Consider the following 111,459-nt stretch of genomic DNA (forward strand, 5'->3'; position numbering starts at 1 on the left):
CGGTGTGACGACTGACGCGACAGTGGAGATCAAGCGCCTCAAGCGGGAGAACGCCGAGTTGCGGCGGGCGAACGAGATCTTGAAGGCGGCTTCGGCTTTCTTCGCGGCCGAACTCGACCGGCCACACAAGCGATAGTCGACTTCATCGACGAACACAAGGACCGCTGTCCAAGCAGCGGATGCAGGAATTGGCGCGATCATTCGCGATCGAATCAAGACGATTGGCCCGGCAGCGACTGCCCTCGCGAACCTTGCAGCTCTTCTCTGGCTTCTGCTGCTGTAGCGACCGCGCCGACCCCAAGATCCGTGCACCGAAGTCAGCTCGACGTAGGGAATCCCCTACATATCTGGGGTGACGAGTGAGGTCAGCAACCCGCTCACAAGTCCGGGCAGATATCGCCCTCCTGCCGTGAAGCGGGGTTAACGTGGGCGTATGCCGGTCTCATCCGCAGTCACACGCAGCGGGTCACTTGAGCCGACGGGAAGAGATGCGTTATGTCGAAGGAACTGAGCAAGAAACGCTCACGGTCAGCAGCTGGCCGCCTGAGCCGTGAACTCATCGTCGAGACGGCGTTGGAACAGATTGACCGTTCGGGCGCCCAGGGGTTGTCGATGCGCTCCCTCGCCCAAGAGTTGGGTGTCGAGGCAATGTCCCTATACCGATACGTGCATGGGCGAGAGGATCTCCTGGAGGGTGTGATCGCTCTGCTCCTCGGCAGGCTGACCTCAAACCTGGATGACGAGCTAGCCGAGCATTGGCAAGGGTTCCTGCAGGACGTTGCCCACAAGGTGCGGCAGATCGCGATCGATCATCCTCACGCGTTCCCTCTGGTCGCTACACGGCATCCTGCCGCCCCGTGGCTGCGTCCCCCGTTGCGCAGCGTCGAAGTCGTGGACATGTTCCTCTGCACCCTTCTCGGTCATGGCTTCACCGACGCTCAAGCGGTCGACGCGTACCGCGCGTTCAGCAGCTTTCTGCTCGGCCAGCTCCTCCTGGAGTCCGCGGTGCGCGGGGCCGAAACCGGTCCTGTGGAAGAGCCCCTGGATGAAGGGGACGCGGACATCCCCGAGCGCGACGGCCAGGTCGGTTTGCACGATGCACCGGAGGTGCGGAGGTTGCGGTCCTTGCTCAGCGAGGACCGCTCCGATGAGGAATTCGAGGTGTCGCTCGAGGTTCTTCTCGACCGCCTCAACCGAGACATGACCCAATAGCCCTGCGGCTCCACGAGTGCGGTCGCATCTTCCGCCTCCGCGCCGCGGGTCCGGTGATGGGTTACTGTTTTCCGGGCTCACCCTGATCCGTGTCGTGGGCGTCCGCGTCGTTCGCGTCCGCTTGTTCGCGGAGCTGGCGGCCCTGCTCAATGTCCTTCTGTTCCTTCTCGGCGGCCTTATCGCTCTTGCGGGTGTCGCGGGGAGGGAGCTGGATGTCCTCCTCCGCAGCGATTCCGGCCTGCAGCTGGCGTCCGCGCTCGAGCTCGGCGTCGAATTCCGCACCAAAGAGCAGGGCAAGATTCGCGATCCACAGCCAGAGCAGGAAGATGATGATGCCGGCGAGAGAGCCGTAGGTGCGGTCGTAGTTGGAAAAGTTCCCGACGTAGAATCCGAATGCGAGCGTGGCCAGAGCGAGGACGATGATCGCGAGGAGGGCGCCGATGCTGATCCACCGGAACTTGGGCTGCTTCGCGTTCGGGGTGGCGTAGTAGAGGATCGCGACGACCAACACCACGATGAAGGCGAGCAGAGGCCACTTGGCGATGGACCAGATCGTTTGGGGAACGTCGCCGATGCCGAGGGCATCGCCGATCGCTTTGGTGACGTCGCCGGAGACGACGAGGATGATCGCGGCGAGAACGAGCAGCACGATGATGATGACTGTGACCAGCAGCTGGGCGGGCTTCAGCTTCCAAAACGGCCGGCCCTCCTCGATCTCATAGATCCGGTTCATCGCACGGCTGAACGCGCCCACGTAGCCGGATGCCGACCAGATGGCCAGCAGGATACCGGTGATGAGAGCGAAACCGGCACCCGGAGACTCGGCGATCTGCTCGATCGGCCCACGGATCGTGTCGACCGTGTCACCGGGAGCGACCTGCTCGATGATTCCCAGCACTGCGTCGCTGGCGGCTTTTCCCTGCCCGACAACACCCAGTAGAGAGAAGATCGCAATCAGGCCCGGGAAGAGCGACAGCACCGCGTAGTACGTCAGCGACGCGGCGATGTCGGTGCATTGATCGGAAGAGAACTCGCGGATCGTTTTCCGCAACACGTACTTCCAGGACCTCTTGTGCAGATCGTCCGGGGAGTCGGGCTTGCTGGTGGATTCGGGGTCCGGGGCGTTGCGTTCGGTGGAGGGGGCTTTGCTGCTCATCGCGAGTCCTTCATCGTGGGGGGCGGGCCCGTCTCATGACGGGCCCGCCCGATCCGTGTAGGTTAGTTGTCGGAGATGTTCTCGCGAGCGTGCTGAGCCTGGTCTTTCACTTCACCGGCGGCGTTCTGTGCTTCATCCTTGACCGTGGAGACGGAGTCCTGCGCCGATTCCTTCACGGATTCGACGGAGGCCTGCACGGGCTCTTTCAGATGCTCGCCGACTTCCTTCGCGACGTCTGTGACCTCGTCCACCAGCGGCTGCGCCTGCTCCTTCACCGTGGCAGCGAGATCCTTCTCTTTCGACGATGCAGGGATCAGCGAGGCGACGACCAGACCGGCACCGAAAGCGATCAATCCGACCGCGAGCGGATTGCCTTCCGCTTTGGCCACGGCGCGGTCCTTCACGTCGCCGACGTGAGATCCAGCGCCCGACAGTGAGGAGCCGGCGTCGTCTGCGGCGCCCATCACACGCTCCCGCACGGAGCCGAAAACTCCGCGGACCTTGTCGATCTGCCGGTCCACGATCTTCGACGGCGAGACCTTGTCGGCCAGCGCGTCCACATCCATGCCGAGGTCTTGGCGGGTCCGCTCGATGTCGGCGCGGATCTCATCGGGTGAATCGCTCATCGGTTCTCCTCATTTCTCTTCAGCGTTTCGGGGATCTCTTTGAGGGTGTCCACGGTTTGCGGGGCGCCCTTGACTTGCTTGAACTGAGTCCGTCCCACCAGGAACAGGATCGCGGCGATAATCGCCCAGAGAACGGCGACGACGACGCCAGACCAGCCTCCGCCAATCAGGGTTCCCAGTGCCCACCACAGTGCGACAGACAAGAAGAACACCGCCATCAGCCCTCCGTAGCCGGCGGCACCCATGAGGCCTGCGCCCTTGGCGGACTTGGTTGCCGAGTCCTTCAACTCCGCTTTGGCGAGCGTGACCTCTTGGCGCATGAGCGTCGAAATGTCACGGGAGACCTCGCCCAGCAGATCTCCGATAGACGTCGACGCGGCCTTCGCCTCAGACGGCGTTGGGTCGGTCATAGCCGCCCTCCCCGAGAAGATCCGGACGGCTAGAAGCCGTCTGTGTGTAGACGGGGGTGCCGCCCGCGCCGAGGTCGTTCACGACAGGGACAGGTACCGAGGGGTCCGGGTGCACCTGCTGCGGCGGCGACACTGGTGCCGATGAGGCGTTTTTCTCGTCCGACGCGTTCGCGGCGAGAGCGCGCGTGAGGCGGCCGACGACGATTCCGCCGATCGCTGCGGCGAGGATGAACGTGCCCGGCTTGCGGCGGGCATAACGCTTGACTTCCGTGAGCACGGAACCGGGATCGCGGTCACCGAGCCACGTCGCGGCTGCGGACAGGCGACCCGAGACTTGCTGGACCAGATCGCTGGCGACGCCGCTGCCGTCGGAGTTAGTGGCCATGGAACCGAGTTCGTCGCTGACCGAGCGAAGACCTCCCGCGAGGCGCTGCTGCTGCGTGTTGGCCTGCTCCGACAGCTCCCGCTGGGTCTGCGCGTACAGATCCTTCGCCTGAGTCTTCGCCTCCCCGACGACAGAAGCCGCTTCATCCTTGGCCGTACCCAGAACATCCTTCGCCTGCGACGTGGCCGTGTCTTTCAGGTCAGAGGCTTCCTGCTTGGCAGCGTCCACCTTGCCTGAGGAATCCGGGGATCGTACGTCCGAGCCGCTCGGGCTGGTCGTCTCATAGTTGTCCGACATTAGTGCTCCTCTCGCGGACCGATCAAACCGATCGGTGAATCCTGTTGTAGACCCCCGCACCCGACTTCATCAGGACCCTTGCACCGAGCAGCCTTACGGTGTACACGGCCCGCCGGATCTCGAACAACGCCAGAGCCGGAGCCTTACTATGTAAGGTCGCATACAGTACGCCTCTATCTCCGGGAGGACAACCACCTCCCTGCTCACACGTCGTCGCCCTACTTTCTCCGTATGACCAGCAACGACTCGAACGAGTATCGGGAGCCCGGCGCGCCGGTGTACGACGAGGACTCCCCCCATGCAGCTGTCCCTGTTGACGCCGATCACACTCTCCGCACCGACGTCCACGAACGCGAGAAGGCCGAATTCGGCGGGTTCAAATTTGGTTCCGCCTTCTTCGGCTGGCTCACGGCAATGGGCACCACAGTGCTCTTGACCGCCCTGGTCGCAGCGGTCGGGGCTGCCATCGGTTTCGGCAACGGCACCACGCCGGACGAAGCCGCAGACGCTGCCGCCGAGAACGCGGGCACCGTCGGTATCGTCAGCGCGATCGCCATAGGGCTCGTGCTGCTGATCTCCTATTTCGCGGGCGGCTACGTCGCCGGGCGAATGGCACGGTTCAGCGGAGTCAAGCAGGGAATCGCTGTCTGGCTGTGGGCCATCGTCATCGCGATCATCCTCGCGATCGTCACCGCGATCGCCGGCTCCCAGTGGGACATCCTCGCCAACCTGCAGAGCTTCCCCCGTATCCCGGTCACCCCCGAAACCGCCACCCTCACCGGAATCCTCACCGCCCTCGGCGCTGCCGTGGTCACTCTCCTCGGCGCAATCCTCGGCGGCCTCGCAGGAATGCGCTACCACCGCAAGGTCGACCGCGTCGGACTCGGCCGCTGACCCTGCGGCAGACATCCGCGTCTTTAAGCGTTTCTCTCCCTCCGCCCCATCAACGAACGAACGAAAGGCAGCATCGCATGATCAGCGAACAGAACATCGCCAGTCTCATCGGAGCCAACGTCACCGACACTGAGGGCAACAAGATCGGAAAGGTCGGCCAGATCTATGTCGACCCCACCACCGGCCGCCCGAACTGGGCAACAGTGGTGACCGGCCTGTTCGGTACCTCCGAATCGTTCGTTCCCCTCGACCAGGCCGACGCCGTCGACGGGGAACTCCGCGTCCCGCACACCAAGGACGTCGTCAAAGACGCTCCGCGCATCGACTCGGGCACCGACCTCACCGACGCAGAACAAAACGAGCTGTACACCTATTACGGACACGGCGGTGCTCCTGCCACCGCTCCCGCAGACGGTAACACCGCTCAGGCCGAGGGGTACGACACCTCCGGCCCGACCACCGACGACGCGATGACCCGGTCCGAGGAGCAGCTGCACGTCGGCACCGAACGGGTCGAGACCGGTCGAGCCCGCCTCCGCAAGTACGTCGTCACCGAACAGGAGACCGTCTCCGTCCCCGTCAGCCACGAAGAGGTTCGCCTCGAGCGGGAGCCGATCACTGACGGAAACGTCGGCGACGCTCTCGACGGCCCCGACATCAGCGAAGAAGAGCACGAAGTCGTCCTCACCGAAGAACGCCCCGTGATCGCGAAGGAAACAGTACCGGTCGAGCGTGTCCGCATCGGCACCGAAACGAAGACCGACACCGAGCAGGTCAGCGCCGAAGTTCGCAAGGAAGAGATCGAGCTCGAGGACGACACCACCCACCACACCGACCGCTGACCCAACCGTCAGTCCACTGAAAGGAGAATCCGATGGGTATCGGAGACGACATCAAGAACACCGCCGAAGATCTGAAAGGCAAAGCCAAGGAAGCCGCCGGCAAAGCAACCAACGACAAGTCCACCACCGCCGACGGTCACGCCGACCAGGCCAAGGCTGGCGCGAAGAAGGCCGGTCAGAACGTCAAGGACTCTCTGACCGACAAGTAACACCCTCAAGTTTCACGACGTATCCGGTGCCCCTACTTTCCCTTCGGGCACCGGATACTTTTTGCCCCCCATCAGCCCGGAACGCGCGCCGCAGCGCACGGATGAAATCCACGCCGTCCATGCCGGGGAGTCGTCGATCGACCACCATAACGTCATACCGCCGGCTCAGCGCGAACCGGAGCGCGGTCTCGCCGTCTGAGGCATGCTCGACGTCGTACATGTCTTCCAGCACTTCGACGGTCAGCGCAGCGATGTCGGCGTCATCCTCCACGTAGAGCAGCGAACTGCGCGGCCTCTGTGCCGAGTCACCCATGGTCGCCGTCCTGTCGTCTGCGATCGAGATCATCAGCGTACGCCCGACCCAAACCCGGTCGGGTATCGCAGACTGATCTTCCGCATGCCGTCGCCGTCCGGCCAGAAACGATCGTTTCCGGCGAGTTCGCGTCGCCCGTCATCGTGCGCCCGCCGTTAACGTTCGCCGGTATCTGCTTTCGGCAGACGTTTCCGGCGTTCAGGTAGCGGGTCTCGCTCGTCGTCCGCCGATGCGAGTTGGCGAGGATGGTTTCGTTCCGCGCGGAGTTGTTGCTCGATCTTGGCGTGTGCTTTTCGTTCGTTGCGGTCGGCTCTGATGATGGACCGCAGGACGAACCAGAATGCTGCGACGACGGCGATCGTGGGGATGACGGACCAAAAGGCGTTGGTCCAGTAGTCATTGAGATTCATCCGCGCCTCCCGGGGGTTCACGCAGCACGAGCGCCAGTCCGACGATCGCGAGGATGAACGCTGTTTCGTAGCTTCCGAGCGTGTATGCCCAGAGTGACCGTTGGTCTGGAACGGTTGTGTCGATGAGGAGATGAGTTGCGATCAGTGCGACGGCGGCCAGGAGAAGGAAGGCCCCGATACGTACGAGGCGATCGTGACGCCGCTGTGGGGACATGTGGCTGGTGCGCGTGGGAACGTGTGCTCGTGGACGGTGCCGAGCTGGGTGCAGGTGGCGGGTCATCTGAATATGGCTCCGATGAGGTAGAAGCTCGCAAGGGCGAGAAGCAGGGCGAGGACTGTGGCGCACGCGATGAAGACGGATATGCGTCGGAAGGGATTGCGGCGGGGGACCATGGGTGGCCGTTCTGGTGGTGGCGTTCTCTACCGGGCGGGGGCGAGGATGGTTGTGTCGTCGGCTGTGATCTGGACGATGCCGCGGTCGTCGACAACGATGAAGCGTTCGTCATCGATCGCGGTGAAGGCCTGAGCGGCCCCTTGAAGCGCGTCGAGGCGTTGCCATGTTCCTTCGGTGTTCTGTGACCAGAGGGCACCGTCGGTTCCGACTCCTGCGAGCGAGCCATTGGGTTTGGCGTCGAGTGTGTAGAGCAGCGGGGCTTCGGCGACGGGGGTGAAGGTGGCGCCGTTGTCGGTGCTGAGGAGCAGTCCTTCTTCCGCGGCGGCGTAGAGACCGTCGCCGGTGGCGGCGAGGTCTGCCGCGGCAAGTGTTGCGCCGCGGGTCCATTCGAGACCGTCGTCAGTGCTGATGAGCAGATCGACGCCATCGGAGGCGATCCCGTAGAGAGTGCCGTCTGGTCCGGCGGTGAGGACATGGAAGTCCGTACTGCCAGTGAGGGCGATCGGTGACCACGATTCGCCGAAGTCGTCACTACGAATGACACCTAGGTTCGGGGAGCCGAGCTCTGCGGGTGTCTGTGTGCCCGGGTGACCGGATGCGAAGAGGGCGTCGTCGAGGACGGTAAAGCCCATCGCATCGAAATCGTGGCCTCCGATGGGACCGGCGATCGCACCTTCAGGAGTGAGGGTGAAGAGTCCTCCGTGGGTGGCTATGAAGAGGTCCTCACCGCGGGGGTCAGCGGCAACACCGTGAATGTGTTGGATAACGGGGGGGACCGCGTTGGTGCCGGAGGCCTGCGGCACGGCGCAGCCGGTGAGGGCGACGGCTGCGAGAGCGATCGCGAAAGCGGGTAGGGGCGAGTGGCGGTTCATGAGACTCCGACGTGAAGAAATGCATGCAGGTGCGCGAGCGGTACGCGAATGAGAGTCGCGACATGGCACCAGCGCGGTGGCGTGGGTTACTGCGAGAAGGCCAGTTCGGGGGTGCGGGCGAGCGCCGCACCCCCGAAGGTAGATCAGAGTGTGTCGAGGAGGTCTTTCATCGTGGCGATCTCCGTGGTCTGTGCCTCGATGATCGTCTCGGCCAGGGCGACCGCGTCACTGTTCTGGCCGTTGTCGACTTCGTCTTGGGCCATTTCGACGGCACCCTGGTGGTGCTCGATCATCTGCTCGAGGAACAGACGGCTGGCGTCCGCCCCGGTGGCATCTTCGAGGGCCTGCATGTCGTCGTCGGACATCATGCCGCCGCCGTGGTCCATGCCTTCCATGTTGGAGGTATCAGCGCCCCACTCTTCGAGCCACTGCTCCATCTTCTGGATTTCGGGGCCCTGCGCTGCCTTGATCTCTTCCGCGAGGGCGGCGACGCGCTCGTTGACGCCGTCCTTGCTGAGGAGCATGTCAGACATCTCGATGGCCTGAGCGTGGTGCTCCTTCATCATGCTGGCGAACATGATGTCGGCGTCATTGGCGTCCGCCGACGCCGGGGCGGAGCTGCTGCTCTCGTGATTCATGCCGGGCATATCGCCTCCGCCGGAGGTGTTTCCAGCGCAGCCGGCAAGGGCGAGCACAGCAGTGAGAGTGAGTGCGGCGGTCGCCGCAAAACGGGTCTTCATGATGGTTCTCTCCAAGAGTCGATGATGGTGCCCAGCGAGACAGGCTGGGCGAGGGGGCGTTGCCCATAGAACGGGCATGCCAACCATCAGGTGCGACTGATGCAGAGAACGGTGAGAGACGGCGGCCGCAGCGGGTACAGCGCGCCGCGAAGCGCAAAACGTGAAAGGAGCGGACCAGGGGTTTCGGTGAGTGAGCGCCACCAGGCGGGCGGCCGGGTGACCAGCACTACGGCGATGAGGAGCGCGAGAACGCAGGCCATCCACGACATGCCGTGATCGTCAGAGCACGTCGCACAGCCCGTCTCATCCATCGCTGCAGCTTCGCCTGAGGCGTGTGCGGGGTGAGCGTCGGCATGCGCGGGTGCGACCGCGATGGTTTCGCTGTGCCCGGAGGGCATGGTGTGGGTGTTCATCGAGTGCATCGCCAGAAGCCCGAAGATCACGGAAAAGGCGACGGCGACGACGGTCAGGAGGGTGCGGGTGAGGGTGCGCTGGTCATGCACGCGCCGTGCGATCGTCGTCAACACTGTCCCACCTCCCTTTCTTCCAGGGTACGTCGCCGCCGCCCATGCGCCTACTTGTCGACGACGGCGTCCGGGCTGAGGTTCAGCCGTCGCAGCAACTGCGCATTCAGCGCGACAACGATCGTGGATAGTGACATCAACACTGCACCGACCGACATCGGCAACACGAACCCGACGGGGGCGAGCGCACCGGCAGCCAACGGCACCGAGAGAAGGTTGTACCCGGCGGCCCACCAGAGGTTCTGTTTCATCTTCCGGTAACTGGCCCGCGACAGCTCAATCACGGAGATCACCGATCGGGGGTCGTCGCTGGCGAGGATGACACCTGCGGAGGCGATCGCAACGTCCGTTCCTGCACCGATCGCAATCCCTACGTCTGCCTGGGCGAGGGCGGGGGCGTCGTTCACGCCGTCACCGACCATCCCGACCTTGCGGCCTTCGTTTTGCAGTTCTTTCACCTTGGAGGCTTTGTCCTCCGGACGGACCCCGGCGAAGTACCGGTCGATACCCAGCTCGCCGGCGACGGACGCGGCGACCGCGTCAGCGTCACCGGTGATCATGACCACCTGCACGCCGCGCTCGTGAAGCGCAACGACCGCGTGACGCGACTCGGAGCGGATTTCATCCGCGAGGCGCAGCGCGCCCGTCACCTGACCGTCGACGAGCACGTGGAGGATGATCGCACCCTCACCGCGCCACTCGTCGGCAACCGGCAGCTCGGCGGCGTGTTCTTGCTCGAGCATGTACGGGCCGCCGACCTGCACGACGTGTCCGTCGACACGGGCACGCACCCCCACGGCGGGGGAGGATTCAAAATCGGTCGATCGCGGAACGGTGAGGTTCTTCTCTTTCGCTGCGTTGACGATCGCACGGGCGAGGGGGTGCTCGGAGTCCGCTTCCGCGGCCGCCGCCCACGCGAGCAGCTGATCGGCGTCGGCCCCTGTGACGGGATCGATCGCGGTCACGGCGGGGGTGCCCTTGGTGAGCGTGCCGGTCTTGTCGAACAGGATCGTGTCGACGGTGCGCATGCTCTCCAGGGCGAGACGATCCTTGATCAGCACACCTCCACGGGCGGCGCGTTCGGTCGCTATCGACACGACCAGTGGGATCGCGAGACCCAGCGCGTGCGGGCAGGCGATGACCAGCACGGTGATGGTGCGGATCACGGCTGCCTCGGGCTGGCCGACGAGAGTCCACACAATCGCGGTGATCGCGGCAGCGCCGAGCGCGAACCAGAACAGCCACCCCGCTGCCTTATCCGCGAGTCGTTGCGCCCGCGACGATGAACTCTGCGCCTCCGTGACCAGTTTCTGGATGCCCGCGAGTGCGGTGTCTTCACCAATGGCGGTGATCTCTACCCGCACCCCGGAATCGGTGGCTACGGTTCCAGCGATTACCGGGTCACCATCGCTGCGGCGCACCGGCCGAGACTCTCCGGTGATCATCGACTCGTCCATGCTGGCCGAACCCTGCACGATCCGCCCATCCGCGGGGACCCGCCCGCCCGGACGCACCACCACCACGTCTCCGACCTGCAGATCAGCCGGTGCGACGGTGACAGTGGTGTCTCCGTCGACCTTCTCCGCCTCGTCGGGCAGCAATGCGGCGAGGGAATCCAACGCCGACGTCGTCTGGGCGAGGGAACGCATCTCGATCCAGTGGCCGAGCAGCATGATCACGATCAGCAGCGCCAGCTCCCACCAGAAATCCAGCTCGTGGTGCAGCAGCCCGATGCTCGCCCCCCAGGAGGCGAGGAACGCCACGGTGATCGCGAGGGCGATCAGCAGCATCATCCCCGGTTTGCGGGCACGAAGTTCACCGACCGCACCGGTCAGGAACGGGGCACCGCCCCACACGTACATCACCGTTCCGAGAGCCGGTGACACCCACGCGACCCACGCCGCGTCCGGCAGCGGGTACCCCAGGATCATCGAGAACATCGTCGAGAATCCGACCACCGGCACGGCGAGGAGCAGCATGATCCAGAACAGGCGCCGGAACTGCCCCACATGATCCCCGTGGCCGCCATGCCCGCCGTGACCGGCGTGATCTTCGTGGCCGCCGTGCCCGGTGTCTTCGTGCGGTGCAGCGTGATCGTGGCTCATCGCCCCATGGTCGTGCTCCGTCGTTGCCGCCGCCGTGTGGTTGCGGTGCGCGGTGTGATCGGTGTGTTCGTCGTGCTGGCTCATCGGAGACTCCTTGCTCAGGTGCGCCCGGGGTAAGCCGGACGCCGACAGATGCAACTCAGGGCTGGCTGGTCGCGAGAGCGTAGCCGGCCTCCTCCACCGCAGCCTTCACAGCGGCGGGGTCAACCGGGGCGGTGCTGCGGATGGTCACCCGGGAGGTGCCACCCGCGTTGAGATCCACGGTGACGGACTCGACACCGTCGACAGCGCCCAGCTCCTCACTGACGCTCGATGCGCAATGCGAGCATGTCATCCCGTCGACGAGCACCTCCGATGTGACCGCAGAATCGTCGTGGACGGCTGTCTCTGTGTTCGATGGGGCAGCGCAGCATGCGCAACCAGCGTTCGCATCCGTCAGTCCCAGCTCGATGCGATCAGTCATGGTGTTCTCCTTTACTAAACAGACGTGTGGTCATGAACGAACCAGGCGGGCGATGGCTTCGTTGGCCTCACGAACCTTCTCCGCTGCGAAGTCGCCACCCTCAGCACTTGCCTGAGCGACGCAGTGACTCAGATGATCGCTCAGCAACGACAACGCCACCGTCTCCAGGGCCTTCGTCGCCGCAGAGACCTGCGTAAGGATGTCGATGCAGTACTTGTCCTCATCAACCATCCGGGAGATCCCCCGCACCTGGCCTTCGACGCGATTCAACCGCTTGCGCAGGTCGTCCTTGCTTCCGTCGTACCCGTTCATGCCTCGAGCATACCCCCTGGGGGTATCTAACTCAATGTTTTCGCTTCTATTCCCGCTAGGCGAACGTGGTCGCCGACTCTGTTCAGCTCACAGGCTGATCTGCGCAGCGCGGCGGCTTATCAATACCGGGTTACCAGACCCCAGCGGGGTATTCAAGGGCCTCAGTGCGCGGGCGATGCGAGCGTACTTCCGTGGCTCACGAAAGGAGTTCTCTCATGACCGTCACCGAAGAAATGCTCAGCACGTATCCGAAAGATCTGGGCGGAACTGATCAGAAGAAGCTCGTCGACTGCATCGACGCGTGTCTCGCGTGCGCGCAAGCCTGCACCGCATGTGCCGACGCTTGCCTCAGCGAGGACATGGTTGCTGACCTAATCAAGTGCATTCGCGCGAACCAGGACTGTGCAGACCTTTGCGTAACCACCACCCGGATCCTCTCCCGTCGCACCGGGCACGACGCCAGCGTCACCCGTGCCGCGCTCGAAGCTTGCCGAGCGGCGTGCCTGAGCTGTGCTAACGAGTGTGAACAGCACACCATGCACGAACACTGCACGATCTGCGCTGAGGCATGCCGACGCTGCGAACAGGCGTGCGTTGCACTGCTGGAGTCGCTATGACAAGCCAGCACGCCGACAACGGTTCACGCCCGCCGGCCGGCCACTCCCAGGGGAAGAATCAGGGCGGGATGTCGAGCTACCTTAAGCTCGCCGTCTCGCTATCGCTCAGCTTCGTTGTGATGTACTTCCTCACGTTTGCGATGATCAACGTCCTGGACGATCTCTTCCTCAACATCAGCAACCTCTACATGGCACTGATGATGGTCTTCCCCATGGGCATCATCATGGTCATCGTCATGTGGAAGATGTTCCCGAACAAGGCCGCGAACATCAGCTTGCTCGTAGGTTTCGCCGCGCTTTTCCTTGTCGCCTTCTTCATGGGACGCTCGGAAGCGTTCGTCGGTAACGACCAGTTCCTCCGTTCCATGATCCCGCATCACTCTCGAGCGATTCTGGTGTGTGAGCAATCAGACATCAGCGACCCGGAGATCCAAGATCTCTGTGAGCAGATCATCTCGTCACAGCAGGAAGAGATCGACCAGATGAATGAGATTCTCGACCGTCTCGACGATTAGTGGGGCGTCGGCACCACCCTTGCGACGAGTGGACCGGCTACCGCGCTCATGACGAGCGGACCGGATCACCGCCGTCGACAGGGTCCGGGTCGACCAGGCAACCTTACGCCTCAGCCTTACGCGAGAGCTGCCGAAAACGATCGTTTTCGGCGTGAGACCGTTCTGTGGCCGTGAGCAGCTGCCGATAACGCTCTCCAGAAGTCCCTTACGGCAGGGGTTTTCGGCGGTGCCTCAATCGGTTGCGAGACGACGGTCACCCACGAGCCGGGGGATCAGGCGGACAAAGATCACCATGGCGACGAGCTCGACGAGTGTTTGCGTCACGACGGCGAGAGGGGCAAGGGCGAACGATGTGGGGAGCGCGAGGGCGAGCGGGAGAACCACTAGGGAGTTGCGGGTCCCGCCGGAGAATACGACGGCGCGAGTGCTGGAGACATCGAGTCGTGCCGCACGCCCCGCGAATATCCCTACCGGGATCATGACCGCCGCGAAGGCGGCATAGATCGGAACTGTGGCGAACAGTGCAGGAAGTTGCCGGCTGACGCCGTAGACCTGGGAAGCGACGACGACGGCGAGCGTGAGCATCATCAGCGGCACCATGGCGGCTAGAGCGGTGTCTCGGAGAGTGCGGCCCCAGCGCGTGCGGGAGGCGACGTACTGGGTGAGGCCGGCCGCCATGAGCGGGAGCACGATGAGCAGGAGGAAAGCGTCGACGAAGGGCGCGAGGTCGACCGCGGCGACGAGTTCAGGGCCGACGAACAGCCAGAGGTATGCCGGCAGGAGCAGCATCTGTCCCAGCATGAGGATCGGCGCGGCCGCAAGTAGCCGTTCCTTCGCCCCTCCGGCGAGCCCCGTGAAGACGATCACATAGTCGATGCAGGGCGTCAGCAAGACGAACAGCACACCCACCAGCAGCGCCTGGTCGTGAGCGACGAACCGAGACAGGCAGAACACGATGACGGGGGCGATCACGAAGTTCACGACCAGCACCACGGACAGGAACCGCATATCGCGGAAGGCGCGTCCGATCATCGAGAAAGGGACACCGAGGAATGTCGCGTACAGCAACAGCCCGAGAACGGGGTTGATCGCGAGCTCGAGAGGGTGCGCGGCTCCTGGTGTCAACAAGCCCAGCACGACGCCCGCAGCGATCGCTGCGAGATAGAGGGCGATCTGATGACGTTCCCACCAGGCGACGAGGTTGCTCACGTTCCCAGCATGTCGACTCACCCGGTCCCGCACGAATCACCCACGCCAGGGCCGGGTTCGTGACAAGGGAAACTCAGGTGAGAATCGTCGTACGAATCTTCTCGGCCACCGCTTCCCGTAGCGGGCGCACTGCTTCGGCGTCCCAGGACTCGGGGTTGGGGAACGACCACTCCAGAACCTTTCCGCGAGGGGTGGAAGGCAGGGTGAGTCCGGGCTTCATAAGGACGATGAGGTCGGCGGCGTCCAGGTCTTCGACTGTGACGGCGCGCGGTACGCGATCGGTGATTTTCATTCCGAGTTCTGCGACAGTGTCGGCCACGGCCGGGTTCACTTCGTCGGCGGGGGAGAGGCCCGCAGACGTGGCCCGAAACCGGTCCCCGGCCAGGTGCTCTAGGAGAGCCGCGCCGAGCTGCGACCGGCCGGCGTTGTGCTGGCAGATGAAAAGGACGGTCGGAGTGGTGTCAGTCACGGGGGCTCTTTCAGGTTGGGTTTCAGCTGGCGGCGAGCCGGGGTGCGAGTTCCGCGATGCGGCGCTCCAGCTCGTCGTAGGCGGTGTCGAAGGCGTCATCGGTGCCGATCCGAACGGGGTCGGGGATCGACCAGTGCAGGTGTCCGATGGCGCCGAGTTCTTCGTGGGCGCTGTCGCACACCGTCACCACGAAATCTGAATCGGTCAGGACCGAAGTCAGAGCGCGGGGTGCCTCATCGTGCAGCGCGAGAGTGTGGCGATCGGCAGCGGCGACTGCGCCCGGATCTATCCGCCCCGTCGGGTGCGTTCCTCCCGACGTCGCGGGGATACTGCTGCGGGTCGACCACAACGCCGCGGCGAGCTGCGACCGGGCGGAGTTCGCCGTACAAACGAACACGACGCGATCTGCGCGCTCGACCCGGCCGGGTGTGAGCCCGCGGAGTGCGTTATCTGAGAGGTGAACGTAGCTGCGCCGTCTATCGGCCTCCGAGCGGGACCGCGAGACCATCCCCACCGACTCCAGCACGTTCAGATGATGGGTGACGAGGTTGGAGGGAAGGCCCAACGCCATTCCGATTTCGGTGGGCGAGAGGTCGCCCAGCGTGAGACGATCGACGATCCGCAGGCGAGATGGGTCGCTCAGTGCAGCGTGCTTCGCGGCGCGCACCTCCACCTGGTCAGTTCGTTCAGTGTTCATTGTCTCAATCTTGACTGAAGTACCCCGTTCGGGTCAAGATGAGCCGACATGAAAACACCTCACCCCGCCCTCGCGCGGCCACACCTTCTGCGCCGAGCTACCGCCGAGTTCCTTGGAACTGGTCTGCTCGTCACTATCGTGGTGGGTTCCGGTATCGCCGCGCAGCGGTTGTCCCCGGATGATGTCGGCCTCCAGCTGCTGGAGAACAGCCTGACCACTGCCCTCGGTCTGACGGTGCTGATCCTGATGCTCGGGCCAGTGTCTGGCGCGCACTTCAACCCCGTGGTGACGGTCGCGGACTGGCTGCTTGGCCGCAGCGCCAGCACCGGGCTTCCGTTGCGCGACGTCGCTGCGTACGTGCTCGCGCAGATCTTCGGCGGCATCGCCGGCACCCTGCTAGCGGGGGTCATGTTCGACACCGGCCCCGGGTTCTCGTCCAACGACCGGGCCACAGGCGGGCACCTGGTCGGGGAAGTGGTCGCCACTGCAGGGCTCGTGCTGCTGATCTTCGCTCTCGCCCGCACCGGAAAGGGGTCGGTCACGGCCGCCGCGGTCGGTGCGTACATCGGCGCGGCCTACTGGTTCACCAGCTCCACATCGTTCGCGAATCCCGCCGTCACGATCGCTCGCATGTTCACCGATACGTTCGCCGGTATCGCACCGTCGTCTGTGGCGCCGTTCATCGCTGCACAGCTCGTCGGGGCTGCCATCGGCCTCGCACTGCTCCTCGCCCTCTATCCAATCGCCGCCCGCACGGCCGGCGACGTCGTGGTTCCTCAGAAACTCGAAACCCAGCCCTGAAAGGCGCCTTCATGCATCTTGTAGCGATCGGCGGAAGCGACGCCGGAATCTCCACCGCCCTCCGGGCCCGTGAACTCGACCCGTCCGTCGATGTCACAGTCGTCGTGGCCGACGCCTACCCGAACTTCTCGATCTGCGGCATCCCGTACTACTTCTCCCGGGAGGTGCAGCCCTGGCAGTCGCTCGCCCACCGCACCCACGCGGATCTCGAAGCCACCGGCATGAACCTCCGGCTTGACACCCTCGCCACCAGCATCGACGTCGACAGCCGCCGGCTCACCGTCCGCGACGCCGACGGCACGGAATCGACCATCCCGTACGACGAGCTCATGGTCGGCACGGGGGCAGCGCCGTCGACAGCCGGAATATCAGGGCTTGACCAGCTCGGCCCCGACGACGGCGTGCACCTGCTGCACTCGATGGGCGACACGTTCGCGCTCGAGAAGTACCTCGACGAGCATCAGCCCGCGACGGCGATCATCGTCGGAGCTGGCTACGTCGGCCTCGAGATGGCCGAAGCCCTCACTGTGCGCGGCCTCCAGGTCACCCAACTCCAGCGCGGCCCCGAAGTCCTCTCCACCCTCGATCCCGAACTCGGTTCCCTCGTACACGACGGACTCACCCGCCACGGCGTCGACGTCCTCACCGATACGCGCGTCGAAGCTGTCACACGCGACGCAGGACGAATCACTGTTGCAGGAACCCGAGACGGTGACCCGTTCTCCCGCACCGCTGACGTGGTGCTCGTCGTCGTCGGCGTACGGCCCAACACCAGCCTTCTCACCGCAGCCGGTGCAACCACGGGCGCGGGCGGCGCTGTGGTCGTCGACGATCGGATGCGCACCGGCCTGCCGCACGTTTGGGCGGCCGGCGACGGAGTGGTCACTCATCACCGCCTCCTCGGTGTCACGTATCTCCCGCTCGGCACGACCGCCCACAAGCAAGGCCGCGTCGCGGGCGAGAACGCGATCGGCGGCGACGCGCAGTTCGCCGGGAGCCTCGGCACGCAGGTCGTGAAGGTCTTCGACCTCGTTGCAGCTCGCACGGGCCTCCGCGACCACGAAGCAGCTGCCGCAGGCTTCGCACCACACAGTCACACCGCGATCGCGGATGACCACAAGCGGTACTACCCGGGAGCGACGCCCATCAGCATCCGCATCACCGGAGACACCCGAGATGGCCGTCTGCTCGGCGCGCAGCTCGTCGGTACCCGCGGTGCGGAGATCTCGAAGCGCGTCGACACCTATGCCACAGCGCTGCATCACGGGATGACGGTCGCGGCGATGAGTGATCTCGACCTCTCCTACACCCCTCCGCTCGGCTCCCCGTGGGACGCCGTCCAGGTCGCAACCCAGGCGTGGGAGCGCGAAACTCGGACGAGCACTTTGGTCTAAGTCGCCCTGAGGCCGGCTCCCGCGCCGAGAGCCTAGCTAGGCAGGTGGTCCCGGCGGAGGCGCAGTGCTACCCACCAACCGCATCGTCGACAGATGAAAGCACCCCCGTCGCCTAGGGCGTGCAGTTTCTTTCGTGGCAGATGCCGGCCGCAGCACGTGCAGGCGGTATTGAGTTCAGTCGACATGAGCGTCGATCGCCTCTCGGATCTGTTCAACCGTCGGCATTCCCGCTAGCCCAGTGGGTGTGCTGTAGATACGGCAGGCCAAATCGCTGCTGCGATCCGAACCCGGGAAAAGATCGTTCCCATTCAGGGTGATCGTCGGGGAGCCTGCAAACGGGACTGCTGTGGCGTCTTCTTCGGTTCGTATGAGCCGGTAATGCAGAGTTGATTCGTCGCGCCCTGTCGCTCGGAGCGCCTCCGAAACGCGACGGCCAGCCTCAACCCAACTGGGGCAATCAGCGATGTGTAGCAGCTCGATCTTCATGGTTCCAGGATCCTCTTTTTCGATGCTCAATCTCGGTAGGTAGGTGCCCCTGCTGGAAACGATGAGCATGTGTCTCCGTTCACAGGTGCCCGGCGGCTGACGAGTATGCTTTGAGCATAGGTCACTGATGACTGTATAGTCATCGTATGCTGACTATTGCCTCTCGGCTCGACGTGATGAACCGTCTCGGTCGGGCCATGGCTGATCCCACCCGTTCCCGCATCTTGATGTCGCTGCTCGATGCACCGAGCTACCCGGTGGTCTTGTCCCGGTCCCTTGAGCTGTCCCGGTCGAATGTCTCGAATCACCTGACATGCCTCCGTGATTGCGGCATCGTAGTCGCGGAGCCCGAGGGGCGGCAGACGCGCTACGAGATCGCAGACCCGCACCTTGCAGCGGCTCTGAAGGCACTGGTCGACGTAACGCTGGCCGTGGATGAGAACGCACCATGCGTTGATGCCTCTTGCGCCGTTCCCGGATGCTGCGCTGTCGGAGCAGACGCATGAGCGCGCCGATGACGGCAGCACGGCGATCGACACTGCACCGTCGGGTGCGCTTCATCGTCGGGTTCACGATCTCGTACAACGTCATTGAGGCGATCGTCGCGATCTGGGCGGGAACCCTGGCATCGTCAGCCGCGCTGATCGGCTTCGGACTCGACTCGGTTGTCGAGGTGCTATCCGCCGCGGCGATCGCTTGGCAGTTCACCCGGAAGGACCCCGAGCGCTGGGAGAAAGTCACCGTTCGAGCGATCGGACTGGCGTTCTTTGCTCTCGCTGCTTACGTCACCGTCGACGCGGTGATGAGTCTGATTAGCCAGGAAGGCCCGGAACACAGCCCCCTCGGACTGGGCATCACCGCCCTGAGCCTGATCGTCATGCCGCTGCTGGCATGGTTCGAAGTACGCACCGGACGTGAACTCGAATCCAAGAGCGTGATGGCCGACGCGAAGCAACTGATCCTGTGCATCTATCTCTCAGGCGCAGTGTTCATCGGCCTCATCCTGAACACGCTGTTCGGCTGGTGGTGGGCCGACTCCGTCGCTGCACTCGTCGTCGCCGTTCTCGCGATCCGTGAAGGCACCGAAGCATGGCGCGGGGACGTCGAGTCTCCGTTCGAGGTACTCGAAGAACTCGACAACGACGACTGACACCAGGCTGAACCTCTGCCCGCCGCAAACGATCGTTTGCGGCGGAGTGTCCCCGCAGCGGTGAAGCTGGGGTCCGAAAACCCCAGCCGCATCTACGTTTCGGCAGACGTATCCGGCGAGGTTGAGTCGGCTTTTCGTCAGCTGACGAGGGAGACGAGGATGCCGCCGCCGGYTCCGACGAGGACCACGGCCCAGGCCGGCATTCTCCAGGCGGTGAGGAGCACGAAGCAGGTCAGTGCGAGTACGAATGGGCCGGTTCCGGTGATCGCGGTCGTGAAGACGGGGTCGTAGAGTGCAGCTGCCAGGATGCCTACGACGGCGGCGTTCGCGCCGCGCATGAGGGCCTGCGCCCAGGGTCGGGACCGGAAGTCGTTCCAGAAGGGCAGTACGCCGGCGATGAGAAGGAACCCGGGAAGGAATACGGCGGCAAGGGCGATCGCTGCTCCCGCGACGCCGCCCGGTCCGACGGTTGCGAGGGCGCCGAGGTACGCGGCGAAGGTGAACAGTGGTCCGGGTACGGCTTGGGCGGCGCCGTATCCGGCGAGGAACTGGTCGGATGTGATCCAGCCGGTGTCGACGAGGCCGCTTTGCAGCAGGGGGAGAACGACGTGCCCGCCGCCGAAGACGAATGCGCCGGCCCGGTAGAAGGTGTCGAGGAGGGCGAGAGATCCCGACTGTGTGGTCGCTGCGAGCACCGGTAGGCCGACGAGCAGCACGACGAAAAGGATCAGCGAGATGATCCCTGCGAGACGAGTGACCGGGAACCGAACCATGGCCGAGGCTGCGGTGGCGGAGCCGCGGCAGAGGAACAACCCTGCGAGGGCTCCGACCACGATCGCGCCGATCTGACCCGCCGACCCGGTGAGGAGGAGGGCGCTGGCTGCGGCCACCACGGCGATCGATGCCCGGGTGGCGTCAGGGGTGAGGGAGCTTGCCATTCCCCACACGGCCTGCGCGACGATGGCGACCGCGACGACCTTGAGTCCGGTGAGGATGCCAGCCCCCACGGCTCCTTCGAACAACGGGGCACCGTAGGCGAAAGCGACCATGAGCGCGGCGGATGGGAGCGTAAAGGCGAGGAACGCGGCGATCGCACCCATGGGGCCTGCTCGGAACAAGCCGAGCCCGAAGCCGACCTGGCTGGAGGCGGGGCCGGGGAGAAACTGGCTGAGGGCGACCAGATCCCCGTATTCGGTGTCGTTGAGCCATCGGCGTCGTTGGACGAGCTCGTCTCGGAAATATCCCAGGTGCGCGATCGGGCCGCCGAACGAGGTGACTCCGAGCTTGGAGAACACTCGCAGCACTTCCGCGCTCGAGCCCTGGCGTGATGGCTGCGAAACGTCAGCATTCACGGTCACGCTTCCGGGCCCTTCCCTGTGAAGATCCGCATCTGTTCTCGCGCTACGGCGAGCCCGCGACGACCTTTGTCAGTGGCGGCGTACAACTTCCTGGCGGTGCGACCATCGCGTTCGGTTCGCACGGTGAGGTATCCGTTGCGGACCATCTTGTGGAGCATGGGATAAAGGGTGCCCGCGGACAGGCGGTACCCGTGTCCGGCCAGCTCTTCGATCATCCACGCCCCGTAGATCTCCTCTTCCGATGCATGGTGCAGCACGTGCATGCTCACCAGCCCCCCGAGAAGATCGCGGTGCTCATTGAGGTCGTCCGCTGACACTTCAACTGCCATGAATCCGTTATAGCGGATTACGATAGCGAGAATCGATAACGAAGATGAATGTCGGGTGAACCACAACGGGATCTCCGCGCTGAATCGATCGACGTCGCGAGAGGACATGATGAAGCCACCGCCCGAAGACGCAGACTCCTTGGACAAGAACGGCGATGACACGCGCCGGGACCGATTCATCGGAGATCGAGATCTCACGACATGGCGCTCCCGGCTCGGGCGTCAGCTTGCTCGCGTGACCCAGTGGTTGGGGCCCTACGCCACTTTGACCACCACACTGGTCATCGGCATGGTCGCCGTGGTCGCGCTCACCGCCATCGCCGCCGAGATCTACGAAGCGGTCACAGAGTCCGACGGTGTCGCCGGGCTTGACAAGCCACTCCTCGCCGCAGCCATCAGCATTCGCACGCCATGGCTCGACACCGCCGCGACCGCCCTCACCGACGTCGCGGGAGTGATCGGAATGCCGATCATCGCCGTTCTCTCAATCATCATTCTCACGATCCGTCGACACTCATGGACCCCCGCCCTACTCATCACAGCAGCCGGAATCGGCTCTCTGCTGATGACGATCGCCGGAAAGAACTTCATCGGCCGAGCACGCCCCGATCTCACCGACGCCGTCCCGCCCTACGAGCATTCCCCCTCGTTTCCCAGCGGTCACGCTCTCAACGCCGTGGTCATCGCGGGCATCATCGCCTACCTGCTCATCCTTCGCCAACAACGGCTGACCACCAGGATCATCACGATCACCATCGCGGCGACCTTTGCCGTCGCAATCGGGGCGACCCGTGTGTACCTGGGGCACCACTGGTTCACAGACGTCCTCGCGGCCTACTTCCTCGGGGCCGGGTGGCTTGCCCTCGTCATCACCGCGCACCGCCTGTACTTGACCGCCCGCGTCGGGAAGTCGCTCCAAGCTGAACCATCAAAGAGCAGCCTGCAGGAAACGGGTAGTGAGCCAAAACCTGACGCGTGAGCGCATACACCCCGCCGTAAACGATCGTTTCCGGCGCTGTCACTCCTCGGGCCAGGGAATCACTGCCCCTAACGTTTGCCACAACCCCGGTTCGGCAAGGGTTTTCGGCAAGACTGGCAAACATGAAACCCACGCTCCGCATCGATGGTCTCGCCAATGTGCGAGACCTCGGCGGTCTAGAGCGCACAGATGGAACCGTGACACCCTCGGGCGTGTTTATTCGCTCGGAGAGGCTGGAACGAGTCGACTCGGAGGGGTGGCAAGCAGTTTACGCCCACGGAGTACGCACCGTGATCGACCTTCGTCGACCAGATGAGTCGACGGGACAAGTCCCCCCGGCGGTCAAGCGCATCCACGTAGATCTTGACGGCAGCGATGAGACGGACTTCTGGAAGCAGTATGAAGAGGATGGCCGGTGGGCCACGCCCCTCTACTATCTCGCGCACCTCCAGGCGCTTCCAGACAGACTCGCGCTTGTACTGAACGCGATCGCTGACGCCGATGATGGAGCGATCCTCTTTCACTGCTCGGCAGGGTGGGATCGAACCGGCCTCGTCGCCGCCGTACTCCTGAGGGCGGTCGATGTCACCGACGATGCCGCCGTCGCCGACTACCTCAAGTCATTCACGAACGCGGACGCGATGGCTGCGCTGCACGAACGATCTATTGAGGTCGAAGAACGACAGCAAATCCTTGGCCGATTCGGCCACACCGCAGAATCCGCGTTCCGCGACATGTACGGGAACTTGGATCTCGAAGCCTGGTTTAGCGAATCGTGCATCGCGCCTGAAACACGAGTTGCCATCGAGACGTGGCGGGGAGCGGCTGCCTCACTACGCCCGGTTTGACCTTCGCGTCTGCCGTAAATGATCGTTGCCAGAGCGGGCGGGGCTATCGTCGGAGTGATGATCAGAGTTGTTTTGATGTGCGGGCCGGCGGGATCCGGAAAGTCGACCGTTGCGAGGCGACTGGAAGCGGAAGGCATGGTTCGTCTTTCATTCGACCAGGAAGCCTGGCGCAGGGGCATCCGGACGATGCCCCTGCCGAGCGATGTGCATGAAGAGATCGAGCAGGAGCTCCGCGCCCGCCTCATCGCGCTCGTCGCGGCTGACCAAGACGTGGTACTCGACTTCTCGTTCTGGTCCAAGCGTGCCCGTCTCATCTATCGGAACTTGCTGCGCCCGCTTGGAGTAGTGCCTGAGACGATCTATCTCGCGACGCCAAGGGCAGTCGCACTGGGACGACTCGCGGCACGGAGCCACGAGCACGCGGACGACTATGCGCTTTCCAACGACGTYGCGGCAGACTACTTCGACCACTTCGAACCCCCGACCGCCGAGGAAGGTCCCCTGACGGTGCTCGGCGCGGAACCGTCGCACTGAGCGACCGATCGATGAGACGCAGACCTGAAGATCGATCACTGTCCGGCCACGATCGGCGTTGAGGCTCACGAGGGGTGTTCATGTCCAGTCTCACCAGGGTCAGCGTTGATGAGAAGCTCGCGGTCGGAGGCCCACCGAAAACGATCGTTTTCGGTGCGGTCCCTAGGTGCGGTGCGAAACGGCTGCCGCAAACGGTCGTCACAACCAGCAAGCGGCAGGGGATTCCGGCGGACTCGCGCGCCAGGTGACGCGACGCCTGTCGCGATTCGGGTGGCACTCCGTAGGGGATCCGACCTTGGATTCGGAGGTGATACTTGACTCTGACACTGTGGAAGGCGAAAGAACTGAGACATGTTATCCATCGGAGCCTTCGCGCAGATCGGCCAGGTGACCCATCGGATGCTGAGGCATTGGGATACCGCTGGTCTGCTCGTACCAGCTCACGTGGACGAGTACAGCGGCTACCGCTCCTACGATCCCTCGCAACTTGAACGCTTGCATCGGATCGTCGCACTGCGCCAACTCGGCTTCGGTCTCGACGATATCTCGTCGATTCTCGACCGCGGAGTCGATGCAAATCGCATCTCCGCACTATTGCGCATCCGGCGCGCTGAGGTCGAGCAGGAACACCGCATCGCCGCTGACCGACTCGTTGACGTGGAACGACGGCTCCAACTTATCGAGAAGGAGAACCACATGTCCCAGATAGAGATCGTTGAGAAGTCGCTACCCGCTGTCCGCCTGGCTGCCCACCGCGTCGTCGTCGCAGATCAACCTTCGGTCGCAAGTGTGGTGGGCCCCGCCTTCGATGCCGTTGCCGAGATCATCGGTGATGAGTGTGGAGCTCTGACGACGCCGATCGCACAGTACGACACGATTGAAGACGGTCTGCAAGTCATCGCCGGCTACGCCTACAACGGGCCAGTCCGCGATGGGATCGAACTTGTTGACCTGCCCGCTGCCGAAGCAGCCGTCTGCGGCATCCATCTCGGTTCCATGGCACACATCGCCGAGGGCTGGCAGGCGATCCACGCTGAGATTTTTGCTCGCGGGCTTGTCCACGCGGGACCATGTCGGGAACTGTATGTCCGGGCAGTCTCGGAAAACCAATCCGATTGGGTGACCGAGTTGCAGCAGCCCGTTCGTCGCAGTTGAAGACCGTCTACGGTGGGCACGCCGTCATAGTTTTCGGCGCGTGCCCACCTGCCGGAAACGATCGTTTTCGGCGCGGTCTGATGTTGGCCGCGAAACTGCTGCCGCAAACCCTCGTCACAATCAGCAAGCGGCAAAGGATTTCGGCGGCCCGCGAACGAGGTTACGAGACACTTACGTCGGTTGAGGGATCAACTGAGGTGAGGGATTGCGCGAGCTGTTGGCGGGCAGTTTGATATCGGGTTCGCGCGGTCGATGCGGGGATGCCGACGATGTCGGCCGCGTCGGCGATGCTGAACCCGTCCCAGTGAATCAGGCCGATGAGTTCGCGTAGCTCCGGCGTGAGACGGGTCACGGCGTCGCGTACCTCGATTGTGCGCTGGTCATCCTCGGGTGGCGCGGCCGTGGTGAGGTGGGTGCGGAGTTTGTCGGCGAGTTTCCATCGCCGTTGTGCGGACCGTTCTGCGTTCGCGAGGACGTTTCGGGCGATCCCGAATAGCCACATCCTCGCTTGCGTGGAATCGTCGGGCATGGCATCGATACGGCGCCACGCGGCTGTCATCGTCTCGGAAAGCAGGTCGGCCGCTTCGGCGCCGCGGGCCCGGTACTCGAAGTATGCAAGGAGATCCGAAGCGTTCGTCGAGATGTTGTCGACGCCGCGCGACTGATGTTCGTTCATGCGTCGACGGCTCACGGGATGTCCTCTCCGCACAAAGACTGACCGCGGAGTGAGAGCGAGTCGCGCTCATCGGACACCTGAAATCCTCGTTCGACGAGTTTTTGATCCACGGTCTCGAGCACGGCTGTCCGCACTGCMATTCCGTAGATCACGTCCTCGATAGTCCCGTAGCCGGGCGAGCCGCTACTTTCGACCGTGGCCTGCGCGTATTCGAGGGCCGAGTCCTCAGCGAGAAGCCATTCGTTCCGTGCGGCGATGTCCGACTCGGCGACAACGTCGGTCGTGGCGAAAATCTCTTGGACAGCGCGCTGAATGTCGGGGTTCTCTGAGTGGAGGTCGCCGACGCGTTGCTCACAACTCACCCCGCTGGGCAGCGTATATGTGAAAGTTCCGTCGGGTGTTTGCGCCCACGGCGCCCACAGACCCGTGGCCATCGCCGCCGCACCGATGCCGAACACCGCGACGGCGGGAATTCCCGCCGTTAGCGAGAGTCGCCAGGCGCGCTTACGTGCGACTGGGCGCGCTACTCGCCGCGTGGCGATCGTCAACGACGCAAGCTCGTCTTCCACCGCCGGAGTGATCTGCGTCGCCGGAGACGCGAGCCGCCGCAATACTTGATCAAGCTCATCGTGATCTGTGGTGTCCACGTCAGTCCTTCCTCAAAGAAGCTCTCAACATGTACATGTCCAGCAAATCCCGGAATGTCTGCCACGGCGGCATTGAGGGAAACAGTATGGGGCTTAGAGACTCGGACGTTGATATCTCAGAGGCGGCGCACCGCCTGAAGGACATCCTCGCCGGAAACGATCGTTTGCGGCGCGATCTAGTGCCTGCCTAGGAGTTCCCGCCACAAACGTTCGCCGCAACCGCCAAACGGCAAGGGCTTTCGGCTGATCTCGGACTGCCCCGCTATTCTCTGCCCCGTCCGGGGTATGAGGCGACGTTGGTAGGCAGTTCGGACGGTTACCAGGCGTAGACATTCTCGGAGATCTTGACCGATCCTTCCGGTGCTTGAACACCGTCGACTACAACTTGGTACTTGCCTGCCAGACCGTCGACCCCGACCGTGCCGCCACCGCAGCCCACCACCCACTCATCCTCGCCTGCGTCCGCGACAAGACAAACGGTTGAGTTTTCGAGTCCCCGAGCGAGCCAGAGCGAAGTGCCCGCATGCTCCCCGACGTAGCGACTCGTCGATACGTCGACGTCGTCATACGCGTAGTCCGTGAGTTCCGGCAACTCATCGCGGCTTTCTCTTTCCCCTTGAAGGTCCGAGAATCCGACCAGGTCAGTACTGCAGCCAGGGAGAAGCGTGATCGACGCGAGAACCAGAGCTGTCGCAGAAGCGTAACGGAGGCGAGGCATGGCCCCCATCTTGGCCCACCGCAACCAAGAGCACCACAGGTCGACCGCCAGGCAGCCGATAACGATCGTTTCCGGCGGGCTGACCGACTGTCTTGATCGACGGCACGACACGCCGAGGATCGACCCGCCGTAACCCCCTGCCGAAACCCAATAGCACCGAAACCGGTGGTGTAGCGTTTCCGGCTGGCCGATTCGAGCCGATCCGGCTGGCTCTGAGAGCACGCTTCAGGTGCGGGCGTCGAACACCTGGAAGGCCACGCCGTCCTCGTGCTGCGAATGAGATGCGATGCCGAGGGAGCGCTTCTCCAGCTCGTCGCGGAACGTCTCGATGTCGTCTTCGCGGAAGATCCACGCGTGCTGCGTCGAGCGGGCGCGGTACGGGGCGAGCGCACGGATGTTGATCCTGCAGGCGAACGATGAGAAATCGACGCTGCGGGGGAGAGCCCGTCCGGCTTCACGATCGACCTGCCTGGGTGAACCGTGGTGGTCGCCGTACTCGGTGCCGGCTCGCATCATCTCGGCGACCATGTCCAGACCCTGCAGGTGCTCCGGCGTCGGGTAGGTGGGCCGCTGCGCGGCCATGAGGGTGTCGTACTCATCAGAGAGACGCCGCTGGTCGTCGCTGTAGATGGTCCTGATCTCCGAGAACGCGCGTTCGTTGTCGTTGATCTTCTGGCGTAGAGCAACCAGCTCGTCGGTGTCGTGTGGGGTCGTGCTGTAGATGAGAACCATCGGTGTCTCCTCGAGGTCGTGTGCGGGGTGATCGTCGTGTGGGAAGAGGCACCCCGGCGGATCTGAGGTTTGTGAGGTTGGAGGCGCGAGATCCCCGGAATTACGCGGATCGGCGGTCCGCCCGCTTTCTGAGGTTTGTGGGGTTGAGGCGAAAGGTCGGCAGCAAAAAGCCGTCCGGCGCGTGTGCTCCGGCGCGCGAAAGAGCCGCCTGGTGCGTGTTGCTCCAGGCGGCTCTTGTGGATCCGCTACTGCGGAGAGGGTGAGTTACTCYGCGTCGTCGTGTGCTTCGACGTCGGGGCCGGCGGCGACTTCAGTGCCGAGCGGCAGCGTGCCGTTGTGACGGGCGATGTCGGCGGCCAGGACCGCGGCGAGGTTCGAGATTCGGTCGTTGCTCGCTTCCCACTGCGATGCGAACTCAGAGTTCCCGATGAGGCGGCCGGTGTTGACGTGCACGCGGATGAGGAACGCTTCGACCTCGTCACGCGACAGGGCGGGCGTCTCGGGGGTGTGTGCGTCGAGGCGCAGCTTCAGTGCGTCGATCGAACGGCCAGCCCATTCGCGGCTCTCGATCTGCCCGAGGATCGCGGTCGGATCGAACGCTGAGGGGTCGAAGCGGAACGAGTGCCGCGTGGCGTTGTTCTCCACGACGAGGGCGGAGAAGCCGAGACCGATGGTGTCGATGTAGGCCCTGGCCTGAACCCTGCTCTCCGTCAGGCTACGGCTGCGATCCGTGCTCTTGCCGACGTAGACGGTGTGCTGGTCCTCGGGGTTCTCCTCGTCGACGGCGTACACGTAGAGGTTCTCCGTGTCGGGGGTCGCGGGCTCGAGCTTGATGCCAGCGTCTGCGGCGATCTTGACGAGCTGGTTGACGTTCATGAGCTTCACCATGCGATGTGTTCTCCTGTTGCGGGGATGGGTGTGGGGAAGGGGAAGAGAGGTCAGAGAGGAGTCAGCGGGCGAACGAGGCCATCCACGTCTCCCAGGAGACTGCTTCCTCGAGTTCGACGAGTGCGACAGCGTCGCTCTGCGGAACCTGCAGCATGGCGTCGTCAATCACACCGGTGAGGGCGGGCACGAGAGACGCGAAAGGGTAGAGCCCGAAGGTCAGGTCGTCGTCCTCATCGAAGAGGCGCATCGGGTTCAGGTTGCCCTGATCGCGGGAGTGATGACGGTCGTCGGCTTGCTGCTGCACGGTGACGGACCGGAACAGCTGCTCGACTCTGCGATCACTTTTGCCGTAGCTGCCGTCCCGGAAGGGCTGCCAGCGATCGTCACGATCACACTCGCTCTCGGCGTGCGGCAGATGGTCCAGCGCAACGCGATCACGCGGGAACTTACGGCTGTCGAGACGCTCGGCGAAGTGACGACGATCTGTTCGGATAAGACCGGAACTCTGACGTACAACGAGATGACAGTGCGCTCGCTCGTCACATCGGTGGATCGATACTCGATCACAGGGGTCGGGTACAGCCCCGAAGGCCACGCGGTCTCAGAGCAATCGGGGGAGACCGCTTCCTTCTGTGAGCGTCGCGACCTGCACGAACTCGTGATCGCTCTTTCCCGCTGCACGGACGCAGTCGTCCAGAAGACTGACGATGGCTGGTCAGTCGTGGGTGCGCCCACAGAAGGAAGCTTGGTGGTGCTCGCGCGCAAAGCGGAGTTCACGGGGGAGGGGTACCAACGGACGGCCGAGCTACCGTTCAACTCCAAGAACAAGCTCATGGCTGTGCTCGACCGATCTCCGGACGGCAGCGTGCGCCTGATAGCGAAGGGGGCGCCCGATCGACTCCTCGATCGATGCGCGTACCAGCTCGACGCGAATGGTGAGAGGACGCCGCTACGACGAGAAGAGTGCGGAACAACAGGTCAGCCGGATCGGCGGCGCAGATGCCGAGGAACAATGACAGTGACTCGCCTTGATGGAACCAGCCATAGCCGACCTCGTATTCGTCGCGGACAAAGCCGAAGGCGGTCATCTGGGACGTGATCCCCTCCCAGTGCCGCTTCGCTGCGGTAAGGAGATCATCTGCTCCGCCAAGTCGGTACAGCGCCGGCCAGTTGAAGAACGGCTCGTAGAAGTCATCTACGCCATCGCGGCCGTACATGCTCCCGTTGTAGCGGAGGCTCCCGTCAGGTTCGCAGAATCGCTCCTCGAACCGACGCCAACCGAGATCGAGGAGGCGTAGGAGCTCGCGCTCAACGATGGGCCCATCGCGGTATGCCGCGAAGCGGGACGGGTGCCGTGATGCGCGTCATCCCTTCACCGCCCCTGAAGTGAGGCCGCCGATGATGCGCTTTTGCAGGAGTACGTAGAACACAGTGACCGGCACCACGGCGAGGAGCATGTTGGAGTACACGAGCGTGTAATCGGTGGAGTACTTGTCGATCGCGGCGAAGACGCCGGTCGTCACCGTATACAGTCCGGATCCCGGGCCAAGGATGATCCGCGGATTGACGAAGTCTGCCCAGACATCCACCGCATTCAGCACCACTGCGGTGGCGATCGCGGGTGCCATCAACGGGAAGATCACCCGCCAGAATGTCCCAATTCTCGATGCCCCGTCGATGCGCGCGGCCTCGTCGAGCTCGCGCGGGATGCTCTGCACGTATGCCGTGAACAAGAACAGTGTCGTCGGAATCGTGAGTGCGGTCTGGAAAAGGATGAGCCCGGGCATGGTGCCCATGAGTCCCACGGTCTTGAGGACATAGATAACCGGGATCACGATGGTCTGGCTCGGAATGAAGAGACCGGCGAGCATCACGAGCATGACGGTGCGGTGAATGCGCCGGGTGCCCCGTGCAATCGCGTAGGCAGCCGGCCCGGTGACGAGAATGGAGAGGACATTCACGATCACAACGAGGAACGCGGTCGTGCCGTACGCGGCGATCACGTTGAAGTCGGTCGACGTTGCTGCGGCAAGCAGGTTCTCTATCGTGAAGCCCTGGGCTGGCGGTGCGAAGGGCGCACCGAGGATGTCGTCCTCCGTCTTGAATGCGTTCGTGATGAGCAGATAGAGCGGGGCGCCCATGAGCGCGACGAGGGCGAGGATGGCGGCGAGCCAGGCAACGCGACGGGCCATCATGCGGACACCGCTTCCTCGCTCCGACGGCGTAGCTGCGTGAGCGCCACCGTGACAACGATGATCACGATCATGACGACGACAGACTGGGCTGCGCCGTATCCGAGCTGGGAGCGACTGAACGACGTGGTGAGAATCGTGAAGACCACGGTCTGGGTCGTGCCCGCGGGCCCGCCGGCCGTGAGCGCAAGCACGATTTCGTAAACGCGGAGCAGACCGATGGCTGCGAGCACGATGTTTAGGGTCACGGTGGGGGCGAGCACCGGGAGCTTGACGCGCCAGAACGTTGCCCAGGGGCCGGCGCCGTCGATCATCGCGGGCTTCGAGTAGCGACGCATCGAGGGTCTGAAGGCCCGCAAGGTAGAGGATGACGTTGAGACCGAAGCTCGCCCAGATGATCACGAGGACTGTCGTGACCATTGCCCACGTCGGATCCGCGAGAAATGGCACCCGGTCGACGCCGAGGGACGTCAACAGGGAATTGACGGCACCGTTGGTGCCAAGGATCGAGGCCCAGAGAAAGCCAAGAATGATGGGGCCGATCACATACGGCGAGAAGACGAGAACCCGCATCACTGTGTTCACCCGCGAGTTGCGGTTGAGGAGCAACGCGATGCCGAGGCCAAGTGCATTGCACGCGAGAGTGCCAACGACGGCGATCACGCCGGTGTACGTCGCCGCGCGGAAGACCTCCGAGTCCTGCAGGAGCCGTTCATAGTTGCGAGTGCCGATCCAGGACGGCGGGATCGTGAATCCGTCCCAGTCGGTGAAACTCAGGTAGGCGGCGATTGCGATAGGAATGAGCACGAAGAGCGCGACCAGCGCAAGCGCCGGTCCGATCATCACCGCGTCCGTCAACAACTCCATCCGTCCACGGCGCCGCCTCCGCGCGGCCGAGGCCGACGAGGAAATCCCCTCGTCGACCTCGGTCAATACGTCATTGCGTGGCATTGAGGCCCCACCACGCGTCAAGGGCGGCAGCAGCATCGGCAGGGGTCGTGCCCACATAAAGCGCCTGAACCTGCTTGTTCAGCTCATCCCCGAAACCTCCGGGAATGCCGGGACCAGAGGTGCCGATCACAAGGCCAGGTGCAGCGTCGAGGATCGCTCCGACCTCCTGGTTCAGCGGACTGCCTTCATAGGTGTAGCCCTGACGGAAGTTGCCCTCCGACTCGAGGGAGGTTGTCACGGCCTTTTCGTCGGTGACGAGATACTCAACGAGCGAAAGTGCGAGCTCCTTGTTCTCGGACCCCTCAAGGATCGAGTACGGCTGCGCGGGCCCGCTCATCTGGGGGGCTGTGTCTCCCGTGAGCGACGGGGCGGCAAATACGCCGACCTCGAAGCCGACGCCAGCCTCGTCGATCGAAGGGACAAGCCAGTTGCCCATAACGATTGAGGCCGAGGTTCCGCTCGTGAAAGCATCGATCGAGTCCTGGTACTTCAGGCCGAGGGCTGCGGGATCGACCAAACCGTCAGCGATCCAACCGGAGTACGCCTCCAAGAAGTCCGCGTAGGGGCTGTCCGCGAAGGACGCGTCACCGTCGGTCACTTCAGTGTAGAAGTCACCGGATTCGAGCAATGCCGGGTTCGACATCATCGCAAACTGTGCGCCGGTGACCCACTCGCCAGCGGTGCCCAGCGGTGTTACACCGCCCGCGGCCTTGACAGCCTTCAGCGCCGCCGTGAAGTCATCGACGCTGGTCGGGGCTTCGGTGACCCCTACGGCGGCGAACAAGTCCTTGTTGTAGAAGACGAGTGACTGGATCTGCGCGCCTGTAGCGACCTGCCAAATCTTGCCGTCGATCGCGTTCTCCTGTGCGAGCGGAGTGTCGAACACCCATGACTCCTCGGGGAAGGCGAGCAGTTGCGGTGCGACAACCGGGTCGAGGTTGCTCGCGACGATGTCGGGGATGTCGCCGGACGCCAACTCCTGCTGCAGCGTGGACTGAACCGCCGAGTCGCTGGCGATGTTCAGTACCCGACCCCAGCCGCGCTCCTTCATCCCCGGAAGTGACGAGCGGATCAGCCGAACGGCTGCGAGCACGTTCACGTCGAAGTAGCGCCGCCACTCTTCGTCGGTGATGTCGAGGGCGGGCGCCGAGCCGAAGATGCCGAGGTTGTTGACGAGGATGTCGACGCTGCCGACGGCAGCGAGCACCGCATCTGCACCATTCGGGTTCGTGACGTCACCGGAGGCCTGGATCAGGTCACGACTCGGATTCTCGCTTTCGAGATCAGTGACGATGGACGCAACGGTTTCAGGCGAGCGTCCGTTGATGGCGACACGAGCTCCGGCGTCCGCCAATATCGCTGCTATGGCTCGCCCAATGCCCTGGGTAGAGCCGGTGACTAGGGCTACCTTCTCCTTTAATCGATACGCATACATCTCCTCCTTCGTAGGTCGAACCCTGCCGTCTTATGTGCATCCTTCACCCAACGGCACGACTTGGGGGCTCCCGATCCATCCATCCACTCTGGTGCGCTCAGCACGCCGCTGCCACCCTGGTGCCGGATGCCCCCGGAGACGTCCCCGCACCTTCCCCGACCCGCCCCTCGGCGGGAACGAGCTGAGGCGTCGTAATCTTCACCTGGGGGCATACTGGCCAGCGCTGAGATGAAGCTTCTATCGTTGCCCAAATTGCCGTCAGCGCCACCTCTAACTTGCGCTGAGGGGCTCTCATCTACCACTACGCTGAGCGACATGCGACTTGCTCAGATCGGCGCCGTGAGCGTCTTCGCCCTCGTGATACTCACCGGATGCTCTTCTGCCGCGTCGATTGACACCGCTGATACCGAATCCTCGCAAGCTCCCTCCCCGTCGCCCACCCCAACCATCGATCCCGGCCCCGTCGCGCTATCAACGGAAGAAGCTGGTGAACGCTACCTCGGTATCGTCTGCCAACGGAATGGCGCCACCGAGCGAATGAATCAGGAATTCATAGCGGGGGAGGACGAGTATCTCAACGGAGGAAATCCGGATGCCGCAGCCGTGAAGGCGGCTGCCGCTGAAGTCTTGCGGTTGAACACGATGCAGATCGCCTTGTTCGACGACGCCTACTTTACCTGGCCCGACGGGCTCGACGCCCACCTGAGCAACGTTCGCGACTCGAGCATGGCTCAGGCCAGCACTTTCAACGCCGTGGCCAATGCTGCGACCTACGAAGACGCTTACAACCAGTCTGTGTTCGACGATCCTGAAGGTGCGAAGTCGTCGCAGGAGATCCGGTACCAGCTCCAGCTATCTCCTGACACCACCGCGAGTTGCCAGGGATACGAAACGACAACCGAAGCTCTGCACGCCGAGAAGGTGGAACGAAACGACTACCTCGCCTCGTTCGCCTCGGAAGAGTGATCTGAGTACTCCAGATCAACGGCCTCACCGACGTCCGCTGCGGTGTGGCGGGCCCTCGGATCGAGCTCCGCTGCATTCGCGGTGAAGCGAGGGTCGGATCGACTACCTCGACATGTCGTGATGGCGACGCACCGAGATAGGGCGCCCGAAGTCATCCCGCGCCCCTTGGCTGCGGTAGCGCGCGCTTGCATCGGCGCGCTTGTCGACGTCCATTGCGACGATTCCTGGAACTCTCACTAGCTTTGCTCGCGGTCGCGGATGAGATCAACGATTCGAGCTGGATCGCAACCCTCGACTAGCCACATGTGCGGCGTGATGCGTTCTCCACGCAGATCGAGCTCTAACCCGACACTCGTCATGAACGCATGACTCTGCTCAGGTCGCCATCCGTCGGGGAAGGCAAGCACAACATCTCGCACCCCGTGCACGATGCCCACTCGTTCGTCAAACTGCCATGCGGGGTAACGGCGCCTGTTTCCGACAGTGAAGAAGAACAAGCTGCGATTGTGTGCCCGTCTTCTCACCTGCCGTGTTCCGATGCCTAGGAAGGCGGCGGCCTCGTCGTCGCTGAAGGAATCTACGATGGCCTTGATGCGCGCCTTGAACTCTGGCCGCAGGCGCTGTTCTGGGCGAGATGAGTCGATAGGCGCGAGCACATCTCTCCCCTTCTCGGAAATGAACTCGGTGATGGTGATCAGCAAGGCGTCGATGAGCTTCCAGTCGCGTCCTTGCTCGGCAGCCACCTCGAAGAGGTGCCTGAGGGAAGCCGCAATCGCTTCCGGAGACACTGCCTCGTGTGCGTCCGACTGATCCTCTGTAGCAGTCTCCGCGCGGACTTCTTCCGACTGTTCACCCGATGTCATACGAGTACCCCTCGAGGATGATCGCAATGGCGGCCGGATTTCTTCCCAGATTCAGCCAGCGCACCGGTGATTGCGCCTGCCGCTTACTTTTGAGACCGGCGCGCGGGGTGGTGAAGAATCGGTGGATCGTGGCGAGAGTCCATTCAGCGGGTATGGAGGACGCGATGAGGCGAACGCCATCGACGACGGGCTTGTTTCGATCGGGAGAGAACCGCCAGGCAGGGTAGCGAACCTCGTTATCGGCGACCTCGACCGCGTGGAGAAAACCGGCCTTCGTCGCGCGGTCGATGAAGCGTCGCGTCGTATGAAGCCTCGTCACCGCTTGCTCGGGATTCAGAGACGCATTCATCGCGACGCGTTGCAGCGCCTTCGATTCGGGCGGCGTCGGTTCTCCTGCGAGAGACCGGATGCGCTCGTTCCGTTCAATCAGCCCAGTCAGCCGGCGGCCGGGCCTAAGGCTCCTCGCAACCCCCGGGTCGTAGTCGACGTAGCCCATTCGGCTCCATGCAAAGACCACCGCCATCCGGAATCGATGCCGAGCCAGATACCAGTCCTGCCCGGTCCAGTCTTCGACGGCGTGGGACGGTACGCCGCGGGTCTCCGGAAGGAGGTGCTCGAACACCTCGCTGAATGTAGGCCCATGGGCATGCCGGCGGCGATGATGAACTATGAACAGGCCGGCCGCCAACCCCCACTGCTTGGCAGACTCACCATCGGTGAGCTCCGCGAACAACACGCTCCATGCCAAAGGGGTAGGGGGCTTCGTCGAGATCCACCGTCRGACAGGTGCTCGAGACCCTGTGTTCGTCATGGCGGTCGCCATCCTCTCATTCGTGTTCAGCCAGCCCGAAAGTGCTCATGTTGATCGGGAGTTGCTGCGCGACTCACACTATGGCTTACACGTAAGCCCATACAAGGCTGCCATCCTCGCAACGCTTGGAACCGTGAACAGTCGTGAGGGTGAGGCAGACGCCGAGTGGCAGGACTTCGTCCTGAAGCTCTCGGTGCAACTCCGCCGTCTCCGCCTCGAGGTCGGGCTGAGTCAAGAGGAAGTAGCTCACCGTGCTGGGCTCAGTCGCTTTATCTATCGCCAGTACGAGAGTGGAGAATCGCGTCGCGGCACCGCCGCCAACCCCGCGCTTCGGTCCATCCTTGCGATCGCTCAAGTGCTACAGGTCTCTGTTGACGATCTCCTGCCGAAGCCCATACCTGATCTTCGGAGCCGGTAGATGAGAACTCGGTCTCCGTCTCGTGATCGCTCCCCGGGACGCGGAGTCGCACGAGTCGAAATCGAAGAGGCGCACGTGTTGGCGCTCGACCGCGGGACGAAGCTCTAGGCCGTCGTAGCTTGGCATTGGATTGGTCGCTGAGGGCGATGGACGCTAGCAATCACCGTTCGGGACGCGTTCAGGGTGCCCGGATCGCCTCCGCTCGGGCAACCAGTAACCCGAGGTYTGGTGCCACGAGCGAGCCTCCCAACCTGACGTGTCGACCATAGACATGACACGGAGAACTGATTGCGCTTCTTCATCAGATTCGATCGATGGCGGCCGGCGGACGCCCGGGGCTTCGTGCGACACAGCCTTGAGGCTCCTCGGCACTGACCCGCTTCAGAGCAGTGCTGAACTTTCACGTCCTCTTGGCGTGAAGTCTGATGAGTTTTCTTGATCGCACGAAGGGGGCCGACCTGTGTCGAGATGTTCCGCCGCTCGGTCCGGAAGACGGACAGACACGGCCGGTACTGACCTCGCGCTAGTTGGGATCATCCGTATATCTGTAGCCCCATACATATTCGCATGCCGAGATTGCTGCTCGTAGTTTCGCGCGATGCCCGCTGGTGGCGACTGCTAGGTCAGGATGACCGACGCAGGACTCGACCCAGATGGCGGCGAGACGAATCAAGCAACCGACGGCGGACAGTCGCCGAACCACTACAACGGTTGGCCACAGAGCATTGCGCTTCCAGCTCTCGGGAGTCGACGTCACGCACGGCGGAACACTCCGAAGGCAGACGGCGAGGGGAGTCGCCGTCGCTGTGGGGCAGTCCCACTCAGAAGAGTCCTCCCTGGGGGCCGGTGGGGTTGGCAGGGAGCGCAACTCGGGTGACTGCGATGGACTTCCAAACTGGAGCCATCCTTGACCATGGTCTCGCGCCCTATGGTGCGCGGCTGCCTCTGGCGCACCGACGTACGGACAGCTGTTGCCGTGAAGCGCCCGTTTTGCGGTCATCGGACGGGAACCCGCGATCGACATCTTCGAGATTCCAGCCCGGGGTGTGATCGTTGCTGCAGAGTGACCGCAATGCGGACAGCTGTTGCCGTAAAGCGCCCGTWTTACGGTCAWCGGACGGGAACCCGCGATCGACATCTTCGAGATTCCAGCCCGGGGTGTGATCGTTGCTGCAGACTGACCGCAATGCGGACAGCTGTTGCCGTAAARCGCCCGTTTTACGGTCATCGCACGAGGCTGCCGCGATCGAAAGCCTCAGACTTCAAGGCGAAGCCTTGAAAGGAGCCGAAGGTATGACTGCGAACGGGCAACTAAAACCCTGATTGCAGATAGGGGAGATCAGGATGGCATGGTGGACGTTTGGCAAGTGTCAGGCCCGCAGACTGCCGGTCTACGTGCGTGCGTCCCGTGTGTGGTCCGGAGCAGATGAATTCGTATGGCTACCCGTCTCATCTCCGCTTTGAACCGGCAGGACAGGGGCTACCGGCGACGGTTGCGGACAGCCCCTGTCTTCGCTTCAGTACTCGACCCCTGGGCGGGGCTTCGTGGGTGTCATGCTGTCGTTGTAGATGGGAGCGCCGGCTTGGCGTCGCATCTTTGCTCTATCCCTGTCGAATCGTTCGCGAAGGGGCGTTCCATCCTTCGAGGTTGTGCGGTCGAGCCACCGCTCGAAGTACGGCGGCAGGGACTCGAGGCGGGCGCTGGCTTGCTCGAGACGCGACCGCTCGGAGTTGGCATCATCCAGCGCGCGAACCGCGTTCGCCTGCGCTCGTCGAGCGCTCTGCTCGGCCTCGCGAGCACGTAGTAGCGCTTGTTGCAGAGCTTCTCTCGCCGCCGCCGCCTCGCGTTCCCTAGAAGCGAGCTCGGCTTCGCGGTTGTCGACGACTGAGACGCGTGACCTCAGTCGCATCGCGATCGCCTCGGTCTCCGCGATATCAAGATCAAGCTTCATCGCGCCGGCTCGCAGTCGATCCGCCCGAGTTTGGAAGTCGCTACTGCTGAGGTGTTCCCTCGAGCGTTCGGTGACCCGATGCTCCACGTCGTAGCCGCTCGCCGCCACTGCCGCGCGCAGCGCGCTGTGCTGACGCTTCAGGTCGTGTCGCCCCTTGAAGAACTCCATCTGAGAGAGGCGGCCGTCCTCTGTCACCGGAGTCATCAGTACCTGGATCTGCGGGTGATACTCATCCAAATGAAGCGACCACCCGACGACGTTCGGCTGACCGAACTCAGCGCACACCCAGTCCATAGCGGCGGCCATGTAGCGACGCGCTTCAGCACTCAGGTGATTCTCGCGCCAATCGGAGTTTTGCGTTGCGAACCAGGTCGGGTCCAGTTGCAACACAATCGGCCTCATGAGAACCGCGTCTCGTCGCAACGGCCTGTGTACAGACCTGAGCCGGTGCTTCAGATAGTCGTCGAACTCGTCCGAAGGCGGACGCCCGTCGATGGTCACTGGCCAGCGGAAACCCCCCGCCCCGTCGTTGACCCTCGTTACGTTCAAAGGAGTCCGTGCCGGCACGATGTTCACGTTCCGTTGAGGGAAATAGTGATCGGCCGCTTGGTCGACGTCGCGCGCAATATGACGGAAAAGATTCTTCGCGTGAGGTCCGCGCTTTACCTTGAGGGAGGCGTCGAAAGTTATCGTGAAGCTCATCGATTGCCCCCTCGGCCGGCGTCGATCGCGTTGTCGAGATCCATTGCGAGGCTTGCAGACGTCACGCTCACGTCGGTGCTCGCGGTCGTCTTCCGGATCATGCGAGTCGTCACGCTGCGACACCTCCCCGGAGGAGAGCTGCGAAGTGCTCGCACTCGTCATCTGTGAGCGGTCCACTGGTGGAGAGGACACGGTTGGCCGCTAACCGGAGTTCCGCGCGAGCTGACTCGGCCGCCACTGGCGAATCGGCTCGTTCGAGGTGCTCGAGATCCGAAAGCGCGACTAGATACTTGCGATTCGCTTCGCTGCGCCGATGGGGGAGAGAGCCGTCCTTGACCCGCCTGCGCAAAGTGAATACGCTGCCGAAGCGACGAGAGCCGTCCGGGTTTCGAATCTCTGCGGCTTCATAAAGGTCGAGAAGCTGCGCGGTCGGCGATCCGGTGAAATGAGCCGTTGTAGACATAGTGGTCCTTGAAGAGGACCGGTTGCTGCCACGCTCTACTCGCCGGGTGGGGTTTTCCGGATTCGTCATCCGGTGGAACGCTGGTGTTCCTATGACGCAAAATCTATTCCGCTTCGCGAGCGGATCACAGGTGGGGCTTCGTCATTTTTGCTTAATCGACCTATAAGATACCACAGCAGTGGGCAGATGCTGCCAAAGCTGCGGCCAAAGCGATGCGGAGCAAAGGGGTGAATCTACTCCGCCCATCGCCAGGCGACGCGACGCATTGCCCAGGCGCGTTCGCTGTACACCTTGCCGGTCGATGGATCGGTCGCACGCTTTCCGCGGTCGGCGGGATTGATAATCAGCTCGAGACCGAGTCGAACGATCGCTCTCCTTCGCGCAAGCACAGGCAGTGCCGACCATCGCTCGGGGATCGAGTTGGAAAGCATCAGGTCAGTAATGGGCGAATCGGATCGAAGACGTTCCATTCGAGACAACGCGCTCTGCAAGCGCTCCGCAATCTCGTTCAGTTTCTCTCGCGCGCGCTCCCGAGGGATGAGTCCGTCACCGATCATGTCCGTGAGATCATCGCGCCGCTTATGCAGGTCCGCGATCTCGGCCTCGAGGGGAGCACTATCTTCGGTTGTTCGCAAGGCCTGAACTACGCGTGGGTCCGAGAGTTTGAGAGCTATAACCTCACCGACAAGGGCGTCAACGTACTCCGCTCGGATCGACACGCAGTGTTTGTCGACGCAGACGTAGGTGGTGTGCTTGATGCGCGCGCCTGCGGCATCGAGAACAGGAAGACGTGCCTTCCCGGCGTCGGCTGCGCCCTTTCGCGTGGTCTGATCCTGGGCATGTGAGTACAGGGTGCCACCGCACACCCCGCATTCGAGAAGCCCCGAGAGCAGGTGCTTCGGCGACACCGCCCACGAGCGCTTCGTCTTCCTGGCCAGTTTCAAGTCCCTGAACGCTCGCCACGTTTCTTCAGTGACGAGCGGTGTCCACTGAGGGGACTTCCCGGGTGCTAGCTCGACTGATTCCCCTTGATACGTCACGATGCCGGCGTAGTGAGAGTTCTCCAGCAGTCTTTGGACTCTTGAACTTGCCCACTTGCCACCCATGACGGGTCTGAGACCGGGGGTATCCCAGCGCTCGATAAGTCGGTTCCACCTCCTTGCGATCGAGCGGTAACTATCGCCGCGAAGCACGCATCTGTACCCGTCGCGGACCAGGTTTGACTCTGTGTCCACCACGACGATGTCTCCGTTGACGCGCTCGTACCCGAAAGGACGCAAGCTGAACTGCCAGTAGCCGTTGGTAGCAGCCTGTCGGTTGGATGCTTTCTGACGCAGCGCTTTCTGCTCGGTCTCGAACTGAGACCACGCAGCGACCGTGCGCGCAACGGCTCGGCCGGACGGAGTGCTCAGATCCAGTGACCCCGCTGTCACCATGTGAACTGGAATCTCGAGACGGATGACCTTCTCGAGGTCGCTTGTTAGGCGCAGCAGGCGGTCCTGATGCCAGGCGATAATCGCGCTCGGATGGTCCATAAGCATCTCTTCGAATGCCGGCCGCCGCGCTCCGCTCGTCGCGCTGACGTCGTTGTCGACGTATGCGCGCCCGACCTGGAGGCCAAGGCGTGCAGCCAGTTCGTGGCACTCTCGCTCCTGGCGTTCAACGCCGAGCTCCTCGCCGGTACGGTCTTGAGAGATACGAACGTAGATCGCACAGGTTGCCTTAGCGGAAATTGCCACAGTCAAAGGATATCCGTAGTCACCCCTGCAGGGCACGCAGCTGCACTGGGTCGACCGCTCGGCGCCGTGCCCGGGCCGGTGACATCCGCTTCGTCAGCCGGCTGTCATCGGCTCCTGCGCGAGTACGACGCGCGGTGCGTCACCACGACTGCCGAGATACGCGAGCTCTGGGGCGACGGGCCGCCGGGTACGTCACCCGGTCGAGGCACGGATCCCGACCAGTCTCGCGTGCTCGATGCCATGAGCAGCCGCGATGCGCGAGCCGCTGCCGAGCTGTCTCGACGGTCGGGGCTCGCGCCTGAGCGAGTCAATGCCCTGCTCGGGCTGCTCGAGCTCGAGGGTGCGGTGCGACGAGTCGAAGGGGGGTGGCAGAGGGCGCGGGTCAGCGAGCGGCGCGGCTGACGCGACGGTGATCGGCGTTCCTGCACACTTGATCCATGGAGTTCGCGGCGGCCGCACATGCCTTCGCCGACCACCTTGCTCAGGTGCGTCGGCTGTCTCCCGCCACCGTGCGCGCTTACCGATCAGACCTACGGGACCTCGCGGAGACCGTCGGTGAACTCGAGGTCGACCAGGTCACGCTGGAGACTCTCCGAGACTGGCTCTGGCGGGCGACTCAGCGTGGGGATGCGCGGTCGACGCTCGCGCGGCGAGCAGCGGCGGCGCGCTCCTTCTTCAGCTGGGCGCACGAGCAGCAGCTCGTCGATCACGATCCGAGCCTGCGCCTGGTCGCTCCCAAGCGGGGGCGAACCCTCCCCACCATCGCTTCTCAGGATGCGATGACGACCCTGCTCGATGCGCAACGCCGAGCCGCCGGCGCCGGTGATCCGCTAGTTCTCCGAGACCACGCGATCCTCGAACTGCTCTACGGCGCCGGGATCCGCGTCTCCGAGCTGTGCGGCCTCGATGTCGACGACCTCGATCTCGATCGAGGCACCGCGCGCGTTCTGGGAAAGGGTTCGAAGGAGCGAGTGGTGCCCTTCGGGGTCCCCGCCCGCGAGGCGGCCGGCGCGTACCTGACCAGAGGGCGTCCCGCACTCGCCGCGCGCACAGCGCGGCCGACTCCCGCTCTGTTCCTCGGCAGTCGTGGTGCGCGGATGGGACCGCGCGCGGTGTACTCACTCGTCGCCGAGGTGCTCGCGCCCTTCGTCGGCGAGGAGACTGTCGGACCGCATGCGCTCAGGCACACCGCAGCGACTCATCTCCTGGACGGCGGAGCAGACCTGCGCGCGGTCCAGGAGATCCTGGGTCATGCCAGCCTCGGCACGACCCAGATCTACACTCACGTCTCCGCTGAGCGTCTCACTGCGACGTACCGTCTCGCACACCCCCGGGCGTGAGCCGCAGACGGGTCGCGCGTCACGGCGCGTCGCAGCAGGGAAGCAGCACCGCTCGAGGCACCGGCCCGAAGAGCAGCATCGGGTTGATGTACGCACCATCCAGCCGAACGCCGAGATGCAGTGCGCCGAGCATCGTGTGACCGCCGGCCGCGACCGTGCCGATCTCGTCGCCGGCCGAGACGAGATCGCCGGGGGCGAGTGTGGAGGAGACCGGCTCGAACGTCGACACATAGCCGCCGGGATGCGCGATCGTGATCAGGGGCCGGTCGACGACTGTCCCACGGAATGCGATCGCCCCATCGGCGGGTGCGCGGACGATCACCCCCTGCGCGCTCGCGAGATCGATGCCTCGATGGCCGGCGCCGAACGCGTGTGCCGGAGCGCGATACGGCGTTGCGACCGAGCGGGGTGCATCGAGCGGCCATCTCCAGAGTGGATGCGCAGCGCCGTCCGAGGATGACGATGACGCTCTCGCGCTCGGCGCGGTGGGCGGTGCGAGAGCGATGACGATCAGCAGGAGGAGAACGATCGTCCGGCGTGTGCGGGTGCTCATGAGGCAATGCTCCTTCGTGTGTGCGATTGGCTCCCCGTCGGACTGACGCCTGCGCGGAGCGCGTGCAGAATGCCCGAAACAGGCGCGATGTGCAGGGTGAGTGAGGCCCGCGCATCCTGTATGCTGAGGGAGCACCTCGATCTCGGGGTGACTACGCGTGCCCAGAGCGACTTCAGTCGTGGCATCCACTCCCACAGGTCCTGTTTCCACTCAGGCGGGGGTGCGCCGGGCACCAGGAAGTTCGATCGTCCGATCGACTTGACAACCTCAACGGCGCATATCCGCGCCAGAACAAGGAGACGACCATGGCTGTGGTCACCATCCGCCAGCTGCTCGACAGCGGCGTGCACTTCGGACACCAGACGCGTCGGTGGAACCCGAAGGTCAAGCGCTTCATCCTCACAGAGCGCAGCGGCATCCACATCATCGACCTGCAGCAGTCGCTCGGGTACATCGACAAGGCATACGACTTCGTCAAGGAGACCGTCGCGCACGGCGGCACGATCCTCTTCGTGGGCACCAAGAAGCAGGCGCAGGAGATCCTCGCCGAGCAGGCGACCCGCGTGGGCCAGCCCTACGTCAACCAGCGCTGGCTCGGTGGACTCCTCACGAACTTCCAGACGATCGCGAAGCGTCTCGCTCGTATGAAGGAGCTCGAGGAGCTCGACTACGAGAACCCGTCCGCTTCGGGCTTCACGAAGAAGGAGCTCCTTCTCAAGAAGCGCGAGCTCGACAAGCTGCACAAGTCGCTCGGCGGTATCCGCAACCTCACCAAGACGCCGTCCGCCCTCTGGGTCGTCGACGCCAAGCGTGAGCACCTCGCCATCGACGAGGCGAAGAAGCTCGGCATCCCGGTGATCGGCATCCTCGACACCAACGCCGACCCCGACGACTTCCAGTACCCGATCCCCGGCAACGACGACGCGATCCGCTCGGTCTCGCTGCTCACCCGCATCATCGCGGACGCCGCGGCTGAGGGTCTCCAGCAGAAGCACAACCCCGAGACGGGCGACGCTGAGCCGCTCGCCGACTGGGAGAAGGAGCTTCTCGAGGCCCCTGTCCAGGAGTCTGCTGATGCCGCCGCCGTCGAGACGCCCGCCGATGAGGCTGCCGTCGTCGAGACGCCCGCCGCTGACGAGACCGCTGCCGACGAGGCCGGTGCCGAGGCGCACGACGAGGCCATCGCCGACGCTTCGGGCGAGGAGACCGCTGAGGTCGCCGACGCCGAGGCTGCAGACGCCAAGTAATTCCGCGACCACCACACACATCACGAAGCAAGGAGCCACCACACATGGCCAACTTCACCATCGCCGATCTCAAGGCGCTCCGTGAGCAGCTCGGCACGGGAATGGTCGACACCAAGAAGGCGCTCGAGGAGGCTGACGGCAACGTCGAGAAGGCCACCGAGATCCTGCGTCTCAAGGGTGCCAAGGGCAACGCGAAGCGCGCTGACCGCTCTACCAGCGAGGGCCTCATCGTCGCTCGCGAGCAGGACGGCGCAGTGACGCTGATCGAGCTCGCCTGCGAGACGGACTTCGTCGCGAAGAACGAGCGCTTCATCTCGCTGGCCGACAAGGTCGCCGACGCTGTCGCAGCTGTCAAGGCCGATTCGGTCGAGGAGGCACTCGCCGCCCAGGCGGGCGACAAGAGCGTCGAGCAGGTCATCTCGGAAGAGGCCGCGATCATCGGCGAGAAGGTCGAGCTGCGCCGCGTGCGCACGATCTCGGGCGACAAGGTCGAGGTCTACCTGCACCGCACGAGCAAGGACCTGCCTCCGCAGATCGGTGTCGTCGTCGCCTACACGGGTGATGACGCCGAGACTGCCCGCAGCATCGCGCAGCACATCTCGTTCGCGAACCCGTCTTACCTCTCCCGCGAGGACGTTCCGTCCGACGCCGTGGAGAAGGAGCGCCAGATCGTGACCGAGATCTCTCGCAACGAGGGCAAGCCGGAGGCGGCGCTGCCCAAGATCGTCGAGGGCCGTGTCTCCGCGTTCATCAAGCAGGTCGCCCTGCTCGAGCAGGACTACGCGAAGGACAGCAAGCTGTCCGTCGCCCAGGTGGCGAAGGACGCCGGTATCACCGTGACGGACTTCGCGCGCTTCAAGGTCGGCGCGTAACACCGTCGAAGGGGTTCGGATCAACGCGATCCGAACCCCTTCTTCATGCCCAGAAGGCACTATCTTGAATCGGGACGAGAGGATCACCCCATGACCGAACGCACAGGACGCCGTCGCGTCCTTCTCAAGCTCTCCGGTGAGGCGTTCGGCGCCGGCCAGCTCGGCGTCAACCCCGACATCGTCAGTCAGATCGCACGTGACATCGCTGCGGCGGTCGATCGCGTCGAGGTCGCCATCGTCGTCGGCGGTGGCAACTTCTTCCGCGGAGCGGAGCTCAGCCAGCGCGGGATGGATCGCGGGCGAGCCGACTACATGGGAATGCTCGGCACGGTCATGAACGCCCTGGCCCTTCAGGACTTCCTCGAGCAGGCGGGTGCGCCCACCCGTGTGCAGTCGGCCATCTCCATGACCCAGGTCGCTGAGCCGTACATTCCGCTCCGCGCCGAGCGGCACATGGAGAAGGGCCGTGTGGTCATCTTCGGCGCAGGTGCCGGATTGCCGTACTTCTCCACCGATACGGTCGCCGCACAGCGCGCGCTCGAGATCGGCGCGCAGGAAGTCCTCGTCGCCAAGAACGGCGTGGACGCGATCTACACCGCCGACCCGAACAAGCACGCCGATGCGGAGCGCATCGAGCGCGTCACGTATCGCGACGCCCTTCAGCGCGGACTCAAGGTGGTCGACTCCACGGCATTCAGTCTCTGCATGGACAACAACATGGACATGCGCGTGTTCGGCATGGAACCTGCCGGCAACGTCACGCGTGCGCTTCTGGGAGAGCCGATCGGCACTCTCGTCACTGCCTGAGCGCCTGACGGTGCTCACGGGTCACGCCCGATAGAATTTCAGAACACCCCGACGATAGGAGTCACCGTGATCGCGGATGTCCTCGCTGAAACCACTTCCCGTATGGCACGAGCGGTCGAGGCCGCCAAGGAGGACTTCTCCACGGTGCGCACCGGTCGCGCCAACCCGCAGCTGTTCCAGAAGGTGCTCGTCGACTACTACGGCACGCCCACGCCGCTCGCTCAGCTCGCCTCGCTGGCGAACCAGGAGGCGCGTACGCTCATCATCACGCCCTACGACAAGTCGGCTCTGAAGGGCATCGAGCAGGCGATTCGGGACATGCCGAACCTCGGCGCGAACCCCACGAACGACGGCAACCTCGTTCGCGTGACCATGCCGGAGCTCACGGCTGAGCGTCGCAAGGAGTACGTCAAGCTGGTCAAGACCAAGGCCGAAGACGCCAAGGTGCATGTGCGCGGTATCCGTCGCAAGGCGAAGGACGAACTCGACGGCCTCAAGAGCGAACTCGGCGAAGACGAGATCGCCCGGGCAGAAAAGGAACTCGACGCCCTCACGCGCCAGCACGTCGATCTCATCGACGACGCACTCAAGCGCAAAGAGGCTGAACTCCTCGAGGTATAGGCGGCATGTCCGACGAACGCACTGATGACGGCGCCGACAAGCCGCAGACGCGCCGCGAGGCGCGCGACTCGTCGACCTCGACCGGCGCCATCCCGCTGGTCGACGGCGCCCTTGTGGCGTTCGACGGGACGAGCATCCCGCCACGACCACCCCTCCCTGCCGACGAACGTGCGATGACGGAGTCCGCATTGGACACGGCTGAACACAATGCGATCAGAGAGCAGTGGCGGGCGAAGCGCGACGAGTTCGGAACGCATGTCACTCATGCGCGAGGTCAGCTCGACCAGGCGAACGAGCGCATCAAGGAGCGGACGGGCCGCGACCTGATCCTCGCGACCCTGATCGGGCTCGCGTTCGGCGCTGCGCTGCTCGCGTCGTTGTTGTTCATCAAGGTCCTCTTCGTGCCGTTCGCACTGGCTGCCGCGTTGCTCGGCGTCTACGAGCTCGCGCTGGCGTTGCGTGCATCGGGGCGGCGGATCGATGTGATCCCGCAGTTCATCGCCGCGACTCTGCTCGTGCTGTCGGCGTTCTTCCTCGACCTGTGGTTCGTCTGGGTCATGCTGTTCTTCGCCGTCGCATTCGTGATCGTCTGGCGACTGGTCGGCCAGATGATCGCCAAGGACGGCAGAACCTACGGCGATGTGCTGACGGATGCGGTCATCGGCGGATTCGTCCAGATCTACGTGCCGTTCCTCGCGGCCGTCGCACTGATCCTGCTCAAGCAGGAGGGGGGTCAGTGGTGGGTCCTGAGCTTCATCGCGATCGCCGTCGTGGCCGACACCGGTGCGTATGCCGCAGGGCTCGCGTTCGGGCGGCACCCCATGGCGCCGAAGATCAGCCCCAAGAAGACCTGGGAGGGCTTCGGCGGAGCTGTCGTGGGTTCGATCACAGCCRGCGTGCTTCTCGCGCTCTTCCTGCTCGACCTGCCGTGGTGGACCGGCGTGATCTTCGGCGTGGCGATCCTCCTGTCTGCGACGCTGGGCGATCTCGGCGAGTCCATGCTCAAGCGTGATCTCGGGATCAAGGACATGAGCTCCTGGCTTCCTGGGCACGGGGGGCTCCTCGACCGGCTCGACAGCATCCTGCCGTCGACGATTCCCGCACTGTGCCTGTATTTCCTCTTCTCCTCCTGGGTGGTGCTGTGATGCTCTCCGACGACGTACAGACTGCGGACGCCGCGAAGCAGGAGCCGCCCGCGTTCTCGTTGACCACGGGGCGAGTGCGCGGCTATCACCGTGCCGCTGTCGACACGTTTCTCGCGGCCGCCAGGGCGGCTTTCGAGGGAGATGCCGACGACCTCAGCGCAGCCGACGTCCGCGTGGCATCCTTTCCGCTCGTCAAGAACGGCTACGTCGTGGCTGAGGTCGACGCGGCACTCGGGCGCGTGGAGGATGCACTGGCTGCGCGTGCGCGCGACCGGGTCGTCCGTTCGCAGGGCGCAGGGGCGTGGGTGGAGCAGGCCCGAGGTGAAGCCCAGGTCATCCTCGACCACCTCGCGCGTCCGAAGCGGCAGCGTTTCGCACGTACGGGCATTCTCACCTTCGGCTACCGGATCGATGAGGTAGACCATGTCGGCACCCGGATCGCCCGTTATCTGCGGGACGGCGAGCCGCTGACGGCCGAGCAGCTGCGCTCGGCCGCGTTCCGCATGCAGCGCGGAGGGTATCGAGAAGAGCAGGTCGACGCACTGCTCGACGCGACCGTCGACGTGATCCTGGCTGTTCGCTGAGCGTTCCGATGGCCGACTCGTGCCTCACCGGGTAGACTGCCACTCATCGTGAACTCCCGAAACGACATGACACCTCATCGAAAAGACGTCACGCCTGTGCCCGCATCGGCGACTCTTTCGGCGCGCACCGGCAGTCGCCGACGAGGCGTCGCGGGATTCTTCAGCGGCCTCGCGGTCGTCGGCTTCGCTGCGGCCATGGTGGCACCGACCGGTGTCGCACTCGCTCAGCAACCCGAAGAGGTAGCCCCGGAGTCGGCATACTCGGCGGCGCTCGGCGATACGCAGAACCTCACTGTCACGGCAGAGGGCGCGGCGATCGCTCCCGTTCAGCGAGGGACGTTCTCGGTCTACGTCACGCCCAAGCCGACGCCGACACCGACGCCGACCACTGCCTCCGAGGGATCCTCCGGTTCGTCGAAGCCCGGCCCAAGCGGTCCTCTCTTCTACACCGGCGGGGGAGYCCCTGCCGAGTGGATGGCGGCAGCGGGCATCGCGGAGTCCGATTGGGGCTACGTCGATTACATCGTCTCCCGCGAGAGCGGGTGGAACCCGAACGCGATGAACAAGTCCTCGGGTGCGTGCGGTCTCGTTCAGGCGCTGCCCTGCAGCAAGGTTCCCGGCAACGGCTACGATCCGGTCGACAACCTGCGCTGGGCGACGGGATACGCCACGGGCCGATACGGCAGCTGGGCCGGCGCTCACGCCTTCTGGACGAACAACCACTGGTGGTGAGCCGGCGTCATGGCCCGCTCTCGCAGACGCCGTCCGGCGCGCCCTGACACCGACGACTCGCTCGATCGTCTCCTCGCGTCATGGAAGCGCACGGAAGTGCGTCGCGGCTCGGAGTGGACCGTGCAGCCCGTGTCGGCGGTGCAGGCTCTGAAGGAGTACATCTGCCCCGGATGCGGGCGCATCGTCGCGCCGGGAACGGCCCACCTCGTTGTCTGGCGAGCAGACGGGGTTCTCGGCGATGCCGCCGATCTCGCCGCCCGACGGCATTGGCACACACACTGTTGGAGGATTGCATGAGCATGGAGATCCGTGGACCGATCGAGTTGCCGGCGCTGCGCGAGGACATCGTCTTGGAGACCGCTGATGACCTGACGCTTGTCGGCGAGTTGGCGATGCCCGAGTCGTCTGCACCTGCGGCCACCCTGGTCACGCTGCACCCGCTTCCGACGGCCGGCGGCTTCATGGACTCGCACATCATCCGCAAGGCCGCCGCGCGGCTGCCGGCGCTGGCCGATCTCGCAGTGCTGCGATTCAACACCCGGGGCACGACCTCACCCCGTGGCACCAGCGGTGGCGCGTTCGACGGGGGAGCAGCAGAGCAATTCGACGTCGCAGCGGCGATGGAGTTTGTGCGTGAGCGAGGTCTTCCTCGCCCATGGCTCCTCGGCTGGTCGTTCGGCACCGAGCTCGCCCTGAAGTACGGGCGGGAGCACGACGTCGAAGGCATCATCCTGCTCTCTCCGCCGCTCCACCGGGCGACGGATTCCGACGTCGCGGCGTGGGCGGGCGTCGATGTCGAAGTGGTGGTGCTCGTTCCCGAGCTCGACGACTACCTTCGCCCGGCCGAAGCGCGAGAGCGCTTCGCAGCGATCCCTCACGCGAAGCTGATCGCCGTTGAGGGCGGCAAGCACCTCTGGGTGGGGGAGAGCCAGACGCGACGCGTCCTGACCGAGATCGTCGCTGCGGTGAATCCGGCGGCTCTCCCGCTGCCGACCGAATGGTCCGCCGTCTAGAGCTCGTTCATCCGGGGGATCAGCACCTGTCGGTAGAGGATCAGGATGCTGGCCGCCACGGGGATCGCGATCAGCGCGCCGAGCAGGCCCAGCAGACTGCCCCCGGCCAGCGCCGCCACGACGACGACCGCGCCCGGTACCGACACGGCGCGGCTCATGATTCGCGGGGAGATGATGTACGCCTCGATCTGCATGTAGATGAGGTAGTAGATGGCCGCGGCGATCGCTGTCGCCGGAGAGCCGAGTCCGGGGATCAGGCACACGAGGACGATGATCGTCGACCCCGTCAGAGTGCCGACGAGCGGAATCAGCGAGAAGAAGAAGGCCACGACGGCGAGCACGGCGGGGAACGGCGCGTCGATGATCGTGAGGAAGATCATGCTCAGTACGCCGTTGATGACGCCCTGGGTGACCTGCCCCATGACGTAGTAGCCGACCGAATCGGTGATCTGTTCGGCCAGGTCGATGAACCGCTCGCGCTTCGACGCGGGGGCGAGCTGATAGACCGCGCGCTTGAGCGACGGTGTGGAGGCGGTGAGGTAGATCGTGAGGATGAGGATGATGAACGCGCCGAACAGCCCGCTCACCACGGCGCCGCCGGCCGCGAGGACGCTCTGGCCGATCGACCCGCCGATCTGGGCGAGGTTCGTCTCGAGCCAGTTCGTGACGTACGCGAAGACCTCGTCGACCTTGAGATTGGGGAAGGTGTCGACCATCCACTGGCGCAGGTCGGAAAGGAATGTGCCTCGCTGGACGATGGCCGTGATCTCGGCGATGAGCTGTGAGATCTGATCGACGAGCACCGGGATGACGATCAGGATGATGCCCGCGAACACGCCGAGAACCGCGAGGATGGTGATGAGCACGGCGAGCCAGCGGGGGAGCCGTCTGCGTTCGAGGAACGAGACGAGCGGGTCGAGACCGAGGCTGAGGAAGAGCGCTGTTCCGACGTAGAGCAGCACCGTCGAGAGGCTCTCCACGCTGCCGATCAGCAGGATGCCCAACCCCACGCCGAGCGTCGCCACGAGAGCGGTACGGAACGGGTTGTGGATCTTCATCGGTGCTCCTCGGAATGCGGGACCCTGCAAGCGTATCCACCGCACCGCGACTGGCCGCGACGACGTGCCGCACGCGACTCCGGCGCCCCCTCGTGGGCAACACACAGCTGATTTCGCTAGTCTGAAATGTCGAGTGTTGCGACTCGGGCATGCGTCCGGGCCGTGTGAGGAGACTATTCGTGCGTTTCGTATGGGCCGTCGTGGCCTTCGTGCTGGCTGCGGGACTGATCGCTGCGGGCATCGCGCAGCGAACCATCTTCATGGGTCCGTCGACCCAGGAGGTCTCAGTCGCTGTGGAAGAACCCGCCCCCTATGTGCTGCTGGACGGCGACGTCCTGCGCGAGCACCCGGGCTCTCAGACGCTGCTCGTGCGGGGTGAAGGTGAGATCTTCGCGGCATACGGTCGGACGGCCGACATGGAGGCATGGCTGGCCGACGCCTCGTACAACCACGTGACCGCCGGCAATGGTGGCGAGCTCGAGGCCGAGCTGATTCCCGCCGGAGCCGCGGCCGACGGCGATGACGCCACCGCGACCCCGGCGCCGACCGAGAGCCCTGCTCCCGCGGAGACTCCGGTTCCTTCCGCGACTCCGACCGAGGGCGACGCGGCCGCAGAGCCGGGACGCAATCCGGCGGGCTCCGATCTCTGGCTGGATTCGTTCACCGAGACCGACGCTCTCATCGTCGACAAGATGCAGCTCCCCGAAGGAGTCAGTCTGATCATCGCGTACGACGGCACCGCAGACGCTCCCGACGACATCGTGATCTCGTGGCCGCTCGACACGTCGACGCCGCTCGCGGGACCGCTCATGGCCGCAGGCGCGGCCCTGCTCCTCGTCGGACTCGTGCTCTATGTCCTCGCAATCCGTCACCAGCGCCGCGGGCGAGGTCCGCGGCGCAAGGGCCCCGGACCCCTCCCGGCGACCGAGCCGATCGACGTGGCTCAGCTTCCGCCCTCGGAACGCGCGGTGATCGAGGGCTCGGCGCCCGACGCACCCGGCGATGCGGATGAGGCCTCTGGGGGTGCGCCGGCTGAGGGCCCGGACACGGCGGGAGTGGGCCGCGAAGGCGCGAATGACGCGGCCGGCGAGCGCAGTTCCGACCGCGATCGGAAGACCGAGAGGCGTGCGACGACCACCGACCGCAGACGCCGCCTGCTCGCCCTGCCCGCGCTCGCGGTGACGGCCCTGCTCGCGAGCGGCTGCTCGCCCGACTCCTGGCCGCAGTTCGGAGAAGGGACACCGTCACCGTCGCCCAGTGCGACCGTGATCGCCCCGGAGAACCAGAAACCGCCGGCCGTGACCGAGGCGCAGGCGAGACGGATCCTGCAGGAGGTGTCGACGACCCTCTCGGACGCGGATGCGGCGATGGACATCTCTCTCGCCGGCACCCGGCTCGATGGTCCGGCGCTGACGGCTCGGACGACCGAGTACGCGCTGCGGACCGCTCTTCCGGAAACCCCGGTGCCTGCCGCGATCCCGACGGATGACGTCGAGGTCGTGCTGCCCGAAGCCACCGACCGTTGGCCGCGCACGGTTCTGCTGCTCTCGAAGAACGCGGGCGACGACACCGTGCCGCCCGTGATCCTCACCATGACTCAGCAGGACCCGTGGTCGAACTACAAGGTGACGAACATGGCCGAGATGTCGGCGGACGCAGTCTTCCCCGAGGTGGCCGCACCGTGGCTCGGTACTTCACTCGTGCCGGACGACTCCGCGTTCCTCAGCATCCCGCCGAGTGAGCTCGCCACCACGTTCGCCGACATCGTCGACGCGGCAGAGACCAGCGCCTCCTACGGGCTCTTCGACGAGATCTCTCAGAAACTCGCCCAGTCGATTCGCGACAGCCGCCAGGCCGTCGTGCAGAACCTCGCCGACAATGGTGCCGCCGAGACCTCGCAGACTGCGTTCGACATCGTCCCTGCGGATTCCGCTCCGGTCTCGCTGGCCACGCTCGACAGCGGCGCGATCGTGGCGGTCTCGCTCGTCGACACGGAGTCGGTGACGCCGACGTCGGCGGACGCCGTGATCCGCTTCGGCGACAACGCGCAGGCGAAGGCCCTGACGGGCGTGTCCGAGTCCGCCAAGGGTGTGACGACCAAGTACGAATTCCAACTGTTCTTCTCGGTTCCCTCCCAGGGGTCGACCGAGCAGATCCGTCTCCTGGCTGTCCGACAGGACCTTCTCTCCGTCGAGGTGATCAAATGACCGATATCTCTCCCGCCGCGCTCCGCGGAGCTGTCGACCTCTCTTCTCTGCGAAACCGCCCTCCAGCACCGGCGGCAGGCGCGCAGAGTCCCGCTACGGGGACTGACATCGTGGTCGATGCGACCGATGAGTCGTTCGGCCAGATCCTGGAGCTCTCTCGCACTGTGCCGGTGGTCGTCGACCTCTGGGCGGAATGGTGCGGCCCGTGCAAGCAGCTGAGCCCGATCATCGAGAAGGTGGCCCGCGAACTCGGCGGCAAGGTCTTGCTCGCCAAGGTCGACGTCGATGCGAACCCCCAACTCGCTCAGGGTTTTCGCGCGCAGTCGATCCCGATGGTCGTCGCACTCATCGCCGGCCAGCCAGTCCCGATGTTCACGGGTGCGGTTCCCGAGCAGCAGGTCAGAGAAGTCTTCGCGCAGCTGCTCCAGCTCGCGGCTCAGAACGGTGTGACGGGCACATTGAATGTCGGCGAGGTCTCCGAGGGGCAGGAGGCTCCGGCGGAACCGCCGATGCCGCCGCTGCACGCCGAGGCATTCGCTGCCATCGAGGCGGGCGACTACGCTGCGGCGATCGTGGCGTATGAGAAGGCTCTCGCAGAGAATCCTCGCGATGAGGATGCGATCGCGGGCCTGGGCCAGGTTCGTCTGCTCGACCGTGTGCAGCATCTCGACCTGCAGGATGCGCGGGCTGCCGCTGCGGCCCAGCCACGAGATGTCCAGGCGCAGTTCGACGTCGCCGACCTCGACCTCGCCGGTGGTCACGTCGAGGATGCGTTCGGACGGTTGCTCGACCTCTTCGCTCAGCTTCCCTCGGACGAGCGGACGCCGGTCAGAGAGCGTCTGATCGAGCTCTTCGGACTGATCGGCGCCGCGGACCCTCGCGTCATCACCGCGCGCAACAGGCTTTCCTCGCTGCTCTTCTGACGCTGTGCTGCGGCTGAGCGGCCCGATGCCGGTCAGCCGCAGCCGCTCAGCCGTGACTGATCGTGGGTACGTGAGGCTCGCCCTCGTGGCGCAGCCAGATGGTGGACAGCGCGGGAATCGTCAGGGTCGCCACGGCGGGCCCGTCATCGTCGGAGTGCGCGACGACCATGCCTAGGTTGCCCGATCCTCGACCGCCGTATTCTGACGCATCCGTGTTGAGGATCTCCTGCCACACGCCTGCGATGGGCAGAGCGAGGCGGTGGCCGCTGCGTTCCACGCCGGCGAAGTTGCTGATCACGACGACACGGCCACCGTGGGCGTCACGGCGCTCGAAGGCGATCACGTTCGGGTCCCAGCTGGGAGCGCCGAGACGCGCGAACGACGAGCCGTCGTTGTCTCGCTCCCAGAGGGGCGCCTGGGCACGATAAGTGCGGTTGAGCTGGCCGACGAAACTCTGCAGCTGCGCATGCGATGGCTGGTCCAGCAGCCACCAGTCGAGTTCGCGGGATTCGGACCACTCCGCGAGCTGCCCGAACTCCTGCCCCATGAACAGGAGCTTCTTCCCGGGGTGCCCCCACATGTATGCCAGGTACGCGCGGACGTTCGCGAGCTTGTGCCAGTGGTCGCCCGGCATCTTCGCGAGAAGACTGCCCTTGCCATGCACGACCTCGTCGTGGCTGATCGGCAGCAGATAGTTCTCGCCGAACGCGTAGACGAAGGAGAAGGTCATCTCACCTTCGTGGTGCGCGCGGTACATCGGGTCGCGTTCGATGTACTGGAGCGAGTCGTTCATCCAGCCCATGTTCCATTTGAACCCGAAGCCGAGTCCGGCGTGATCGGTCGGTGCGGTGACGCCGGGGAAGCTCGTCGACTCCTCCGCGATCATCAGCACGCCGGGGTGAAGGCGATAGGCGGTCGCATTCACCTCCTGCAGGAAGCGGATCGCCTCGAGGTTCTCCCTGCCTCCGTGGATGTTCGGTTCCCACTCGCCCTCGTTGCGGGAGTAGTCGAGATAGAGCATCGAGGCGACTGCGTCGACCCGCAGACCGTCGACATGGAACTCGCTCAGCCAGAAGAGGGCGTTGGCGACCAGGAAGCCGCGCACCTCGGGGCGACCGTAGTCGAAGATGAGGGTTCCCCAGTCCTGGTGCTCGCCGCGCCGAGGGTCGGGGTGCTCGTAGAGCGGCTGGCCGTCGAACTTCGCGAGGGCGAAGGCGTCTTTGGGGAAGTGCCCGGGCACCCAGTCCATGATCACGCCGATCCCGGCCTGGTGCAGTCGATCGATCAGGTATCGCAGATCATCGGGGCTGCCGAAACGACTCGTCGCCGCGTAGTACCCGCTCACCTGATAGCCCCAGGAGCCACCGAAGGGGTGCTCCGCGAGCGGCATGAACTCGACGTGCGTGAAACCGGCCTCGTTGACATGGGCGATGAGCGGCTCTGCGGCGTCGCGGTAGCTCAGGCCTCCGCGCCAGGATCCGAGGTGCACCTCATAGACCGACAACGGCTGCGCGACCGCATGGGTCGCGGCACGGCGGGTCATCCACGCGCCGTCCGACCAGTCGTAGGTCGATTGCGTGATCACCGATGCGGTCTCGGGGGGGATCTGCGCCGCCTGCGCCATCGGGTCGGCCTTGAAGATCCATGACCCTCCGCGGGTGCGGATCTCGTACTTGTAGGTCGTTCCGATCGCGAGATCGGGGATGAACAGCTCCCAGATGCCGCTCACGCCCATCGAGCGCATCGCGTGTGCTTCGCCGTTCCAGCCGTTGTGCTCGCCCGCCACTCGAACCGCCGTCGCGTTGGGTGCCCACACGGCGAACGCGACGCCGGTCTCGCCTCCCACGGTCTGTGCATGAGCTCCCAGCACCTGCCAGAGCCGCTCATGTCGCCCTTCTGCGATCAGATGCAGGTCGACGTCGCCGAGGGTGGGCAGGTGGCGGTAGGGGTCGCCGGAGATCGTCTCGTCGTCGTCTCCGTACGCGGTGGCGATCCGATACGGGACCGGGGCTCCGTCGTGCTGCGCCTCCCAGATACCGTGCGCGACGTGGTCGAGCTCGAGTCGGCTCCCGTCCCGGAAGACCGCCGCGACCGAGGAGGCGAGAGGACGACGGGCGCGGATCACCGTGACGGTGCGATCGCTCGCGTCGGTGAACGGGTGCGAGCCGAGCACGGCGTGCGGGTCGTGGTGGGCACCGGCCGCCACCGCCGCCCAGTCCGATGATGTAGCTGCATCCTCGACGTAGCTCATGATCGTCTCCTCACCTTCAGTATGTGCACCGGTTCGGCGAAGGCGTCGAGGCGCACGTAGTTGTGATCGGCCCAGGTCCAGACGGCACCGGTCAGCAGGTCCTCCACCTCGAACTGCTCGCCCAGGGGCACACCCCAGATCGTGGTGTCGAGATGCACTGTGGTCTCGCGAACGGAATGCGGATCGACGTTGGCGATCACGAGGAGCGTGTCGGATTCGCCGGTGCCGGTGAAGGCCGCATCGAGGTGCTTGCTGTAGACGAGCACGGAGTCGTCATCGCTCCAGTGCACGGCGAGGTTGCGGAGCTGTCGCAGAGCCGGGTGCGCGCGACGGATCGCGTTCAGACGGCGCAGGAGGGGCGCCAACGAGTCGCCGGCCTCCTCCGCACCCTCCCAGTCACGGAACTTGAACTCGTACTTCTCGTTGTCGATGTTCTCCTCGGAACCGGGGCGCGCGACATTCTCGAAGAGTTCGTAGCCCGCGTAGACCCCGTACACGGGAGCAGCTGTCGCCGCGATGCATGCCCGGATCCGGTATGCCGCGCGTCCGCCGAACTGCAGGTACTCGGTGAGGATGTCATGCGTGTTCACGAAGAGGTTCGGTCGCATGTAGTCGCTGGTCTCGTGCGCGACGCTGGTGAGGAACTCCTCGAGCTCCGCCTTGGTGTTGCGCCAGGTGAAGTAGCTGTAGCTCTGCTGAAACCCCACGGCAGCGAGCGCGCGCATCACGGCAGGGCGCGTGAACGCCTCGGCGAGGAAGATCACGTCCGGGTCCTGGGCATTCACCGTGGCGATGAGCCACTCCCAGAACTGCAGCGGCTTCGTGTGCGGATTGTCGACCCGGAAGATCTTGACGCCCTCGCGCACCCAGTGCTGCACGATGCGCAGCATCTCCTGGTAGATGCCGGCAGGGTCGTTGTCGAAGTTCAGGGGGTAGATGTCCTGGTACTTCTTCGGAGGGTTCTCTGCGTATGCGATGGTGCCGTCGGGGAGGGTCGTGAACCACTCCGGGTGCTCATCGACCCAGGGGTGGTCCGGAGATGCCTGCAGCGCGAGATCGAGAGCGACCTCCAGACCCTCGTTCTTCGCGGCTCGCACGAACGCGCGGAAGTCGGCGGGCTTGCCGAGCTCGGGGTGGATCGCGTCGTGTCCGCCGTCGGCAGAGCCGATCGCATACGGCGAACCCGGGTCGCCCGGTTCGGTCATCAGTGTGTTGTTCCGACCCTTGCGGTTCGTCGTCCCGATCGGATGGACGGGCACCAGATAGATGACGTCGAATCCCATCGCGGCGACCGCGGGAAGGCGTTTGGCGGCCGTCCTGAACGTTCCGCTCTTGACAGTGCCGTCTTTGAGACGCTTCGCCCCCTCTGAGCGGGGGAAGAACTCGTACCATGCGCCGACGCCCGCTGCAGTCCGCTCGACCAGCAGCGTGTGCACAGCTGACGCCGAACGCAGTGTCGTGAGCGGCCGGTCACGGAAGAATCCCGCGAGCTCGGCATCGGTCGAGGCAGCGGTCGTCGTCGCCGCATCGCCGCCGGCCAGCGCTGCGGCGATGTCTCTGAGACGTCGGCGCTGAGCGGCGGGACGGTCCTTCTCGGCCGCTGCGCGCGTGAGCAGCTCGGCGCCGAGCGCCGCCATCACCGGTACATCGACGCCAACGGCGACCTTCACCTCGGCGGCGTGCGCCCAGGTCGCGAAGTCATCGGAGAACGCCTCGAAGCGAAACGACCAGCGACCCTGAAGGTCGATCGCGATCTCGGCACCCCAGCGATCGGTCCCGTCCAGGAAAGGGGTCAGGCGGTGAAGCGTCTCCTCGCCGTCGGGTGAGGTCAGCCGGAGCTGCACGCCGATGAGGTCGTGCCCTTCGCGGAAGGCGACCACGCTGAACGGCACCACTTCGCCGACGAAGGCCTTGGGTGCGAAACCGCCAGGCACGGCGGGGGTGCCGCCGATCAAAGGGATGCGAGTCGCGACGAGCCCGTCGCCGTCCGAGACGGGCCCCAACGGGCGCGACGGGATCTGTGCGGGGCTTCGGAGAGCCTTCGGACTGGTGCTGCTCATTCGTGCGGCCACCTCCCGAATGTACCGCTCCGGACGGTGAGCGGGTAGCTCGCGGAAGGCACCGGCGCGCCGCCCGTCATTCCACGCGGAAGAGTCGCATGGAGGTGCCGGGGATGGGCAGGACGTCGCCCGGGGCGAACACCTCACCACCGGCATCCGGGCGCTCGTCGGCACTCGACCACAGCGAGACGAAGCGCGTCGCATCCTCGAGTTCCTCCGGGAGGCGCACGTCGATGGGCGACTCCGTGCCGTGCACGATGAGGAGGATCCGGTTGGCCGCCTCACGGTCGGGTGTCGAGGCCGCGACGTACTGGAGCGTTCGGTTACCGGGGTCCGTCCACTGCTCGCTCTCCATCGTCTCGCCGTTCTGGTCGAACCAGTCCATGACCGAGGCGTTGGGGATGTGCTCGCCGAGTCGGGCGTATCGGCTCGGGCGCAGGGCGGGGTTCTCCGAACGGAGCTGGATCAGTCGAGCGACGTGCGCGCGCAGGTCTTCCTGCCACGGCTCCGCGTCCCATCCGAGCCATGTCAGCGACGAATCCTGCGCATAGGCGTTGTTGTTGCCGCGCTGGGTGCGCCCGACCTCGTCGCCTGCGGTGAGCATCGGGATGCCCGCAGACAGCAGCAGGGTGCCGAGCAGGTTGCGCATCGCTTTTCGACGGGCGGCGAGGATGGTCGGGTCGTCGGTCGGCCCCTCGATGCCATGGTTGAACGCACGGTTCATGTCGGCACCGTCGCGGTTCTGCTCGCCGTTCGCCTCGTTGTGCTTGACGTCGTACGACACGAGGTCGTGCAGCGTGAACCCGTCGTGCGCCGTGACGAAGTTGATGCTCGCGAGCGGGCCCCGCTCGGCGGCGAAGGTGTTCGAGGAGCCGGCGAGACGCGTGGCGAAGCCGCCGATGCCGACCGGGGCGGAGGCACGACGCGCGTAATCGATGTCGCTCAGCCAGAAGTTCCGCACCCGGTCGCGGTAGCGGTCGTTCCACTCCATCCAGCCGTTCGGGAAGTTGCCCGTCTGCCACCCGCCCATGCCGACGTCCCACGGCTCCGCGATGAGCTTGGTCTCGCTGAGGATCGGATCGTTGGCGATCGCGGTGAGCAGCGGATGCTCCGGTGTGTAGGTGTGCGAGTCGTCGCGCGCGATCGCGGCGGCGAGGTCGAACCGGAACCCGTCGATCTGCATCTCCTGCGCCCAGTAGCGCAGCGAGTCGAGCACGAGTCGGGCGCCGGCATCGGTCGAGGTGTCGAGCGTGTTGCCGCACCCCGTCGTGTCGATGTACGCGCCGGACGCGTCCTGTCGGTAGTAGCTCGCGTTGTCGATGCCGCGAAGACTCGAGCGAGGACCGCCGAGGCCCTCCTCAGACGTGTGGTTGTACACGACGTCCAGGATGACCTCGAGTCCGGCTTCGTGCAGCAGTCGCACCATGCCCTTGAACTCGGCGAGAACGGCCTCAGGGCCGCCCTTGCGGGCATCTTCGGTCGCGTAGGCGTTGTGCGGCGTGAAGAAGTTGAGGGTGTTGTACCCCCAGTAGTTGGTGAGGCCGCGCTCGAGCAACCGCGGCTCCGGCACGAAGGCCTGAACGGGAAGCAGCTCGATCGAGGTGATGCCGAGAGAGTGGAAGTACTCGATCATGGCCGGGTGCGCGAGCCCGGCATAGGTGCCGTGCAGAGCAGGCGGCACGTCGGGCTGGCGTTTGGTCAGACCCTTCAGGTGCCCTTCGTAGATCACGGTCCGGTCGAGCGGGATCCGCGGCTTGACGGACTCTCCCCAGTCGAACCCGTCGACGATCACGACGGAGCGCCACTCCTCGTAGCCGTCGCCCTGGGCGAGACCACGGGCATAGGGATCGAGCAGGAGGGTCTCGGGGTTGAACGTGTTGCCCGGACCGTGCGGCCCTCCCACGCGGATCGCGTACCGGGTTCCCGGCTGGAGCAGCTCCGTGGTCACTTCCCAGATGCCGCCGGGAAGGCGGGCGAGGTCGACCTGATCGATCACCCAGTCGAGGTCGGTGGCATCGAAGACGACGAGCTCGATGGAGGACGCGTTCTGCGACCAGACGCGGAGGGTTCCGACGCCGTCGTGAAGGCGCACACCGAGGTTGTCGAGTGCAGTACCGCCGGGCACGGTGATGTCTCGGATCGCGGGCATGAATACACACTAGAGGTCTGCACTCGGGTCTCAGGACCGCATGCACTCAGTTCCATGTGCACGCCACCACCGGAAAAATGGGGGAGAGTGGAGGAATGCGGCACTATCTCGACCACGCGGCCACGACACCGCTGCGCCCTGAGGCGCGGGATGCATGGCTCGATGCGAGCGAGATGGTCGGGAACGCATCGTCGACCCACGGCGCGGGGCAGGATGCGAGGCGCCTGCTCGAGGAGGCGCGCGAGCGCTCAGCTGCAGTGCTCGACTGCGATCCCATCGAGGTCGTCTTCACCTCGGGGGGCACGGAGTCGATCAATCTCGCGCTGCAGGGACTCTGGCAGGCGCGGCCGGTGGGGACGGATGCCATCGTGATGCCGGATGCCGAGCATAACGCGACCGTGGACACGATCGAGGCTCTGGTCGCAGCGGGAGCGGTCCTGCGTGCTGTACCGGTATTTCGCACGGCGGCGATCGACGGGCGAGTGTTCGCCGACCACCTTCCCGGAGCAGCGTTGGCAACCGCCCTGGTCGCCAACAACGAGGCGGGGACGATCAACGACGCCGCTGAGCTCGCCTCGTCGGCCGCGCAGGCTCTCGTGCCCCTTCACCTCGATGCGGTGTCGGCGCTCGGTCATCTTCCTCTGTCCTTCCGAGGGCTGAGAGGCGATGCCCCGGATGCGCTGGGGCTGGTCGCGATGAGCCTCGCAGGACACAAGATCGGAGCGCCGGTCGGTGTCGGCGCGTTGGTCGTCGCTCGCACCGCTCGGCTCTCGGCGCTGCTTCGCGGTGGCGCGCAGCAGAGAGGGCTCCGCGCCGGGACGCAGGATGTGGCGGGCGCAGCCGCGTTCGCCACCGCGCTCGAACTCGCGGAGTCTGAGCGGGAGTCGGAGACGACTCGACTCGCAGCGATGCGTGACCGGCTGGTCGACGGCATCCTGACACGAGTGCCACAGGCAGAGCTGCTCGGTGACAGTTCGCGACGCCTCCCCGGCAACGCCCACATTCTCTTCCCCGGTGCGGTGGGGGAGAGCCTGCTCTTCCTGCTCGATACGGCAGGGATCGCCGCGTCGACCGGATCGGCGTGCCAGGCAGGAGTCGCAGAGCCGTCGCATGTGGTGATGGCGATGGGGCGCAGCGAGCAGGATGCCCGCAGCGTGCTCCGGTTCTCGCTGGGCCGCACCTCCACAGACGCCGACGTCGACGCGGTCCTCGCCGCTATCGCCGACGCCTATGCGAGAGCTTCCGGCTCCGGCTCAGCTGCGCGCTCGTAGACTGGTTCCATGAGGATTCTTGCGGCCATGAGTGGCGGAGTGGACTCCGCAGTCGCGGCCGCGCGGGCCGTGGAGGCGGGGCACGACGTCGTCGGAGTGCATCTCGCGCTCTCCCGGGCGGGCGGCACCCTGCGCACCGGGAGCCGGGGCTGCTGCACCATCGAGGACGCTCTCGACGCCCGACGCGCAGCAGATCTGCTCGGCATCCCCTTTTACGTCTGGGACTTCTCCGAGCGGTTCCGCGAAGACGTGATCGCCGACTTCGTGTCGGAGTACCAGGCGGGGCGCACTCCCAATCCGTGCATGCGGTGCAACGAGAAGATCAAGTTCGCCGCCCTGCTCGATCGAGCGATCGAGCTCGGCTTCGATGCCGTCTGCACGGGACACTATGCGACACTGATCCCCACGGATGCCGGCCTCGAGCTGCACAGGGCTGCGGACAACGCGAAGGATCAGTCCTACGTGCTGGGTGTGCTGACGGCCGACCAGCTCGCGCACACCTATTTCCCGCTCGGAACCACGCCGTCCAAGGCCGTCGTGCGTGCGGAAGCCGAAGCGCGCGGTCTGAGCGTGGCGCAGAAGCCCGACAGCCACGACATCTGCTTCATCCCTGACGGCGACACCCGTGGCTGGCTCGCCGAGAAGGTGGGCACGGCGACAGGCGACGTCGTCGACCGCGGCGGAGCCGTCGTCGGGTCCCACGAGGGCGCGCATGCGTTCACTGTCGGCCAGCGCCGCGGGCTCAAGCTCGGCGTTCCCGCCGCCGACGGCAAGCCCCGATTCGTGCTCGAGGTGCGCCCGGTCTCGAACACCGTGGTCGTCGGGCCGAAGGAGGCGCTCGCGACGCGCGAGATCTCCGGCGGTCGGTTCAGCTGGGCAGGTGCAGCCCCCGAAGACGCGGAGTTCAGCTGTGACGTGCAGATCCGCGCTCATTCGGAACCGGAACCTGCGAGGGCTTTCGTCTCGGCGGATGAAGTGAGAGTGGTGCCGGATCGCCCCCTCGACGGCGTCGCCCCCGGACAGACTGCTGTGCTGTACGTGGGAACGAGAGTGCTCGGCCAGTTCACGATCGATCGCACGGTGTCGGCCGTGCCTGTCGACGCCTAGACCCGCGCTCGGGATGTCGGTGCTCGCTCGTAGACTGGCGGGGTGCCGGAGAACATCTCGTTGGAAGACGCCCGTATCGAAGCGGACGAGCTGACCACTCGCATCCTCGAGGCGAAGGACGCGTACTACGGGCGTGACACCTCGCTCGTCGACGACGCCACGTATGACGGATGGATGCGCCGGCTCGAAGAACTCGAACGGCTGCACCCCGAGCTCCAGGGACAGGATTCACCCACCCAGATGGTGGGCGCCGCCGAAGCGACGGGTCTGGCGACGATCGAGCACGCCGAGCGGATGCTGAGTCTCGACAATGTGTTCTCGATCGACGAACTGCGGGAGTGGGCAGCGAAGACGCGGGTCTCGGCGGGACGTGACGTCGACTGGCTCACCGAACTGAAGATCGACGGACTCGCCATCAATCTCCGCTACGAGAACGGCCGGCTGACGTCCGCCGCGACGCGAGGAGATGGGCGCGTCGGGGAGATCGTCACGGAGAACGCGCTGCGACTGCCCGAGATACCGTTCGAGCTCTCGGGCACGGGCCACCCTGCGATCGTCGAGGTCCGCGGTGAGGTGTTCATCCCGGTTGCGGCGTTCGAACGCCTGAACGCGGCGCAGGCTGAGTTCCGCGAGCGTGCCTACGACGACGCGTATGCGCGATGGGAGGCGCGATCGGGTGCGAAGAAGCCTTTCGACGAGGAGAAGGCCCGAACGGCCGCCGCCCGGCGGTTCCCTTCCTTCGCCAACCCGCGGAACGCGGCGAGCGGGGGCCTCCGGCAGCAGATCGACAAGAAGAACGGTCTCGAGCTCGAGGCGGGGATGCTGCGCATCGAATCGCTCGCTCTCTACGTGCACGGCATAGGCGCCTGGCAGAACCCACCCGTCGCAGCGCAAAGCCAGGTGTACGAGCAGCTCGCAGAGTGGGGCCTGCCGACGAGCCCCCACACCAAGGTCTGCACGAGCATCGACGAAGTCGCGGCGTTCGTCGAGTATTTCGGCCAGCACCGGCACGACATCGAGCACGAACTCGACGGCATCGTGGTCAAGGTCGATGAGCTCTCCCTGCACGATGAGCTCGGAGCCACCAGCCGCGCTCCGCGCTGGGCGATCGCCTACAAGTACCCGCCCGAAGAGGTGCAGACGAAACTCCTCGACATCGTCGTATCGGTGGGTCGCACAGGCAGGGCCACGCCGTTCGCGGTGATGGCTCCCGCCCAGGTGGCTGGCTCGGTGGTGAGGCAGGCGACGCTCCACAACAAGGACGTCGTGAAGGCGAAGGGCGTACTCATCGGCGACACCGTCGTGCTGCGTAAAGCGGGCGACGTCATCCCCGAGGTGCTCGGTCCCGTGGTCGACAAGCGCGACGGCACGGAGCGCGAGTTCGTCATGCCCGTGGAGTGCCCCGAGTGCGGCACCCCGCTGCGCCCGATGAAGGAGGGCGACATCGATCTGCGGTGTCCGAATGCGCGATCGTGCCCTGCGCAGGTGCGCGGTCGCGTCGAGCACATCGGATCACGGGGCGCGCTCGACATCGAGGCTCTCGGCGAGGTCACTGCAGCGGCGCTCACCCAGCCTTCGTCGCCGGCCGTTCCGCCTCTCGAGACCGAGGCAGGACTCTTCGCGCTCACGCTCGAAGAGATCGTGCCGATCGAGCTGTTCGTCCGCGACGCGGAGACGGGCCTGCCGAAGGAGGACGACGACGGGCTGGTGAAGACACGAGCGCCGTTCCGCCGCAATCCCACGGCCGCAGAGAAGAAGTCCGGCCTCGAGGGGCCGCAGCCGTCGTCGCAGGCCCTCACCCTCCTGGCCGAACTCGAGAAGGCGAAGACGAAGGACCTGTGGCGACTTCTCGTGTCGCTCAACATCCGTCATGTCGGCCCCGTCGCGGCACGAGCGCTCGCGCAGTGGTTCGGCTCGCTCGATGCGATCCGCGCGGCCTCCCGCGACGAGCTCGCTGCGGTCGAGGGGGTCGGCGGCATCATCGCCGACTCGCTGCTCGCGTGGTTCGAAGTCGACTGGCACAGAGAGATCGTGCAGCAGTGGGCCGAGGCCGGGGTCCAGTGGGCGACTCCCGGTCACCCGGGTCCGGGTGCTGCGGTGGTCGAGGGCGGCGTACTCGACGGCCTCACCATCGTCGCGACCGGATCGCTCGACGGGTACACACGCGACGGTGCCCAGGAGGCCATCATCAAGGCGGGCGGCAAGGCCGCGTCGAGTGTGTCGAAGAAGACCGACTTCGTCGCCGCCGGTCCTGGCGCGGGGTCGAAGTTGGGCAAGGCGGAGGAGCTCGGTATCCGCATCCTCGACGCTGCTCAGTTCCACATCCTCGTGACCCAGGGGCCGGACGCGCTCGGATGAAGCGCTACGGGCCGTTGATCGTCGTTCCGGGCGCGCTGGCGGTGGGTGATCCGGGGAGGCATCATCTGCGCCTGACACCCGACGCGGTGCTCTTCCGCGACGGCAGTGAGAATCGCGGCATCGTCCCGTGGATTCAGGTCGAACGAGTGCTGATCGACGTACCCGTGACGAGATTCCGGCTGCCGGGTCTCGCCAGCACGATCGTCATCGGTGCGCTGACGTTCCTCGCCGTCTCCGATCTCGGAATGGACCCGGATGACGGCACAGTCGACGTGCAGATCGACGGAGAATCCACCACCGCACCCTTGAGCCGTCACCATGTCGGCGGATACTGGGCTCCGACAGTCGATGGCGCCCATAGGCTGTTGCAGCACCTCATCGACCACCCGGAGCAGCGATCGCTGCTCGCGCGGCCGGAGTCCCTGCTCGACGTCGCCGCGCGCCTGGCACGCAGCGCGGCGTCGGGAACCTCAGGCGCCTGACGCGACTATGCCTCGGCGATCCGCTGGAGCAGCTTCGGAGATCCGGTGAACCCGAGCCGCTGATAGACCGAAACCGCGCGCTCGCTCGAGTGCACGGTGACCCTGGAGGCGCCGGCTCTGTGCGCATGGGTGGCAGCTGCGTCGACGAGTGCGGCGCCCACGCCGCCCCCACGGTGCTCGGGCATCACGAAGACGCTCTGGATGTCTGCCGAGAGGCGGTTGTTCGCACCAGGGCTGGGCACGCGCGGGAGCAGCGCGACCCATGCGGCACCCACCGTCGTGTCCTCGGTGAGGGCCACGAACGCGAAGTGGGTGGCCCGATGGGCTTCCCACCACGCCCCGAGTGCGTCCACGAACGAGTCGAACTCCGCGGTGTCGGCGTCGTCGCCGGCTCTGTCAATCCACTTCAAGCGCGCCAGGCCCCGAACATCCTCGGGGCCTGCGCGCTCGATGTTCATTGGTCGATCAGTCCTTGTGCCGCGGCTTGCGGAACGGCTTCTCGCCGCGCTCATCGGAGCGGGCCGGACGGTCCTCGCGGTCGTAGCGGGGGCGGTCGAAGCCGCCTCGAGCGCCGGCGTCGCGCGGGCCGTCGTTGCGTCGGGCTGCCGGACCACGGTCGGGCTTGATCTCGATCAGTCGACCAGAGATGCGGGTGTCCCTGAGCTTGTCGAGCACCGAGGAGTCGAGGTTGGCGGGAAGCTCGACGACCGTGAAGTCCGGCCGGATGTTGATGGCGCCGAAATCGTCACGGCCGAGGCCGCCCTCGTTCGCGAGCGCACCGACGATCTGACGCGGCTCGACCCGGTGACGTCGACCGACCTCGATGCGGTAGGGCTTGTAGTCGCCCCGTCCACGGCGCTCGCGAGGCTCGCGGGGCTCCCGCTGATCGCGGGTGTTGCGTTCCCGCGGCGGACGGTTGTCGAACTCGACGGCCTTCGTCAGCGGGTCATCCGACGGGTCGAGCAGCAGCGGAGTGTCGCCCTGCGCGACGACCGCGAGCGCAGCGGCCACATCGGCTTCAGGCACATCATGGTTGCGCACGTAGTGGGCGATGATGTCACGGAACTTCTCGATCCGCGGGCTGTCGCCGAGCGCGGTCGTGATCGCATCGTCGAATCGCGCGAGACGCGTGGTGTTGACGTCGTCCATGCTGGGCAGCTGCATCTGCGTCGGCTGCTGGCGGGTCGCCTTCTCGATCGACTTGAGCAGGTAACGCTCGCGCGGGGTGATGAAGCTGATCGCGTCGCCCTTGCGACCGGCGCGTCCGGTGCGGCCGATGCGGTGCACGTAGGACTCGGTGTCGGTGGGGATGTCGAAGTTGATGACGTGGCTGATGCGCTCGACGTCGAGACCTCGAGCGGCGACGTCCGTCGCGACGAGGATGTCGAGCTTGCCGTCCTTGAGCTGGTTGACGCTGCGCTCACGTTGCACCTGCGCCACATCGCCGTTGATCGCAGCGGCCGAGTATCCACGGGCGCGCAGCTTCTCGGCGAGCGTCTCGGTCTCGTTCTTGGTGCGGACGAACACGATCATGCCGTCGAAGTTCTCGACCTCGAGGATGCGGGTCAGCGCATCGACCTTCTGCGCGTACGACACCACGAGGTAGCGCTGCGTGATGTTGGTGCCCGTTGCGGTCTTCGACTTGATGCTGATCTCTTCGGGATCGCGCAGGTACTTCTGCGCGAGGCGGCGGATCTGCGGGGGCATCGTCGCGGAGAACAGTGCGACCTGCTTCTCGACGGGCGTCTGAGCGAGGATCTGCTCGACATCTTCCGCAAAGCCCATCTTGAGCATCTCGTCGGCCTCGTCGAGCACCAGGTACTGCAGCTGCGAGAGGTCGAGAGTGCCCTTGGCGAGGTGGTCCATGATGCGGCCGGGCGTTCCGACGATCACGTGGACGCCGCGGCGCAGCGCGGAGAGCTGCACGCCGTAGGCCTGGCCGCCGTAGACCGGCAGCATGTGCACACCCTTCATCTTCGAGGCGTAGGACTCGAAGGCCTCGCAGACCTGCAGTGCGAGCTCGCGAGTCGGAGCGAGCACCAGCGCCTGCGGAGTCTTCTGCGAGACGTCGAGGCGCTCCAGGACGGGGAGCGCGAAGGCCGCGGTCTTTCCCGTTCCTGTCTGCGCCATGCCGACGACGTCGCGGCCCGACAGGAGAGTCGGGATCGTCGCGGCCTGGATGGGGGAGGGGGTCTCGTAGCCGAGGTCCTTGATCGCCTTGAGGACGGGGCCGGTGATGCCGAGCTCCTCGAATCCAGGGGTCTCGGGGGCGTCGGTGGGCACAGCGTCTTCAGGGGTCACTGATCAAGGGTAGCGCGTCCCGGGTTCCCGCGCCTGTGAGGGCGCCCTCAGGCACCGGAGGTCAGCGCCAGGAGCTTCTCCCTGACCTGCCGGCGCAGGACCTTGCCGATCAACGATTTCGGAAGCTCATCCACGACGAAGATGCGCCGGGGCACCTTGTAGGGGGTGAGGATGCTGCGCGCATACTCGCGGATCGCCTCGACGTCCACCTCGGTTCCGGAGTCGATGACGATCGCCGCGACCACCTCCTCGCCGGAGTGATCGCTCGGCAGGCCGACCACCGCGGCGTCGGCGACCTGCGGGTGCTGACGCAGTGCGTTCTCCACCTCCGTCGGTGCGACATTGAAGCCGCCGGTGATGATGAGTTCCTTGATGCGGTCGACGATTCTGATGAAGCCCGCATCGTCGACCGTCACGATGTCTCCGGTGCGGAACCAGCCGTCGACGAAGACGGCCTCGGTCTCCTCCGGCTTGCCGTAGTACCCGGAGAACACCTGTGGACCGCGCACGAGGAGTTCGCCCGCTGCGCCGGGTTCGACATCGACGGTCGGGTTGTCGGGATCGACCACCCGGCATTCGGTGCCGGGCAACGGAAGTCCCACTGTTCCGGGCACGCGGTTGTCTGCGACCGGATTCGCCATCAGAACGGGGGAGCATTCGCTGAGTCCGTATCCCTCGACGAGGAAGCCGTTCGTGGCAGCCTCGAACGGCACCACCAGCTCGTGAGGGAGCGCCATGGCGCCGGAGATCGCGACCTCGATCCCGTCGAGGGACACGCCCTCGGCGTTCGCCGCTGCGAGCAGTCGATCAGCGATCGGGGGCACAAGCGGAAGGAACGTCGCCGGGTGCTTCTTCATCACACCGAGCACGAGGTCCGGATCGAACTTCGGGAAGAGCACGAGTCGTGCTCCCATCGACATCGCAAACGTCAGACACAGCGTGAGGCCGTAAGCGTGGAACATCGGCAGCACCGCGTAGACGACGCAGCCCTTGCCACGCTGGATGGACGGCACCCACGCCTGCGACTGGGCGGCGTTCGCGAGCAGGTTCCCGTGCGTCAGCGCCGCACCCTTGGGGGTTCCCGTGGTGCCCGACGTGTACTGGATGATGGCGAGGTCGCCGGTGGCCGGCTTCGGGTGCGTCGCCGAGATCGGAGCCGACTGCACCAGCGAGTCCCAGGCGACGGTTCCCCGGACGCGCTCGGTGAGCGCCGCGCGCGACTCTCTCGCTTTCGCCACAGGCAGTCGCAGAGCCACGCGGGTCAGAAAGGGCATCGCCCGGGTGACGTCCACGGAGATGAGGTTCGTCACCGCGAGATCGGCCGGGAACTCCTGCACCGTCGATACGACCTTGTTCCAGACGATCGCGTGCTTCGCGCCGTGGTCCTCGAACTGCTTGCGGAGCTCGCGAGGCGTGTAGAGCGGGTTGTGCTCGACGACCACGGCGCCCAGACGGAGCACGGCGTAGAACGCCACGATGTGCTGCGGGCAGTTCGGCAGCACGATCGCGACCGGATCCCCTGCGCGCACGCCGAGATCGCGCAGACCCTCGGCGGCGCGGTCGATCGCATCCTGCAGTTGCGCATAGGTCGTCTCACGTCCGAAGAACTGCAGTGCAGGGGCGTCGGGGTAATCGCGAGCGGATGCCGCGACGATGTCGACCAGCGATCCCGAGACGGGGGCGAGGTCGTCGGGGACGCCTTCCGCATAGCTGGCGATCCACGGGCGGGGAGGCTGGTACGGGCTCACCCGCCCAGCATAGGACCGGCACCGCCCGTCTGCGGGGAGACGACGAGCACGGCAACTAGACTTGGGACGTGTCTGAAATCACCCCTGATCTTGTGCGCCATCTCGGCGTGCTCGCGCGCATCCAGCTCAACGACGACGAGGTGACCCGGCTGACGGGCCAGCTCGATGCCATCGTCGACAACATCGCGAAGGTGTCTGAGGTCGCAAGCCCCGACGTCGCCGCGACGAGTCACCCGATCCCGCTGAGCAACGTCTACCGTCCCGATGTGGTGGGCGAGACGCTCACGCACGAACAGGTGCTCCAGAACGCGCCGGACCAGGCCGATGGCCGGTTCCGCGTCACCGCGATCCTGGGAGAAGAACAGTGAGCGACATCATCCGGATGACCGCAGCCGAGCTTGCGGACAAGCTCGCCAGCCGCGAGATCTCCAGCGTCGAGGCGACGCGCGCACACCTCGACCGCATCGCCGCCGTCGACGGCGACGTCCATGCCTTCCTCCACGTGAACGAGGGCGCGCTCGATGCCGCCGCAGCTGTCGACGCGAGGCGGGCTGCGGGCGAGGAGCTCGGCCCGATCGCCGGTGTGCCGCTCGCCATCAAGGACGTGCTTGTCACGACCGACCAGCCGACCACCAGCGGCTCGCGGATCCTCGAGGGCTACCGCTCGCCGTACGACGCCACCGTCGTCGCTCGATCGCGCGCGGCAGGGCTGATCCCGCTCGGCAAGACCAACATGGACGAGTTCGCCATGGGGTCGTCCACCGAGCATTCCGCATACGGCCCCACCCGCAACCCGTGGGACCTCGATCGGATCCCCGGTGGCTCCGGCGGTGGATCGGCCGCGGCCGTCGCCGCCTTCGAGGCTCCGCTGGCGCTCGGCTCAGACACCGGTGGATCCATCCGTCAGCCCGCGCATGTGACCGGCACGGTCGGCGTCAAGCCCACCTACGGCGGTGTCAGCCGCTACGGCGCGATCGCACTCGCTTCCAGCCTCGACCAGGTCGGACCGGTGACGCGCACCGTGCTCGATGCAGGTCTGCTGCATGACGCGATCGGCGGTCACGACCCGAAGGACTCCACATCGCTGCGCGACGAGTGGCCTTCGTTCGCGGATGCCGCCCGTGAGGGCGCGCGCGGAGATGTGCTCAAAGGCCTCAGGGTCGGCGTCATCAGGGAATTGCCCGACAGCGGGTTCCAGCCGGGCGTCGCCGAGTCGTTCCGCAGCGCTCTCGCGCTCATGGAGGCTCAGGGTGCAGAGATCGTCGAGATCGGAGCGCCCCACTTCGAGTACGGCGTCGYCGCGTACTATCTGATCCTCCCCGCCGAGGCATCCAGCAACCTCGCGAAGTTCGACTCCGTGCGCTTCGGTCTCCGTGTGACTCCTGATGGCAACCCGACCGTCGAGGACGTCATGTCCGCGACGCGCGACGCCGGCTTCGGCGAAGAGGTCAAACGACGCATCATCCTCGGCACGTACGCACTGTCGGCGGGGTACTACGACGCCTACTACGGCAGTGCACAGAAGGTCCGCACGCTCATCCAGCAGGACTTCGCGAACGCCTTCGCGGAGGTGGACATCATCGCGACGCCGTCGGCACCGACCACCGCGTTCAAGATCGGCGAGAAGATCGACGATCCGCTGCAGATGTACCTCAACGACATCACGACGATCCCGGTCAACCTCGCCGGCGTCCCGGGCATCTCGATCCCGAGCGGCCTCGCGACAGAAGACGGACTGCCCGTCGGCATCCAGTTCATCGCACCGGCGAGGGAGGACGCGCGACTCTACAAGGTCGGCGCTGCGGTCGAGACGCTCCTCGTCGATTCGTGGGGAGCACCGCTCCTCACGCGTGCACCCCAGCTCGTGGGAGGGACCCGCTGATGGCCACTGCCAAGCTCATGGACTTCGACAAAGCGCTCGAGCTGTTCGAGCCCGTTCTCGGATTCGAGGTGCACGTCGAACTCAACACCAACACGAAGATGTTCTCGGACGCGCCGAACCCGGCGAACGAGGCCTATCACGCGGCTGCGCCGAACACGCTGATCGCCCCGGTCGACCTCGGTCTACCCGGATCGCTGCCCGTCGTGAACGAGACGGCGATTCGCTCATCGATCAGCCTCGGTCTTGCACTCGGCTGCTCGATCGCACCGTCGAGCCGGTTCGCGCGGAAGAACTACTTCTACCCCGACCTCGGCAAGAACTACCAGATCTCGCAGTACGACGAGCCGATCGCGTTCGAGGGTGAAGTCGAGGTCGAGCTCGAAGACGGAACCATCGTGCAGATCCCGATCGAGCGCGCGCACATGGAGGAGGACGCCGGCAAGCTCACCCACATGGGCGGCTCCACCGGACGCATCCAGGGCGCCGAGTACTCGCTGGTCGACTACAACCGCGCCGGTGTTCCGCTCGTCGAGATCGTCACGAAGGTCATCTTCGGCACTGAGCACCGTGCCCCTGAGGTCGCCAAGGCCTATGTCGCGACCATCCGTGACATCGTCCGCAGCCTCGGGATCTCCGAAGCCCGCCTGGAGCGCGGCAACCTCCGCTGCGACGCCAACATCTCGCTGCGCCCTCGCGGCCAGGAGAAGCTCGGCACGCGCACCGAGACGAAGAACGTCAACTCGATGCGGTCGGTCGAACGCGCCGTGCGTTACGAGATCCAGCGTCAGGCGCAGATCCTCGCCGACGGCGGCACGATCACTCAGGAGACCCGGCACTGGCACGAGGACACGGGCACGACCTCGCCCGGTCGTCCCAAGTCGGATGCCGATGACTACCGGTACTTCCCCGAGCCCGACCTGGTTCCGGTGGAGCCTGCGGCCGAGCTGATCGAGGAGCTCCGAGCGCAGCTGCCCGAACAGCCCGTGGCGCGTCGGCGCCGCCTGATGGGCGAGTGGGGGTTCACCGACCTGGAGTTCCAGGACGTGCGGAACGGCGGCCTGTTGGAGGTCGTCGAGGCGACGATCTCGGCCGGAGCGACTCCTGCCACGGCCCGCAAGTGGTGGACGGGCGAGATCAGCCGTCTCGCGAACACGCAGGAGAAGGATGCCACGGAGCTGATCTCTCCTGAGAACGTCGTGGCGCTGCAGAAGCTCGTCGACGCCGGGACCCTCACCGACAAGCTGGCCCGCCAGGTGCTCGAGGGAGTCATCGCCGGTGAGGGCACGCCGCAGGAGGTCGTCGACGGCCGCGGACTCGCCGTCGTCTCGGATGACGGAGCGCTGATCGCCGCGATCGACGAGGCCCTGGCAGCTCAGCCCGACGTTCTCGCGAAGATCAAGGACGGCAAGGTCCAGGCAGCCGGCGCCGTCATCGGCGCTGTGATGAAGGCTATGAAAGGCCAGGCCGACGCAGCCCGGGTCCGCGAACTCGTTCTCGAGCGCGCTGCGCAGTGATCGGATCCCCCGGACCTCATGTCTGAGGTCCGGGGGAGAATGGTCTCATGGGACACGGTGACGGCAGAGGGCGCATCGTCTCGTCAGCCGATGCCGACGACACCGGCACGAGCATCCTGCACGTCGACATGGATGCGTTCTACGCCGGTGTCGAGGTGCTCGATGATCCCAGCTTGCGCGGTCTCCCGCTGATCATCGGGTCACCCGACGGCCGATCGGTGGTGTCCAGCGCCTCCTACGAGGCGCGCCGCTACGGCGTGCGTGCGGCGATGCCGGTGTCTCAGGCGCTGCGCTTGTGCCCGTCGGCGCGCGTCGTTCCTCCGCACTTCCATCGCTACCAGGCGGTCTCACGTCAGGTGATGGCGATCTTCGAGTCGTTCACGCCGTTGGTCGAGCCGCTGTCGGTCGATGAGGCCTTCCTCGACGTGCGCGGCGTCCGACGGCTCTGGGGCAGCCCTGCACAGATCGCGCACCTCGTTCGGCAACGCGTCAGAGATGAGGTGGGCATCACCTGCAGTGTCGGCGTCGCAGCCACGAAGCATGTGGCGAAGATGGCCTCGACGATCTCGAAGCCCGATGGGATGCTCGTCGTCTCGGCATCCGACACGCAGGACTTCCTCGACCCGCGTCCGGTGCGCGCCATGTGGGGTGTGGGGCCGAAGGCGGCCGAGGCATTGGAGGGGCGCGGAATCCGCACGGTGCGCGACATCCGCACCTCGTCTCCGGCGATGCTCGACCGCGCCGTGGGGCCGGCTCTCAGCGCGCGACTCGCGGAGCTCGCTCGCGGCGAGGATCCCCGGGCAGTCGAGACGGAACGCGTCGAGAAGAGCGTCGGGCACGAGGAGACCTTCGACACCGACATCTCAGACAGGTCCTTCCTGAGAGCCGAGCTCCTGCGCCTCGCCGACCGCGTCGCAGCGCGCCTGCGGAAGGCGGAATGGGAGACGTCGACGGTCGCCATCAAGATCAGGTTCGACGACTTCCGCACCATCAGCCGTTCGCAGACGCTCCCGGAACCCACCGCGGTGGGCCAGCGCATCGGAGAGGCCGCCCAAGCGCTTTTCGACCAGATCGATCGACGGGATCCCGTGCGTCTGGTCGGAGTGCGCGCTGAGAAGCTGCGGCCGGCCGGCGGCGGCGGCTTCGGCCTCTGGGACGACGACGAGGACTGGAGGCGCGTCGAGGGCGCGGTCGACGATGCCGTCGCACGTTTCGGCACGGCCACGATCAGGCGAGCGAGACACATCGGGCGGGGCGACGGCCGTGGTGCTGCGCAACATCCCAGGGCGCACGGGCTCGATTGACCCTTCCCACGGCCGATTCCTGGGCTAGCGTGGAGCCATGCCCAACATTGCACTGGAACTCGGACAGCAGGCTGCCTCGTTCGGCGTGAAGAGCGCGTACGGCGAGCCGCAGGATATCGACGGCGTGAGCATCACTCCGGTGGCGTTCACCTACTCCGGCTTCGGCGGAGGAAGCGGTGACGGTGCCGAGGGCGGCGGAGGCGGAGGCGTGTCGGTCCCGGTCGGCGTCTACGTCCGTCGCGAGGAGGGGCTCCGGTTCGAGCCCAACATCGTGACGCTGCTCGTCGTCGCTGTGCCGTTCATCTGGGTGACCGGACGCGCTCTCTCTCGCATCATCCGTGCCCTCAAGAAGTAGTGACCCGGTCGCTGACGCCCTCGAGCGAGCTGCGGCCCTGATCGTCGACGACATCCACATGCTCGCGGCGGCGAACCCGGTCGTCCTGATCGACGGTCGCAGCGGAGCGGGGAAGACGACCCTCGCGCGCATGCTCGTCGAACGTTGGCCGATAGCAGGACGGGTGCAGCTCGTCGCACTGGATTCGATCTATCCGGGCTGGGACGGGCTCAGAGACGGAGTCGAACGCGCTCTGGACGGCATCCTCCGCCCGCACGGACGAGGGTATCTGGGCGAGTGGCGACGATGGGACTGGGGGAGCGGCAGCGAGGCCGAGATTCACGCGGTCGACCCGGCGCTCGGGGTGCTGATCGAAGGGAGCGGGATACTCACGCCCGACACGGCGGCGATTGCGGATGTGCGGGTCTGGGTCGAGTCCGCGGAGGTCGGTCGCAAGGCCCGAGCGCTGGCGCGCGATGGCGATACCTATCGTCCGCACTGGGATCGCTGGGCGCAGCAGGAAAGCGATCACATCGTGCGTGACGATCCGCGTGCGCTCGCGACCAGGGTCATCGAGGTGCCGTAGGTCTCAGAGGGGCTCGTCGGCCGCGTCGATCGTGAGTTCGAGGCGGTACCCCAGCCAGTCGTAGACGCCGAACCGCGGGTCGTCGGGGTCATGGTCATCGTCGCTCTCGATGCCGAGGCGCTCCGCGATCACGAGGCGCAATGCGGTGAGCGTGCGCAGCCATGCGTCGATGTCGGACGGAGGTATGTCGAGGTCGTGCTCCGCGAAGGCCTCGCTGTGTGACATCTCGGCGAGGTCACCGCGCATGCCTGCGAGTGCGGTGCGGACGATGTCCGCGTCCAGAGCGCGTCGGTCGAGCAGGTCTTCTCGCGTCGCATCCCGGAACGCGCGAGACGACTCCTCGTCCTCGGGGTAGGCATCGGGAACCAGGCGGCCGATCGCGGGATCCTCGGCGTCGCGGGTCGCTCCCACGAGATCGCGGAAGTCGTCGACCAGCTGCGCGAGCTGCGCGCCCTCGACCCGAGCCATACGTATCCGCACCATCGGCTCGCTCATCCTTTGGCCTTTCGGACGGTCGCCCACAGGCCGTAGTCGTGCATCGCCTGCGCGTGCACCTCCATCGTCTCTCGCGGCCCTGTCGCGACGATCGCCTGGCCGTCGTGGTGCACCTGTCGCATGAGCACCGTCGCGCGCTCCAGCGAGTAGCCGAAGTAGGTGCGGAAGACTCGCACGACGTAGCTCATCAGGTTGACAGGGTCGTTCCACACGACGACCTCCCATGGTTCGAGCGGAGCTGCCGAGAGATCGACCGACTCTTCGACGTCGGGCGTGGCGAGGGGGCTCATGCCCACCCCAGCGTGTGGAGCTGCTCGTCGTCGATGCCGTAGAAGTGCGCGATCTCGTGCACCAGGGTCGTGCGCACCTCGTCGCGCAGTTCGTCGTCCGTCTCGCACGCTGCCAGATGCGGCTCGCGGTAGACGACGATCCGGTCGGGGAGCTCGCCGGAGCCGTACTGCGTGCGCTCGGTCAGGGCCAGCCCGTCGTAGAGCCCGAGCAGGTCCAGGCTTCCGTCCTCCGGACGATCCTCGACGACGAACACCACGTTCTCCAGCCCGTCGACCATCTCGTCGGGCAGCCGATCGAGCTCGTCGATCACGAGTTCTTCGAAGTCCGCAGCATCCATTTCCATCAGGTCCAGCCTATTGCCGGGCGGGGGAGCGAAGCGTCAGTGGAGGAAGACGAGGAGACCGGCGACGGCGATGAAGAGGACACCGAAGACGCTGTTGAGCGTCCGCTGTCCGCGCGCTGATCGTGTGAGGCTTCGGAAAGGCCGTGCCGCGGTGGCGAAGAACCCCCACATCACCACGATGTCGACGATGATGACCGTGACGATGAGAGTGAGGTATTGAGGGAGCTGTGGCTGATCGAGGCGGATGAACTGCGGGATGAACGCGAGGAAGAACACGATCGCCTTCGGGTTGAGGAGATTCACCCAGAACCCGCGTCTGATCATCGACCAGTGGCCCTCGTAGAGGTCGACCGTGGTCCCCTCATCAGCGGCAGGAAGCTTCGGCTTGGTGAGGATCAGACGTATGCCGAGGAAGACCAGGTATGCCGCGCCGGCGTATCGGATCACGTTGAACAGCACCTCAGACTGCGACACGACGAGTCCGAGGCCTGCCGCCACGATCACGACATGAACGATGAGAGCGAGCTGCTGCCCGAGGATTCCCCAGATCGAACGGCGCCAGCCCTGGCTCAGCGCGTTCGACATCGTGTTGATGGCGCCGGCCCCCGGCGTGAAGCTGATAACCACGCAGGCGGTCAGAAGTGAGAACCACACGGCGAGCGACACCCCGCAATCCTACGGGGGCCTCACCGTGCGTCGATCACCGTGGTTCGGGCCCGGAGCAGGAAGCGCTTCGTGACGCAGAGAAGGTCCGAGCCTTTCGACTCGGACCYTCTCAGAGTGGGGTGAGTAACGGGACTCGAACCCGCGACATCCGGCACCACAAGCCAGCGCTCTACCAGCTGAGCTATACCCACCATGTGCCGATCGCGATCGGCAACCAGACGAGTCTATTACATGTTCGGAGTGAACTCTGACACCGTGCGTGCGGCGATGTCGCGAGCATCGTCACTCGAGGGCCCCGGTTCGTCGACGAAGACCGCCTCGCGGTAGTACCGCAGCTCGCGAATGGACTCGAGGATGTCGGCGAGGGCGCGGTGTCCGCCGTCCTTCGCCGGCGCCTGGAAGAACACCCGCGGGTACCACCGCCGCGAGAGCTCTTTGATGCTCGAGACATCGACGTTGCGATAGTGGAGCCACTGATCGACCTGACTCATGTACTTGGCCAGGAACATCCGGTCTGTGCCGATGGTGTTGCCGGCGAGAGGAGCCTTGCGCTCGACCGGAGCGAATCGCTTGATGTAGGCGAGGGTCTGCGCCTCGGCCTCGGCCAACGATACGCCGTGGGGGATCTCGTTGATCAACCCCGACGTCTCGTGCATCTTCGTCACGAAGTCATTCATGTTCTCGAGTGCCGCGTCGCTCGGGCGGATGACGACCTGGAAGCCGGGGTCCACCGGACGGAGCTCGAAATCAGTGACGACGACGGCGATCTCGACGAGTTCGTCGACGGCCAGATCGAGACCGGTCATCTCACAATCGATCCATACGAGGCGGTCATTCTCTGAGGCAGATACCATTTCGCCATCCTATCGACGGCTCCGACATCCGAGTCTGGCGCGGTACGGTAGATGTGTGCGCCTCCGTAGCTCAGGGGATAGAGCAGGAGCCTTCTAATCTCTTGGTCGCAGGTTCGAATCCTGCCGGGGGCACGATCGCCTGAGCCGGGCAGTGCTCATCCGTTGCGGAGAGCGGCGACCGCGTCATCCGCGCTCCAGAAGTCGCCGACGAGTCGGAACGACGCCGTGGCGAGGTGCAGGCGCTCCGCCCGGTAGCGAACCCCGAGTGGATCCGGGATGAGGCGCAGGTGCCCGAGGACCCTCTCTCGCGCGTCGTGAACCCGCCACAGGTGGGCTGACGCGCGCACGAGATGCTCCTTCTTGGTCGACAGCTGCGGTGTCGCGTAGGGAACCTCGGGCGTGGACGTGATCAGGGTTGCAGACATCGAATCTCCTTTCATGATTCGAACGTATGACCGACCACCGACATTGCTGGCCAGACGTGACGACTGCCGGCGACGGAGTGGTTCTGCACATTCGCGCGCCGCTCCGAGTTGTTCAGGATGCCCGTGTTCTCGGCATCGGCGAGGTGGAGAGAGGGCGCACTCTGAAGTGATCCGGACGCACGCTCCGGGCACAGAGGAGAGAACATGCATGACACAGTGACCATCGTCGGCAACGTCGCCACCGATCCCACTCAGGGGCGAACGACAGGTGGAGTTCCCGTCACGAACTTCCGACTCGCGAGCACGCACCGACGATTCGATGATGCGACCCAGACGTGGGTCGATGTGACGACGAACTGGTACTCGGTCGCGGCTTTCCGTCAGCTGGGCGAACATGCGAAGGCCTCTCTGCGGTCCGGTGACAGCGTGATCGTCACGGGGAGGATGAAGATTCGCGCCTGGGAGAACAACGGCAAGCAGGGCACGAGCGTCGACATCGACGCCGATGCGATCGGCCACGATCTCCGATGGGGGACGACGGCGTATCGCCGCAGCGCGCGATCGGGGGTCGATGCCCCATCCAGAACCGCTGCGACATCGGATCCGCACGATGACCCCGAGCAGCCTGCGCACTCGCGTGGTGACGGTCCGGACATCGACACGTCGTGGGCGGCGAAGGACGGCGCGCTCTTGGGCACCGAAGACGGCCTCGCGGATTCTGCTGCCGCAGGGGCGAGCACGCTCTGAGATTCCTGGCCGATCGACGCCGGCGCACATGGCAGCCGTGAGCGCGCTCGGGCGCTGCGGGGGAGGACGCCCTTAGACTCAGTTCGTGCTTCGACGACCGGACTCCTCCGCATCGCGTGCGGCGATCGCGACCGGCGTCGCCACGACGCTGGCGCTGCTGCTGACCTCATGCGGTGCGCCCGCAACGCCCACACCGAAGCCGACGGATGCCGGAGTGAGCCCCAGTCCGTCGGCGTCTCCTTCGGGTTCCGCGTACGTTCCGGACGGCACCGCCGATGACAACCTGCCGCTCTTCGCGGCCGTGACCGCCGCGGTGTGGGCGTCAGACCAGAAGGTGTCGGGTCGTGCCTACATCGACGCCCTGATCGCCGCCGGGTTCGACCGCGCAGCCATGCAGGTCACACAGGACGTCTCGACCGTCGGCAACCCGGTGGAGAGCCTCATGTTCGCCGTGCGGTGGGGAGACACGGAGTGCCTCATAGGGCAGGTGGGCCCGTCGACGGGCGAGCCCGTCACGGTCGTCATGCCGCAACTGGCCGAGGGACGTTGTCTCGTCGGGACGACGCGAGCGATCGACTGGTAACCCGCCACGTGCGTGGCACGTGCGGCACCGCGCGCAACCGCGTCGTGGAGCTGGCATCCGGCTTCGGTAGCGGCCCCCGAGATCGCCGGTAGGCTGGAGTGTCGATCTTCGACGCCAACAGAAGGAGCGGTTTTCGGTGGCTGAGTACATCTACTCGATGGTTCGTGCACGTAAGGCGGTGGGTGAGAAGCTCATCCTCGATGACGTCACGATGGCGTTCCTCCCCGGTGCCAAGATCGGCATGGTGGGTCCCAACGGCGCCGGTAAGTCGACGATCCTCAAGATCATGGCCGGCATGGACACGCCGTCGAACGGCGAGGCGAAGCTGTCTCCCGGTTTCTCGGTCGGAATCCTGATGCAGGAGCCGGAGCTCGACGAGACCAAGACGGTGATCGAGAACATCCAGGACGGCATCGCCATCAAGGCGAAGGTCGATCGGTTCAACGAGATCTCCATGCTGATGGCAGATCCCGATGCCGACTTCGACTCCCTGCTCTCCGAGATGGGAACCCTGCAGGAGGAGATCGACGCGGCGGACGGCTGGGACCTCGATTCGCAGCTCGAACAGGCCATGGACGCCCTGCGCACGCCTCCCGGAGACGCGGCGATCGCTCCGCTCTCCGGAGGTGAGAAGCGACGCGTCGCACTCGCGAAGCTGCTCCTGCAGAAGCCCGATCTGCTCCTGCTCGACGAGCCGACCAACCACCTCGACGCGGAAAGTGTGCTGTGGCTCGAGCAGCACCTTCAGGCATACAAGGGCGCGGTCATCGCCATCACTCACGACCGGTACTTCCTCGACCACGTCGCCGAATGGATCGCCGAGGTCGACCGTGGCCGCCTGATCGGCTACGAGGGCAACTACTCGACCTACCTGGAGAAGAAGGGCGAACGCCTCGAGGTCCAGGGCAAGAAGGACGCGAAGCTCGCCAAGCGCCTCAAGGAGGAGCTGGAGTGGGTCAGGTCCAGCGCAAAGGGCCGTCAGACGAAGTCGAAGGCGCGACTCGCGCGGTACGAGGAGATGGCGACAGAGGCCGAACGCACGAGGAAGCTGGACTTCGAGGAGATCTCGATTCCTGCGGGACCGCGTCTCGGAAGCATCGTGATCGATGCGAAGAAGCTCCAGAAGGGCTTCGACGGCCGGGTGCTCATCGATGGGCTCAGCTTCAACCTCCCGCCGAACGGCATCGTCGGTGTGATCGGCCCCAACGGTGTCGGTAAGACGACCCTGTTCAAGACGATCGTCGGCCTGGAGCCGCTCGACGGCGGAGACCTCAAGATCGGCGAGACGGTCAAGATCAGCTACGTCGACCAGTCGCGCTCGAACATCGACCCCGACAAGACGCTGTGGGAGGTCGTGTCCGACGGTCTCGACGTCATCACGGTGGGCAAGACGGAGATCCCCTCACGCGCGTACGTCTCGAAGTTCGGTTTCAAGGGCCCGGACCAGCAGAAGAAGGCAGGCGTACTCTCCGGTGGTGAGCGCAACCGTCTGAACCTGGCCCTCACGCTCAAGGAGGGCGGCAACCTTCTCCTGCTCGACGAGCCGACCAACGACCTGGACGTCGAGACGCTGAGTTCTCTCGAGAACGCGCTTCTCGAGTTCCCGGGCTGCGCAGTGGTCATCACTCACGACCGGTGGTTCCTCGACCGCATCGCGACCCACATCCTCGCGTACGAGGGCACCGACGAGAAGCCCGCTCAGTGGTACTGGTTCGAGGGCAACTTCGAGTCCTACGAGGAGAACAAGGTCCAGCGCCTCGGCGCCGACGCGGCCAAGCCGCACCGGTCGACGCACCGCAAGCTCACGCGCGACTGATCGCCGATGTCCGACCTGACACCGGGGCCCCGGCTGCACATCCCGATCCACCTCCGCTGGGGCGATCTGGACGCATTCAATCACGTCAACAACACCTCGATGCTGAAGCTCCTCGAGGAGGCGCGCGTACGCGCGTTCTGGCGTGCGGGTCCCGGTGAGCAGGCACCATCGACCGCTGTGCTCGATTCAGGCATCGACGAGGGCACGCTGACGCTCATCGCGCGGCAGGAGATCGAGTACCTCGCTCCGGTGCCGTACCAGCGTCGACCTCTCGAAGTGCAGATGTGGTTCAGCAAGCTCGGCGGCTCCAGCGTCGAGGTCTGCTACGAGGTGCACAACGACCCCGCAGCCGAGCCCCGCACGATCTATGCGCGGTCGACCGCGATCATCGTGCTCGTCGACGCCAAGTCGGGCCGTCCCACACGGCTCACGCAGGAGATGCGCGACGCGTGGGAACCGTACGTCGGCCCCTCCATCGAGTACACCCACCGCTGAGCCGAAAGGCGCGGCATCAGGCCGGGGACGGCACCCTGACCATGATCTCCTGGGCGACAGAGGCGACCAGATCGCCCGACTGCGTGTAGATGCGTCCCTGAGCGAGGCCACGGCCCCCGCGGGCGTTGGGCGATTCCTGCAGGTAGAGCAGCCACTCGTCGACGCGCGCAGGCCGGTGCCACCACATCGCATGGTCGAGGCTCGCCACCTTCAGCCCCGGAAGCCCCCAGTACACGCCGTGGGCGCGAAGGATCGATTCCTGGATCGTCATATCGCTGAGATACGCGAGAGCCGCCCGGTGAATGCGCTGGTCGTCGGGAAGCGGTGCCTTCATGCGCATCCAGACGCCCTGCTGAGGAACGCGGGAATCCTCGCTCGGCAGGAACATCGGCGAGTCGATGTGGCGCACGTCAGCAGCGCGATCGCTGAGCATCCGAACAACGCCGGGCGGCAGCCCGTCGACGCGCTGCTCGTCGGGCAGCAGCGAGTCCGGACCCGGAATTCCTTCAGGCATGGGAACCGCGTGCTCGATGCCCGGATCGTCGTCCTGGAAGGAGGCGATCATGGAGAAGATCGGCACACCGTTCTGATACGCCTGCGAACGACGGGTGGAGAAGGATCGGCCGTCGTGGATGCGGTCGACGGCGATCGTGATGCCCTGGCTTGCGTCGCCCGGCCGCAGAAAGTACCCGTGCATGGAGTGCACCGCACGATCCTCGGGGAGCGTCCGTTCCGCGGCGAGGAGGCTCTGAGCGAGCACTTGACCACCGTAGATCCGCCCGGACGGCATCGGATGCGAAGATCCGGTGAAGATGTCCTCGGTGGTGCGGGCCTGAGTGGAATCGAGGTCCAGTACGTCGAGGAGTTGTTCGACGGTGCGAATCGCGTGGGCGTCGGCGGTCATGAGTTCCTTCCCGCGACGGCGGATGCCGCTGGCGTTGCTAGTTTAGAGGGTGTGCCCCACCAGCTTCTTCTTGCAGACGCCGAGACCGCGAAGGACGTACTGACCTTCCTCGGGCGAGCGACCCGAATCTCCGATGAGGGGGTTCGGCTGCAGGCGGCCGGAGGTGTTCTCGCGCTCACAGGAGCCGCTCTAGCGCCCCACGGTCTGTTCGATCAGACCCCGACAGTGCTGGCGATGCGCGTCGTGCAGGCGGATCCTGAGCTCCAGTGCGATGTCGTCGTCTCCTCGCTCACCGCGACAGACGATGACAGCGCGCTGACCCTGCCGGAGACAGGGCTCTCACCCGCGTGGGCCGGAGTCGCTCCACCGCGCGGCCACTGGCAGCCGACGTCGACCCTGGCGGCATCCGTCATCGCTCGACGCGCGCAGTGGGGGATCAGCGCAGTTGCGCGCGGAGCGACGCCCGGGTCCGGGGAGGAAGCCGTCAGAGCGCTTCGTGCAGCCATCTGGGGGGAGCCCGACGAGGATCTCGGCGGCCTGCCTCGCGGAGTCGCATTCGCGGCCGACGCGTTCGGCTTCATCTCCGGTGAGGAAGACGTTCCGGTGATGCAGTCGGGGCGGTGGACTCGACTCGCCTTCCGGCGTGGTCACGTTCTCGCTCGAGGACCCGTCGCGACCGGTCTCACGGCGGTCAGGGGCACCGGCTCCGCCCAGTAGCGCGACACACGAGCTCAGCGGGCGGCTGCGCGCCCGGCCTGGCGTCCCGAGAAGAGACACCCACCGAGGAACGTGCCCTCGAGCGCCCGGTAACCGTGCACACCGCCGCCCCCGAATCCGCTCGCCTCGCCGGCGGCATACAGGCCGGCGATCGGTTCGCCGTCGGCTCCGAGAGCGCGGCCGTCGAGATCGGTGTTGATCCCGCCGAGTGACTTCCTGGTGAGAACGTGCAGCTTGACGGCGACGAGAGGGCCGGCTGCCGGGTCCTGAAGACGATGCGGAGCTGCGGTGCGGATCAGCTTGTCGCCACGGTAGCCGCGCATCGAACGCAGCATGCCGATCTGGGCGTCCTTCGTGAACTCGTTCTCCATCTCGAGGTCACGCGCGATCACCTCTCGTCGCACATGATCGATGTCGAGTGACTCTCCGCCGGGGTGCCGCTGCATCTGCTCGAGCAGCGATTCGAGGTCGTTCTCGACGATGAAGTCCTCTCCCTCGTCGAGGAACGCCTGCACCGGCCCCGTCGGGCCCTTGGCGAGTCGGGACTTCACGAGGAGCCCGACATCCTTGCCGGTGAGATCGGGGTTCTGTTCGCTTCCGGAGAGGGCGAACTCCTTCTCGACGATCTGGCGAGAGGTGACGAACCACGAGTGGTCGTGGCCGGTGCTGCGGAGGTGGGCGAGTGTGCCCAGCGTGTCGAAGCCCGGGAAGAGCGGCACGGGCAGTCTCTTGCCCGTCGCGTCCAGCCACAGCGAAGACGGGCCGGGGAGGATGCGGATGCCGTGCGACGGCCACACGGGGTTCCAATTCGTGATTCCCTCGACGTAGTGCCACATGCGGTCGCCGTTGACGAGACGCGCACCGGCAGACTCCGAGACGGCGTGCATCGATCCGTCCACATATGCGGGCACTCCCGTGAGCATGTGCTCAGGAGGCGCGCCCAAGGTTGCCGGCCAGGCAGCGCGCACGAGGTCGTGATTTCCTCCGATACCGCCGGAGGAGACGATCGTGGCGCCCGCGCTGATCTCGAAGTCGCCGATCGCGCGCCGCGTCGATTCGACGCCGCGAGCGGCGGGGCTCGACTCCAGGATCGTGCCGCGCGCGCCGGTGACGGCTCCGTCGGTGGTGATCAGCTCCGTCACGCGATGGCGGGGGAGGATCGTGATCCGTCCCTCGCGTTCGCCCTGCTCGACCGCGGCGGCGAACGGCGCGACGACACCCGGCCCGGTGCCCCAGGTGATGTGGAATCGAGGGACGGAGTTGCCGGGACCGAGCGCACCGTAGCCTCCGCGTTCGGCCCAGCCGACCACCGGGAAGAAACCCACTCCGCGTTCGCGCAACCACGAGCGCTTCTCTCCGGCCGCGAACTGCAGATAGGCCTCGGCCCACCGACGCGGCCAGTGATCCTCGGGGCGGTCGAACGATGCGGTCCCGAACCAGTCCTGCGTGGCGAGGGCCAGCGAATCGCGAATGCCCATCCGCCTCTGCTCGGGAGAGTCGATGAAGAACAGGCCGCCGAACGACCACCATGCCTGCCCGCCGAGGTTGGTGCGCGGCTCCTGGTCGACCAGGATCACACGACGACCGGCATCCAGCGCCTCACCCGCTGCGACAAGACCGGCGAGCCCCCATCCGATGACCAGTACGTCTGCAGACAGGGGCGTGTTCGTCATGTGCTCTCCGTTGATTCCTGACGTGATCTCGTCTCGAGCGTGGGGCGCCCGGCCGAGGGTGCGCCGATGCCGGACGGCTCGAATGTGTTCACCATGGCATACGCGGCGCGTTCGAGGTAGTCCCACAGCGTCGATTCGTGGAGTGGCGACAATTGCGCCTCGTCCAAAGCCGTTCGCATGTGCCGGAGCCACCTGTCACGAGCGTCGGGGTCGACGTGGAACGGCATATGACGCATCCGCAGGCGTGGGTGTCCGCGCGTCTCCCCATAGGTCGTGGGGCCACCCCAGTACTGCTCCAGGAACATCAGCAGTCGCTCCTCGGCAGGGCCGAGATCCTCTTCGGGGTACATCGGCTTCAGGACCGGGTCCAGGGCGACCTCGCGATAGAAGACCGACACGATCTTCGCGAAGGTGTCGTGCCCGCCGACCTCGTCGTAGAACGTCACTTCTGGGAGCTCCCGTCATCGTTCGTCTTCTTGCGCCGCCAGATTCCACGATCCGGGATGACGGGAACGCCGGTGACGGCGTTCGGACGTGTCTTGGGGGGATTGGCACCCCGAACGCGACGGGCGCCCTCGAGCCCGGTGGGGACGACGGTGGTCATGCTCGGGAGGAGGATCTCGTTCTCGAGCATCGCGGCCCGTAGGCGCTTACGCAGCTCCTGCGCGACGTCGTCCTTGGCGTTGGCACGAGCCTTGATGACGAGCCGCACGACGAGGGCGTCGCCGTCGATCGACTCGAGGCCCCAGAGCTCGGGCTTCTCGATGATGCGGGTGCGCCACTTCGGATCCTTCGCGAGAGCCTGAGCCGTGTCGAGCATGATCTGCTCGACCTTCTCGAGATCGGCGTCCACCGGCACGCCGAGATCGATGATCGCCCTGGCCCAGCCCTGCGACATGTTGCCGATGCGAAGCACCTCGCCGTTGCGGACGTACCAGAGCGTGCCGTTCACGTCGCGCACCTGCGTGATGCGCACGCTCACGTATTCGACCACGCCCGAGGCGAGGCCGAGATCGACGACATCGCCGATTCCGATCTGGTCCTCCGCCACGATGAGCATGCCGTTGAGCACGTCCTTGACGATGTTCTGAGCGCCGAAACCGAGACCGGCGCCCACAGCAGCAGTGAGGAGTGTCAGCGAGCCCAGGAGCGTCGGCGCGAGGTGATTGACCACGAGCACGATCGCGATGACCACCAGCATCACGTTGACGATGTTCTGCAGGATGGTGCCGAGAGTCCGCGTGCGTTGCACGAGACGCATGTCAGCGAGCGGCGAGCGTTCCAATGCCTGAGTGTCGTCGACGGCCGCTTTGTTCTTCGCGCTGTCGACGATGCGATGCACGACGCGGCGGATGACCACGCGGAGCAAGAGAGCGATGAGAACGCAGCCGGCGATGATCGCGACCACTCCGAGCGCCTGCAGGCCCACATCGCGCAGCACCGTGACGACGTCCATCCACCAGGAGGGGAGAACGGTCTCTGCGGGGTCGGGCGTCGTGTCGAATGGCTGCATCATCCCCTCCAGAGTAGCGATCAGGCCTCTGCGCGGGCTGGACGCATCGCGCAGAGGCCTGATGGGAGAAGCGGGCTCAGTCCTCCGCGTCGCGGGACTGCGCAGCGAGCGAGCGCTCGACGTCGGCGAGGTTCTCGAGCACCAGACGGCGCAGCGCCGGTGCCGCGTCCTGGTTGGCCGACAGCCACGCGCGTGTCGCGTCGCGCAGTTCGACATCGGCGATGGCCGTGGGGAACAGGCCCACGATCAGATACTGCGCGATCTGGTAGCTGCGGGACTCCCAGATCGGCACCAGCATGTCGAAGTACGCGGGCACGAACTCGCGAAGAGCCTCGGCGCCGGCCGGGTGCACGAAGCCGAGCGCGGCAGACCGCACGATCGTGTTCGGAGCGTCGTCGCGTTCGATCAGCGACGCCCAGGCCGCCTTCTTCGAGGCGGAGTCGGGCAGCGCCGCACGTGCCTGCGCGGCGAACTCGCCGCCCTTCGACGTGTTGTCAGACGCGAGCGCGGCATCGATGGATGCCGCATCCGTCGCGCCGATCGTGGCGAGTCCGACGAGCAGCTGCCAGCTGAGGTCCGCGTCGATCTCGAGGCCCGGGAGCGTCTCCTCGCCGGAGCGCAGGCGCCCCACGATGCCCGCGTGCTCGGGAGTGACCAGGGCGTTCGCGAAGGCCGTCACGAACTGGAGCTGGCTGTCGCTGCCCGATTCGGCGGCTTCTGCAAGAGCCCAGAGTCCGTCTGCGACCTTCTGGCGAGCGGCGAGACGAGCCTCTGGCCTGACATAGAGCGTGGCGGCGGTGCGCAGCTGCGCGAGCGTCGTGCGGACCGTGGTCGACTCGGTCTCGCGGCCGATGTTGCCGAGCACCAGGTCGATGTAATCGGAGGCCGCGGTCTCGGCGTCGCGGGTCTGGTCCCAGGCGGCGCCCCAGACGAGGGAGCGCGCGAGGGGGTCGCTGATGTCGGCGAGGTGTGCGATCGCGGTGGCGAGGGAGCGCTCGTCGAGGCGGATCTTCGCGTAGGCGAGGTCGTTGTCGTTGAGCAGCACGAGGTCGGGACGCGCGAGGCCATGCAGCTCGGGAACCTCGGTGCGGTCTCCGTCGACGTCGACCTCGGCGTAGTGCGAGCGCACGAGTGCGCCGTCCTGGAGGTTGTAGAACCCGATGCCGAGCCGGTGCGGACGGATGGTCGGGTAGTCGGCCGGAGCGGTCTGCGTCACGGCGAATCGTGTGATGGTGCCGTCCGAGTCGTCTGCGATCACCGGTTCGAGCGTGTTCACGCCCGCGGTCTCGAGCCACTTCTTCGACCAGGTGCTCAGATCGCGTCCGCTGGTGGCTTCGAGCTCGGTGAGAAGGTCGCTCAGCTCGGTGTTCCCCCACGAGTGCTTCTGGAAGTACTGCGAGACGCCGGCGAAGAACGCCTCGATGCCCACCCAGGCGGCGAGCTGCTTGAGAACCGAGCCGCCCTTCGCGTACGTGATGCCGTCGAAGTTCACCTGCACGTCTTCGAGGTCGTTGATCTCAGCCACGATGGGGTGGGTCGAGGGAAGCTGATCCTGGCGGTAGGCCCAGGTCTTCTCCATCGCGTTGAAAGTGGTCCACGCCTCGGTCCACTCGGTGGCCTCCGCGGTCGCGATCGTCGACGCCCACTCGGCGAACGACTCGTTCAGCCAGAGGTCATTCCACCACTTCATGGTCACGAGGTCGCCGAACCACATGTGCGCGAGCTCATGCAGGATCGTGACGACGCGGCGCTCCTTGACGGCGTCGGTGACCTTGCTGCGGAACACGTACGTCTCGGTGAAGGTGACCGCCCCCGCGTTCTCCATCGCACCGGCGTTGAACTCGGGGACGAAGAGCTGGTCGTACTTCGCGAACGGGTAGGGAACGCCGAACTTCGACTCGAAGTACGCGAAGCCCTCGCGCGTCTTGTCGAAGATGTAGTCGGCGTCGAGGTGCTGCCACAGGCTCTTGCGTCCGTAGACGCCGAGCGGGATGACCCGGCCCGAGGAGCTGGTGAGCTCGGAGAACGTCGCCTCGTAGGGGCCTGCGACCAGGGCCGTGATGTACGACGAGATGCGCGGCGTGGGCTCGAAGCCCCACGTCGCGACCGAGTGGTCGTCGTGGACGATGGGCTCGGGCGTGGGGGAGTTCGACACGACCTTCCAGGACGCCGGTGCCGTCACCGTGAACTGGAACGTCGCCTTCAGATCGGGCTGCTCGAACACGGCGAACACGCGCCGCGAGTCGGGGACCTCGAACTGGGAGTAGAGGTAGACCTCGCCGTCGACAGGGTCGACGAAGCGGTGCAGTCCCTCGCCGGTGTTGGTGTAGAGGCAGTCCGCGTCGACCACGAGGACGTTCTCGGCCTGCAGGCCGGCGAGCGCGATGCGCGAGTCGGCGAAGACCTCGTCGGGGTCGAGCTGCTCTCCGTTCAACGAGATCTCGCGCACGTCGCGTGCGATCAGGTCGATGAAGGTGATGCTCTCCGGCGTCGCGGTGAACCGGACGACGCTGCGGGAGCCGAAGACCTCCGCACCCTTCGTCAGGTCGAGCGAGACTTCGTACGACTGGGTGTCGATGACGTCGCGGCGCTCCTGCGCTTCGATGCGGGTGAGGTTCTCTCCAGGCACAGCTGTACTCCCAGGGGTGAGGGGATGCTGCCGCAACCCAGCGCAGTTGGCGCCCACGGCAACCATGACAGCCTACGCCAGCACGGCGGCCTGACTCACTTCCAGGAGATGAAAGAATGGACGGGTGACCGCGATCGAGCAGAACACCGTCCTCTTTGCCTCCGATGCCGCTTCCTCCGGCGCGCCGTATATGACCACCCCGGTGGCCTATGACGGCATCCTGCTCGCCGGGTTCGGCGGCCCAGAAGGGCAGGAGGACGTCATACCTTTCCTGCGCAATGTCACGCGGGGGCGGGGGATCCCGGACGAGCGCCTCGAAGAGGTGGCGCACCACTACCGCCATTTCGGCGGTGTGAGCCCCATCAACGGACAGAACCGCATCCTCAAGGAGGCGCTCGAGGGCGAGCTCGCGCGCCGCGGCATCGATCTTCCGGTGTACTGGGGTAACCGCAACTGGAGTCCTTACCTCGAAGAGGTCGTCACCGAAGCCGCAGCCGACGGCAAGACGACGCTCCTCGCCTTCGCCACGAGCGCGTACAGCTCCTTCTCGAGCTGCCGGCAGTATCGCGAGGACTTCGCGCGAGTGCTCGAGGAGACGAAGCTCGGCGAGACCGTGACGATCGACAAGATCCGTCCCTTCTACGACCACCCCGGGTTCGTCGAGTCCTTCGAGACGGGTGTCCGCGAGGCCGTGGAGACCTTCCTCGGTCAGGGAATCGCCCCGGCCGACATCCAGATCCTCTTCTCCACCCACAGCATCCCGACTGCGGATGCCGAGCGCTCGGGCGCGCGGGACATCGACTGGGGCGAGGGCGGCGCGTATGCCGCGCAGCATCTCGCCGTCGCCGCGTGGGTGATGGATCGCGTCCGTGAGAGCATCCCGGCAGCGGCTGACGTCTCGTGGGAGCTGGTCTACCAGTCCCGTTCGGGCCCCGCCTCGCAGCCGTGGCTCGAGCCTGATGTGTGCGACGTCATCGGCGAGCTGCCCGAACGCGGCCGGAAGGCCGTGGCCGTGGTGCCCGTCGGGTTCATGAGCGATCACATGGAGGTGCTCTGGGACCTCGACACCGAGGCCGCCGAAGCCGCCGAGGAGGCGGGACTCGCCTTCACGCGTACTCCGACGCCCGGAGTCGCCCCGTCGTTCGTCACCGGAATCGTCGACCTGATCGTCGAGCGCCTGGAGGGTCGTCCGAACGAGGATCGCCCCCATGTCACCTCTCTGCCCGGTGCGTTCGATGTGTGCCGCCCCGGCTGCTGCGAGAACGTCCGGGCGGGATTCAAGCCGGCTGCGGCCGGCGTGGCTCCGTGAGCACCCGCTGACCGTCTGCGCTTCTAGGATGGATGCCATGCGCATCCATATCGCCACCGATCACGCCGGTCTCGACTTCTCGACGCAGCTGCAGGACCATCTGCGCAGCGCAGGCCATGAAGTCGTCGACCACGGGCCGGTCGAGTACGACGCGCTCGACGACTACCCCGCGTTCTGCATCCGCGCTGCGCAGGCGGTCGTGGCGGACCAGAGGGCCGGGGTCGAGACGCTCGGCGTGGTGTTCGGCGGTTCGGGGAACGGCGAGCAGATCGCCGCGAACAAAGTCGCCGGTGTCCGCGCCGCGCTGGTGTGGAACACGTCGACCGCAGAGCTCGCCCGTGAGCACAACGATGCGAACGTGATCTCGATCGGGGCGCGTCAGCACTCCTTCGACGAGGTCACCTCGTTCATCGACACCTTCATCGCCACGCCGTTCTCGGGAGACGAGCGTCACATCCGCCGCATCGGTCAGATCGCGGACTTCGAGCGCGACGGCTCGCTGCTTCCGGACCCGCGAGCCTGACATGCCCGAGGGCCACTCCGTCCATCGCATCGCTCGTCAGTTCGATCGGAACTTCGTCGGCAAGGCGATGCTCGCCTCGAGCCCGCAGGGACGATTCGCCGAGGGGGCGGCCGTCCTGAACGGACGCGAGGCGATCAGCGTGCAGGCTGTGGGCAAGCAGATGTTCCTCGAGGCCGAAGGCGATGTGTGGTTGCGCGTGCACCTCGGTCTCTACGGAGCCTGGGACTTCGCCGGCGACATCCTGGTGGACCCCACCATCGCGTCTGCGAACGGTCGCATGGGGCAGACCAACCAGAGGGGCACGGTGGTGGATGAGGAGATCCTCGACGATGCCGGAGAGAACTCGCTGGCGTCGATCGGCGCGCCCCGTAGAACCCGTGTGCACGTTCGCATGTCGGAGCAGACGAAGGGTCTCGCTGACGAGGGGCTCGAGTGGCCGCCGCCGGTCGTCGGGCAGGTTCGGCTGCGTCTGATGACCGACATCACCGCCGCTGACCTCCGCGGTCCCACGGCATGCGTGCTGCAGACTCCTGAGGAGATGCTCGCCAGCGTCGCGAAGCTCGGTCCCGATCCGCTCGTGGGCGATCCGGTGCAGAACGAGGAGCGCTTCGTCGCGGCGGTCCGCAAGAAGCAGACGGTGATCGCTCTCCTGCTCATGGATCAGGCCGTGGTGAGCGGCATCGGCAACGTGTATCGGGCCGAGATGCTGTTCCGCCAGCGGTTGAACCCGCATACCCCCGGCCGAGAGGTTCCCGAGGACGTCGTGCGAGCCCTGTGGCATGACTGGGTGCGTCTCCTCGCCGTCGGCGTCGAGACCGGTCAGATGATGACCATGGATGATCTCTCGCCCGATGCGTACCGCGCCGCGATGGCGAGCCGCGACAACCGGCACTGGGTCTACCATCGCGCAGGTCTGCCGTGCCGTATCTGCGGCACCGAGATCGCTCTCGAGGAGATCGGCGCGCGCAAGCTGTACTGGTGCCCGCGCTGCCAAGCGTGACCCGTCGGCCATAGGCTGAGGGGATGCGTCAGAACCCCAGTTTCACGCTCGCGGATGTGGCCGAGATCCGTCGGATCGTCGATGCCAATCCCTGGGCGACGATCGTGAGCCACGGTCCCGACGGCCTGGTCTCTTCGCACTACGTCGTTCTTCTCGATGACGACCATGACGACTTGACGGTCGTGGGGCATGTCGGGCGGCCGGACGACCTGATTCACGGCCTGGGGGATGGGGAGATGCTCGTCGTCTTCCAGGGACCGCACGGCTACATCTCGCCCGGTTGGTACGGCGATGTGCCGTCGGTTCCGACCTGGAACTACACGGCCGTGCATCTCGCAGGGATTCCCGAGATCCTCAGCGACGAAGAGAACCTCGCCGTGCTCGACCGGCTGGTCGACCGTTTCGAGGGACGGATGCCGGAGCCACGGCGCATGTGGGAACGGCCGAACGATCCCGCGTTCGTCACTCGCCTGGCCACAGGGACGGTGGGCTTCAGACTCACCCCGACCAGGGTCGTCGCCAAGCGCAAGCTCAGTCAGAACAAGCCGACCGAGACCGTGGAGACGGTCATCGCCGAGCTCGAGGCCGTCGGGCCCTACAGGCAGCCCGCCCTCGCGGCCGAGATGCGTCGTGTTCAGCAGGCGCGCGTCGGAGGTCGCTCGTGATCGGGATCGGAGAGCGGGTCGGCACCCTCGTCGGCGTGCGGGTCTCCGGCCCTGGAAGAGAGTTCCTGATCGACGACGAGCCTGTGGACATCTTCATCGAAGACGGTCGCATCAGCGACATCGCTCCCACCGGAGCTGTCGCGCCGCAGGGCGAGATCCTCGAGGGCAACGGGGCCTGGGCGGTGGCCGGCCTGTGGGACAACCATGTTCACACGGTCCAGTGGGCGCTGGCGGCGGAGCGAGTCGCACTCGGCGGCGCGGCCTCCGCGTCTGAGGCTGCTGCGATCATGGCGGCCGCGGCACCCCTGCCGGATGGACGGAAGGTGGGCAGCGGATTCCGCGATGCGATGTGGCCGGATCGCCCGACGCTCGCTCTGCTCGACAGCGTCACCGGAGAGGTCCCCACCTACCTCATAAATGCAGACGTGCACAGCACGTGGCTCAACTCGGCTGCCTTGCGACTCGAGGGGTTCGCCAGCGCCGACGGGATGCTGCGCGAGCAGGACGCGTTCGAGATCTCTCGTCGACTGAATGCCGTGGATCCTGTTCGCGGCGATGCGGCGGTCCGGGACGCGGGGGAGAGAGCAGCGTCCCGCGGCGTCACGGGGCTGGTCGACTTCGACATGGCATGGAATGCCGATGCGTGGCCACGCCGAGTCGCGGCGGGGTTCGCCGCGCATCGCGTCGAGTTCGCGATCTATCCGTTCGACCTCGAGCGAGCCATCCGTGCCGGCCTGAGGTCGGGTGAGCTGCACCAGGACGAGGACGCGCCGGAAGCCGGGCGCGGCCTGATCCATGTCGGACCGCTGAAGATCATCAGCGACGGTTCGCTGGGCACCCGCACCGCCGCATGCTCACACGCGTATCCGGGTGATCCCGAGAATTTCGGGGTGCTCACCGTGCCCCCGGCCGAGCTCGCAGAGCTGCTCACCGTCGCGACCGGAGCAGGACTCGCGGTCGCCGTGCACGCGATCGGCGACCGCGCCGTCACCGGCGCGCTCGATGCCTTCACCGCGTCTGGTGCGGTGGGCACCATCGAGCACGCCCAGCTGGTGCGTCACGCCGATCTCGCGCGGTTCGGCAGACTCGGCATCATCGCGAGCGTGCAACCGCAGCACGCTCTCGACGACAGAGATCTCGTCGGCCGGCACTGGGCAGGGCAGACCTCGATCGGCTATCCGCTCGGCGCCCTGCGGGACGCCGGTGTCGAGCTGCGCTTCGGATCGGACGCGCCTGTGGCACCGCTCGATCCGTGGCAGGCGATCGCCGCTGCCGTCACCCGCACCGACGACGACCGTGATCCGTGGCACCCCGAGGAGCGGCTGACACGCGAGCAGGCGCTCCGGGCGAGCGTCCGCACCTCTGTGCGCCCGGGCGAGCTGGCCGATGTCGCCCTGTGCGGCTACGACCCGCTGACCGCCTCCGGGGCGGATCTGCGAGGGATGCCGGTGACGGCGACGATGGTGGCGGGGCGTCTGACCTACGGCGCCTGACATCCGGAGCACGAAGAAGGGCACCGGGAAGACCCGGTGCCCTTCTTCGTCAGACGGATGCTTATGCAGCGATGTGCGACACGAGGAACCAGCGGTCCTTCTCGAGTCCGCGCATGATCTCGATCGCGACGTCCTGGCTCGTGAGGTCGACCTCGTCGAGTCCGTCGATCGCAGCCTTCACGTCGATGAGGATCGCGTCGATGTCGGAGATGACAGCGCGCACGAGCTCGTCGGACTGGGTGAAGCCGGCGGGGACCGACGTAGCGCTGCCCTTGGCGGCCACGGCGCTGATACGCGCGTCGATCGGCAGGCCGAGGGCGACGATCCGCTCGGCGGCGGTGTCGGCGAAGTCTCCCGCGTGCGCGACGATCGTGTCGAGAAGCTCGTGGACGCCGACGAAGTTGGCGCCGCGCACGTGCCAGTGCGCCTGCTTGCCATCGATCGTCAGTGCCTGGAGTCCGAGCACGACGGGGGAGAGGAACTGAGCCGCTGCAGCTGCCACTGTCGGGTCGCTGGCGGTGGTGGAAACGGTCTGTACCTTGCTCATCTTGACTCCTCCGGAGTTGTCTCTTCGTGCCTGATGATGACAACGCTACTCGTCTGAAAACATTCCGCAAGCAAGCGAAGGCTCGGCTTAGTGCCCCGGAATCATGCGGAAATCCGGCCTTGGGAGGATAGTCTCATCTCATGAGCATCGCAGCCGGAGCCTCTGTCCTCGCGCTCCCGGGGAAGACCCCGTCGGTACCCGAAGACGCGTTCGTCGCCGAGGGAGCGCGCATCGTCGGCGACGTCTCGCTGGCCGAAGGCGCGAGCGTCTGGTACAACGCCGTGCTCCGAGGCGACTCGGCATCCATCGTGATCGGTCGAGGCAGCAATGTGCAGGACAACGTCTCGGTCCACGTCGATGCGGCTCATCCCGTCACCGTCGGTGACAAGGTGTCCATCGGTCACAACGCCGTGGTGCACGGATGCACGATCGGAGACGGCTCGCTCATCGGCATGGGGGCTGTCGTGCTCAGCGGCGCGGTCATCGGTGCGGGTTGCCTCATCGCCGGCGGAGCAGTCGTGCTCGGAGGAACCGAGGTGCCGGACGGCTCACTGGTGGCGGGGGTGCCGGCGAAGGTGCGTCGATCCCTCAGCGACGACGAGCGTGCCGACCTGATCGCCAACGCCGAGATCTATCTGGTGCACCTCGAGACGCACGCCGCCGCCACACCGATCTGACCGGTTCGGCCCGATAGGCTGGTGCTCACGGGGCGGTGGCCAAGCTGGTTAAGGCAGTGGGCTCATAACCCAACGATCGCGGGTTCAAGTCCCGCCCGCCCTACTCCTGTTCGCTGAGCCGCCCACGCCATCTGTCGAGCGCGGTCGTCTCAGAGATGACGTCGCGAGGATGACGCCGGCGGCGATACCGCCGAGTCCGCCGAAGACCATGTCGCCGATCGTGTCCTGATACGTGACGAAGATCTCGTCGCTGAGGTAGGCCCAGCCCAGCCACTCGACCATCTCCCACATGGCGCTGAGTGCGAGGGCCAGGAGCGGTGCCAGGACGAGCGGAGTTCGCGGCCGCGCGCCGTGGTCGCGAGTCATCGTGACGACCTCCGCCCGGGTGAGGATCAGCGCCGCGACGATCGTCAGAATACCCGTGCAGATCAGGTGCACGACCAGATCCCAGCCCGGGATCGTCCGGTACAGGTCGAATATGTTGCTCCACGCGGCCACGAGCACGGTCGCGCAGACCGCCAGATCGAACCCCCCGCGCAGTCCCAGCACTCGAGGCAGCATCAGGGCCGGAAGAGCGAGTGCGGCGATGCCGGCGTCCGTCGGCGCGAGCCAGATCAGCGCCACGCCGACGCCGACGATCCCCAGAACTCGCAGAGAGTCTGCGGACCACTCCGCGAGGGACCGAGGCGGACGGAGGAAGTCTTCTTTCACTGTGTCCTCTTTCACTGTGTCTTGCCGTGCAGACGCAGCAGCGCCTGCACTGCCAGGTGATCCGAGGGTCTGATCCCATCGAAGACACCTGCGTTGATGCCGGCAGCACGCACCCGGACGTCTCGGCTGACGAGCATCCAGTCGACGCGCCGCCCCGTGAGCCGCGGTCGTCGATATCCGTTGAGCGTGCTCCACAGCGGTGTCAGCCGGTCCTCGGCAGCGCTCCAGGAGTCGGTGAGCTCCGCCCGCGACAGGAGCGTGCGTACGGCGCGGGAGCGGGGACCGGCATTGAGATCACCCATCACGATCGTCGGAAGAGCACGCTTCCGGACCAGCGCGGAGATGGCCTCGGCCGATCGTCGCCGCGAACGAGAGGACAGGTGGTCGAGATGGGTGTTGACGACGAGGAACCGGATGCCCGTCGACGTGTCGGCGAACTCCGCCGTCACGAGAATGCGGGGGATGAGGTTGCCCCAGGATCGACTGCCCCGTTCGTCTGGGCGCGCTGAAAGGGCCTGCTGCTCCCATCCGCGCAGTTCCAGGCGTTCGGCGTCGTAGACGAGCGGGGTGCCCTCGCCCGTGCCTTCGCGGCCTCGTCCTCTGCCGATGAACCTGTGAGTGGGGCCGAGCGCGCGGGTGACGACCCTCATCGCGCCGGGAAGCACCTCTTGCAGCCCGAGGATCGTCGGACGCTCCGAGCGCAGCATCTCAGCGACTGCCGGGGCGCGCACACTCCAGCGGTCCTGCTTCGGACGCGCGAAGCCCTCCATGGCCCGGCGGATGTTGAACGACATCGCGTGCAGCTCCGGTGCGACCACAGGGCCGATCAGCGCGGGCACGGTCATCGTGTTCGCCGTGCAGCGGGGCCGCGTAGGCGACGGCGGACAACCAGGCGTGCCCACCGCACAGGGGGGAAGTCGCGCGGCCAGTGCACGAGCACGCTGCGGAAGCCTCGCTGCACGCGCCGGCCGAACTGCCCTGCGGTGAACGGTCTCATCGACATCCCCATCGACTCGCCGGGGAGCCGAGCGATGCGGTGGTTCTCGCCGAGGTGGAAGGCGAGGTCGAGGTCATCGTGGATGTGTGCATCGCCGCGATGCACGTCCGCACGCACCGCATGCCATGCTTCCTTGCGGAACGCGAGATTCGAGCCGAACAGCGGTCTATGACCGAGAGTCACGCTCAAGAGGCTCGTGTACGCGCCGAGATAGAGCCGAGCGAGCGGGACGCGGAGCGCCACAGGCCCGTCGGTGAAGCGCGCACCTCCGGTGACGGCTCCGATGCGCTCGTCCTGCCCGAAGGCCGAGACGACCGCGGAGATCCAGTCGGCATCCGGTTCGCAGTCCGCGTCGAGTCTGAGGATCAGATCACCGCGTGCGGCATCGTATCCGGTGGACGCCGCAGCGGGGATGCCCGGCTCGATGCAGGTGAGCACGCGCGCGCCCGAGGCTCGAGCGACCGAGGCCGACGAATCGGACGAGTCATTGTCGACAACGATGATCTCGTCCGCCGGCGACTCCTGGGCGTGCAAGGCACGCAGACACCGTGCCAGCAGAGCCGCGTCGTCCTTGACAGGCACGACCACCGAGATGGTGGGGGAGTCGGCGGGCCCTATCCGTGACCGGACCGTGGCGGCACTGTCGACCACATGCCCTTCGCTGCGTTCCGTCATCGGCGCGATCATGTCATCGATCGGCGGAGAGAACGAGGGACTTGACACTGCGGAGCCCGCCCGACCCTCCGCGCCCGGATCAGCGAGCGTCTGCAGCCTGCAGGTCGGACGAAGGCTCGATCAGCTCCTCCACGAGCGTGATGCCGCCGCTCGAGTTGGCCGAATGGGCGAGATCCTCGATCCATCGACGGCTGAGCTCGGGCGCCTCGCTCTCGTCGAAGACGAACCTCAGGGGGATCGACGGATGCAGCCAGACCGTCGAGCGGCCTTCAGGGTCTCCGTCCGGGTGCTTCCAGGTGAGTGTGAAGCTCTCGTTGCGACGCAGCTTCGTCGCAACGACGACCTTGAGGTGCGCGAGTGCACGATCGTCGATATGGATCGGCTCGGAGGCGCCGTAGTAGAGAGAACCCATATCTCGGAATATATGCGCCAGGGGGCGAACCATCGCACCGGCCACCCTCGGCGCGCGAGGGGAGCGAACAATCTGTTCGCATAATGTCATCGGCGATGCGTCGCGGCCGTCACAGAGGGAAGCACGCCGAAGCTGTCGCGATACGCGGCGGCGAATCGCGAAGGATGTGAGAAACCCCATCGGCGGGCCACCGCCGCGACGGTCGAGGGCGCCCCGGACTGCAGGTCGCGATGGGCGCCGTCCAGCCGCGCCCGTCGCAGCGACTCGGCCGGCGTCGTGTCGAGCGCTCGTCGGAAGGCGTATTGCAGTCCCCGCGTCGAGATGTGCACGGCCGCGGCGACATCATCGACGGTGATCGGCCGGTGCGAGTTCTCGGCGATGAAATCGAGAGCACGGCGCACGGTCGCCGGAGCGGCTGTGGTCTGCGCCGGGCGATGGCGTTCGAGGCGGCTCGTCGTCGCGAACGCGGCGAGCGTCGTGGCCGCCGCATGGCGCGCCAACTCGCTGCGCAGGAGTTCGAGATCGTCCGTGGTGTCATCGAGCGGTGCGGCGCTCTGCTCGAGATACGCGAACATGCGATCCCATGCCGCGGCCGCGTAAGCGGAGCGAGGGGAGAGGTCCTCGATACGTATGGAGAGGTCGTCGTCACCGCTTATCCGCCGAGCGAGGCGCGACAGGGTGTCGCGGTCGAACACGAGCGCCGCCACACGTGCCCCCGCGTCCCATCGTGCATGCACTCGGGGTCCGTCCGAGATCCACGGGCGGCTCGCATCGAGATCGCCCCGATCGGAGTACACCCGCGCATCCGGACCGTCCACCCGGCACACCAGAACCTGGTCGAGTGGTTCCGCGGTCGAACGCACCTCCGCTGCCAGGTCGTAGCGAACAAGGCTCACGCCGCCGAGATCCGCAGAGTGCCAGTCGAAGCGGAAGCGCTCCGGGTCGACGTCGTGCAGGACCGCAGACGGGACGAACTGCTTCCAGGTGCTCTCGACGCGTGAGACGTCACTGGTTCGGAACCGCATCGCGAGGCTCCTCCCCTCGGGTGCGGTGTGCGCGGACAGGCCAGGTGCCGTCGAGGCGTTCCTCCGGCTCGAGACGGCCGATCCGGATGAAGTACTCCGTCAGGCTCGCCGCCTGAGAACGCGCCCACCCGATCTGGCGCGTATGCAGCTCTTCGAGCGTCTCGGGAAGCACGAACTGGCGCGCCAGGGCCTGCGCGACCCGGCCTGCGGCCACCGCATCCGCGGCCGCCTCGTGGGCATCCTCGAGTCGTACCGCGTAGAGGGCGGCGACGACCTCGAGAGTGCGCTTGCCAGGGCGATACCGGTCGTAGGCCTTGTCGATCACGAGAGGGTCGATGATCGGGGAGGGATCCTCCAGCGGTGCGATTCCGTGGCGATGCGCCTCGTGAGCCAGGAGGGAGAAGTCGTATGCCGCGTTGTACGCGACGATCGGAACCCCCTGTGAGAGCAGGGACCGCAGGGCAGCGGTCACTTCTCCGACCACCTCAGCGCCCGGACGCCCGTGCCGGCGGGCATGCTCGGTGGTGACTCCATGCACGGCCGTGGCACCCTCGGGTATCGGCACTCCAGGATCAGACAGCCAGTCCCTCGCGGCGATCTCACGTCCGTCTGCGTCGAGCAGCCCCACATGCGCGGTGACGACTCGGTCTTTCTCCACGTCGATCCCCGTGGTCTCGAGGTCGAACACGCCTACACGAGTGATCCAGTGCGGGAGCGAGGGGGCCGGGGGCATGCTTTCACCGTAGATCCGGGCTCCGACATCCGGGCGGAGGCACACGGAGAGCATGCATCCGCCGACTCTAGACTTGGTCCATGACCGCCCCCTCTCCCTATGCAGACCGCCTGAGCCGACTGCCGGTCGTGCGCCACGAGGTCGATGTTCGAGGTGGGACCACCGTGTTCTGGGAGTACGGACCCGCCGACGCTGACGTGACGATCGTCGCGGTGCACGGATTCCGAGGGGAGCACCACGGCCTCGAGCCGATCCTCGCGTTCCTTCCGGAGGTTCGCGTGATCTCTCCCGATCTCCCGGGATTCGGCGAGACGGCGCCAGTCGCCGGCCGTTCCTACGATCTCGACGAATACGTCGCGTGGCTGAAGGAGTTCGCGGCGACGGTGGCTCCCGGCGCGGTGACACTCGGGCACTCCTTCGGATCGATCGTCGCCTCTGCGGCGGTCGCGGCGGGTCTCGAGACCCCGCGGCTGATCTTGATCAACCCCATCGGAGCGCCCGCACTCGAGGGCCCCAAGGGCATCATGACGCGTCTCGCGGTCCTGTACTACTCACTCGGAGCGCGCCTGCCCGAACGAGCGGGAACGGCGCTCCTGCGCAACCGTCTGATCGTCAGGATCATGAGCATCACGATGGCCAAGACGTCGGACCCGCAGCTGCGGCGGTTCATCCACGACCAGCACGACACCTACTTCTCGCGGTTCGCCGACCGCGACGTCCTCCGGGATGCGTTCGTGACGAGCGTGTCGCATGACGTGAGCGAGTTCGCCTCCTCGATCTCGACGCCCACGCTTCTCATCGCCGCCCAGCGAGACGACATCACCCCCATCGAGGTCGAGCGACAGCTTGCGGAGCGCTTCGACGACGCCACTCTGGTCGAGATCGCCGAGGTCGGACACCTGATCCATTACGAGACGCCCGCCGAAGCCGCAGGTGCCGTTCGCCGATTCCTCAGGATTCCCGTCGCGCGAGGCCGATGAGGCCGGCGACACGGAACGGGATCACCTCGCCCATCGCGAGAGAGGTCTCGGTGCGCTCCACGCCTTCGATCGACAGGATGCGCGCGTCGGTGTCGAAGAGGTGTCTGGCGTCCCTGCACGCGACGCGCGCGAGCAGGTCGATGGACCCGCTGAGTCCATGCGCCTGCACGACTTCGGGGATGCGGGCCAGCTCGTTGATGATGCGTGGCAGCTCGGTCTGACGCACCCCGATGCTCACGAACGCCTGAAGCGGGAATCCGAGCACGTCTGTCGAGAACGATCGCTCGTACGACTGGAATATCCCGGTCTGCTCGAGTCTCGCCATCCGCGCCTGAATGGTGTTGCGGGACAGCCCGAGGTTCTCCGCGAGCGCGACGATCGTGACGCGGGGATCATCGGAGAGCGCGGCGAGCAGTTCGAGATCAATGCGGTCAAGTCCGGCCATAGTGCCAAACGATAGCAGGGTGGGGGATGCCCGGATTTGGCAACATGCTCAAGCCGATCGCGGTTGCTTGAGCGAGGTGATGAGCGGACGTACTCTCGACTCAACCGGCGATGAGGCCGGGGCCGAGCGTAGAACCCGTGACGACGGCCACGAATGAGGAGGACGATGATGTCACCGCAGATCACCCCGATCGTCGATACGGCGCAGGATCTCGAACTCGCCGAGCGCATCCTCTCACCGGAGGGCGAGCGGATCTCGAACCCGCTGCTCGACTCCTATGTCGATGACGTCGACGCCGCACAGCTGCGGGCGCTGCATCGCGACATGGTCATCCTCCGTCGTATCGACGCCGAGGGCGTCGCGCTCCAGCGTCAGGGGCAGCTCGGGCTCTGGGCTCCGTGCCAGGGACAGGAGGCGACCCAGATCGGCACCGCGAGGGCGCTCGCGCCTCAGGACTACGTCTTCCCGAGCTATCGGGAGACGGGGGTCATCTACGCGCGTGGCGCTGAGCCCGGCGACTTCGTCCGCATGTGGCGCGGCGAGGAGGGCGCGGGTCACGACCCTGCAGCACTCCGGGTCGCTCCGCTGCAGATCATCATCGGAGCGCAGACGCTCCATGCCGTCGGCTATGCGCTCGGCATCCGTCATGAAGGCGCGGACGAAGTCGCCGTCACCTACTTCGGCGACGGTGCCACGAGTCAGGGCGACGTCAACGAGGCGATGATCTTCGCCTCCTCCTATCAGGCTCCGGTCGTCTTCGTCTGCCAGAACAACCACTGGGCGATCTCGGAGCCCGTGTCGGTGCAGTCGAAGTATCCGATCGCCGGGCGGGCGCCCGGCTTCGGCATCCCGAGCCTCCGGGTCGACGGCAATGATGTCCTCGCATGCGTGGCTGCGATGCGCTGGGCCCTCGCGCACGCCCGATCAGGAAAGGGCCCCGCCTACATCGAAGCCGTCACATACCGGATGGGCCCGCACACGACAGCCGACGATCCGACTCGCTACCGCAGGGATGACGAGCTCGAGGCATGGCGTCGTCGCGACCCCATCGCTCGCCTGGAAGCGCATCTGCGGTCGCTGGGCGAGCTGAGCGACGAGCAGATCGCCGACACTCAGAAGGCCGCCGACGTCGCGGCACGGGAGATGCGCGCCGAGTGCCTGAGCATGGTGACCCGCCCTCCGCTCGCCGTCTTCGACGGCGTCTACGCCGAGCCGCACGCCGGGCTCGATCGTCAGCGCGATGAGTACGCCGCGTACCTGGCATCCTTCGACGGGGAGGTGTGAACATGACTCAGATCACTCTCGGGAAGGCGCTCGGCGCGGGTCTGCGCCAGGCGATGCGAGACGACGAGAAGGTCGTGCTGCTGGGCGAGGACATCGGCAGACTCGGCGGCGTCTTCCGCATCACGGACGGACTCCTCGACGAGTTCGGTGCGAAGCGCGTGATCGACACGCCTCTCGCAGAGTCCGGCATCGTCGGAATGGCTGTCGGATTGGCGTTCCGTGGCTATCGGCCGGTCGTGGAGATCCAATTCGACGGCTTCGTGTACCCCGCGTTCGATCAGATCGTCGCCCAGGTGGCCAAGCTGCACTACCGCACGCAGGGTCGGGTACGGATGCCGATCACGATACGCATCCCCTGGGCCGGCGGGATCGGCGCGGCCGAGCACCACTCGGAATCGCCCGAGGCGTACTTCGTGCACACGGCAGGACTGCGCGTGATCGCCGTGTCGAATCCCGAGGACGCGTACCGGAGCCTGCGTCAGGCCATCGCGTCGGACGACCCGGTGATCTTCTTCGAGCCCAAGCGGCTCTACCACCACAAGGGCGAGGTCGACCTCGACGCACCGCTGGCGGATGCCGCGCCGATGGGACTCGCACGTGTCGTCCGAGCAGGTGACGATGCGACCCTCATCACCTATGGGGCGATGGTCACGACCGCGTTGCAGGCGGCCGAGGCTGCGGAGGACGAGGGCATCTCGCTGGAGGTCATCGATCTGCGTTCGCTGTCGCCCGTCGACTACGACACGGTCGCGACGTCGGTCCGCAAGACCGGGCGGGTCGTCGTGGCGCACGAGGCCTCACGCGAGGCAGGCATGGCCGCCGAGGTGATCGCGAGCGTCACGGAGCGATGCTTCGAATACCTCGAGTCTGCTCCACTGCGTGTGACCGGACACGATGTCCCCTATCCGCCGGCGAAGCTCGAGAAGTACCACCTGCCGGACCTCGACCGGCTGCTGGATGCCGTCGATCGCGTGCTCGACCGTCCGAACAGCCTGACGGGAGCAGACGCATGAACGCGGAGTTCCGACTGCCGGATCTCGGCGAGGGGCTGACAGAGGCGGAGGTCGTCCAGTGGCTCGTCGCACCCGGCGACACAGTGACGCTCAACCAGACTCTGGCGGAGGTCGAGACGGCCAAGGCGATCGTCGAGCTGCCATCTCCCTACGAAGGCGTCGTCGCCGCCCTGCATGCCGAGGCGGGACAGACGATAGCGGTCGGTGCTCCGCTGATCGAGTTCGACGTGGAGGGAGCCGATGGCCCGTCCACCGCGGACTCGAGCGGAGTCGATGGGCAGGAGAAGGCGCAGCCCAACCTGGTGGGCTACGGAGCCGCCCCTACGGCATCCGGGCGGCCCGCTCGGCGCGCCAGGCGCGCGGCCGGAGCCAGAGCGACGACCGACACGGCTGTGCTCGAGGCGGCACCGCATGACGCCTCGCCGACTGTGAGCGTCGAGGTCGTCACCGAACGGCCTCGGTCCACCCCTCCCGTGCGCGCGTATGCGAAGCGTCTCGGCGTCGACCTCGCCCTGGTCGCCGCGTCGGTCGGAGATCGCGTGATCACACGCGCCGACATCGACGACTACGTCTCCCGCACCGGGGTGACTGTCGAGCAGGCGGACCCCACGCCACGACGCACTGCTGTTCCGGACGACGCGACCGGGCTCCGGGAGCATTCGCGCGAGACGCGCATCCCCATTCGCGGAGTCCGCAAGCACACCGCCGCAGCGATGGTCGAGAGCGCCTTCACCGCTCCGCACGTCACGGTCTTCCACACCGTCGATGTGACAGCGACCATGGACCTTCTCGAGTCGCTGCGCGGCGACCGGTCGCTGTCCGAGCACCGGATCGGCCCACTCGCCGTCGTGGCGAAGGCGGTGTGTCTCGCGCTGACCCGCGCCCCCGGCTTGAACGCGCGGTGGGACGAATCCGCGGGAGAGATCGTGCAGTTCGGGTACGTCGATCTCGGAATCGCGGCCGCGACCGACCGCGGACTCATCGTGCCGCACATCCGTGACGCCGAGACCATGAGCCTCATCGAGCTCGCGGATGCCGTGAGGTCTCTCGCCGCCACGGCGCGTGAGGGCAGGACGTCTCCGGTGGAGCTGTCCGGCGGCACTTTCTCGATCTCGAACATCGGGGTGTTCGGCGTCGATGCAGGCACCCCGATCCTCCCGCCCGGGCAATCGGGGATCCTCGCGGTCGGCGCGGTCCGGCGTCTTCCGTGGGAGCACCGCGGCGAGATCGCCCTTCGCCACGTGATGACGCTCAGCCTCTCCTTCGATCACCGGATCGTCGACGGAGCGGAGGGCGCGAGGTTCCTCAAGGATGTCGCCGACGTGCTGGAGGAACCCGGCCGGGCGATGCTTCTCAGATAGTCGCTCGGAGCGCCGATTCCGCCATCGCGGCGAGCACGGCCGCGGTGGCGGAGTGGTGTCTGGCTGCTGCCCGCGTGCTGTGCGGAGTCGAGTTGATCAACCCGAAGCACGCCTGCACCCGCAGGCGGAGCTCGTCGGCATCGGCCTCGACGAGAGGGTGCAGAGTGTCGATCCAGAGCTCGATGTAGGCGCGTTGCAGGCGTCGGACTGCGGAGTGATCCTGCGCCGAAAGGTGCACGACATCTCGATCGTGCACGCGGATCACGTCGGCGTTGCCGAGGGCGAATTCGACGTGGAAGGCGACGAGTGCGTGGATGCGCTCTTCGGGCGTGGACCCGTCGGCCGCGACGCGGGTTCCTCCGGAGACGAGATCGTCGCTCACCTTGATCAGCACGGCGCCGAGCAGTGCCTGCTTTCCGGCGAAGTGACGGTAGACCGCAGGGCCGGATACGCCCACGGCGGCGCCGATGTCCTCGAGGCTCACCCCGTTGTACCCGCTCTCGGCGAAGAGCCGGGCCGCCTCTCGGAGGATCGCGTCCGACCTCTCTGCCTTCGCGCGATCTCGCGCAGTCGGGGGGCTTGTCATCTCAGTTAATCCTCGCTAACCTGATGCGATCGGTTAGTGAACACTAACCGAGAAAGCATCCAGTGCGCCAGAGCGATGACGCCGGCGCCGTGTGGTCGAGGAGGACGTCACGATGCCCGCAACCCAGCAGGCCCTCGCCGCCGAGCTGCACGAACGACTGGCGGTCGCCTCCAGGGGCGGTCCCGAAGCGTCTCGTGAGAGGCACATCGCTCGGGGCAAGCTGCTTCCGCGAGACCGGGTGACCAGGCTCCTCGACGAGGGCAGTCCCTTCGTCGAGATCGCCCCTCTGGCCGCAGACGGGCTGTACGGGGGAGACGCGCCGGCCGCCGGAGTGATCGCCGGGATCGGCCTCGTGCACGGACGCCACGTGATGGTCGTCTGCAACGACGCCACCGTGAAAGGGGGAACCTACTACCCGCTCACGGTCAAGAAGCACCTGCGCGCGCAGGAGATCGCGCTCGAGAACAGACTGCCCTGCCTGTATCTCGTCGATTCGGGCGGAGCATTCCTTCCCAAGCAGGACGAGGTGTTCCCCGATCGTGAGCACTTCGGTCGCATCTTCTTCAACCAGGCGCGGATGTCGGCGGAGGGCATCCCGCAGCTCGCGGCGGTGCTGGGATCCTGCACGGCAGGCGGCGCCTACGTCCCGGCGATGAGCGATGAGACCGTGATCGTCCGGGACCAGGGCACGATCTTCCTCGGTGGCCCGCCGCTCGTCAAGGCGGCGATCGGCGAGGTCGTCTCCGCGGAAGAGCTCGGCGGCGGTGAACTGCACGCCCGTCGCAGCGGTGTGGTCGACCACCTGGCCGAAGATGACGAGCACGCATTGGAGATCCTGCGTGACATCGTGGCCACTCTGCCGGCGCCCCTCCACCCGGTGTGGGAGGTGCACGACACTCGTGAGCCCGCGGAGTCCGGATCGCTCTACGACGTCGTCCCCGTCGACGTCAACGCCGCATACGACGTGCACGAGGTCGTCGCGAGGTTGGTCGACGGCGACACATTCCGGGAGTTCAAGGCGGAGTACGGCACGACCCTCGTCACCGGGTTCGCGCGACTGCACGGGCATCCGGTCGGGATCGTGGCGAACAACGGCGTGCTGTTCAGCGAGTCCGCGCTGAAGGGCGCGCACTTCATCGAGCTCTGCGACCAGCGCGGCATCCCCTTGGTCTTCCTGCAGAACATCTCGGGGTTCATGGTCGGGTCGGACGCAGAGGCGGGGGGCATCGCGAAGGACGGAGCCAAGATGGTCACCGCCGTCGCCAGCACGCGCGTGCCGAAGCTCACCGTGATCATCGGCGGATCCTTCGGAGCAGGCAACTACTCGATGTGCGGACGGGCCTATTCGCCGAGATTCCTGTGGACGTGGCCGGCCAGCCGCATCTCGGTGATGGGCGGCGCCCAGGCGGCGTCCGTGCTCGGGACGGTCAAGGACGACCAGCTCGCAGCACGCGGCCAGGCCTGGAGCTCCGAGGAGCGCGCGGCCTTCGAGCAGCCCATCCGTGAGCAGTACGAGACCCAGGGCGAGCCGTATTACGCCACTGCTCGCCTGTGGGACGACGGCATCATCGATCCGGCCCAGACTCGCGACCTGCTGGGGCTCGCCCTCGACGTGGTCGCCCGAACCCCCCTTCCCGAGCCGCACTTCGGCCTCTTCAGGATGTGACCGCAATGACGACCTCTGCCACCCGCGAATTCGACACGGTGCTCGTCGCCAACAGGGGCGAGATCGCACGCCGCATCATCCGCACGCTGCAGACCATGGGCATCCGCAGCGTCGCCGTCTACAGCGATGCGGATGCCGATGCACCCCATGTGCGCGAGGCCGACGACGCCGTGCGGATCGGTCCGGCGCCGGTCGCCGAGTCCTACCTCGACATCGACGCCGTCATCGCGGCCGCGCGTGCGACCGGGGCGCAGGCCATCCACCCCGGGTACGGCTTCCTCTCCGAGAGCGTCGGGCTGGCGGAAGCATGTGCCGAGAGCGGTGTCGTCTTCATCGGGCCGCCGATCGACGCGCTCCAGATCATGGGCGACAAGGCCAAGGCCCGCGATCACGTCGTCCGATCAGGAGTCCCCGTGGTGCCCGGGTTCGACGCGAGAGGACTGTCGGACGCGGAGATCGCCGAGGAGGCGGACGCTGTCGGCTACCCCCTGCTCGTGAAGCCGAGCGCGGGGGGTGGCGGCAAGGGGATGGAGGTCGTCGAGACGCCGGCCGGACTGAGCGCCGCCCTGGCCTCTGCGCGCCGCGTTGCGCTATCGGCATTCGGTGACGACTCGCTGATCCTGGAGAGGCTCATCCGGCGGCCACGACATATCGAGGTGCAGGTCTTCGGTGACACGCACGGCACGGTGCTCGCCCTCGGCGAGCGCGAGTGCACGCTCCAGCGCCGCCACCAGAAGGTCATCGAAGAGGCTCCGTCTGCAGGCATCCCCGACACGACAAGGGACCGTCTTCTCGAGGCCGCGACCCAGGCCGCGGCGAGTGTCTCGTACGTCGGCGCCGGCACGGTGGAGTTCCTCATCGATGCAGATGCTCCCGACCAGGTCTTCTTCATCGAGATGAACACCCGCCTGCAGGTCGAGCACCCCGTCACGGAGGAGGTGACCGGACTCGACCTCGTCGCCCTCCAGATCGCTGTCGCCGCAGGAGGACGCCTCGACTCCGCACCCACGGTGCGCGGGCACGCAGTCGAGGCGCGCGTGTACGCCGAGTCGCCCGAGCGCGGGTTCCTTCCGTCGACCGGCCGCATTCTGCTATTCGACCCCCCTCAGGGGGTGAGAGTCGATGCGGCGGTCGAGACCGGCAGCGAGGTGACCGGCTTCTACGACCCGATGATCGCCAAGGTCATCGCTTTCGCGGATGACCGGAGCACTGCCCTCCGCCGCCTCGACGAGGCCCTGGGCAGAACCGTCGTGCTGGGCGTGGACACGAACATCGCCTTCCTCCGGTTGCTCTGCCGCGATGAGCGGGTGAGGGCCGGGGACCTCGACACCGGACTCATCGAGACGCTTCTGCCGCTCGACGACGAGCCGCCGTCGCCGACGATGCTGGTGGCGGCGAGTCGCGCTGTGTCTCACGTCGATGACGCCCTCGGCGAAGCCAGGAGGGCTCGACGAGCGGGCCGGGTGTGGGAGTCTCTCACCAGGCACGACCGACGCGAAGTGTGGTTCCTCACCGACCGGGGCGAGGTGATCCGTGCCCCTGGGACCGACGGTCCAAGATCCCGCGCGGCTGTCGCGACGGACGTCGACGGCGGTGTCTGGGTGAGCGAGGACGGACGCACGGTGCACTTGCGGCCGCTGGATCGCCGGGCCCGCATGCTGCACCGCCTGCAGGCGCGGGAACAGCGCGAGACCGAGAGCGGGCCGGAGGCGCGGGCCCCGATGCCGGGAAGCGTCGTCGCCGTGCACGTCCGAGACGGCGACGTGGTGACCGCCGGCACCCCTCTCATCTCGATCGAGGCGATGAAGATGGAGCATCCGGTGCTGGCACCGCACGACGGGCCGGTGCACCTGACGGTCGCCGTCGGCGATCAGGTACGACGCGATCAACAGGTCGCGCACATGACGACAGAGGAGAACTGAGCATGTTCGAGCTGACCGATGAGGAACGCGAGCTCGCCGCGATGGCGCGTGACTTCGCCGAGACGGTCGTCGCACCGCAGTCCTACGAAGCGGACCGCACGCACACCCTCTCGATGGACGTCGTGGCGCAGATGGGTGATCTCGGGCTGTTCGGTCTGCCGTTCCCCGAGGAGTACGGCGGCCAGGGGGGCGACTACATGGCCCTGGGCATCGCGATCGAGGCCCTCGGACGCGTCGATCAGTCCATCGCCATCACGCTCGAGGCCGGAGTCAGCCTCGGGGCGATGCCCGTGTTCCGGTTCGGCACGGAAGAGCAGAAGCAGGAGTACCTGCCCGACCTGCTCGCCGGCCGCGCCCTCGCGGGCTTCGGTCTCACAGAGCCGGAGGCGGGCAGCGACGCCGGAGCGACCCGCACGACCGCTCGCCTCGACGGGGACGACTGGGTCATCGACGGCTCGAAGCAGTTCATCACGAACTCAGGGACGCCGATCACCCGCTTCGTCACCGTGACGGCCGTCACCGGAAACGAAGGCGGACGCAAGCAGATCTCGACCATCATCGTCCCCAACGGCACCCCCGGATTCACCGTCGAGGCCCCGTACGACAAGGTCGGATGGAACGCGTCCGACACGCATCCGCTCAGCTTCGCCGGCGCACGCGTGCCCGCGGGCAACCTGCTGGGGGAGCAGGGCAGCGGCTTCCGCAACTTCCTCAGCATCCTCGACGAGGGACGCATCGCGATCGCCGCGCTCTCGACCGGTGCGGCGGAAGGATGTCTCGAAGCCGCCGTCGACTACGCGAAGAGTCGCACGATCTTCGGCAGCGCCCTCAGCACGCGACAGAACGCGCAGTTCACCCTCGCGCGCATGCGCGCCCGAGTGCACACCGCGCGACTCGCCTGGCACCACGCTGCGCGTCTGCGCGACGCGGGACGACCGTTCGCCGAGCAGGCCGCGATCGCGAAGCTCGTCGCTGGAGAGGCGGCCATGGACAACGCGAGGGATGCGACGCAGATCTTCGGCGGGAACGGCTTCATGAACGAGTTCCCCGTGGCCCGTCACTACCGCGACTCGAAGATCCTCGAGATCGGTGAAGGCACCACGGAGGTGCAGCTGCTCGTGATCGCGCGGGCGCTGGGACTCGCCGGGTAGCGTGGCAGGCATGACCGTGCACGACATCGTCCAGCGGGGACTCTTCTTCGAGGAGTTCGTCACAGACGCGCGCTACCTGCATCGCCCTGGACGCACCGCGACCGAGGCCGACAACGTCCTCTTCACGACGCTCACCATGAACACCCAGGCGCTCCACCTGGATGCGGCCTTCGCCGATGCGCAGCGCCCCTTCGGTGCGCGTCTGATCAACTCGATGTGGACGCTCTCGACGATGGTCGGGGCATCTGTGGCGCAGTTGACCCAGGGCACTCTGGTGGCTCAGCTCGGATTCGGGGAGATCGCGTTCCCTCACCCGCTGTTCGCCGGCGACACGCTGTACACCGAGAGCGTCGTCGTCGAGAAGAGGCTCTCGACATCACGCCCGGGTCAGGGAATCGTGACCATCGCCCATACCGGACGGAATCAGGACGCCACAGTCGTCGCGACGGCGACCCGCACCGTCCTCGTCCACTGCCTGCCGGAGGGGGGACGATGACCTTCAGCCTGGGACCCGCGCTGCTCTTCTGTCCTGCCGACCGACCCGAGCGATTCCGCGGAGCCCTCGAAAAGGCGGATGCGGTCATCATCGACCTCGAGGATGCCGTGCTACCAGAGGCGAAGGCCGGCGCCCGGCAGAATCTCATCGATGCCGACCTCGACCCCGATCGGGTGATCGTCCGCGTCAACGCGCCGGATTCCGCCGCCTTCACCGCCGATCTCGCGACCCTCGCCCAGACCGATCTCCGCACCGTCATGGTCGCGAAGACGGAGAGCGCGGAGAGTCTCTCCGCCTTCGACGAGAGCTTCTCGCTGGTCGCCCTGTGCG

Annotated in this window: 117 protein-coding genes, 3 tRNA genes and 2 pseudogenes (1 of these 122 only partly in view); 63 read left to right on the plus strand and 59 right to left on the minus strand. The window is 65.9% G+C overall.

Annotation, left to right across the window (positions count from 1 at the left end):
• Together AC04ME_RS10010 and AC04ME_RS10015 are read left to right on the plus strand one after the other, a co-directional pair.
• Positions 1-162: pseudogene (locus AC04ME_RS10010) on the plus strand (IS3-like element ISMyma3 family transposase); the annotation flags it as partial.
• Between the two features lie 333 nt (positions 163-495).
• Positions 496-1,212: a TetR/AcrR family transcriptional regulator C-terminal domain-containing protein gene (locus AC04ME_RS10015; RefSeq protein ID WP_475434794.1), complete on the plus strand. Its 717-nt coding sequence runs from the start codon at positions 496-498 to the stop codon at positions 1,210-1,212.
• Positions 1,213-1,273: 61 nt separating this feature from the next.
• Here the strand turns inward: AC04ME_RS10015 and AC04ME_RS10020 are convergent, their stop codons facing one another.
• The 4 genes from AC04ME_RS10020 to AC04ME_RS10035 form a co-directional block, all read right to left on the minus strand.
• Positions 1,274-2,368, minus strand: a complete 1,095-nt coding sequence (locus AC04ME_RS10020; protein ID WP_455904809.1) for a YihY/virulence factor BrkB family protein — start codon at positions 2,366-2,368, stop codon at positions 1,274-1,276.
• Positions 2,369-2,430: 62 nt separating this feature from the next.
• Entirely contained in the window at positions 2,431-2,994 is a 564-nt protein-coding gene (locus tag AC04ME_RS10025) for a DUF3618 domain-containing protein (protein WP_137771927.1), read from the minus strand.
• Complete coding sequence (locus AC04ME_RS10030) at positions 2,991-3,404, minus strand: phage holin family protein (RefSeq protein WP_127011783.1); 414 nt, start codon at positions 3,402-3,404, stop codon at positions 2,991-2,993. Before AC04ME_RS10030 ends, AC04ME_RS10025 begins: the two co-directional genes overlap by 4 nt.
• Positions 3,382-4,017 (minus strand): V-type ATP synthase subunit E family protein, encoded by a 636-nt coding sequence (locus tag AC04ME_RS10035; protein ID WP_455904810.1) that lies wholly within the window; start codon positions 4,015-4,017, stop codon positions 3,382-3,384. Before AC04ME_RS10035 ends, AC04ME_RS10030 begins: the two co-directional genes overlap by 23 nt.
• A 300-nt stretch (positions 4,018-4,317) precedes the next feature.
• Between AC04ME_RS10035 and AC04ME_RS10040 the strand changes: the two genes are divergently transcribed.
• The 3 genes from AC04ME_RS10040 to AC04ME_RS10050 all read left to right on the plus strand — a co-directional run bounded on the left by AC04ME_RS10040 (position 4,318) and on the right by AC04ME_RS10050 (position 6,031).
• Positions 4,318-4,980, plus strand: a complete 663-nt coding sequence (locus AC04ME_RS10040; RefSeq protein WP_259976687.1) for a hypothetical protein — start codon at positions 4,318-4,320, stop codon at positions 4,978-4,980.
• Positions 4,981-5,057: 77 nt separating this feature from the next.
• Positions 5,058-5,822, plus strand: coding sequence for a DUF2382 domain-containing protein (locus tag AC04ME_RS10045; protein WP_288870922.1), 765 nt, complete (start codon positions 5,058-5,060; stop codon positions 5,820-5,822).
• A gap of 32 nt (positions 5,823-5,854) precedes the next feature.
• Positions 5,855-6,031 carry a CsbD family protein gene (locus AC04ME_RS10050; RefSeq protein ID WP_113681172.1) on the plus strand — a complete coding sequence of 59 codons (177 nt, stop codon included), beginning with the start codon at positions 5,855-5,857 and terminating at the stop codon, positions 6,029-6,031.
• Here AC04ME_RS10050 and AC04ME_RS10055 read toward each other — a convergent pair.
• The 8 genes from AC04ME_RS10055 to AC04ME_RS10090 form a co-directional block, all read right to left on the minus strand.
• Positions 6,006-6,377, minus strand: coding sequence for a response regulator transcription factor (locus AC04ME_RS10055; protein WP_455904812.1), 372 nt, complete (start codon positions 6,375-6,377; stop codon positions 6,006-6,008). The genes AC04ME_RS10050 and AC04ME_RS10055 overlap by 26 nt on opposite strands.
• Before the next feature lie 122 nt (positions 6,378-6,499).
• Positions 6,500-6,754: a hypothetical protein gene (locus tag AC04ME_RS10060; RefSeq protein WP_081859903.1), complete on the minus strand. Its 255-nt coding sequence runs from the start codon at positions 6,752-6,754 to the stop codon at positions 6,500-6,502.
• Positions 6,755-7,174: 420 nt separating this feature from the next.
• Positions 7,175-8,020, minus strand: coding sequence for a F510_1955 family glycosylhydrolase (locus tag AC04ME_RS10065; RefSeq protein ID WP_475434798.1), 846 nt, complete (start codon positions 8,018-8,020; stop codon positions 7,175-7,177).
• Positions 8,021-8,163: 143 nt separating this feature from the next.
• On the minus strand, positions 8,164-8,760 hold the full coding sequence (locus AC04ME_RS10070) for a DUF305 domain-containing protein (RefSeq protein ID WP_026049681.1): 597 nt from the start codon (positions 8,758-8,760) through the stop codon (positions 8,164-8,166).
• Between the two features lie 86 nt (positions 8,761-8,846).
• The gene (locus AC04ME_RS10075; protein ID WP_151460103.1) at positions 8,847-9,284 is read right to left on the minus strand and encodes a DUF6153 family protein; all 438 of its coding nucleotides are present in this window, start codon (positions 9,282-9,284) and stop codon (positions 8,847-8,849) included.
• Between the two features lie 50 nt (positions 9,285-9,334).
• A complete protein-coding gene (locus AC04ME_RS10080; RefSeq protein ID WP_164479519.1) occupies positions 9,335-11,473 on the minus strand; it encodes a heavy metal translocating P-type ATPase in 2,139 nt (712 codons plus the stop codon).
• A 55-nt stretch (positions 11,474-11,528) separates the two neighbouring features.
• Positions 11,529-11,852, minus strand: a complete 324-nt coding sequence (locus tag AC04ME_RS10085; protein WP_060921756.1) for a heavy-metal-associated domain-containing protein — start codon at positions 11,850-11,852, stop codon at positions 11,529-11,531.
• Between the two features lie 30 nt (positions 11,853-11,882).
• Complete coding sequence (locus tag AC04ME_RS10090; RefSeq protein WP_053095982.1) at positions 11,883-12,164, minus strand: metal-sensitive transcriptional regulator; 282 nt, start codon at positions 12,162-12,164, stop codon at positions 11,883-11,885.
• 215 nt (positions 12,165-12,379) lie between these two features.
• Between AC04ME_RS10090 and AC04ME_RS10095 the strand changes: the two genes are divergently transcribed.
• Positions 12,380-12,781, plus strand: a complete 402-nt coding sequence (locus AC04ME_RS10095; RefSeq protein ID WP_475434800.1) for a four-helix bundle copper-binding protein — start codon at positions 12,380-12,382, stop codon at positions 12,779-12,781.
• Entirely contained in the window at positions 12,778-13,296 is a 519-nt protein-coding gene (locus tag AC04ME_RS10100) for a DUF305 domain-containing protein (RefSeq protein ID WP_200838872.1), read from the plus strand. Before AC04ME_RS10095 ends, AC04ME_RS10100 begins: the two co-directional genes overlap by 4 nt.
• Before the next feature lie 231 nt (positions 13,297-13,527).
• Here AC04ME_RS10100 and AC04ME_RS10105 read toward each other — a convergent pair whose 3' ends face one another.
• The 3 genes from AC04ME_RS10105 to AC04ME_RS10115 all read right to left on the minus strand — a co-directional run bounded on the left by AC04ME_RS10105 (position 13,528) and on the right by AC04ME_RS10115 (position 15,671).
• Positions 13,528-14,505 carry an arsenic resistance protein gene (locus AC04ME_RS10105; protein WP_475434802.1) on the minus strand — a complete coding sequence of 326 codons (978 nt, stop codon included), beginning with the start codon at positions 14,503-14,505 and terminating at the stop codon, positions 13,528-13,530.
• Positions 14,506-14,578: 73 nt separating this feature from the next.
• Positions 14,579-14,974 (minus strand): arsenate-mycothiol transferase ArsC, encoded by a 396-nt coding sequence (locus AC04ME_RS10110; RefSeq protein WP_167255905.1) that lies wholly within the window; start codon positions 14,972-14,974, stop codon positions 14,579-14,581.
• Between the two features lie 22 nt (positions 14,975-14,996).
• The gene (locus AC04ME_RS10115) at positions 14,997-15,671 is read right to left on the minus strand and encodes an arsenate reductase/protein-tyrosine-phosphatase family protein (RefSeq protein ID WP_120227543.1); all 675 of its coding nucleotides are present in this window, start codon (positions 15,669-15,671) and stop codon (positions 14,997-14,999) included.
• A gap of 48 nt (positions 15,672-15,719) precedes the next feature.
• Here AC04ME_RS10115 and AC04ME_RS10120 point away from each other — a divergent pair, with 48 nt between their 5' ends.
• Together AC04ME_RS10120 and AC04ME_RS10125 are read left to right on the plus strand one after the other, a co-directional pair.
• Positions 15,720-16,472, plus strand: coding sequence for an MIP/aquaporin family protein (locus AC04ME_RS10120; protein WP_120227542.1), 753 nt, complete (start codon positions 15,720-15,722; stop codon positions 16,470-16,472).
• Between the two features lie 11 nt (positions 16,473-16,483).
• Positions 16,484-17,866 carry an FAD-dependent oxidoreductase gene (locus tag AC04ME_RS10125; RefSeq protein ID WP_295104590.1) on the plus strand — a complete coding sequence of 461 codons (1,383 nt, stop codon included), beginning with the start codon at positions 16,484-16,486 and terminating at the stop codon, positions 17,864-17,866.
• A 174-nt stretch (positions 17,867-18,040) separates the two neighbouring features.
• Here AC04ME_RS10125 and AC04ME_RS10130 read toward each other — a convergent pair whose 3' ends face one another.
• Positions 18,041-18,352 carry a thioredoxin family protein gene (locus AC04ME_RS10130; protein WP_295104592.1) on the minus strand — a complete coding sequence of 104 codons (312 nt, stop codon included), beginning with the start codon at positions 18,350-18,352 and terminating at the stop codon, positions 18,041-18,043.
• Positions 18,353-18,498: 146 nt separating this feature from the next.
• On the opposite strand from AC04ME_RS10130, the gene cmtR reads away from it, so the two are divergent.
• Both cmtR and AC04ME_RS10140 read left to right on the plus strand, forming a co-directional pair.
• Entirely contained in the window at positions 18,499-18,858 is a 360-nt protein-coding gene (gene cmtR, locus AC04ME_RS10135) for a Cd(II)/Pb(II)-sensing metalloregulatory transcriptional regulator CmtR (protein WP_201468909.1), read from the plus strand.
• Positions 18,855-19,502 (plus strand): cation diffusion facilitator family transporter, encoded by a 648-nt coding sequence (locus AC04ME_RS10140; protein WP_455904815.1) that lies wholly within the window; start codon positions 18,855-18,857, stop codon positions 19,500-19,502. The genes cmtR and AC04ME_RS10140 overlap by 4 nt, the downstream gene beginning before the upstream one ends.
• A 137-nt stretch (positions 19,503-19,639) precedes the next feature.
• On the opposite strand, the gene chrA is transcribed toward AC04ME_RS10140, so the two are convergent.
• A complete protein-coding gene (gene chrA / locus AC04ME_RS10145; RefSeq protein WP_475434804.1) occupies positions 19,640-20,860 on the minus strand; it encodes a chromate efflux transporter in 1,221 nt (406 codons plus the stop codon).
• Entirely contained in the window at positions 20,857-21,189 is a 333-nt protein-coding gene (locus tag AC04ME_RS10150; RefSeq protein ID WP_475434806.1) for a PadR family transcriptional regulator, read from the minus strand. Before AC04ME_RS10150 ends, chrA begins: the two co-directional genes overlap by 4 nt.
• 235 nt (positions 21,190-21,424) lie before the next feature.
• On the opposite strand from AC04ME_RS10150, the gene AC04ME_RS10155 reads away from it, so the two are divergent.
• The 4 genes from AC04ME_RS10155 (at position 21,425) to AC04ME_RS10170 (ending at position 24,705) form a co-directional block, all read left to right on the plus strand.
• Positions 21,425-22,168, plus strand: coding sequence for a phosphatase PAP2 family protein (locus AC04ME_RS10155; protein WP_455904817.1), 744 nt, complete (start codon positions 21,425-21,427; stop codon positions 22,166-22,168).
• A gap of 122 nt (positions 22,169-22,290) precedes the next feature.
• Positions 22,291-23,016, plus strand: a complete 726-nt coding sequence (locus tag AC04ME_RS10160; RefSeq protein ID WP_475434809.1) for a tyrosine-protein phosphatase — start codon at positions 22,291-22,293, stop codon at positions 23,014-23,016.
• 57 nt (positions 23,017-23,073) lie between these two features.
• Positions 23,074-23,550, plus strand: coding sequence for a P-loop nucleotide/nucleoside kinase family protein (locus AC04ME_RS10165; protein WP_219846283.1), 477 nt, complete (start codon positions 23,074-23,076; stop codon positions 23,548-23,550).
• A 351-nt stretch (positions 23,551-23,901) separates the two neighbouring features.
• Positions 23,902-24,705, plus strand: a complete 804-nt coding sequence (locus tag AC04ME_RS10170; protein ID WP_475434811.1) for a MerR family transcriptional regulator — start codon at positions 23,902-23,904, stop codon at positions 24,703-24,705.
• Positions 24,706-24,865: 160 nt separating this feature from the next.
• On the opposite strand, the gene AC04ME_RS10175 is transcribed toward AC04ME_RS10170, so the two are convergent.
• From AC04ME_RS10175 to AC04ME_RS10195, 5 genes are all read right to left on the minus strand, one after another.
• Complete coding sequence (locus AC04ME_RS10175) at positions 24,866-25,381, minus strand: RNA polymerase sigma factor (RefSeq protein ID WP_378785048.1); 516 nt, start codon at positions 25,379-25,381, stop codon at positions 24,866-24,868.
• An 11-nt stretch (positions 25,382-25,392) separates the two neighbouring features.
• Entirely contained in the window at positions 25,393-26,028 is a 636-nt protein-coding gene (locus tag AC04ME_RS10180; protein ID WP_475434813.1) for a hypothetical protein, read from the minus strand.
• A 943-nt stretch (positions 26,029-26,971) separates the two neighbouring features.
• The gene (locus AC04ME_RS10185; RefSeq protein WP_475434814.1) at positions 26,972-27,478 is read right to left on the minus strand and encodes a hypothetical protein; all 507 of its coding nucleotides are present in this window, start codon (positions 27,476-27,478) and stop codon (positions 26,972-26,974) included.
• Positions 27,479-27,742: 264 nt separating this feature from the next.
• Positions 27,743-28,366 (minus strand): hypothetical protein, encoded by a 624-nt coding sequence (locus tag AC04ME_RS10190; protein WP_475434816.1) that lies wholly within the window; start codon positions 28,364-28,366, stop codon positions 27,743-27,745.
• A gap of 61 nt (positions 28,367-28,427) precedes the next feature.
• Positions 28,428-28,613 carry a hypothetical protein gene (locus tag AC04ME_RS10195; RefSeq protein ID WP_475434818.1) on the minus strand — a complete coding sequence of 62 codons (186 nt, stop codon included), beginning with the start codon at positions 28,611-28,613 and terminating at the stop codon, positions 28,428-28,430.
• Between the two features lie 30 nt (positions 28,614-28,643).
• Between AC04ME_RS10195 and AC04ME_RS10200 the strand changes: the two are divergent.
• Positions 28,644-29,267: pseudogene (locus AC04ME_RS10200) on the plus strand (HAD-IC family P-type ATPase); the annotation flags it as partial.
• Here AC04ME_RS10200 and AC04ME_RS10205 read toward each other — a convergent pair.
• The 3 genes from AC04ME_RS10205 to AC04ME_RS10215 are packed head-to-tail and all read right to left on the minus strand — an operon-like array spanning position 29,197 to position 32,863.
• A complete protein-coding gene (locus tag AC04ME_RS10205; RefSeq protein ID WP_475435043.1) occupies positions 29,197-29,682 on the minus strand; it encodes a DUF8034 domain-containing protein in 486 nt (161 codons plus the stop codon). The pseudogene AC04ME_RS10200 and the gene AC04ME_RS10205 overlap by 71 nt on opposite strands.
• A gap of 48 nt (positions 29,683-29,730) precedes the next feature.
• The gene (locus AC04ME_RS10210) at positions 29,731-31,491 is read right to left on the minus strand and encodes an ABC transporter permease (RefSeq protein ID WP_475434819.1); all 1,761 of its coding nucleotides are present in this window, start codon (positions 31,489-31,491) and stop codon (positions 29,731-29,733) included.
• Between the two features lie 4 nt (positions 31,492-31,495).
• On the minus strand, positions 31,496-32,863 hold the full coding sequence (locus AC04ME_RS10215) for an extracellular solute-binding protein (RefSeq protein WP_475434821.1): 1,368 nt from the start codon (positions 32,861-32,863) through the stop codon (positions 31,496-31,498).
• A gap of 396 nt (positions 32,864-33,259) precedes the next feature.
• On the opposite strand from AC04ME_RS10215, the gene AC04ME_RS10220 reads away from it, so the two are divergent.
• Entirely contained in the window at positions 33,260-33,910 is a 651-nt protein-coding gene (locus AC04ME_RS10220; protein WP_475434823.1) for a hypothetical protein, read from the plus strand.
• Between the two features lie 236 nt (positions 33,911-34,146).
• Here the strand turns inward: AC04ME_RS10220 and AC04ME_RS10225 are convergent, their stop codons facing one another.
• Together AC04ME_RS10225 and AC04ME_RS10230 are read right to left on the minus strand one after the other, a co-directional pair.
• Positions 34,147-34,773 carry a hypothetical protein gene (locus AC04ME_RS10225; protein WP_455904842.1) on the minus strand — a complete coding sequence of 209 codons (627 nt, stop codon included), beginning with the start codon at positions 34,771-34,773 and terminating at the stop codon, positions 34,147-34,149.
• Entirely contained in the window at positions 34,760-35,509 is a 750-nt protein-coding gene (locus AC04ME_RS10230) for a hypothetical protein (protein ID WP_475434825.1), read from the minus strand. The genes AC04ME_RS10225 and AC04ME_RS10230 overlap by 14 nt, the downstream gene beginning before the upstream one ends.
• 73 nt (positions 35,510-35,582) lie before the next feature.
• Between AC04ME_RS10230 and AC04ME_RS10235 the strand changes: the two genes are divergently transcribed.
• Positions 35,583-36,002 carry a helix-turn-helix domain-containing protein gene (locus AC04ME_RS10235; RefSeq protein ID WP_475434826.1) on the plus strand — a complete coding sequence of 140 codons (420 nt, stop codon included), beginning with the start codon at positions 35,583-35,585 and terminating at the stop codon, positions 36,000-36,002.
• 1,517 nt (positions 36,003-37,519) lie between these two features.
• Here AC04ME_RS10235 and AC04ME_RS10240 read toward each other — a convergent pair.
• Both AC04ME_RS10240 and AC04ME_RS10245 read right to left on the minus strand, forming a co-directional pair.
• Positions 37,520-38,656 carry a plasmid recombination protein gene (locus tag AC04ME_RS10240; RefSeq protein WP_475434827.1) on the minus strand — a complete coding sequence of 379 codons (1,137 nt, stop codon included), beginning with the start codon at positions 38,654-38,656 and terminating at the stop codon, positions 37,520-37,522.
• Positions 38,657-39,352: 696 nt separating this feature from the next.
• Positions 39,353-40,858, minus strand: coding sequence for a recombinase family protein (locus tag AC04ME_RS10245; protein ID WP_475434829.1), 1,506 nt, complete (start codon positions 40,856-40,858; stop codon positions 39,353-39,355).
• A 78-nt stretch (positions 40,859-40,936) separates the two neighbouring features.
• On the opposite strand from AC04ME_RS10245, the gene AC04ME_RS10250 reads away from it, so the two are divergent.
• Positions 40,937-41,260 carry a DprA-like winged helix domain-containing protein gene (locus AC04ME_RS10250; RefSeq protein WP_475434830.1) on the plus strand — a complete coding sequence of 108 codons (324 nt, stop codon included), beginning with the start codon at positions 40,937-40,939 and terminating at the stop codon, positions 41,258-41,260.
• Between the two features lie 35 nt (positions 41,261-41,295).
• Positions 41,296-42,198, plus strand: coding sequence for a tyrosine recombinase (locus tag AC04ME_RS10255; RefSeq protein WP_475434832.1), 903 nt, complete (start codon positions 41,296-41,298; stop codon positions 42,196-42,198).
• A 19-nt stretch (positions 42,199-42,217) separates the two neighbouring features.
• On the opposite strand, the gene AC04ME_RS10260 is transcribed toward AC04ME_RS10255, so the two are convergent.
• Entirely contained in the window at positions 42,218-42,751 is a 534-nt protein-coding gene (locus AC04ME_RS10260) for a M23 family metallopeptidase (RefSeq protein WP_042536770.1), read from the minus strand.
• Positions 42,752-43,056: 305 nt separating this feature from the next.
• On the opposite strand from AC04ME_RS10260, the gene rpsB reads away from it, so the two are divergent.
• The 9 genes from rpsB to AC04ME_RS10305 all read left to right on the plus strand — a co-directional run bounded on the left by rpsB (position 43,057) and on the right by AC04ME_RS10305 (position 49,772).
• Positions 43,057-43,998: a 30S ribosomal protein S2 gene (gene rpsB / locus AC04ME_RS10265; RefSeq protein WP_042536769.1), complete on the plus strand. Its 942-nt coding sequence runs from the start codon at positions 43,057-43,059 to the stop codon at positions 43,996-43,998.
• A gap of 44 nt (positions 43,999-44,042) precedes the next feature.
• Positions 44,043-44,870, plus strand: a complete 828-nt coding sequence (gene tsf / locus AC04ME_RS10270) for a translation elongation factor Ts (RefSeq protein WP_475434835.1) — start codon at positions 44,043-44,045, stop codon at positions 44,868-44,870.
• 90 nt (positions 44,871-44,960) lie between these two features.
• A complete protein-coding gene (gene pyrH / locus AC04ME_RS10275; protein WP_042536766.1) occupies positions 44,961-45,677 on the plus strand; it encodes a UMP kinase in 717 nt (238 codons plus the stop codon).
• Positions 45,678-45,743: 66 nt separating this feature from the next.
• Positions 45,744-46,298 carry a ribosome recycling factor gene (gene frr / locus AC04ME_RS10280; protein ID WP_042536765.1) on the plus strand — a complete coding sequence of 185 codons (555 nt, stop codon included), beginning with the start codon at positions 45,744-45,746 and terminating at the stop codon, positions 46,296-46,298.
• 5 nt (positions 46,299-46,303) lie between these two features.
• Positions 46,304-47,443: a phosphatidate cytidylyltransferase gene (locus tag AC04ME_RS10285; RefSeq protein WP_475434837.1), complete on the plus strand. Its 1,140-nt coding sequence runs from the start codon at positions 46,304-46,306 to the stop codon at positions 47,441-47,443.
• Positions 47,443-48,027 carry a DivIVA domain-containing protein gene (locus AC04ME_RS10290; protein ID WP_042536764.1) on the plus strand — a complete coding sequence of 195 codons (585 nt, stop codon included), beginning with the start codon at positions 47,443-47,445 and terminating at the stop codon, positions 48,025-48,027. Before AC04ME_RS10285 ends, AC04ME_RS10290 begins: the two co-directional genes overlap by 1 nt.
• Before the next feature lie 66 nt (positions 48,028-48,093).
• On the plus strand, positions 48,094-48,759 hold the full coding sequence (locus AC04ME_RS10295; protein ID WP_475434839.1) for an aggregation-promoting factor C-terminal-like domain-containing protein: 666 nt from the start codon (positions 48,094-48,096) through the stop codon (positions 48,757-48,759).
• Positions 48,760-48,768: 9 nt separating this feature from the next.
• On the plus strand, positions 48,769-49,056 hold the full coding sequence (locus AC04ME_RS10300; RefSeq protein WP_042536763.1) for a hypothetical protein: 288 nt from the start codon (positions 48,769-48,771) through the stop codon (positions 49,054-49,056).
• A gap of 2 nt (positions 49,057-49,058) precedes the next feature.
• The gene (locus AC04ME_RS10305) at positions 49,059-49,772 is read left to right on the plus strand and encodes an alpha/beta hydrolase (protein ID WP_311879903.1); all 714 of its coding nucleotides are present in this window, start codon (positions 49,059-49,061) and stop codon (positions 49,770-49,772) included.
• Here the strand turns inward: AC04ME_RS10305 and AC04ME_RS10310 are convergent.
• Positions 49,769-50,830 carry an AI-2E family transporter gene (locus AC04ME_RS10310; protein ID WP_042536761.1) on the minus strand — a complete coding sequence of 354 codons (1,062 nt, stop codon included), beginning with the start codon at positions 50,828-50,830 and terminating at the stop codon, positions 49,769-49,771. The two genes, AC04ME_RS10305 and AC04ME_RS10310, sit on opposite strands and share 4 nt — an antisense overlap.
• Before the next feature lie 179 nt (positions 50,831-51,009).
• Between AC04ME_RS10310 and AC04ME_RS10315 the strand changes: the two genes are divergently transcribed.
• Both AC04ME_RS10315 and AC04ME_RS10320 read left to right on the plus strand, forming a co-directional pair.
• Positions 51,010-53,037, plus strand: coding sequence for a DUF8094 domain-containing protein (locus AC04ME_RS10315; protein ID WP_475434841.1), 2,028 nt, complete (start codon positions 51,010-51,012; stop codon positions 53,035-53,037).
• Positions 53,034-53,960, plus strand: a complete 927-nt coding sequence (locus AC04ME_RS10320) for a tetratricopeptide repeat protein (protein ID WP_475434843.1) — start codon at positions 53,034-53,036, stop codon at positions 53,958-53,960. Before AC04ME_RS10315 ends, AC04ME_RS10320 begins: the two co-directional genes overlap by 4 nt.
• A 46-nt stretch (positions 53,961-54,006) precedes the next feature.
• Here the strand turns inward: AC04ME_RS10320 and glgB are convergent, their stop codons facing one another.
• From glgB to glgX, 3 genes are all read right to left on the minus strand, one after another.
• Positions 54,007-56,211: a 1,4-alpha-glucan branching protein GlgB gene (gene glgB / locus AC04ME_RS10325; protein ID WP_042536756.1), complete on the minus strand. Its 2,205-nt coding sequence runs from the start codon at positions 56,209-56,211 to the stop codon at positions 54,007-54,009.
• Positions 56,208-58,271, minus strand: a complete 2,064-nt coding sequence (locus tag AC04ME_RS10330; RefSeq protein WP_475434845.1) for an alpha-1,4-glucan--maltose-1-phosphate maltosyltransferase — start codon at positions 58,269-58,271, stop codon at positions 56,208-56,210. The genes glgB and AC04ME_RS10330 overlap by 4 nt, the downstream gene beginning before the upstream one ends.
• A gap of 76 nt (positions 58,272-58,347) precedes the next feature.
• Positions 58,348-60,420, minus strand: a complete 2,073-nt coding sequence (gene glgX, locus AC04ME_RS10335) for a glycogen debranching protein GlgX (RefSeq protein WP_475434847.1) — start codon at positions 60,418-60,420, stop codon at positions 58,348-58,350.
• 95 nt (positions 60,421-60,515) lie between these two features.
• Here glgX and AC04ME_RS10340 point away from each other — a divergent pair, with 95 nt between their 5' ends.
• Genes AC04ME_RS10340 through AC04ME_RS10355 form a run of 4 tightly spaced genes read left to right on the plus strand, consistent with a single transcriptional unit; the run spans position 60,516 to position 65,638 of the window.
• Complete coding sequence (locus tag AC04ME_RS10340) at positions 60,516-61,691, plus strand: cysteine desulfurase family protein (RefSeq protein WP_475434848.1); 1,176 nt, start codon at positions 60,516-60,518, stop codon at positions 61,689-61,691.
• Positions 61,692-61,700: 9 nt separating this feature from the next.
• Positions 61,701-62,798 carry a tRNA 2-thiouridine(34) synthase MnmA gene (gene mnmA / locus AC04ME_RS10345; RefSeq protein WP_475434850.1) on the plus strand — a complete coding sequence of 366 codons (1,098 nt, stop codon included), beginning with the start codon at positions 61,701-61,703 and terminating at the stop codon, positions 62,796-62,798.
• A gap of 42 nt (positions 62,799-62,840) precedes the next feature.
• The gene (gene ligA / locus AC04ME_RS10350; RefSeq protein WP_475434852.1) at positions 62,841-65,156 is read left to right on the plus strand and encodes an NAD-dependent DNA ligase LigA; all 2,316 of its coding nucleotides are present in this window, start codon (positions 62,841-62,843) and stop codon (positions 65,154-65,156) included.
• A complete protein-coding gene (locus AC04ME_RS10355; protein WP_079112759.1) occupies positions 65,153-65,638 on the plus strand; it encodes a hypothetical protein in 486 nt (161 codons plus the stop codon). Before ligA ends, AC04ME_RS10355 begins: the two co-directional genes overlap by 4 nt.
• A gap of 5 nt (positions 65,639-65,643) precedes the next feature.
• Here the strand turns inward: AC04ME_RS10355 and AC04ME_RS10360 are convergent, their stop codons facing one another.
• From AC04ME_RS10360 to AC04ME_RS10370, 3 genes are read right to left on the minus strand one after another with little or no spacing between them, the layout of a single operon-like run.
• Positions 65,644-66,096, minus strand: coding sequence for a GNAT family N-acetyltransferase (locus AC04ME_RS10360; RefSeq protein WP_475434853.1), 453 nt, complete (start codon positions 66,094-66,096; stop codon positions 65,644-65,646).
• A 7-nt stretch (positions 66,097-66,103) separates the two neighbouring features.
• A complete protein-coding gene (locus tag AC04ME_RS10365; protein ID WP_228385696.1) occupies positions 66,104-67,939 on the minus strand; it encodes a DEAD/DEAH box helicase in 1,836 nt (611 codons plus the stop codon).
• Positions 67,940-67,986: 47 nt separating this feature from the next.
• Entirely contained in the window at positions 67,987-69,687 is a 1,701-nt protein-coding gene (locus AC04ME_RS10370) for a long-chain-fatty-acid--CoA ligase (RefSeq protein WP_042536744.1), read from the minus strand.
• Between the two features lie 68 nt (positions 69,688-69,755).
• Here AC04ME_RS10370 and gatC point away from each other — a divergent pair, with 68 nt between their 5' ends.
• Genes gatC through AC04ME_RS10400 form a run of 6 tightly spaced genes read left to right on the plus strand, consistent with a single transcriptional unit; the run spans position 69,756 to position 75,307 of the window.
• Positions 69,756-70,055: an Asp-tRNA(Asn)/Glu-tRNA(Gln) amidotransferase subunit GatC gene (gene gatC, locus AC04ME_RS10375; protein ID WP_042536743.1), complete on the plus strand. Its 300-nt coding sequence runs from the start codon at positions 69,756-69,758 to the stop codon at positions 70,053-70,055.
• Positions 70,052-71,569 (plus strand): Asp-tRNA(Asn)/Glu-tRNA(Gln) amidotransferase subunit GatA, encoded by a 1,518-nt coding sequence (gene gatA, locus AC04ME_RS10380; protein WP_475434856.1) that lies wholly within the window; start codon positions 70,052-70,054, stop codon positions 71,567-71,569. Before gatC ends, gatA begins: the two co-directional genes overlap by 4 nt.
• Positions 71,569-73,083 (plus strand): Asp-tRNA(Asn)/Glu-tRNA(Gln) amidotransferase subunit GatB, encoded by a 1,515-nt coding sequence (gene gatB, locus AC04ME_RS10385; RefSeq protein WP_042536741.1) that lies wholly within the window; start codon positions 71,569-71,571, stop codon positions 73,081-73,083. The genes gatA and gatB overlap by 1 nt, the downstream gene beginning before the upstream one ends.
• Positions 73,084-73,130: 47 nt before the next feature.
• Positions 73,131-74,387: a DNA polymerase IV gene (dinB, locus tag AC04ME_RS10390; protein ID WP_042536740.1), complete on the plus strand. Its 1,257-nt coding sequence runs from the start codon at positions 73,131-73,133 to the stop codon at positions 74,385-74,387.
• A 37-nt stretch (positions 74,388-74,424) separates the two neighbouring features.
• Entirely contained in the window at positions 74,425-74,742 is a 318-nt protein-coding gene (locus AC04ME_RS10395; protein ID WP_042536738.1) for a hypothetical protein, read from the plus strand.
• Positions 74,726-75,307, plus strand: coding sequence for a nucleoside/nucleotide kinase family protein (locus AC04ME_RS10400; RefSeq protein WP_042536736.1), 582 nt, complete (start codon positions 74,726-74,728; stop codon positions 75,305-75,307). Before AC04ME_RS10395 ends, AC04ME_RS10400 begins: the two co-directional genes overlap by 17 nt.
• A 3-nt stretch (positions 75,308-75,310) precedes the next feature.
• Here AC04ME_RS10400 and AC04ME_RS10405 read toward each other — a convergent pair whose 3' ends face one another.
• The 6 genes from AC04ME_RS10405 to orn form a co-directional block, all read right to left on the minus strand.
• Positions 75,311-75,802 carry a DUF2017 family protein gene (locus AC04ME_RS10405; RefSeq protein WP_475434859.1) on the minus strand — a complete coding sequence of 164 codons (492 nt, stop codon included), beginning with the start codon at positions 75,800-75,802 and terminating at the stop codon, positions 75,311-75,313.
• Positions 75,799-76,092: an ATP-dependent Clp protease adapter ClpS gene (clpS, locus tag AC04ME_RS10410; RefSeq protein ID WP_042536733.1), complete on the minus strand. Its 294-nt coding sequence runs from the start codon at positions 76,090-76,092 to the stop codon at positions 75,799-75,801. The genes AC04ME_RS10405 and clpS overlap by 4 nt, the downstream gene beginning before the upstream one ends.
• On the minus strand, positions 76,089-76,436 hold the full coding sequence (locus tag AC04ME_RS10415) for a metallopeptidase family protein (RefSeq protein WP_475434861.1): 348 nt from the start codon (positions 76,434-76,436) through the stop codon (positions 76,089-76,091). Before AC04ME_RS10415 ends, clpS begins: the two co-directional genes overlap by 4 nt.
• 36 nt (positions 76,437-76,472) lie before the next feature.
• The gene (locus tag AC04ME_RS10420; RefSeq protein WP_079112764.1) at positions 76,473-77,102 is read right to left on the minus strand and encodes a LysE family transporter; all 630 of its coding nucleotides are present in this window, start codon (positions 77,100-77,102) and stop codon (positions 76,473-76,475) included.
• A gap of 115 nt (positions 77,103-77,217) precedes the next feature.
• A tRNA-His gene (locus AC04ME_RS10425) sits at positions 77,218-77,293 on the minus strand.
• A 36-nt stretch (positions 77,294-77,329) separates the two neighbouring features.
• Positions 77,330-77,956 (minus strand): oligoribonuclease, encoded by a 627-nt coding sequence (gene orn / locus AC04ME_RS10430; protein WP_042536728.1) that lies wholly within the window; start codon positions 77,954-77,956, stop codon positions 77,330-77,332.
• A 59-nt stretch (positions 77,957-78,015) separates the two neighbouring features.
• On the opposite strand from orn, the gene AC04ME_RS10435 reads away from it, so the two are divergent.
• Positions 78,016-78,088 (plus strand) — tRNA-Arg (locus AC04ME_RS10435).
• 23 nt (positions 78,089-78,111) lie between these two features.
• On the opposite strand, the gene AC04ME_RS10440 is transcribed toward AC04ME_RS10435, so the two are convergent.
• Positions 78,112-78,381, minus strand: a complete 270-nt coding sequence (locus tag AC04ME_RS10440) for a hypothetical protein (RefSeq protein ID WP_052492803.1) — start codon at positions 78,379-78,381, stop codon at positions 78,112-78,114.
• Between the two features lie 204 nt (positions 78,382-78,585).
• Here AC04ME_RS10440 and AC04ME_RS10445 point away from each other — a divergent pair, with 204 nt between their 5' ends.
• The 4 genes from AC04ME_RS10445 to AC04ME_RS10460 all read left to right on the plus strand — a co-directional run bounded on the left by AC04ME_RS10445 (position 78,586) and on the right by AC04ME_RS10460 (position 82,022).
• Positions 78,586-79,128, plus strand: coding sequence for a single-stranded DNA-binding protein (locus AC04ME_RS10445; protein ID WP_079112765.1), 543 nt, complete (start codon positions 78,586-78,588; stop codon positions 79,126-79,128).
• 85 nt (positions 79,129-79,213) lie between these two features.
• Entirely contained in the window at positions 79,214-79,711 is a 498-nt protein-coding gene (locus AC04ME_RS10450; RefSeq protein ID WP_042536725.1) for a DUF6993 domain-containing protein, read from the plus strand.
• A 136-nt stretch (positions 79,712-79,847) separates the two neighbouring features.
• A complete protein-coding gene (gene ettA, locus AC04ME_RS10455) occupies positions 79,848-81,527 on the plus strand; it encodes an energy-dependent translational throttle protein EttA (protein ID WP_042536724.1) in 1,680 nt (559 codons plus the stop codon).
• Between the two features lie 6 nt (positions 81,528-81,533).
• Complete coding sequence (locus AC04ME_RS10460; protein WP_475434864.1) at positions 81,534-82,022, plus strand: acyl-CoA thioesterase; 489 nt, start codon at positions 81,534-81,536, stop codon at positions 82,020-82,022.
• Positions 82,023-82,038: 16 nt separating this feature from the next.
• Here the strand turns inward: AC04ME_RS10460 and AC04ME_RS10465 are convergent, their stop codons facing one another.
• Entirely contained in the window at positions 82,039-82,926 is an 888-nt protein-coding gene (locus tag AC04ME_RS10465) for an acyl-CoA thioesterase (RefSeq protein ID WP_367820322.1), read from the minus strand.
• A 51-nt stretch (positions 82,927-82,977) separates the two neighbouring features.
• On the opposite strand from AC04ME_RS10465, the gene AC04ME_RS10470 reads away from it, so the two are divergent.
• Positions 82,978-83,643, plus strand: a complete 666-nt coding sequence (locus AC04ME_RS10470; protein ID WP_475434866.1) for a DUF8185 domain-containing protein — start codon at positions 82,978-82,980, stop codon at positions 83,641-83,643.
• Between the two features lie 14 nt (positions 83,644-83,657).
• Here the strand turns inward: AC04ME_RS10470 and AC04ME_RS10475 are convergent, their stop codons facing one another.
• The 4 genes from AC04ME_RS10475 to pepN all read right to left on the minus strand — a co-directional run bounded on the left by AC04ME_RS10475 (position 83,658) and on the right by pepN (position 89,458).
• Entirely contained in the window at positions 83,658-85,316 is a 1,659-nt protein-coding gene (locus AC04ME_RS10475) for an FAD-binding dehydrogenase (RefSeq protein ID WP_475434868.1), read from the minus strand.
• Positions 85,313-85,762: a globin gene (locus tag AC04ME_RS10480; RefSeq protein WP_042536716.1), complete on the minus strand. Its 450-nt coding sequence runs from the start codon at positions 85,760-85,762 to the stop codon at positions 85,313-85,315. The genes AC04ME_RS10475 and AC04ME_RS10480 overlap by 4 nt, the downstream gene beginning before the upstream one ends.
• Positions 85,759-86,832: a mechanosensitive ion channel family protein gene (locus tag AC04ME_RS10485; protein ID WP_475434869.1), complete on the minus strand. Its 1,074-nt coding sequence runs from the start codon at positions 86,830-86,832 to the stop codon at positions 85,759-85,761. The genes AC04ME_RS10480 and AC04ME_RS10485 overlap by 4 nt, the downstream gene beginning before the upstream one ends.
• 73 nt (positions 86,833-86,905) lie before the next feature.
• Positions 86,906-89,458 carry an aminopeptidase N gene (gene pepN / locus AC04ME_RS10490; protein WP_042536714.1) on the minus strand — a complete coding sequence of 851 codons (2,553 nt, stop codon included), beginning with the start codon at positions 89,456-89,458 and terminating at the stop codon, positions 86,906-86,908.
• A gap of 124 nt (positions 89,459-89,582) precedes the next feature.
• Here pepN and AC04ME_RS10495 point away from each other — a divergent pair, with 124 nt between their 5' ends.
• The 5 genes from AC04ME_RS10495 to AC04ME_RS10515 are packed head-to-tail and all read left to right on the plus strand — an operon-like array spanning position 89,583 to position 94,448.
• A complete protein-coding gene (locus AC04ME_RS10495) occupies positions 89,583-90,767 on the plus strand; it encodes a ferrochelatase (RefSeq protein ID WP_042536712.1) in 1,185 nt (394 codons plus the stop codon).
• A 37-nt stretch (positions 90,768-90,804) separates the two neighbouring features.
• Positions 90,805-91,290 (plus strand): ribose-5-phosphate isomerase, encoded by a 486-nt coding sequence (locus AC04ME_RS10500; RefSeq protein WP_042536711.1) that lies wholly within the window; start codon positions 90,805-90,807, stop codon positions 91,288-91,290.
• A 1-nt stretch (position 91,291) separates the two neighbouring features.
• Positions 91,292-92,290: an Fpg/Nei family DNA glycosylase gene (locus AC04ME_RS10505; protein ID WP_475434871.1), complete on the plus strand. Its 999-nt coding sequence runs from the start codon at positions 91,292-91,294 to the stop codon at positions 92,288-92,290.
• Positions 92,291-92,313: 23 nt separating this feature from the next.
• Positions 92,314-92,955: an FMN-binding negative transcriptional regulator gene (locus tag AC04ME_RS10510; protein ID WP_042536708.1), complete on the plus strand. Its 642-nt coding sequence runs from the start codon at positions 92,314-92,316 to the stop codon at positions 92,953-92,955.
• Entirely contained in the window at positions 92,952-94,448 is a 1,497-nt protein-coding gene (locus tag AC04ME_RS10515; RefSeq protein WP_475434873.1) for an amidohydrolase, read from the plus strand. Before AC04ME_RS10510 ends, AC04ME_RS10515 begins: the two co-directional genes overlap by 4 nt.
• A 61-nt stretch (positions 94,449-94,509) precedes the next feature.
• Here AC04ME_RS10515 and AC04ME_RS10520 read toward each other — a convergent pair whose 3' ends face one another.
• Positions 94,510-94,995, minus strand: a complete 486-nt coding sequence (locus AC04ME_RS10520) for a Dps family protein (protein WP_042536706.1) — start codon at positions 94,993-94,995, stop codon at positions 94,510-94,512.
• A 140-nt stretch (positions 94,996-95,135) separates the two neighbouring features.
• Between AC04ME_RS10520 and AC04ME_RS10525 the strand changes: the two genes are divergently transcribed.
• Together AC04ME_RS10525 and AC04ME_RS10530 are read left to right on the plus strand one after the other, a co-directional pair.
• Positions 95,136-95,672: a gamma carbonic anhydrase family protein gene (locus AC04ME_RS10525; RefSeq protein WP_475434875.1), complete on the plus strand. Its 537-nt coding sequence runs from the start codon at positions 95,136-95,138 to the stop codon at positions 95,670-95,672.
• A gap of 29 nt (positions 95,673-95,701) precedes the next feature.
• Positions 95,702-95,775 (plus strand) — tRNA-Ile (locus AC04ME_RS10530).
• Here the strand turns inward: AC04ME_RS10530 and AC04ME_RS10535 are convergent.
• From AC04ME_RS10535 to AC04ME_RS10560, 6 genes are all read right to left on the minus strand, one after another.
• Positions 95,757-96,383 carry a DUF2238 domain-containing protein gene (locus AC04ME_RS10535; protein WP_475434876.1) on the minus strand — a complete coding sequence of 209 codons (627 nt, stop codon included), beginning with the start codon at positions 96,381-96,383 and terminating at the stop codon, positions 95,757-95,759. The genes AC04ME_RS10530 and AC04ME_RS10535 overlap by 19 nt on opposite strands.
• Positions 96,384-96,394: 11 nt before the next feature.
• Positions 96,395-97,228 (minus strand): endonuclease/exonuclease/phosphatase family protein, encoded by an 834-nt coding sequence (locus AC04ME_RS10540; protein ID WP_079112769.1) that lies wholly within the window; start codon positions 97,226-97,228, stop codon positions 96,395-96,397.
• Positions 97,225-98,055 carry a glycosyltransferase family 2 protein gene (locus AC04ME_RS10545; protein ID WP_475434879.1) on the minus strand — a complete coding sequence of 277 codons (831 nt, stop codon included), beginning with the start codon at positions 98,053-98,055 and terminating at the stop codon, positions 97,225-97,227. The genes AC04ME_RS10540 and AC04ME_RS10545 overlap by 4 nt, the downstream gene beginning before the upstream one ends.
• A 79-nt stretch (positions 98,056-98,134) precedes the next feature.
• Positions 98,135-98,467, minus strand: a complete 333-nt coding sequence (locus tag AC04ME_RS10550) for a DUF7882 family protein (RefSeq protein ID WP_042536702.1) — start codon at positions 98,465-98,467, stop codon at positions 98,135-98,137.
• Positions 98,468-98,553: 86 nt separating this feature from the next.
• Positions 98,554-99,492 (minus strand): AraC family transcriptional regulator, encoded by a 939-nt coding sequence (locus tag AC04ME_RS10555; RefSeq protein WP_079112770.1) that lies wholly within the window; start codon positions 99,490-99,492, stop codon positions 98,554-98,556.
• Positions 99,473-100,225, minus strand: coding sequence for an exonuclease domain-containing protein (locus tag AC04ME_RS10560; RefSeq protein WP_079113973.1), 753 nt, complete (start codon positions 100,223-100,225; stop codon positions 99,473-99,475). Before AC04ME_RS10560 ends, AC04ME_RS10555 begins: the two co-directional genes overlap by 20 nt.
• 80 nt (positions 100,226-100,305) lie before the next feature.
• Here AC04ME_RS10560 and AC04ME_RS10565 point away from each other — a divergent pair, with 80 nt between their 5' ends.
• Positions 100,306-101,205 (plus strand): alpha/beta fold hydrolase, encoded by a 900-nt coding sequence (locus AC04ME_RS10565; protein WP_475434882.1) that lies wholly within the window; start codon positions 100,306-100,308, stop codon positions 101,203-101,205.
• Here the strand turns inward: AC04ME_RS10565 and AC04ME_RS10570 are convergent.
• Positions 101,177-101,650: an Lrp/AsnC family transcriptional regulator gene (locus tag AC04ME_RS10570; RefSeq protein ID WP_079112772.1), complete on the minus strand. Its 474-nt coding sequence runs from the start codon at positions 101,648-101,650 to the stop codon at positions 101,177-101,179. The two genes, AC04ME_RS10565 and AC04ME_RS10570, sit on opposite strands and share 29 nt — an antisense overlap.
• Before the next feature lie 168 nt (positions 101,651-101,818).
• Here AC04ME_RS10570 and pdhA point away from each other — a divergent pair, with 168 nt between their 5' ends.
• From pdhA to AC04ME_RS10585, 3 genes are read left to right on the plus strand one after another with little or no spacing between them, the layout of a single operon-like run.
• Positions 101,819-102,934: a pyruvate dehydrogenase (acetyl-transferring) E1 component subunit alpha gene (gene pdhA / locus AC04ME_RS10575; protein ID WP_079113974.1), complete on the plus strand. Its 1,116-nt coding sequence runs from the start codon at positions 101,819-101,821 to the stop codon at positions 102,932-102,934.
• 2 nt (positions 102,935-102,936) lie between these two features.
• Positions 102,937-103,947 carry an alpha-ketoacid dehydrogenase subunit beta gene (locus AC04ME_RS10580; RefSeq protein ID WP_079112773.1) on the plus strand — a complete coding sequence of 337 codons (1,011 nt, stop codon included), beginning with the start codon at positions 102,937-102,939 and terminating at the stop codon, positions 103,945-103,947.
• Complete coding sequence (locus AC04ME_RS10585; RefSeq protein WP_079112774.1) at positions 103,944-105,308, plus strand: dihydrolipoamide acetyltransferase family protein; 1,365 nt, start codon at positions 103,944-103,946, stop codon at positions 105,306-105,308. Before AC04ME_RS10580 ends, AC04ME_RS10585 begins: the two co-directional genes overlap by 4 nt.
• On the opposite strand, the gene AC04ME_RS10590 is transcribed toward AC04ME_RS10585, so the two are convergent.
• The gene (locus AC04ME_RS10590; protein ID WP_042536694.1) at positions 105,301-105,894 is read right to left on the minus strand and encodes a TetR/AcrR family transcriptional regulator; all 594 of its coding nucleotides are present in this window, start codon (positions 105,892-105,894) and stop codon (positions 105,301-105,303) included. The two genes, AC04ME_RS10585 and AC04ME_RS10590, sit on opposite strands and share 8 nt — an antisense overlap.
• A gap of 112 nt (positions 105,895-106,006) precedes the next feature.
• Between AC04ME_RS10590 and AC04ME_RS10595 the strand changes: the two genes are divergently transcribed.
• The 5 genes in view from AC04ME_RS10595 to AC04ME_RS10615 are tightly spaced (at most 10 nt apart) and all read left to right on the plus strand, a layout consistent with a single transcriptional unit that may run on beyond the window.
• Positions 106,007-107,560 (plus strand): carboxyl transferase domain-containing protein, encoded by a 1,554-nt coding sequence (locus AC04ME_RS10595; RefSeq protein WP_475434885.1) that lies wholly within the window; start codon positions 106,007-106,009, stop codon positions 107,558-107,560.
• A 5-nt stretch (positions 107,561-107,565) separates the two neighbouring features.
• On the plus strand, positions 107,566-109,482 hold the full coding sequence (locus AC04ME_RS10600; protein ID WP_475434887.1) for an acetyl/propionyl/methylcrotonyl-CoA carboxylase subunit alpha: 1,917 nt from the start codon (positions 107,566-107,568) through the stop codon (positions 109,480-109,482).
• 2 nt (positions 109,483-109,484) lie between these two features.
• On the plus strand, positions 109,485-110,633 hold the full coding sequence (locus AC04ME_RS10605; protein WP_475434889.1) for an acyl-CoA dehydrogenase family protein: 1,149 nt from the start codon (positions 109,485-109,487) through the stop codon (positions 110,631-110,633).
• 10 nt (positions 110,634-110,643) lie between these two features.
• Complete coding sequence (locus AC04ME_RS10610) at positions 110,644-111,129, plus strand: MaoC family dehydratase (RefSeq protein ID WP_042536786.1); 486 nt, start codon at positions 110,644-110,646, stop codon at positions 111,127-111,129.
• A protein-coding gene (locus tag AC04ME_RS10615; protein ID WP_475434891.1) for an HpcH/HpaI aldolase/citrate lyase family protein crosses the window boundary here: on the plus strand, positions 111,126-111,459 show its start. The gene runs 473 nt beyond the window's last position; only the first 334 of its 807 coding nucleotides appear in the window; its start codon is at positions 111,126-111,128; the stop codon falls past the right edge of the window. The genes AC04ME_RS10610 and AC04ME_RS10615 overlap by 4 nt, the downstream gene beginning before the upstream one ends.

The organism is Microbacterium sp. LjRoot205 (assembly GCF_056175745.1).

Bases quoted from the DNA above. Each gene is read 5' to 3' on its own strand.
- AC04ME_RS10125 (WP_295104590.1), top strand. From the start codon at position 16,484: ATGCATCTTGTAGCGATCGGCGGAAGCGACGCCGGAATCTCCACCGCC.
- gatB (WP_042536741.1), top strand. From the start codon at position 71,569: ATGGCCACTGCCAAGCTCATGGACTTCGACAAAGCGCTCGAGCTGTTC.
- AC04ME_RS10395 (WP_042536738.1), top strand. From the start codon at position 74,425: ATGCCCAACATTGCACTGGAACTCGGACAGCAGGCTGCCTCGTTCGGC.
- AC04ME_RS10085 (WP_060921756.1), bottom strand. From the start codon at position 11,852: ATGACTGATCGCATCGAGCTGGGACTGACGGATGCGAACGCTGGTTGC.
- AC04ME_RS10520 (WP_042536706.1), bottom strand. From the start codon at position 94,995: ATGAGCAAGGTACAGACCGTTTCCACCACCGCCAGCGACCCGACAGTG.
- AC04ME_RS10150 (WP_475434806.1), bottom strand. From the start codon at position 21,189: ATGGCAGTTGAAGTGTCAGCGGACGACCTCAATGAGCACCGCGATCTT.
- AC04ME_RS10405 (WP_475434859.1), bottom strand. From the start codon at position 75,802: ATGAGCGAGCCGATGGTGCGGATACGTATGGCTCGGGTCGAGGGCGCG.
- AC04ME_RS10465 (WP_367820322.1), bottom strand. From the start codon at position 82,926: ATGACCGCCGACGCCCACGCGATTCGCACCGTCGAACAACTCCTCGAC.
- AC04ME_RS10255 (WP_475434832.1), top strand. From the start codon at position 41,296: ATGGAGTTCGCGGCGGCCGCACATGCCTTCGCCGACCACCTTGCTCAG.
- tsf (WP_475434835.1), top strand. From the start codon at position 44,043: ATGGCCAACTTCACCATCGCCGATCTCAAGGCGCTCCGTGAGCAGCTC.
- glgB (WP_042536756.1), bottom strand. From the start codon at position 56,211: ATGAGCTACGTCGAGGATGCAGCTACATCATCGGACTGGGCGGCGGTG.
- AC04ME_RS10310 (WP_042536761.1), bottom strand. From the start codon at position 50,830: ATGAAGATCCACAACCCGTTCCGTACCGCTCTCGTGGCGACGCTCGGC.
- AC04ME_RS10060 (WP_081859903.1), bottom strand. From the start codon at position 6,754: ATGAATCTCAATGACTACTGGACCAACGCCTTTTGGTCCGTCATCCCC.
- AC04ME_RS10525 (WP_475434875.1), top strand. From the start codon at position 95,136: ATGAGCATCGCAGCCGGAGCCTCTGTCCTCGCGCTCCCGGGGAAGACC.
- AC04ME_RS10070 (WP_026049681.1), bottom strand. From the start codon at position 8,760: ATGAAGACCCGTTTTGCGGCGACCGCCGCACTCACTCTCACTGCTGTG.
- AC04ME_RS10545 (WP_475434879.1), bottom strand. From the start codon at position 98,055: ATGACGGAACGCAGCGAAGGGCATGTGGTCGACAGTGCCGCCACGGTC.
- AC04ME_RS10440 (WP_052492803.1), bottom strand. From the start codon at position 78,381: ATGTCTGCAACCCTGATCACGTCCACGCCCGAGGTTCCCTACGCGACA.
- AC04ME_RS10445 (WP_079112765.1), top strand. From the start codon at position 78,586: ATGCATGACACAGTGACCATCGTCGGCAACGTCGCCACCGATCCCACT.
- AC04ME_RS10195 (WP_475434818.1), bottom strand. From the start codon at position 28,613: ATGCGCCTCTTCGATGAGGACGACGACCTGACCTTCGGGCTCTACCCT.
- AC04ME_RS10140 (WP_455904815.1), top strand. From the start codon at position 18,855: ATGAGCGCGCCGATGACGGCAGCACGGCGATCGACACTGCACCGTCGG.
- pdhA (WP_079113974.1), top strand. From the start codon at position 101,819: ATGTCACCGCAGATCACCCCGATCGTCGATACGGCGCAGGATCTCGAA.
- AC04ME_RS10505 (WP_475434871.1), top strand. From the start codon at position 91,292: ATGCCCGAGGGCCACTCCGTCCATCGCATCGCTCGTCAGTTCGATCGG.
- AC04ME_RS10540 (WP_079112769.1), bottom strand. From the start codon at position 97,228: ATGACCGTGCCCGCGCTGATCGGCCCTGTGGTCGCACCGGAGCTGCAC.
- glgX (WP_475434847.1), bottom strand. From the start codon at position 60,420: ATGCCCGCGATCCGAGACATCACCGTGCCCGGCGGTACTGCACTCGAC.
- AC04ME_RS10170 (WP_475434811.1), top strand. From the start codon at position 23,902: ATGTTATCCATCGGAGCCTTCGCGCAGATCGGCCAGGTGACCCATCGG.
- AC04ME_RS10120 (WP_120227542.1), top strand. From the start codon at position 15,720: ATGAAAACACCTCACCCCGCCCTCGCGCGGCCACACCTTCTGCGCCGA.
- AC04ME_RS10340 (WP_475434848.1), top strand. From the start codon at position 60,516: ATGCGGCACTATCTCGACCACGCGGCCACGACACCGCTGCGCCCTGAG.
- AC04ME_RS10080 (WP_164479519.1), bottom strand. From the start codon at position 11,473: ATGAGCCAGCACGACGAACACACCGATCACACCGCGCACCGCAACCAC.
- mnmA (WP_475434850.1), top strand. From the start codon at position 61,701: ATGAGGATTCTTGCGGCCATGAGTGGCGGAGTGGACTCCGCAGTCGCG.
- AC04ME_RS10045 (WP_288870922.1), top strand. From the start codon at position 5,058: ATGATCAGCGAACAGAACATCGCCAGTCTCATCGGAGCCAACGTCACC.
- cmtR (WP_201468909.1), top strand. From the start codon at position 18,499: ATGCTGACTATTGCCTCTCGGCTCGACGTGATGAACCGTCTCGGTCGG.
- AC04ME_RS10055 (WP_455904812.1), bottom strand. From the start codon at position 6,377: ATGATCTCGATCGCAGACGACAGGACGGCGACCATGGGTGACTCGGCA.
- AC04ME_RS10100 (WP_200838872.1), top strand. From the start codon at position 12,778: ATGACAAGCCAGCACGCCGACAACGGTTCACGCCCGCCGGCCGGCCAC.
- AC04ME_RS10360 (WP_475434853.1), bottom strand. From the start codon at position 66,096: ATGAACATCGAGCGCGCAGGCCCCGAGGATGTTCGGGGCCTGGCGCGC.
- AC04ME_RS10175 (WP_378785048.1), bottom strand. From the start codon at position 25,381: ATGAACGAACATCAGTCGCGCGGCGTCGACAACATCTCGACGAACGCT.
- AC04ME_RS10300 (WP_042536763.1), top strand. From the start codon at position 48,769: ATGGCCCGCTCTCGCAGACGCCGTCCGGCGCGCCCTGACACCGACGAC.
- rpsB (WP_042536769.1), top strand. From the start codon at position 43,057: ATGGCTGTGGTCACCATCCGCCAGCTGCTCGACAGCGGCGTGCACTTC.
- AC04ME_RS10565 (WP_475434882.1), top strand. From the start codon at position 100,306: ATGACCGCCCCCTCTCCCTATGCAGACCGCCTGAGCCGACTGCCGGTC.
- AC04ME_RS10030 (WP_127011783.1), bottom strand. From the start codon at position 3,404: ATGACCGACCCAACGCCGTCTGAGGCGAAGGCCGCGTCGACGTCTATC.
- AC04ME_RS10610 (WP_042536786.1), top strand. From the start codon at position 110,644: ATGACCGTGCACGACATCGTCCAGCGGGGACTCTTCTTCGAGGAGTTC.
- AC04ME_RS10260 (WP_042536770.1), bottom strand. From the start codon at position 42,751: ATGAGCACCCGCACACGCCGGACGATCGTTCTCCTCCTGCTGATCGTC.
- AC04ME_RS10485 (WP_475434869.1), bottom strand. From the start codon at position 86,832: ATGATGCAGCCATTCGACACGACGCCCGACCCCGCAGAGACCGTTCTC.
- AC04ME_RS10605 (WP_475434889.1), top strand. From the start codon at position 109,485: ATGTTCGAGCTGACCGATGAGGAACGCGAGCTCGCCGCGATGGCGCGT.
- AC04ME_RS10095 (WP_475434800.1), top strand. From the start codon at position 12,380: ATGACCGTCACCGAAGAAATGCTCAGCACGTATCCGAAAGATCTGGGC.
- AC04ME_RS10020 (WP_455904809.1), bottom strand. From the start codon at position 2,368: ATGAGCAGCAAAGCCCCCTCCACCGAACGCAACGCCCCGGACCCCGAA.
- AC04ME_RS10355 (WP_079112759.1), top strand. From the start codon at position 65,153: ATGAAGCGCTACGGGCCGTTGATCGTCGTTCCGGGCGCGCTGGCGGTG.
- AC04ME_RS10290 (WP_042536764.1), top strand. From the start codon at position 47,443: ATGCTCTCCGACGACGTACAGACTGCGGACGCCGCGAAGCAGGAGCCG.
- AC04ME_RS10220 (WP_475434823.1), top strand. From the start codon at position 33,260: ATGCGACTTGCTCAGATCGGCGCCGTGAGCGTCTTCGCCCTCGTGATA.
- AC04ME_RS10550 (WP_042536702.1), bottom strand. From the start codon at position 98,467: ATGGGTTCTCTCTACTACGGCGCCTCCGAGCCGATCCATATCGACGAT.
- AC04ME_RS10590 (WP_042536694.1), bottom strand. From the start codon at position 105,894: ATGACAAGCCCCCCGACTGCGCGAGATCGCGCGAAGGCAGAGAGGTCG.
- clpS (WP_042536733.1), bottom strand. From the start codon at position 76,092: ATGAGCCCCCTCGCCACGCCCGACGTCGAAGAGTCGGTCGATCTCTCG.
- AC04ME_RS10500 (WP_042536711.1), top strand. From the start codon at position 90,805: ATGCGCATCCATATCGCCACCGATCACGCCGGTCTCGACTTCTCGACG.
- AC04ME_RS10065 (WP_475434798.1), bottom strand. From the start codon at position 8,020: ATGAACCGCCACTCGCCCCTACCCGCTTTCGCGATCGCTCTCGCAGCC.
- dinB (WP_042536740.1), top strand. From the start codon at position 73,131: ATGGGACACGGTGACGGCAGAGGGCGCATCGTCTCGTCAGCCGATGCC.
- AC04ME_RS10235 (WP_475434826.1), top strand. From the start codon at position 35,583: ATGGCGGTCGCCATCCTCTCATTCGTGTTCAGCCAGCCCGAAAGTGCT.
- AC04ME_RS10050 (WP_113681172.1), top strand. From the start codon at position 5,855: ATGGGTATCGGAGACGACATCAAGAACACCGCCGAAGATCTGAAAGGC.
- pyrH (WP_042536766.1), top strand. From the start codon at position 44,961: ATGACCGAACGCACAGGACGCCGTCGCGTCCTTCTCAAGCTCTCCGGT.
- AC04ME_RS10475 (WP_475434868.1), bottom strand. From the start codon at position 85,316: ATGACGAACACGCCCCTGTCTGCAGACGTACTGGTCATCGGATGGGGG.
- AC04ME_RS10115 (WP_120227543.1), bottom strand. From the start codon at position 15,671: ATGAACACTGAACGAACTGACCAGGTGGAGGTGCGCGCCGCGAAGCAC.
- AC04ME_RS10305 (WP_311879903.1), top strand. From the start codon at position 49,059: ATGGAGATCCGTGGACCGATCGAGTTGCCGGCGCTGCGCGAGGACATC.
- AC04ME_RS10025 (WP_137771927.1), bottom strand. From the start codon at position 2,994: ATGAGCGATTCACCCGATGAGATCCGCGCCGACATCGAGCGGACCCGC.
- AC04ME_RS10580 (WP_079112773.1), top strand. From the start codon at position 102,937: ATGACTCAGATCACTCTCGGGAAGGCGCTCGGCGCGGGTCTGCGCCAG.
- AC04ME_RS10015 (WP_475434794.1), top strand. From the start codon at position 496: ATGTCGAAGGAACTGAGCAAGAAACGCTCACGGTCAGCAGCTGGCCGC.
- AC04ME_RS10160 (WP_475434809.1), top strand. From the start codon at position 22,291: ATGAAACCCACGCTCCGCATCGATGGTCTCGCCAATGTGCGAGACCTC.
- AC04ME_RS10460 (WP_475434864.1), top strand. From the start codon at position 81,534: ATGTCCGACCTGACACCGGGGCCCCGGCTGCACATCCCGATCCACCTC.
- AC04ME_RS10595 (WP_475434885.1), top strand. From the start codon at position 106,007: ATGCCCGCAACCCAGCAGGCCCTCGCCGCCGAGCTGCACGAACGACTG.
- AC04ME_RS10130 (WP_295104592.1), bottom strand. From the start codon at position 18,352: ATGAAGATCGAGCTGCTACACATCGCTGATTGCCCCAGTTGGGTTGAG.
- AC04ME_RS10570 (WP_079112772.1), bottom strand. From the start codon at position 101,650: ATGGCCGGACTTGACCGCATTGATCTCGAACTGCTCGCCGCGCTCTCC.
- AC04ME_RS10090 (WP_053095982.1), bottom strand. From the start codon at position 12,164: ATGAACGGGTACGACGGAAGCAAGGACGACCTGCGCAAGCGGTTGAAT.
- AC04ME_RS10330 (WP_475434845.1), bottom strand. From the start codon at position 58,271: ATGAGCAGCACCAGTCCGAAGGCTCTCCGAAGCCCCGCACAGATCCCG.
- AC04ME_RS10240 (WP_475434827.1), bottom strand. From the start codon at position 38,656: ATGAGCTTCACGATAACTTTCGACGCCTCCCTCAAGGTAAAGCGCGGA.
- AC04ME_RS10510 (WP_042536708.1), top strand. From the start codon at position 92,314: ATGCGTCAGAACCCCAGTTTCACGCTCGCGGATGTGGCCGAGATCCGT.
- AC04ME_RS10415 (WP_475434861.1), bottom strand. From the start codon at position 76,436: ATGGAAATGGATGCTGCGGACTTCGAAGAACTCGTGATCGACGAGCTC.
- orn (WP_042536728.1), bottom strand. From the start codon at position 77,956: ATGGTATCTGCCTCAGAGAATGACCGCCTCGTATGGATCGATTGTGAG.
- AC04ME_RS10185 (WP_475434814.1), bottom strand. From the start codon at position 27,478: ATGGTTCTCATCTACAGCACGACCCCACACGACACCGACGAGCTGGTT.
- AC04ME_RS10585 (WP_079112774.1), top strand. From the start codon at position 103,944: ATGAACGCGGAGTTCCGACTGCCGGATCTCGGCGAGGGGCTGACAGAG.
- AC04ME_RS10600 (WP_475434887.1), top strand. From the start codon at position 107,566: ATGACGACCTCTGCCACCCGCGAATTCGACACGGTGCTCGTCGCCAAC.
- AC04ME_RS10040 (WP_259976687.1), top strand. From the start codon at position 4,318: ATGACCAGCAACGACTCGAACGAGTATCGGGAGCCCGGCGCGCCGGTG.
- AC04ME_RS10320 (WP_475434843.1), top strand. From the start codon at position 53,034: ATGACCGATATCTCTCCCGCCGCGCTCCGCGGAGCTGTCGACCTCTCT.
- AC04ME_RS10225 (WP_455904842.1), bottom strand. From the start codon at position 34,773: ATGACATCGGGTGAACAGTCGGAAGAAGTCCGCGCGGAGACTGCTACA.
- AC04ME_RS10555 (WP_079112770.1), bottom strand. From the start codon at position 99,492: ATGCGGTTCCGAACCAGTGACGTCTCACGCGTCGAGAGCACCTGGAAG.
- AC04ME_RS10560 (WP_079113973.1), bottom strand. From the start codon at position 100,225: ATGCCCCCGGCCCCCTCGCTCCCGCACTGGATCACTCGTGTAGGCGTG.